This is a genomic window from Pseudomonas sp. FG6 (assembly GCF_057809015.1).
This window is the reverse complement of record NZ_JBMDJD010000024.1, coordinates 1-92544: the sequence shown is the minus strand read 5'-3', so window position 1 is coordinate 92544 and position 92544 is coordinate 1. Positions and strand designations below refer to the sequence as shown.

The 92544-nt window shown below is 60.4% G+C and carries 88 protein-coding genes; 39 read left to right on the top strand and 49 right to left on the bottom strand.

Annotation, left to right across the window (positions count from 1 at the left end; translation table 11 throughout):
• From ACODSJ_RS16930 to rplM, 8 genes are all read right to left on the bottom strand, one after another.
• A partial coding sequence (locus tag ACODSJ_RS16930) for a helix-turn-helix domain-containing protein (protein WP_489102815.1) occupies positions 1-279 on the bottom strand: 279 nt, incomplete at its 3' end.
• Positions 280-577: 298 nt separating this feature from the next.
• A complete protein-coding gene (locus tag ACODSJ_RS16925) occupies positions 578-988 on the bottom strand; it encodes a ClpXP protease specificity-enhancing factor (protein WP_489102814.1) in 411 nt (136 codons plus the stop codon).
• Positions 989-1004: 16 nt separating this feature from the next.
• Positions 1005-1622 carry a glutathione S-transferase N-terminal domain-containing protein gene (locus ACODSJ_RS16920; RefSeq protein ID WP_489102813.1) on the bottom strand — a complete coding sequence of 206 codons (618 nt, stop codon included), beginning with the start codon at positions 1620-1622 and terminating at the stop codon, positions 1005-1007.
• Positions 1623-1772: 150 nt separating this feature from the next.
• Positions 1773-2552: a cytochrome c1 gene (locus ACODSJ_RS16915; protein WP_489102812.1), complete on the bottom strand. Its 780-nt coding sequence runs from the start codon at positions 2550-2552 to the stop codon at positions 1773-1775.
• Complete coding sequence (locus ACODSJ_RS16910) at positions 2552-3763, bottom strand: cytochrome b (RefSeq protein ID WP_489102811.1); 1212 nt, start codon at positions 3761-3763, stop codon at positions 2552-2554. The genes ACODSJ_RS16915 and ACODSJ_RS16910 overlap by 1 nt, the downstream gene beginning before the upstream one ends.
• Positions 3763-4356 (bottom strand): ubiquinol-cytochrome c reductase iron-sulfur subunit, encoded by a 594-nt coding sequence (petA, locus tag ACODSJ_RS16905; protein WP_003205363.1) that lies wholly within the window; start codon positions 4354-4356, stop codon positions 3763-3765. Before petA ends, ACODSJ_RS16910 begins: the two co-directional genes overlap by 1 nt.
• 255 nt (positions 4357-4611) lie before the next feature.
• A complete protein-coding gene (gene rpsI / locus ACODSJ_RS16900) occupies positions 4612-5004 on the bottom strand; it encodes a 30S ribosomal protein S9 (protein ID WP_205889778.1) in 393 nt (130 codons plus the stop codon).
• A gap of 14 nt (positions 5005-5018) precedes the next feature.
• Positions 5019-5447 (bottom strand): 50S ribosomal protein L13, encoded by a 429-nt coding sequence (gene rplM / locus ACODSJ_RS16895; RefSeq protein WP_003205365.1) that lies wholly within the window; start codon positions 5445-5447, stop codon positions 5019-5021.
• Positions 5448-5692: 245 nt separating this feature from the next.
• Here rplM and ACODSJ_RS16890 point away from each other — a divergent pair, with 245 nt between their 5' ends.
• On the top strand, positions 5693-6733 hold the full coding sequence (locus ACODSJ_RS16890; RefSeq protein WP_489102810.1) for an NADP(H)-dependent aldo-keto reductase: 1041 nt from the start codon (positions 5693-5695) through the stop codon (positions 6731-6733).
• Between the two features lie 107 nt (positions 6734-6840).
• On the opposite strand, the gene ACODSJ_RS16885 is transcribed toward ACODSJ_RS16890, so the two are convergent.
• Positions 6841-7977, bottom strand: a complete 1137-nt coding sequence (locus ACODSJ_RS16885) for an acyl-CoA dehydrogenase family protein (RefSeq protein WP_489102809.1) — start codon at positions 7975-7977, stop codon at positions 6841-6843.
• Positions 7978-8221: 244 nt separating this feature from the next.
• Between ACODSJ_RS16885 and ACODSJ_RS16880 the strand changes: the two genes are divergently transcribed.
• The 5 genes from ACODSJ_RS16880 (at position 8222) to ACODSJ_RS16860 (ending at position 14143) form a co-directional block, all read left to right on the top strand.
• Entirely contained in the window at positions 8222-9118 is an 897-nt protein-coding gene (locus ACODSJ_RS16880) for a GlxA family transcriptional regulator (RefSeq protein ID WP_260961669.1), read from the top strand.
• Positions 9119-9288: 170 nt separating this feature from the next.
• On the top strand, positions 9289-10566 hold the full coding sequence (locus ACODSJ_RS16875; RefSeq protein WP_489102808.1) for an FAD-dependent oxidoreductase: 1278 nt from the start codon (positions 9289-9291) through the stop codon (positions 10564-10566).
• A gap of 396 nt (positions 10567-10962) precedes the next feature.
• A complete protein-coding gene (locus tag ACODSJ_RS16870; RefSeq protein WP_489102817.1) occupies positions 10963-11850 on the top strand; it encodes a nitrilase family protein in 888 nt (295 codons plus the stop codon).
• A gap of 15 nt (positions 11851-11865) precedes the next feature.
• Positions 11866-13074: a hypothetical protein gene (locus tag ACODSJ_RS16865; protein WP_489102807.1), complete on the top strand. Its 1209-nt coding sequence runs from the start codon at positions 11866-11868 to the stop codon at positions 13072-13074.
• Between the two features lie 73 nt (positions 13075-13147).
• Entirely contained in the window at positions 13148-14143 is a 996-nt protein-coding gene (locus tag ACODSJ_RS16860; protein WP_489102806.1) for an asparaginase, read from the top strand.
• An 82-nt stretch (positions 14144-14225) separates the two neighbouring features.
• Here ACODSJ_RS16860 and zapE read toward each other — a convergent pair whose 3' ends face one another.
• The 3 genes from zapE to ACODSJ_RS16845 all read right to left on the bottom strand — a co-directional run bounded on the left by zapE (position 14226) and on the right by ACODSJ_RS16845 (position 17432).
• Entirely contained in the window at positions 14226-15320 is a 1095-nt protein-coding gene (gene zapE / locus ACODSJ_RS16855; RefSeq protein ID WP_489102805.1) for a cell division protein ZapE, read from the bottom strand.
• Between the two features lie 102 nt (positions 15321-15422).
• Positions 15423-16778, bottom strand: a complete 1356-nt coding sequence (locus tag ACODSJ_RS16850; protein WP_489102804.1) for a tryptophan--tRNA ligase — start codon at positions 16776-16778, stop codon at positions 15423-15425.
• Between the two features lie 24 nt (positions 16779-16802).
• Positions 16803-17432 (bottom strand): alpha/beta hydrolase, encoded by a 630-nt coding sequence (locus tag ACODSJ_RS16845; protein ID WP_489102816.1) that lies wholly within the window; start codon positions 17430-17432, stop codon positions 16803-16805.
• 148 nt (positions 17433-17580) lie between these two features.
• Between ACODSJ_RS16845 and ACODSJ_RS16840 the strand changes: the two genes are divergently transcribed.
• Entirely contained in the window at positions 17581-18015 is a 435-nt protein-coding gene (locus ACODSJ_RS16840; RefSeq protein WP_489102803.1) for a Z-ring associated ZapG family protein, read from the top strand.
• A 200-nt stretch (positions 18016-18215) separates the two neighbouring features.
• Here the strand turns inward: ACODSJ_RS16840 and ACODSJ_RS16835 are convergent, their stop codons facing one another.
• Both ACODSJ_RS16835 and ACODSJ_RS16830 read right to left on the bottom strand, forming a co-directional pair.
• Positions 18216-18950 (bottom strand): YiaD family glycine zipper/OmpA-like lipoprotein, encoded by a 735-nt coding sequence (locus tag ACODSJ_RS16835; RefSeq protein WP_489102802.1) that lies wholly within the window; start codon positions 18948-18950, stop codon positions 18216-18218.
• Between the two features lie 118 nt (positions 18951-19068).
• On the bottom strand, positions 19069-20244 hold the full coding sequence (locus ACODSJ_RS16830; protein WP_489102801.1) for an aspartate aminotransferase family protein: 1176 nt from the start codon (positions 20242-20244) through the stop codon (positions 19069-19071).
• Positions 20245-20342: 98 nt separating this feature from the next.
• On the opposite strand from ACODSJ_RS16830, the gene ACODSJ_RS16825 reads away from it, so the two are divergent.
• The 3 genes from ACODSJ_RS16825 to ACODSJ_RS16815 all read left to right on the top strand — a co-directional run bounded on the left by ACODSJ_RS16825 (position 20343) and on the right by ACODSJ_RS16815 (position 22408).
• On the top strand, positions 20343-21245 hold the full coding sequence (locus ACODSJ_RS16825) for a LysR family transcriptional regulator (protein WP_489102800.1): 903 nt from the start codon (positions 20343-20345) through the stop codon (positions 21243-21245).
• Between the two features lie 16 nt (positions 21246-21261).
• Positions 21262-21540 (top strand): GGDEF domain-containing protein, encoded by a 279-nt coding sequence (locus ACODSJ_RS16820; protein ID WP_489102799.1) that lies wholly within the window; start codon positions 21262-21264, stop codon positions 21538-21540.
• Between the two features lie 163 nt (positions 21541-21703).
• Positions 21704-22408, top strand: a complete 705-nt coding sequence (locus ACODSJ_RS16815; protein ID WP_489102798.1) for a hypothetical protein — start codon at positions 21704-21706, stop codon at positions 22406-22408.
• Positions 22409-22541: 133 nt separating this feature from the next.
• Here the strand turns inward: ACODSJ_RS16815 and ACODSJ_RS16810 are convergent, their stop codons facing one another.
• From ACODSJ_RS16810 to hmpA, 9 genes are all read right to left on the bottom strand, one after another.
• Entirely contained in the window at positions 22542-22856 is a 315-nt protein-coding gene (locus tag ACODSJ_RS16810) for a helix-turn-helix domain-containing protein (protein WP_489102797.1), read from the bottom strand.
• Entirely contained in the window at positions 22853-23197 is a 345-nt protein-coding gene (locus tag ACODSJ_RS16805; RefSeq protein WP_489102796.1) for a toxin, read from the bottom strand. The genes ACODSJ_RS16810 and ACODSJ_RS16805 overlap by 4 nt, the downstream gene beginning before the upstream one ends.
• A 137-nt stretch (positions 23198-23334) precedes the next feature.
• Positions 23335-24222, bottom strand: a complete 888-nt coding sequence (cyoE, locus tag ACODSJ_RS16800) for a heme o synthase (protein WP_489102795.1) — start codon at positions 24220-24222, stop codon at positions 23335-23337.
• Positions 24223-24233: 11 nt separating this feature from the next.
• Positions 24234-24569, bottom strand: a complete 336-nt coding sequence (cyoD, locus tag ACODSJ_RS16795) for a cytochrome o ubiquinol oxidase subunit IV (protein ID WP_014340102.1) — start codon at positions 24567-24569, stop codon at positions 24234-24236.
• A complete protein-coding gene (locus tag ACODSJ_RS16790; RefSeq protein ID WP_489102794.1) occupies positions 24570-25196 on the bottom strand; it encodes a cytochrome o ubiquinol oxidase subunit III in 627 nt (208 codons plus the stop codon).
• 3 nt (positions 25197-25199) lie between these two features.
• A complete protein-coding gene (cyoB, locus tag ACODSJ_RS16785; RefSeq protein ID WP_489102793.1) occupies positions 25200-27230 on the bottom strand; it encodes a cytochrome o ubiquinol oxidase subunit I in 2031 nt (676 codons plus the stop codon).
• 3 nt (positions 27231-27233) lie between these two features.
• Positions 27234-28181: a ubiquinol oxidase subunit II gene (gene cyoA / locus ACODSJ_RS16780; RefSeq protein ID WP_489102792.1), complete on the bottom strand. Its 948-nt coding sequence runs from the start codon at positions 28179-28181 to the stop codon at positions 27234-27236.
• 781 nt (positions 28182-28962) lie between these two features.
• On the bottom strand, positions 28963-29469 hold the full coding sequence (locus ACODSJ_RS16775; RefSeq protein WP_489102791.1) for a disulfide bond formation protein B: 507 nt from the start codon (positions 29467-29469) through the stop codon (positions 28963-28965).
• A 363-nt stretch (positions 29470-29832) separates the two neighbouring features.
• Complete coding sequence (gene hmpA / locus ACODSJ_RS16770; RefSeq protein ID WP_489102790.1) at positions 29833-31014, bottom strand: NO-inducible flavohemoprotein; 1182 nt, start codon at positions 31012-31014, stop codon at positions 29833-29835.
• Between the two features lie 153 nt (positions 31015-31167).
• Between hmpA and norR the strand changes: the two genes are divergently transcribed.
• The 4 genes from norR (at position 31168) to ACODSJ_RS16750 (ending at position 35933) form a co-directional block, all read left to right on the top strand.
• Positions 31168-32724, top strand: coding sequence for a nitric oxide reductase transcriptional regulator NorR (gene norR / locus ACODSJ_RS16765; RefSeq protein ID WP_489102789.1), 1557 nt, complete (start codon positions 31168-31170; stop codon positions 32722-32724).
• Between the two features lie 300 nt (positions 32725-33024).
• Positions 33025-33927 carry a chemotaxis protein CheV gene (locus ACODSJ_RS16760; RefSeq protein ID WP_489102788.1) on the top strand — a complete coding sequence of 301 codons (903 nt, stop codon included), beginning with the start codon at positions 33025-33027 and terminating at the stop codon, positions 33925-33927.
• A 94-nt stretch (positions 33928-34021) separates the two neighbouring features.
• On the top strand, positions 34022-34768 hold the full coding sequence (locus ACODSJ_RS16755) for a YkgJ family cysteine cluster protein (RefSeq protein ID WP_489102787.1): 747 nt from the start codon (positions 34022-34024) through the stop codon (positions 34766-34768).
• A 193-nt stretch (positions 34769-34961) separates the two neighbouring features.
• Positions 34962-35933: a 2-hydroxyacid dehydrogenase gene (locus tag ACODSJ_RS16750; RefSeq protein ID WP_489102786.1), complete on the top strand. Its 972-nt coding sequence runs from the start codon at positions 34962-34964 to the stop codon at positions 35931-35933.
• A 139-nt stretch (positions 35934-36072) separates the two neighbouring features.
• Here ACODSJ_RS16750 and ACODSJ_RS16745 read toward each other — a convergent pair whose 3' ends face one another.
• A complete protein-coding gene (locus tag ACODSJ_RS16745; RefSeq protein WP_489102785.1) occupies positions 36073-36975 on the bottom strand; it encodes a DMT family transporter in 903 nt (300 codons plus the stop codon).
• Positions 36976-37115: 140 nt separating this feature from the next.
• On the opposite strand from ACODSJ_RS16745, the gene ACODSJ_RS16740 reads away from it, so the two are divergent.
• Complete coding sequence (locus tag ACODSJ_RS16740) at positions 37116-37991, top strand: helix-turn-helix domain-containing protein (RefSeq protein WP_489102784.1); 876 nt, start codon at positions 37116-37118, stop codon at positions 37989-37991.
• A 161-nt stretch (positions 37992-38152) separates the two neighbouring features.
• Here ACODSJ_RS16740 and ACODSJ_RS16735 read toward each other — a convergent pair whose 3' ends face one another.
• Positions 38153-38563, bottom strand: a complete 411-nt coding sequence (locus ACODSJ_RS16735; protein ID WP_489102783.1) for an HPF/RaiA family ribosome-associated protein — start codon at positions 38561-38563, stop codon at positions 38153-38155.
• A 450-nt stretch (positions 38564-39013) separates the two neighbouring features.
• Between ACODSJ_RS16735 and ACODSJ_RS16730 the strand changes: the two genes are divergently transcribed.
• Complete coding sequence (locus ACODSJ_RS16730; protein WP_489102782.1) at positions 39014-39331, top strand: DUF3509 domain-containing protein; 318 nt, start codon at positions 39014-39016, stop codon at positions 39329-39331.
• Here ACODSJ_RS16730 and ACODSJ_RS16725 read toward each other — a convergent pair.
• Positions 39328-39828, bottom strand: a complete 501-nt coding sequence (locus tag ACODSJ_RS16725; protein ID WP_489102781.1) for a phosphate-starvation-inducible protein PsiE — start codon at positions 39826-39828, stop codon at positions 39328-39330. The genes ACODSJ_RS16730 and ACODSJ_RS16725 overlap by 4 nt on opposite strands.
• A 197-nt stretch (positions 39829-40025) precedes the next feature.
• On the opposite strand from ACODSJ_RS16725, the gene ACODSJ_RS16720 reads away from it, so the two are divergent.
• Positions 40026-40286: a YebG family protein gene (locus ACODSJ_RS16720; RefSeq protein WP_003205410.1), complete on the top strand. Its 261-nt coding sequence runs from the start codon at positions 40026-40028 to the stop codon at positions 40284-40286.
• A 74-nt stretch (positions 40287-40360) separates the two neighbouring features.
• On the opposite strand, the gene ACODSJ_RS16715 is transcribed toward ACODSJ_RS16720, so the two are convergent.
• Positions 40361-41749: an aminotransferase-like domain-containing protein gene (locus ACODSJ_RS16715; RefSeq protein ID WP_489102780.1), complete on the bottom strand. Its 1389-nt coding sequence runs from the start codon at positions 41747-41749 to the stop codon at positions 40361-40363.
• Positions 41750-42088: 339 nt separating this feature from the next.
• Between ACODSJ_RS16715 and ACODSJ_RS16710 the strand changes: the two genes are divergently transcribed.
• Positions 42089-43294 (top strand): benzoate/H(+) symporter BenE family transporter, encoded by a 1206-nt coding sequence (locus ACODSJ_RS16710; RefSeq protein ID WP_489102779.1) that lies wholly within the window; start codon positions 42089-42091, stop codon positions 43292-43294.
• Positions 43295-43329: 35 nt separating this feature from the next.
• Here the strand turns inward: ACODSJ_RS16710 and ACODSJ_RS16705 are convergent, their stop codons facing one another.
• Entirely contained in the window at positions 43330-44349 is a 1020-nt protein-coding gene (locus ACODSJ_RS16705) for a Glu/Leu/Phe/Val dehydrogenase family protein (RefSeq protein ID WP_489102778.1), read from the bottom strand.
• A gap of 185 nt (positions 44350-44534) precedes the next feature.
• Here ACODSJ_RS16705 and ACODSJ_RS16700 point away from each other — a divergent pair, with 185 nt between their 5' ends.
• Positions 44535-45338 carry a SirB1 family protein gene (locus ACODSJ_RS16700; protein ID WP_489102777.1) on the top strand — a complete coding sequence of 268 codons (804 nt, stop codon included), beginning with the start codon at positions 44535-44537 and terminating at the stop codon, positions 45336-45338.
• A 72-nt stretch (positions 45339-45410) separates the two neighbouring features.
• Here ACODSJ_RS16700 and maiA read toward each other — a convergent pair whose 3' ends face one another.
• Genes maiA through hmgA form a run of 3 tightly spaced genes read right to left on the bottom strand, consistent with a single transcriptional unit; the run spans position 45411 to position 48669 of the window.
• Positions 45411-46046: a maleylacetoacetate isomerase gene (maiA, locus tag ACODSJ_RS16695; protein ID WP_489102776.1), complete on the bottom strand. Its 636-nt coding sequence runs from the start codon at positions 46044-46046 to the stop codon at positions 45411-45413.
• A 10-nt stretch (positions 46047-46056) separates the two neighbouring features.
• On the bottom strand, positions 46057-47361 hold the full coding sequence (gene fahA / locus ACODSJ_RS16690; protein ID WP_489102775.1) for a fumarylacetoacetase: 1305 nt from the start codon (positions 47359-47361) through the stop codon (positions 46057-46059).
• A 3-nt stretch (positions 47362-47364) separates the two neighbouring features.
• Positions 47365-48669, bottom strand: coding sequence for a homogentisate 1,2-dioxygenase (gene hmgA, locus ACODSJ_RS16685; protein WP_489102774.1), 1305 nt, complete (start codon positions 48667-48669; stop codon positions 47365-47367).
• Positions 48670-48832: 163 nt separating this feature from the next.
• Between hmgA and ACODSJ_RS16680 the strand changes: the two genes are divergently transcribed.
• On the top strand, positions 48833-49648 hold the full coding sequence (locus tag ACODSJ_RS16680) for an IclR family transcriptional regulator (RefSeq protein ID WP_489102773.1): 816 nt from the start codon (positions 48833-48835) through the stop codon (positions 49646-49648).
• Between the two features lie 27 nt (positions 49649-49675).
• Here the strand turns inward: ACODSJ_RS16680 and ACODSJ_RS16675 are convergent, their stop codons facing one another.
• The 3 genes from ACODSJ_RS16675 to ACODSJ_RS16665 all read right to left on the bottom strand — a co-directional run bounded on the left by ACODSJ_RS16675 (position 49676) and on the right by ACODSJ_RS16665 (position 55717).
• Entirely contained in the window at positions 49676-52225 is a 2550-nt protein-coding gene (locus tag ACODSJ_RS16675; RefSeq protein ID WP_489102772.1) for a helix-turn-helix transcriptional regulator, read from the bottom strand.
• Positions 52226-52533: 308 nt separating this feature from the next.
• On the bottom strand, positions 52534-53901 hold the full coding sequence (locus tag ACODSJ_RS16670; protein WP_489102771.1) for a DUF1329 domain-containing protein: 1368 nt from the start codon (positions 53899-53901) through the stop codon (positions 52534-52536).
• 22 nt (positions 53902-53923) lie between these two features.
• Positions 53924-55717, bottom strand: coding sequence for a DUF1302 domain-containing protein (locus ACODSJ_RS16665; RefSeq protein WP_489102770.1), 1794 nt, complete (start codon positions 55715-55717; stop codon positions 53924-53926).
• 637 nt (positions 55718-56354) lie between these two features.
• Here ACODSJ_RS16665 and ACODSJ_RS16660 point away from each other — a divergent pair.
• From ACODSJ_RS16660 to ACODSJ_RS16650, 3 genes are all read left to right on the top strand, one after another.
• Complete coding sequence (locus ACODSJ_RS16660) at positions 56355-58337, top strand: S-type pyocin domain-containing protein (protein WP_489102769.1); 1983 nt, start codon at positions 56355-56357, stop codon at positions 58335-58337.
• Entirely contained in the window at positions 58334-58600 is a 267-nt protein-coding gene (locus ACODSJ_RS16655; protein ID WP_489102768.1) for a hypothetical protein, read from the top strand. The genes ACODSJ_RS16660 and ACODSJ_RS16655 overlap by 4 nt, the downstream gene beginning before the upstream one ends.
• An 835-nt stretch (positions 58601-59435) precedes the next feature.
• Positions 59436-60203 carry an N-acetylmuramoyl-L-alanine amidase gene (locus ACODSJ_RS16650; RefSeq protein ID WP_489102767.1) on the top strand — a complete coding sequence of 256 codons (768 nt, stop codon included), beginning with the start codon at positions 59436-59438 and terminating at the stop codon, positions 60201-60203.
• A gap of 43 nt (positions 60204-60246) precedes the next feature.
• Here the strand turns inward: ACODSJ_RS16650 and ACODSJ_RS16645 are convergent, their stop codons facing one another.
• Together ACODSJ_RS16645 and ACODSJ_RS16640 are read right to left on the bottom strand one after the other, a co-directional pair.
• A complete protein-coding gene (locus tag ACODSJ_RS16645; protein ID WP_489102766.1) occupies positions 60247-61158 on the bottom strand; it encodes an SDR family oxidoreductase in 912 nt (303 codons plus the stop codon).
• Between the two features lie 168 nt (positions 61159-61326).
• The gene (locus ACODSJ_RS16640; RefSeq protein ID WP_489102765.1) at positions 61327-61782 is read right to left on the bottom strand and encodes a flavodoxin; all 456 of its coding nucleotides are present in this window, start codon (positions 61780-61782) and stop codon (positions 61327-61329) included.
• Between the two features lie 154 nt (positions 61783-61936).
• Here ACODSJ_RS16640 and ACODSJ_RS16635 point away from each other — a divergent pair, with 154 nt between their 5' ends.
• Together ACODSJ_RS16635 and ACODSJ_RS16630 are read left to right on the top strand one after the other, a co-directional pair.
• Complete coding sequence (locus ACODSJ_RS16635) at positions 61937-62413, top strand: PAS domain-containing protein (protein ID WP_489102764.1); 477 nt, start codon at positions 61937-61939, stop codon at positions 62411-62413.
• Between the two features lie 54 nt (positions 62414-62467).
• Positions 62468-63073: a hypothetical protein gene (locus ACODSJ_RS16630; protein WP_489102763.1), complete on the top strand. Its 606-nt coding sequence runs from the start codon at positions 62468-62470 to the stop codon at positions 63071-63073.
• Between the two features lie 76 nt (positions 63074-63149).
• On the opposite strand, the gene ACODSJ_RS16625 is transcribed toward ACODSJ_RS16630, so the two are convergent.
• On the bottom strand, positions 63150-64109 hold the full coding sequence (locus ACODSJ_RS16625; protein WP_489102762.1) for a MerR family transcriptional regulator: 960 nt from the start codon (positions 64107-64109) through the stop codon (positions 63150-63152).
• A 252-nt stretch (positions 64110-64361) separates the two neighbouring features.
• On the opposite strand from ACODSJ_RS16625, the gene folM reads away from it, so the two are divergent.
• From folM to ACODSJ_RS16600, 5 genes are all read left to right on the top strand, one after another.
• Positions 64362-65072 (top strand): dihydromonapterin reductase, encoded by a 711-nt coding sequence (gene folM / locus ACODSJ_RS16620; RefSeq protein ID WP_489102761.1) that lies wholly within the window; start codon positions 64362-64364, stop codon positions 65070-65072.
• Positions 65073-65089: 17 nt separating this feature from the next.
• A complete protein-coding gene (folX, locus tag ACODSJ_RS16615; protein ID WP_489102760.1) occupies positions 65090-65470 on the top strand; it encodes a dihydroneopterin triphosphate 2'-epimerase in 381 nt (126 codons plus the stop codon).
• Positions 65471-65560: 90 nt separating this feature from the next.
• Complete coding sequence (locus ACODSJ_RS16610; protein WP_260961660.1) at positions 65561-65857, top strand: DUF1244 domain-containing protein; 297 nt, start codon at positions 65561-65563, stop codon at positions 65855-65857.
• Positions 65850-66188, top strand: a complete 339-nt coding sequence (locus tag ACODSJ_RS16605; RefSeq protein WP_489102759.1) for a HopJ type III effector protein — start codon at positions 65850-65852, stop codon at positions 66186-66188. Before ACODSJ_RS16610 ends, ACODSJ_RS16605 begins: the two co-directional genes overlap by 8 nt.
• 297 nt (positions 66189-66485) lie before the next feature.
• Positions 66486-67736 (top strand): 2-aminoadipate transaminase, encoded by a 1251-nt coding sequence (locus ACODSJ_RS16600; protein WP_489102758.1) that lies wholly within the window; start codon positions 66486-66488, stop codon positions 67734-67736.
• 125 nt (positions 67737-67861) lie between these two features.
• On the opposite strand, the gene trxB is transcribed toward ACODSJ_RS16600, so the two are convergent.
• Positions 67862-68824: a thioredoxin-disulfide reductase gene (gene trxB, locus ACODSJ_RS16595; protein WP_489102757.1), complete on the bottom strand. Its 963-nt coding sequence runs from the start codon at positions 68822-68824 to the stop codon at positions 67862-67864.
• A gap of 313 nt (positions 68825-69137) precedes the next feature.
• Here trxB and cysZ point away from each other — a divergent pair, with 313 nt between their 5' ends.
• On the top strand, positions 69138-69908 hold the full coding sequence (cysZ, locus tag ACODSJ_RS16590) for a sulfate transporter CysZ (protein ID WP_489102756.1): 771 nt from the start codon (positions 69138-69140) through the stop codon (positions 69906-69908).
• A gap of 15 nt (positions 69909-69923) precedes the next feature.
• Positions 69924-71123 (top strand): glycosyltransferase family 4 protein, encoded by a 1200-nt coding sequence (locus ACODSJ_RS16585; RefSeq protein ID WP_489102755.1) that lies wholly within the window; start codon positions 69924-69926, stop codon positions 71121-71123.
• 118 nt (positions 71124-71241) lie between these two features.
• Here ACODSJ_RS16585 and ACODSJ_RS16580 read toward each other — a convergent pair whose 3' ends face one another.
• From ACODSJ_RS16580 to ACODSJ_RS16570, 3 genes are all read right to left on the bottom strand, one after another.
• Entirely contained in the window at positions 71242-72345 is a 1104-nt protein-coding gene (locus ACODSJ_RS16580) for an NADH:flavin oxidoreductase (protein ID WP_489102754.1), read from the bottom strand.
• A gap of 172 nt (positions 72346-72517) precedes the next feature.
• Complete coding sequence (locus ACODSJ_RS16575) at positions 72518-73000, bottom strand: glutathione peroxidase (RefSeq protein ID WP_489102753.1); 483 nt, start codon at positions 72998-73000, stop codon at positions 72518-72520.
• A 115-nt stretch (positions 73001-73115) separates the two neighbouring features.
• Positions 73116-73601: an FKBP-type peptidyl-prolyl cis-trans isomerase gene (locus ACODSJ_RS16570; protein WP_260963291.1), complete on the bottom strand. Its 486-nt coding sequence runs from the start codon at positions 73599-73601 to the stop codon at positions 73116-73118.
• Between ACODSJ_RS16570 and ACODSJ_RS16565 the strand changes: the two genes are divergently transcribed.
• The 3 genes from ACODSJ_RS16565 to yihG are packed head-to-tail and all read left to right on the top strand — an operon-like array spanning position 73570 to position 76974.
• Positions 73570-73908: a DUF3565 domain-containing protein gene (locus tag ACODSJ_RS16565; RefSeq protein ID WP_489102752.1), complete on the top strand. Its 339-nt coding sequence runs from the start codon at positions 73570-73572 to the stop codon at positions 73906-73908. The genes ACODSJ_RS16570 and ACODSJ_RS16565 overlap by 32 nt on opposite strands.
• Before the next feature lie 60 nt (positions 73909-73968).
• Positions 73969-76068 carry a phosphate acetyltransferase gene (pta, locus tag ACODSJ_RS16560; RefSeq protein ID WP_489102751.1) on the top strand — a complete coding sequence of 700 codons (2100 nt, stop codon included), beginning with the start codon at positions 73969-73971 and terminating at the stop codon, positions 76066-76068.
• Positions 76069-76974, top strand: a complete 906-nt coding sequence (gene yihG, locus ACODSJ_RS16555; protein ID WP_489102750.1) for a 1-acylglycerol-3-phosphate O-acyltransferase, YihG family — start codon at positions 76069-76071, stop codon at positions 76972-76974.
• Between the two features lie 180 nt (positions 76975-77154).
• Here yihG and cysN read toward each other — a convergent pair whose 3' ends face one another.
• The 3 genes from cysN to ACODSJ_RS16540 form a co-directional block, all read right to left on the bottom strand.
• Entirely contained in the window at positions 77155-79053 is a 1899-nt protein-coding gene (gene cysN / locus ACODSJ_RS16550) for a sulfate adenylyltransferase subunit CysN (RefSeq protein WP_489102749.1), read from the bottom strand.
• Positions 79054-79062: 9 nt separating this feature from the next.
• Positions 79063-79980, bottom strand: coding sequence for a sulfate adenylyltransferase subunit CysD (gene cysD / locus ACODSJ_RS16545; RefSeq protein WP_489102748.1), 918 nt, complete (start codon positions 79978-79980; stop codon positions 79063-79065).
• A gap of 276 nt (positions 79981-80256) precedes the next feature.
• Entirely contained in the window at positions 80257-81015 is a 759-nt protein-coding gene (locus ACODSJ_RS16540) for a Nif3-like dinuclear metal center hexameric protein (RefSeq protein WP_489102747.1), read from the bottom strand.
• 104 nt (positions 81016-81119) lie between these two features.
• On the opposite strand from ACODSJ_RS16540, the gene algW reads away from it, so the two are divergent.
• A complete protein-coding gene (gene algW / locus ACODSJ_RS16535) occupies positions 81120-82280 on the top strand; it encodes a Do family serine endopeptidase AlgW (protein WP_489102746.1) in 1161 nt (386 codons plus the stop codon).
• A gap of 152 nt (positions 82281-82432) precedes the next feature.
• On the opposite strand, the gene rimI is transcribed toward algW, so the two are convergent.
• Positions 82433-82885 (bottom strand): ribosomal protein S18-alanine N-acetyltransferase, encoded by a 453-nt coding sequence (rimI, locus tag ACODSJ_RS16530; RefSeq protein ID WP_260963282.1) that lies wholly within the window; start codon positions 82883-82885, stop codon positions 82433-82435.
• Positions 82878-83657: an energy transducer TonB gene (locus tag ACODSJ_RS16525; protein ID WP_489102745.1), complete on the bottom strand. Its 780-nt coding sequence runs from the start codon at positions 83655-83657 to the stop codon at positions 82878-82880. Before ACODSJ_RS16525 ends, rimI begins: the two co-directional genes overlap by 8 nt.
• A 181-nt stretch (positions 83658-83838) precedes the next feature.
• Here ACODSJ_RS16525 and mksB point away from each other — a divergent pair, with 181 nt between their 5' ends.
• From mksB to mksF, 3 genes are read left to right on the top strand one after another with little or no spacing between them, the layout of a single operon-like run.
• Positions 83839-85119, top strand: a complete 1281-nt coding sequence (gene mksB, locus ACODSJ_RS16520; RefSeq protein WP_489102744.1) for an Mks condensin complex protein MksB — start codon at positions 83839-83841, stop codon at positions 85117-85119.
• Positions 85109-85810, top strand: coding sequence for an Mks condensin complex protein MksE (gene mksE, locus ACODSJ_RS16515; protein ID WP_489102743.1), 702 nt, complete (start codon positions 85109-85111; stop codon positions 85808-85810). Before mksB ends, mksE begins: the two co-directional genes overlap by 11 nt.
• The gene (gene mksF / locus ACODSJ_RS16510) at positions 85807-88647 is read left to right on the top strand and encodes an Mks condensin complex protein MksF (protein ID WP_489102742.1); all 2841 of its coding nucleotides are present in this window, start codon (positions 85807-85809) and stop codon (positions 88645-88647) included. The genes mksE and mksF overlap by 4 nt, the downstream gene beginning before the upstream one ends.
• Before the next feature lie 129 nt (positions 88648-88776).
• Here the strand turns inward: mksF and ACODSJ_RS16505 are convergent, their stop codons facing one another.
• The 3 genes from ACODSJ_RS16505 to ACODSJ_RS16495 are packed head-to-tail and all read right to left on the bottom strand — an operon-like array spanning position 88777 to position 92342.
• The gene (locus tag ACODSJ_RS16505; protein WP_489102741.1) at positions 88777-91080 is read right to left on the bottom strand and encodes a PqiB family protein; all 2304 of its coding nucleotides are present in this window, start codon (positions 91078-91080) and stop codon (positions 88777-88779) included.
• The gene (locus ACODSJ_RS16500) at positions 91073-91696 is read right to left on the bottom strand and encodes a paraquat-inducible protein A (protein ID WP_489102740.1); all 624 of its coding nucleotides are present in this window, start codon (positions 91694-91696) and stop codon (positions 91073-91075) included. The genes ACODSJ_RS16505 and ACODSJ_RS16500 overlap by 8 nt, the downstream gene beginning before the upstream one ends.
• Positions 91683-92342, bottom strand: coding sequence for a paraquat-inducible protein A (locus ACODSJ_RS16495; RefSeq protein WP_489102739.1), 660 nt, complete (start codon positions 92340-92342; stop codon positions 91683-91685). The genes ACODSJ_RS16500 and ACODSJ_RS16495 overlap by 14 nt, the downstream gene beginning before the upstream one ends.
• Positions 92343-92544 lie beyond the last annotated feature (202 nt).

Sequence of the window (92544 nt, the reverse complement as noted above, 5' to 3'; positions counted from 1 at the left end):
AATGCAGGGGCCTGCTTCGCAGGCCAGCGGGAGCAAGCTCCCTCGCCACAGGGGGCCGGTTTTAGATTTAGTTTTTTGGGGGGTTGGAATGATGCCTTCGCGAGCAGGCTCGTCGAGTCCACTAGGGCCCTCCGACTCATAGCGATCGACCCATTTGTAGCCCGTCTTTCGGCTGATCTGATAGTCCTGGCACAGCCGGCTAAAGCTGTGCTTTCCAGACAGATAATCAGCGATGAACATCACTTTGAGGTCCATAGGTTTCAGCTCTTTCCAGGGCATGGTCCGATCCTCATGAAATCGACCATGCCAGTTAAAAACTGTTACCTATGTGCTTGAACTCTTTTGTTACCTATGTGGGTGAGTCATACCCCGCAAAGCGTTTTTGGTTACTTTTGGCTGGTCCGGCTCCCGGCTCTTCCAAAAGTGACCCGCTGTAAGAGCGGAACCGCCAGCCGCCGTGACCGAAGAAACGGATATACACACCCAAGCATCAAAAAAAAATGCCCGCATCTCACGACACGGGCATTTCCTCTAACCAGCCAGCACACTGCCTGGTTTCCATCCGATCTGCAGCGCCTTACTTCACCACTTTCAAACTCGGCCGCCCACTAGGACGCGGCGGCTCGTCATCAGGCGGCAACTCATCCTCCGCCTCGAACTCATCCTCACCGTCCAGCGGCGTCTCAAGCTCGAACACCATGCCCTGGCCGTTCTCCCGGGCATAAATCCCCAGGATCGCTGCAATAGGCACATACAACGTATGCGGCACGCCACCAAAGCGCCCTTCGAAACTGACCGCATCGTTGTCCATGTGCAAATGACGCACGGCAACCGGCGATACGTTCAGGACAATCTGTCCGTCATTGGCAAACCCCTGCGGCACCTGTACCGATGGATACTCGGCATTGACCAGCATGTGCGGGGTGCAATCGTTGTCCACAATCCACTCGTAGAGCGCGCGGACCAGATAAGGTCGACTGGAGTTCATAGCGGCTCCTTAAGCCTTAGCGCATGTCGCGTTCGACACCAGACAGACTCGCCTGGAAAGCCTCACGCGCAAATTGGCGCTCCATATAATCAAGCAACGGCTTGGCAGGCCGTGGCAGTTCGATACCCAGGATCGGCAAACGCCAGAGTATGGGCAATAGGCAGCAATCCACCAGACTTTGTTCCTCACTGAGAAAGAACGGCTTGTCGATGAACAGCGGCGATACGCCCGTCAGGCTCTCACGCAGCTCTTTACGCGCCACGACCCGGGCCGGTTCCTTAGTCTTAGGATCCAGGATCAGGTCCACCAACCCGCACCAGTCACGCTGGATGCGATGGATCAACAGACGACTGTTGGCGCGTGCGACAGGATACACCGGCAGCAAAGGCGGATGCGGGTAACGCTCATCCAGGTATTCCATCACCACGGTCGACTCCCACAATGCCAGGTCACGATCGACCAGCGTGGGCAGGCTGCCGTAAGGGTTTACCTCGATCAGCTTCGGCGGCTGACGCCCCGCTTCGACATAAATGATCTCGGCGCTGACACCCTTCTCTGCCAGTACGATGCGTACCCGGTGGGAATAGTGGTCGGCGGGGTCGGAGTAACAGGCCAACCGATTGGTCACGCCCATGGCGATCCTCCTCGCTTGTTGAAATTATCGAAAAACGGAAAAACGAGCGCGCCCAGAGGGCGTCTCCCGTAACACCTGGCGACCAGGCTCGTTACACTTTCAGAGACGCCCTTGGGCGCGCGCGATTAACAGCAACGGCTTACAGCTTTATCAATGCACGTCTTTCCAGTATTCACGCTTGAGCAGATAAGCGAATACGAAGAAGAACGCCAGGTACAGCAATACATAGGTGCCGATGCGCTGGTGTTCCAGCTTCACCGGGTTGGCCGAGTAGGCCAGGAAGGTCACCAGGTTCTTGACCTTCTCGTCGAACTGCTCTGGCGTCAGGCTGCCGGAATTCGGCAACACGGTCAGCTGATCGCAAGCCTCATGCGTCAAGGCGGTGCCGGTCAGCGGGTCGTATTGCTTCTTGCCGTGCTCGACGACTTGAATCTGTTTGCAACCTACCACCTGACGCCCCTGCAGGCCGACCAGGACGTTCGGCATGCCGACGTTCGGGAAGACCTTGTTGTTCACGCCCCATGGACGCGCAGGGTCTTCATAGAACGAACGCAGGTAGCCGTAGAGCCAGTCGGTACCGCGCACACGCGCCACCAGGGTCAGGTCGGGCGGCGCAGCGCCGAACCAGGTCTTGGCGTCTGCCGGCTGCATGCCGGAATTCATGTGGTCGCCGATTTTTGCACCGGTGAATATCAAATGACTCTGCATGAGATCCGGCGGGATACCCAAATCGTTGGCTACACGCTCATAGCGTTGATACTTCGCGCTATGGCAGCCCATGCAGTAGTTAGCAAACGTCCGCGCACCATCTTGCATCGCGGCCTTGTCAGCAACGTCAATTTCAACCTTTTCAAGCTCAGGCTCGAGCGTGTTGGCAAAAGACACAGCAGGAAGCACAGCCAGAATCAAAACTGCAAATAACTTTTTCATCAGCCAGTCACCCTTTCCGGAACCGGTTTGGTCTTCTCGAGCCTGGTGTAGAACGGCATCAGAATGAAGTAAGCGAAATACAGGAAGGTGCACACTTGCGACAGCAGCGTACGCTCCGGTGTTGGTGCCAATACACCCAGCACGCCCAGGATCATGAACGCGATGCAGAACACCACGAGCCAGATCTTGCTCAGCCAGCCTTTGTAGCGCATCGACTTGACCGGACTGCGGTCCAGCCACGGCAGCACGAACAGCACGGCGATGGCGGCGCCCATGGCGACGACACCCAGCAGCTTGTCCGGAACCGCCCGCAGGATCGCGTAGAACGGTGTGAAGTACCAGACTGGCGCAATGTGCGCAGGTGTCTTGAAGGCGTTCGCCGGCTCGAAGTTCGGCTTCTCGAGGAAGTAGCCGCCCATTTCAGGGAAGAAGAACACGATCGAGCAGAAGATGAACAGGAAGACCACCACGCCGACGATGTCTTTCACGGTGTAGTACGGGTGGAAGGCGATGCCATCCAGCGGTATGCCGTTCTCGTCCTTGTGCTTCTTGATGTCCACGCCATCGGGGTTGTTCGAGCCGACTTCGTGCAGCGCCAGGATGTGCAGCACCACCAGGCCGAGAATGACGATCGGCAGGGCCACCACGTGCAGGGCGAAGAAGCGGTTCAGGGTAATGCCCGAGATCAGGTAGTCACCACGGATCCACTGGGTCAGGTCGTTACCGATGACCGGGATCGCACCGAACAGCGAGATGATCACCTGGGCACCCCAGTAGGACATCTGGCCCCAAGGCAGCAGGTAGCCCATGAAGGCCTCGGCCATCAGCGCCAGGTAGATCAGCATGCCGAAGACCCATACCAGCTCACGTGGCTTCTGGTACGAACCGTAGAGCAGGCCACGGAACATGTGCAGGTAGACCACGATGAAGAACGCCGAAGCGCCGGTGGAGTGCAGCAGGCGCAGGATCGAGCCGTACTCGACGTCGCGCATGATGTATTCGACGGAAGCAAACGCTTCTTCCGCCGACGGGGTGTAGCTCATGGTCAGCCAGACACCGGTAACGATCTGGTTGACCAGAACGAGCAGCGCCAGGGAGCCAAAGAAGTAGAAGAAGTTGAAGTTCTTCGGAGCGTAATACTTACTGAGATGGTCTTCCCACATTTTGGTCGCGGGAAAGCGCGCATCAACCCAATCCATGAATTTGCTCATCACGCTTTCTCCGTATCGACGCCGATGACAATGATGTCGTCGGTCTCATAGGAATGCGGGGGAACTGGCAGGTTCAGAGGCGCAGGTTGCGACTTGTAGACGCGACCCGCCAGGTCGTAGTGGGAGCCGTGGCAAGGGCAGAAATAACCACCGACCCAGTCCTTGCCCAAGTCGGCAGGCGCCACTTCAGGACGGAACGTTGGCGAGCAACCCAGGTGCGTACAGATCCCGATCAACAGCAGGACTTCCGGCTTGATCGAACGCGTTTCAGGATTGACGTATTCCGGTTGGACCGAGTTCTTGGAGGAAGGGTCGGACAGCTGACCCTCGATCTTCTTCAGATTCCCCAGGATTTCCTCGGTACGGCGGACGATGAACACCGGCTGGCCGCGCCACTCAGCAATCATCTGCTGACCTGGCTCGATCTTGCTGACATTCACTTTCACCGGAGCACCAGCAGCTTTCGCCTTGGCACTGGGAAACCATGACCCCACGAACGGGACCGCAGCCCCCACCGCTCCTGCAGCACCCACCACGGATGTGGCTGCTACCAGGAAGCGACGCCGGCCTGCATTCACGCCGTCATTGCTCATTCAGTCCTCTCCCATCAGCTTTGTGGCCTGTTAGATCAGGCGTCTACTAAGTAAAAATCTGAACTTATAAAAATTTTGCCGAATGGTAATGAAAAGCCCCAATTCTGACAAGGTAATTACCAAGCGGCCAAACCGCCAAGCCTTGTAGTATAGGGCCTCTATCGATGTGGCAAGTTGTCACAGAGCATTTATTTCACCCATAAAAAAACGCCCGGCTCCGTAAGGAACTGGGCGTTTTTTGAAAGCGGAAGCGAATTAACGCTTCGAGTACTGCGGACGCTTACGCGCTTTACGCAGACCGACTTTCTTACGTTCAACTTCACGAGCATCGCGAGTGACGTAGCCAGCTTTGCGCAGGGCGCTACGCAGGGTCTCGTCGTAGTCCATCAGGGCACGAGTGATGCCGTGGCGGATTGCGCCAGCCTGACCACTTACACCACCACCGATAACGGTGACGTAGATGTCGAACTTTTCAACGGTCTCGGTCAGCTCCAGCGGCTGACGAACTACCATGCGGGCAGTTTCGCGACCGAAGAAGTTATCCAGGGAACGGTTGTTGATGGAGATGTTGCCAGTGCCCGGACGCAGGAAAACGCGTGCGGTTGCAGTCTTGCGACGGCCAGTGCCGTAATTTTGAGTCGCCGACATAATGAACTATTCCGTTAAAACTTCAGTTCTTGGGGCTGCTGAGCAGTATGAGGGTGAGCAGCGCCCGCATAAACCTTCAGCTTACGATACATGTCGCGACCCAGCGGGTTCTTAGGCAGCATGCCTTTAACCGCGGTCTCGATCACGCGCTCAGGGGCTTTGGCGATCAGCTTTTCAAAGTTGATCGACTTGATGCCGCCAGGAAAACCGGAGTGGGAGTAGTACATTTTGTCAGTGGTTTTAGCGCCAGTAACACGTACTTGCTCAGCGTTGATGACGACGATGTAGTCACCGGTGTCAACGTGAGGCGTGTACTCAGGCTTGTGCTTGCCACGCAGACGGCTCGCGATTTCGGTGGCCAGACGACCCAGGGTCTGACCAGCAGCGTCGACGACGAACCAGTCGCGCTTTACTGTTTCCGGTTTAGCAGTAAAAGTTTTCATTCTTTATAGCCTCAGGGGCCGCCCTGTAAATTAGACGGCGGATCTTACTGAATAGTGCGTACTTTGACAAGTCAAAGGCAGCCGGATACAGACGCTTTCGGGGGCTCGGGTCGGCGCGTCCGTTCAACGGCAAGATTCTTCGGCGGCGGCGCATCACTTCCACTGCAGAAAGAGGTGCGCAATTATGCAGATTGCGAAAAATAATTCAACCTGCTTCTATGATTGTTTTGCCAAGGAGCCTCCCAATGGACTATCGCCCGCTAGGCCGTACCGATCTCAACGTGAGCGCCCTGTGTCTCGGAACCATGACCTGGGGTGAGCAGAACAGCGAGGCCGAGGCCTTTGCCCAGATCGAGCGCGCCAAGGGTGCCGGCATCAATTTCCTCGACACCGCCGAGATGTACCCGGTGCCGCCGAAAGCCCAGACCTACGCCACCACCGAGCGCTACATCGGCAACTACTTCAAGAGTCGCGGCGACCGTGCCGACTGGATCCTGGCGAGCAAGATCGCCGGCCCCGGCAATACCATCGACTACATCCGCGACAAGCACCTCAAGCACAACCGCCGCCACATCGTCGAAGCCCTGGACGCCAGCCTCAAGCGCCTGCAGACCGACTGGATCGACCTCTACCAACTGCATTGGCCGGAGCGCAGCACCAACTTCTTTGGCCAACTGGGCTACCAGCACAAGGCCGACGAAACGTTCACCCCGCTGGAGGAAACCCTCGAAGCTCTCGACGAACAGGTCCGGGCCGGCAAGATCCGCCACATCGGCCTCTCCAACGAAACACCGTGGGGCACCATGAAGTTCCTGGCCCTGGCCGAAGCCCGTGGCTGGCCGCGGGCGGTGTCGATCCAGAACCCGTACAACCTGCTCAACCGCAGCTTTGAAATCGGCCTGTCGGAGATCGCCATTCGCGAACAATGCGGCCTGCTGGCCTACTCTCCCCTGGCGTTCGGCTTCCTGTCGGGTAAATACGAAGGCGGTGCGCGGCCGGCCAAGGGCCGCTTGACGCTGTACAGCCGCTTCATGCGCTACTTCAACCCGCAATCGGAAGCCGCGTGCAGCCGTTATGTCGCACTGGCCCGCGAACATGGCCTGGACCCGGCGCAGATGGCCCTGGCGTTCGTCACCCAGCAGCCGTTCGTGACCAGCAACATCATCGGCGCCACCACCCTGGAGCAACTGGACAGCAACATCGCCAGCCTCGACCTCAAATTGTCGGATGAGGTGCTGGCGGGGATCGAGGCGATCCACAAGGATCATCCGAACCCGGCGCCTTGACTGACCCAATCGCGAGCAGGCTCGCTCCCACACTGGATTTGTGGCGTTCACATATCCCTGTGGGAGCGAGCCTGCTCGCGATAGCGGTCTAACAAACCGCCACGGCATCAAAGCGACCGCGCAATGATCTCCTTCATGATCTCATTGGTCCCAGCATAGATGCGCTGCACTCGCGCATCGGCCCACGCCCGGGCGATCGGGTATTCCCACATGAAGCCGTAGCCACCGTGCAACTGCACACACTCATCGAGCACCTTGCATTGCAGGTCAGTGCCCCAGTACTTGGCCATCGCCGCCGTCGGCACGTCGAGCTTGCCTTGCAGGTGAAGTTCCAGGCAGCGGTCGACGAACACCCGACCGATCTGGATCTCAGTGGCCATTTCCGCCAGTTTGAACCGGGTGTTCTGGAAGTCGGCGATGGACTTGCCGAACGCCTTGCGATCGCGCGTGTAGTTCAAGGTCCAATGCAGCGCCGCTTCGGCCGAGGCGAGGCCGCCGATCGCGACGGTCAGGCGCTCCTGCGGCAACTCCTGCATCAAATAGGCGAAGCCCATCCCCGCCTGCCCGAGCAGGTTTTCCTTCGGTACGCGGACATCCTGGAAGAACAGCTCAGACGTGTCCTGAGCCTTCATGCCGACCTTTTCCAGGCGCTTGCCTTTTTCGAAGCCAGGCGTGCCCGCCTCCACCAGGAACAGGCTGGTGCCCTTGGCGCCGGCCTTCGGATCGGTCTTGGCGACCACGATCACCAGGTCGGCGAGATAGCCATTGGTGATGAAGGTCTTCGAGCCATTGATGACATAGTCCTCGCCGTCCAGCACCGCCGTGGTCTTCACCCCTTGCAGGTCGGAACCGGCGCCCGGCTCGGTCATCGCGATGGCAGTGACCATTTCCCCTGACACCAGTCTGGGCAGGTATTTGTGCTTCAGCGCCTCGCTGCCGTAATGCAGGATGTACGGCGCGACGATGTCCGAGTGCAGCGAGAAGCCAATGCCCGTCAATCCCAGGCGGCCGATCTCCTCGATCACCACCGTGCTGTAGAGGAAATCCGCCGAGAGTCCGCCGTAAGCCTCGGGCAGGTGCGAGCACAACATCCCCGCCTCCCCTGCTTTGCGCCAGAGCTGACGATCGACGTGCCCCTGTTTTTCCCACTGGCTGTGGTACGGCACGGCTTCCTTTTCGAGGAAGGCTCGCACGCTGTCACGGAACAACTCGTGCTCGGGACTGAACAGGGTTCTTGGGATCATGGCGCACCTTTGGTCAGGGTTGAGTGTGGTCACCCCACAGAGCCTAAGCCTGCGATGCACGACAGGACACTGGACACATCCGACAAAAAATAAGACGATCCAGCCGCCTGATGACCACTTTCCCCTATAAAAATAAAGATGAATTATGTCCAAGCACGTCTCCACGCCCTTGCGGCGCGTCAGCATCCTGGCAATCGACCGGGTGTTCGCTTTTACCCTCATGCAAGCCAAGGACTTCTTCCACCTGGCCAGCCTGCGCTATGGCAAGCAACTGGGCCACGGCCTGACCCCGGCATTTGAAACCCGGCTCGTCAGCCCCGATGGCAAACCGGTGAACAGCTTCAGCGATGTGATCATGCCTGTGGACGGTGGCCTGGAAGACACCGATGTGATCATCCTGCCGGCGTTCTGGGATGATTTCGCCACGCTCTGCCAGCGCTACCCCCAGATCCTGCCCTGGCTGCGGGCACAACACGCCCGCGGCGCGGTGCTCTGCGGCGAAGCCACCGGGGTGTTCTGGCTCGCCGAAGCCGGCCTGCTGGACGGCAAGGAGGCCACCACCTACTGGCGTTTCTTCAACGCCTTCAAGGAGCGCTTCCCCCAAGTGCACCTGAACCAGGACAAACACCTGACCGACGCCGATAACCTCTTCTGCGCCGGCGGCACCACTTCGGTCTGCGACCTCTACATCTATGTGATCGAACGCTTCTGCGGCGCCAACGTCGCCCAGGGCGTGGCGCGGGACATCCTGTATGAAGTCCAGCGCAACTATTCACCGGGCAGAATCGGTTTCGGCGGGCAGAAACTGCATCAGGATGTGATCATCCTGCAGATCCAGCACTGGCTCGAAGAACACTTCGCCGACAAATTCCGCTTCGAAGACGTCGCCCGCGAACACGGCATGAGCATCCGCAACTTCATGCGCCGTTTCCAGACCGCCACCGGCGACAAACCGCTGCATTACCTGCAACGCCTGCGGATAGAAACCGCCAAGGGCCTGCTCTCCGGCAGCCGCAAGAGCATCAAGACCATCAGCTACGAAGTCGGCTACGACGACGCGAGCTTTTTCGCTCGCCTGTTCCGGCAACACACCGAACTGTCGCCGAACCAGTATCGGCAGCAGTTTCAGCAGGCGGCGTGAGTCAGAGTTGAATGCAGTCCATGTGCATGTGCAGAGAAGCCCCCTCTGCACATTCCTACACATAAAGCGGAATGAAGAGTGCCTGAGCGCTGGATTTCGCTCACAGACACTCACGAATGGGCAACGCAACATCACTCCCTGAAAAAAAACGCCATCAGGGAAGAGCAACGATGACCATCGGATCAAGCTATAACTACCCCGCCTCCGCTTCCAAGGAGGTTGATCGAAGCAAGCGCTCAGTGAAAAACAGGTGGGCCGCTCGTTTTCCCAACCCACCCGATCTGTGCTTTGACTACCGCGCGTTGGTCGAGCAGGAGAACGGCCTCGCCAAGGCCACGACCCCACAACATAGAATTTGCATCATTGGTGCCGGCATCACCGGGCTAACGGCCGCCAGAGAACTTTATCGATGCGGATTCGCCCATATCACTTTGATAGAACAATCCAAGCGTATAGGCGGCAGGCATCTGACCGCGCCCGGAAGCAAGCACTCTACTGCAAGCCATACACCTTTTGAGATGGGCGCCATGCGTATGCCCTTCTTCAATCGGACGGGCGAGTCACCGACAGACGGACGCTCACTGATGGCTTATTACGCCCATGCGTTTGACCTATCAACTTCGGATTTTGCCAATCCAGGTAGCCAGTGGGTGCACTCGACAGGTATCTACCTACGCGAAGGTAGCATTGGGGGCGGATCGAATCCGCAGATGCTGATCTGGAAAAATGACGACGGCCAAACGCCACCCCCAGGCAAAGAACTGCAAAATGTCTACGCCAAATGGAAAGCCTTTGCTGACCGTATGACTCGGCACATCGCAGCGGTTTACGCCACCCAGGAATGGGAAACCATGTGGGCCGCGATTGTTGCAAAGTACGAGAGCGTTTCATTCCGAGATCTGGTGAGCATGCCCGTGCTACCCACCTGGAATGAACGCTCACCAGGAGACTTTGGTGGAATGGGAATGTCCCAGGAGGAGTCTGCAATCTTCTATGCAATTGGCATAGGCGACGGCAGTTGGGGCGCTTTTTACGACGTATGCTCCCTCTACCCCCTGCGTACTGCCATCTTTGGTTTCAGTAGCCACCTGCAACTGATTCATGGTCGGGTAAACGCCAATGGGGATCCACTCGCTTCACCGCACCTGCGTGGCGAAGCAGTTTTTGACTCGACGGGGCTGACTTTCGACAGTCCTCGCTACATCGGTCTCGCTGCATTGAGCGAGTGCCTGCTATTCATGAAAACCAATGAAACCGACAAGTCTTTCTACGAACATTGCCGCGAAAGAAACGATGGCTTGCTCATGGATTCATCCGTAACAAAACTCACGAAACTGGCCAACCAGAAGATTCGTGTCCACTACAGCTGGAAACACAGCCAACCCGAGCAAACCCAGCAACGCTTTGAGGACTTTGATTCAGTCATCATGACGCTTCCCTGGGTTTGATGAAGTACAACCGAGACTTCGGACACCACTCAGGCCTGTACTTTTCGGGGGAGTCATTTTCAGTGGACGCTGGCTGGACGGAGCCTTGTTTTCGAGGCGCCATCGATGCGGCCATCCATATCTGTCACAGGACCGCGGCGACCTTCAATGGTGGTTTCTCCATGGACGACTATCCGCATTACAAAAGCAGAACCTGACGTTCTTCTGTCCCGGGAGCGATGCACTGAGTGCATCGGCTCCGCCCTCATGCTCCTGGAGCCAAGCGCTTCATCCGTCCATCTTGGGAGACTGCCTACAACCTAAACGGAAACAGCTGACTTACGCCCCACCCTCGCTTCGCCTCTTATGAACACGCCATTAAACAGCGTGAATAACAATAAAAAAGAGGTTTCAAAAATGAGCGAGCCAGTCAGCCCTGTTCGTGTCGCAGTGGTGCAATTCGACCCTCAGGTCGGTACAAAAAATCGTGAGAAAAATTTGCAGCACAGCCTCGCGCTGGCCTTTGAGGCGGTGAGCGGTGGGGCGAACCTCATCGTTTTGCCCGAGCTATCCAATACCGGCTACTTCTTCAGCAACCGCCAAGATGCATTCGAGCACTCGGAGTCAATCCCCGACGGGCAAAGTGTGCAGGCCTGGATGGACTTTGCCCGCCAGCACAAGGTGTACCTGGTGGCCGGCTTGACCGAGCGTGAGGGTGTACGGCTTTTCAACACAGGCGTCCTGGTGGGGCCCGATGGTTTTATCGGTAAGTACCGAAAAGCCCATCTGTGGAACCTGGAAAAACTCTGGTTTACCCCGGGGGACCTGGGGTTTCCGGTGTTTGAAACCCCGATAGGCCGCATAGGTCTGTTGATCTGCTGGGACATCTGGTTTCCGGAGGTGCCGCGGATTCTCAGCCAACAAGGCGCGGACATTATCTGCAGCCTGAACAATTGGGTTTGGACGCCGGCGCCGCTGTTCGATGACGCAGGCAAATGCATGGCGTCCTACCTGACGATGACGGCGGCGCATGTAAACAACGTATTCATCGCTGCGGCAAGCCGGATTGGAGAAGAGCGTGGCGCCCGCTACCTGGGTTGCTCATTGATCGCGGACACCAACGGCTGGCCGATCGGCACCGTGGCATCCGCAGATCGACAAGAAGTTCTTTTTGCCGATATAGACCTGACCAGTTCCCGTAGCGCTGTCATCTGGAACAACCTGAACGACCTGCACCGCGATCGCCGAACCGATCTTTACGATCAGATGCTCGGTTACACCCAGCACCCTTGTCTGCCACGTTGATAAGGGAGCTATCCAATGGAAACCACAAGCGAGAAGCGCCAACAACGCCTGCATACCGCCAGATCGCCGCTGGACATCGCCATCATTGTGCTGATGCTCGGCGCGATATTGCTGGTGACCTGGCTTTCATTCATTAACCGCTCTTCCTGGCCTGCCCACTGGCCGGACTACAGCCACATGATGGCGAACCTGCCAGAACCCAGTGCCTGGCTGCGCTGGGTACTGGGAGACATCAGCGAGGTTGCATTCTACAAGCATGAGTTCGCCTCCCTTGGACTGTTAGCCGGCGCTTATCTGGCCTACCGGGCCAACCGGACGGGAAAAGCGTGGCAAGGCTTCTCCATCTGCTACGGCAGTGGTCTATGGCCATGGCTCATCACCAGTTCGTTGCTAGGGCTCCTGCTGAGCAACCTGATGTGGGGGTGGACAGTGACAGCCACGTCCTGGCAGCCCACATTTGCAGCCTTTGTTTCATTGCCGGCGGCGATGGTGCTGATGTTTGGTGGGGGATGGAAGGTCACGATCAATGGCGCGATCATGGGCGCCCTGCTCGTTACCCCGATGTGTTTATTGTTCGTCAACTACGTCTGCAATCCACTTGGATTGCCAGTCGTGATAGGCAACGTTTCGGGAATGGCGTTGGCCAGCGTCATAGCGTTTCTGCTCTGTCGCCATCTGCCGTACCTCATGAAGTCCCAAGCCGATGCGAAACCATCCGAACCGCCACCGACACCCGCCGCCAAGGCCCCCGACTATGGCGTCGTCTGGAGCATGCGGCGGGTCTTGGCGGACTTTTCGGAGGCACCATTCTTCGGCAATGAATGGGCCAGTCTCGGCCTGATAGCAGGCGCCTTGCTGGCTTATGCCTTGAACCCGCTGAGCCCGGCGTACGGCTCAGGCCTATTGCCCCAACTGATCGGCGCACAAGCGTTGACCTCGGCGCTGGGTGTGATGATCTGGCGTCGGCAGTGGATGCTGCACGGATGGTATCCCACCTACATTCCGTTGGTGTCCGTGGTCCCGGCGGCGGTTTTGACGTATGGCGGCAGCTGGCAAGTAATCACGTCAAGCGCCCTGCTGGGCGCATTGATAGCGCCACCGCTGGCCTGCGCCATTGCCAGGCGCTTACCGAAGGACATGCATGCTTTCATCGCGAATGTGCTGTCCATGGCCATCAGCACCTTGCTCATCATTCCATCCATTGGACTTCTGATCGCCGACTGATCACATCTCCTGACGGCTGTACCGCGCCCTTGGGCGGGTACAGCCGCTTGCACACCTATAAAAGAGGTATCCCATGCACTTGCCCAAACTGGCCATCGCGTCCCTCGGCGGCACCGTGAGCATGCAGTCTCAGGTCAGAGGAGAAGGAATAGTCCCGACCATCAGTGGTGACTGCCTGCTGGCTTCAGTACCCGAATTGAAGACGCTGGCCCATGTCACCGCTGAAACCCTCGGGATGCTGCCCAGCGCCTCACTGACCTTCGAGTTTCTATTGAGCGTTCTGTGGTGGGCGAATCGACAAATCGATCAAGGTGCCGTCGGCGTAGTGATCACTCAAGGCACAGACACATTGGAGGAAACCGCCACGTTTCTTGACCTTCTGTGGAACCACGACGAACCGTTGGTGCTGACCGGCGCGATGCGTTCAGCAACCCAAGCCGGGGCCGACGGACCGGCGAACCTGTTGGACGCTTGCCGGGTCGGCTTGGCCAAGAACAGCCGTCGACGTGGCGTTCAAGTCGTGATGAACGGCCAGATTCATCCAGCGCACGCTGTTCGCAAGACCGACTCGATGGCATTGCAGGCGTTTACTTCGCCAATCGTGGGTCCGGTCGGTTTGCTGGTGGAGGGTAGCGTTCACTATCGACGCCCCCCACAGCCACGTAACGTTCTGCCCATACCGCAGCAAACGACACAGACCGTAGCCCTGCTGCAAGCGTCACTGTCTGCCGATACGCTGCTGCTGGACAACATTCTCACGCTGGGCTACGACGGGCTGGTCATCTCAGCCTTCGGTGCAGGACACCTTTGTGCCACCTGGGCTGAGGCGATTGATGCAATTGCCCAAAAGATTCCGGTAATCATTGCAACGCGTTGCGACTCCGGTTCTACGGCAAATTCAACCTATGGCTTCATGGGTGGCGAGATGGATTTGATTCACCGAGGTGCGTCGATGGCTGGCTTCACCTGCCCACGCAAAGCCAGAATTCTCTTGTGGCTGCTCATTGGATGCCAGCGCCAGGGTGATTTGGCTCGTCATCTTAAAGAGGACGTCTGGTTTCAGTACTAGCATAGGATGATTAAGCGCCATCGATCAGCCTGATACAAAAAAGGCCTGCAATCGCAGGCCTTTTTCGTTTTGCCAAATCACCCTAGGGCTTATGCGCCCGCGCCAGGAATTCGTGGGATTGCATTTCCAGCAGACGACTCAAGGTCCGCTGGAATTCGAACGTCAGGCGACCGCCGGTGTAGAGGTCCTTGAGTTCGACTTCGGCCGAGATGATCAGCTTCACGTTGCGGTCGTAGAACTCGTCGACCATGTTGATGAAGCGGCGGGCGATGTCGTCGGTGGCGACGCTCATCTGCTCCACGTTGCTGAGCAACACGGCGTGGAAAATCTTACCCAGTTCGATGTAGTCGTTCTGGCTGCGCGGGCCGTCGCACAGGTCGCGGAAGTCGAACCAGGCCACGTCGTCACAGGTACGGATGGCGCGGATCTCGCGGTTTTCGATGATCAGCACATCGTTATCGACGGCCTGGGTGCATTCCGGTGTCAGGGCGCGGAAGCTCTTGCGCAGGCTTTCTTCGGCGGCGGCATCCAGGGGAAAGTGGAACAGTTCCGCTTGTTCGAGATGGCGCAGACGATAGTCGACGCCGCTGTCGACGTTGACGATCTCGGTGTGCTCCTTGATCAGCGCAATGGCCGGCAGGAAGCGCGCCCGTTGCAAGCCGTCCTTGTACAAGCCGTCCGGCACGATGTTCGAGGTGGCGACCAGGGTCACGCCGTTCTTGAACAGCTCTTCCATCAACGTGCCGAGGATCATAGCGTCGGTGATGTCGGAGACGAAGAATTCATCGAAGCAGATTACCCGCGTTTCGCTGGCAAAACGCTTGGCGATGATGGTCAGCGGGTTCTTCTCGCCGCCCAGGGTCTTCATTTCCTCGTGCACGCGCTTCATGAAGCGGTGGAAGTGCGTCCGCGTCTTTTCCTTGAAGGGCAACGCTTCGAAGAACGTGTCCACCAGGTAGGTCTTGCCACGGCCTACGCCACCCCAGAAATACAGGCCTTTGACGGGCCCCTGGTCTTTTTTGCCGAACAGTTTGCCCAACAGGCCCGGCTTGTTGTTCGACGCGGCAATCAGGTCGTCGTACAGGCGCTGCAAATGTCGCACCGCCGTTTCCTGGGCTGCGTCGTGGAAGAATTCCGGGCGTTTCAGATCAGCTTGATATCGTTCTAGGGGCGTCATATTCGTTAGCAAGGCAACAAAAACGGGCCGTCACTGTAGCGACGGCCCTGGGGAATGGCAATCGGCCTTTATTCGGGCCGATGATTGGAAATACAGGTTGGATCAGTCCTGGGCAGGCGTGAGGGCAACACGCAATGCGTCGATGGCAGCCTCCCTGGCGTCGCCGTTGGCGAATGCAGGGCTGTCCGCCACGCATTCGTCGCCCAACCAGACACTGAAACCCGACTCGTTGCTGCGCACATCCAATGGCTGGCCGGATTGCAGTTGCTTGGTGACCTGGCCGGCCGCCTTGCCATCGGCAAAGTGACGAGACAGCAACAGTTGCTCACCGTCAGCCGACAACAGCCGGAAGCGGAAGCTGCCATCGTCTTCGCGGAAGCTGACAAAACGCGCGGTCTTCGCCGCTTTCTTCTTGGTGGTCGCGGCCACTTGCGTCTGGGCCACGAAGGAGCGCAAGCCCACCGCTTCGCGCAGTTCGTTGAGGAACGGCGTCGCCACCGCACGGGCCTTTTTCGCGCCGTGTTGCAGGATGTCTTCCAGGTCGGCCGGGCGTTCGATCAACTGGTGATAACGCTCGCGGGACTCGCCCAATTGGTTGTCGAGCAACTGGAACAGACGGCTCTTGGCTTCGCCCCAGCCCAGGCCTTGCAGCAGTTCGCTGCGGAACTCGGCGGACTGTTCAGCAGTGGCGAAGGCCTGGAACAGGGTGAACAGGTGCGAGTTGTCCGGGTCCTTGGCTTCGCCCGGTGCGCGGGAGTCGGTGACGATCCGCGAAATCGCGTCCTTCATGTCCTTGGCGCTGCTGAACAACGGGATGGTGTTGTCGTAGCTCTTGGACATCTTGCGGCCATCGAGGCCCGGCAAGGTGGCGACGCTTTCCTCGATCAGCGCCTCGGGCATGGTGAAGAACTCCTTGCCCTGGCCGAACAGGTGGTTGAAGCGCTGGCCGATGTCGCGGGCCATTTCCACGTGCTGGATCTGGTCGCGACCGACCGGCACCTTGTGGGCGTTGAACATCAGGATGTCGGCGGCCATCAGCACCGGGTAGCTGTACAGGCCCATGGTGATGCCGGCGTCCGGGTCTTCGCCGGTCTCGACGTTCTTGTCCACCGAGGCCTTGTAGGCGTGGGCACGGTTGAGCAGGCCCTTGGCGGCGACGCAGGTCAACAGCCAGGTCAGTTCCGGGATCTCGGGGATGTCGGACTGGCGATAAAAGGTCACGCGATCCACATCCAGGCCACCGGCCAGCCAGGTCGCGGCAATTTCCAGGCGCGAACGCTGGATGCGCAGCGGGTCATCGCACTTGATCAGGGCATGGTAGTCGGCCAGGAAATAGAACGAGTCGGCGTTGCTGTCGCGGCTGGCGAGGATCGCCGGGCGGATGGCGCCGGCATAGTTGCCCAGGTGCGGAGTGCCGGTGGTGGTGATGCCGGTCAGGATGCGGGTACGAGTCGTCATGGGTTATCGCTTGTCAGACTGCTGTCAATTCGAGAGGCGCGGCAGGATCAGATCCTTGAGATCGGTGAGCTTGCCATGGAAAAAGTGTCCGCATTCTGCCACTTTCAGCAGCTCATGGGGGCGCTGGAGCGTGTCGGACCATTGGTAAACCAGTTGCGGGTCGATCACTTCGTCGGTTTCCGGCTGGATCACGGTCAATTCGCCCCCCGTCGGCAAGGGCGCTTGTTCGTCCAGGCGCATCACCGCCGGGGCCACCATGAACAGGTGCTTGAGCGACTGCCCCTGGGCCTCCAGCCGACCACCCAGGGTCGCGGCCACGAATCCGCCGAAGGAAAAACCAAAGAGGGTCAGGGGCAATTGCGGGTACTTTTCACGCAGCCATGCGGCCGCGGCCTGGGCATCGTCCACTTCGCCGGTGCCCATGTCATGGCTGCCGGCACTGGTGCCGACACCACGATAATTGAAACGCAACGTAACCAGCCCGGCATCACGGGCGGTGCGCTGAAGGGTCGAGACCACTTTGTTGAGCATGGTCCCACCCTGCACCGGGTTGGGGTGGCAGATCAGTGCCAGGCCACGGGGGGCCTCGCTGTCCAGGTACAAGGCTTGCAGTTGGCCCACCGGGCCGTCGATGACTACAGGGGTTTCGCGCATAAGCAAGGGAAAGAACTCCGTGACCCCGAATAGGGTCGACTCGTCTAGCTAAAAGTCTGTGCCTGGCATGATTGCGATGTTCTTCGCGGTATACAGCGCAGGTCCGAGCCGTTAACGTAAAGCAAAGCCGTTTATAGAGGAAGGACTCGTGGAACACTCGCTCTTAGTTTGGTTGTTGCCGACCCTTGCCCTGGTTGCCGGTGTCGCCATTGGTTTCCTGATTGCCCGACTGCTGCCCAACGCAGTGCCTAACAGCACGCAACGTCAGCTGGACGACATTCAGGAACGTTTCGACAGCTATCAGAATGAAGTGGTCACCCACTTCAACAGCACCGCAGCCCTGGTGAAGAAACTCACCCAGAGCTACCAGGACGTTCAGGAACATTTGTCCGAGGGCGCCAACCGCCTGGCCCTGGACGAGCAGACTCGCCAACGCCTGTTGGCCGCACTGCAAGCCGACTCGGCGCAGGCCACCCGGGAACGCCTGACCCCGCCAAGGGACCAGGAACCGCCCCGGGACTACGCCCCCAAGGCCCCGAATTCTCCCGGCATGCTCGATGAGCACTACGGTTTGAAGAAGTAAGTCCAAGCGGCACCCAAAAGCCCGCCCGATCACAGATCGGGCGGGCTTTTTATTGACTCAAAGTCCACTCACTTCAATGTTTGATCCATTGTGGCGAGGGAGCTTGCTCCCGCTCGATTGCGCAGCAATCGCAAAAGAGGGGCCGCTTCGCGACCCAGCGGGAGCAAGCTCCCTCGCCACAGGGGGGGCGGCGTTGGCCGTTATGGATACTGCTGGTAACTCTGCCCCTGCTGCGCCGGCGCCTGGTATTGCTGGCCGGGAATGGCCTTGAGGTTGACCTCGACGCGACGGTTTTGTGCACGGCCGTTGACGTCGGCATTGCTTGCCACCGGATTGTCCGGGCCGGCGCCACGGGCCGACAGGTTGGCACCGCTCACGCCTTGGGACGTCAGGTAGGTCGCCACGCTCTGGGCGCGACGCTGGGACAGGTCCATGTTGTGCTGGCGGCTGCCGGTGCTGTCGGTGTAGCCGACGATCTCGATCTGGTTCTGGTTGAACTCCTTGAGGGAGTTGGCCAGGTTGTTCAGCGGCTGGTAGAAGCTGGAGGCGATGTTCGCCGAATCGGTAGCGAAGGTGATGTTGCCCGGCATGATCAGCTTGATCTGGTCACCCTGGCGCTGCACTTCGACGCCGGTATTGGCCATGCTCGCGCGCAATTTCTTTTCCTGCTGGTCGGCGTAGTAGCCATAACCGGCTGCGGAAGCCCCCACGACCGCAGCACCGATCAACGCGCCCTTGCCACGGTTGTCGTGGCTGATCGCAGCACCGGCCAAGGCGCCGGCCAAAGCACCAAGACCGCCATACTTGGCGGTCTTGCTCATGCCGGAGGAGTCAGTGGAAGCCTGGCCCTGATTGTCGTAAGGGTTGGGCGAGGCGCAACCGGACAACAGGGCGACGGCGGTGGCGACAACAATCAAGCGACGCGAGGTGAACATGGAAATGCTCCTGGTTTTTCAGTATGAAATGCCAGGGTATAGGCTAGCTTCTCTGGCTCGCGTTGGAACGCGGCAATCGACAAAAATTCCGTCACGCTGCGCTTCGCTCGAACCTATTTCAGGCCTGGGCCAGGCACCGGCTCACGCCCCTGACAATCATCTCCACTTCCCGCCCGTCGAGTGTCAGCGGTGGCAGCAGGCGGATGGTCTGGCCCCGGGTGACATTGATCAGCAGACCGTGGTCCCGGGCCGCGCAAAGCGTCAGGTCGCGGACCGGTTGCTTGAGCTCGATGCCGATCATCAACCCCTGGCCGCGGATCGCCAGAACGTTCGGGTTGTCCGCCAGTTCGGCCCTTAGCCGACTCAGCAACTGTTCGCCCTGCCGCCGGGCGTTGGCCACCAGCGCTTGCTCCTCGATGATCTCCAGCACCGTGCAACCGACCCGACAGGCCAGTGGATTGCCGCCGAAGGTACTGCCGTGGCTGCCTGGCGTAAACAGCTCGGCCGCCTTGCCCCGCGCCAGGCAAGCGCCAATGGGCACGCCGTTGCCCAGGCCTTTGGCGAGGGTCATGACGTCGGGCACGATGCCCTCGTGCTGGAACGCAAACCACTGGCCGGTACGGCCGATGCCGGTCTGGATCTCGTCGAGCATTAGCAGCCAGGCGCGCCGGCTGCACAGCTGCCGCAGGGCCTTGAGGTAACCCGGTGGCGCGAGCTGCACGCCGCTTTCGCCCTGGATCGGCTCCACCAGGACCGCGACGATGCGCTCTGCATGGGCCTGCTGGATCTGTTCCAAAGCGGCCAGGTCGCCGAACGGCACCTTGATGAAATCCCCCGGCAACCGGTTGTAGCCCAGCCGCACCGACGGGCCATCACTGGCCGACATCGTGCCCAAGGTGCGCCCATGGAAGGCATTCTCCATGACCACCACCAACGGCTGCTCGATGCCTTTGTGCCAGCCGTAGAGGCGCGCCAGCTTCAACGCGGTTTCGTTGGCCTCGGCCCCCGAGTTATTGAAAAACACCCGCTCCAGCCCTGAAAGCTGCGTGAGCTTGGCCGCCAGCCGTTGCTGCCAGTCGATGCTGTACAGGTTGGAGGTGTGCAACAGCAGGCCGGCCTGCTCGCTGATGGCCGCCACCAGCCGCGGGTGCGAATGGCCGATATTGGTCACCGCTACGCCGGCCACCGCATCGAGGTATTCGCGCCCGTCCTGGTCCCACAGGCGCGTCCCCAAACCATGGGTGAAGTTGAGTGCCAACGGTTGGTAGGTGGTCATCAGGCAGGCGGCGGTCATGACATCAAGCTCCATCGGGTGGTTTTTTCCAGTATGGTTAGCCACCAAGGCTGGATAAACGCCGCTTTACTTCAATCATTTAAAAGCCGGGCTTGATAATGGACCTGTTTCAGGCAATGACCGTCTACGTGAAAGTGGTGGAAACCGGCAGCCTGACAGCGGCGGCCCAGGCGTGCGAAATGTCCACGACCATGGTGGGCAATCATCTTCGTGCATTGGAGCAACGTCTCGGCGTACGCCTGATCAACCGTACGACCCGGCGCCAACGCCTGACCGAATTCGGCTCGACTTACTATCAACGCTGTCTGGAAGTGTTGGGCCTGGTGGCCGATTCCGAGCGCCTGGCCGAGCAGACCCAAGGCGAACCCACTGGCACCCTGCGCATCACCGCGCCGCTGACTTTCGGCACCGAACGCCTCGCGCCAGCGTTGGCCGAATTCAGCCAGCGCTTCACGCAAATCAAGCTCGACGTGGTGCTGACCAACCAGCGCCTGGACCTGCTCGACCACGGTTTCGATGTCGCCATCCGCCTCGGCCATCCCGACCCTAAACTCATTGCCCGCCCGTTGGAGGACTACACCCTGACCATCTGCGCGTCCCCTGCCTACCTGGCTCGGCACGGCACACCGGAAAAACCCGTAGACCTGCAACAACATGATTGTCTGTCGTTCGCCTATCTGGCAGGAGACGACTGGCGCTTCGCCCAGGATCTCTGGCCGATCAACGGCCCGGACGGCGAAATCAAGGTGCCGGTCAACGGACCGATGTTGATCAATAGCTCCTCGGGCCTGCATCGCGCCGCCTTGGCCGGGATGGGCGTGGTGATGCTGCCCGATGCGCTGGTGGCCCAGGACCTCAAGGACGGAAACCTGGTGGCGTTGCTGCAGGATTATCAACTGCCCCATCGCCCGATGAGCCTGATGTATGCGCAGGATCGCTACCGTTTGCCCAAGCTGCGCAATTTTGTCGAGTTCGCGCTGGAGAAGTGGGGTAAGTCCTGAAAGGTGTGCTCGATGAGTGTTGGATAAACCCCGTGGCGAGGGCGCTTGCTCCCGCTGGGGCGGCGATGAATTCATCATGATCCTGCCCAATACTTCGTTGGCCGACGCCTGCCTGGTCGCCGAAAGCATTCGCCGCGGCCTGTCCGACCTGCTGCCGGTAGGGGATTTTCGAATCACCATGAGCTTTGGCGTAGTGCAGCGGCTCGACGGGGAACAACACAGCGCGCTGCTGGAGCGAGCGGACCAGGTCCTGTATCGCGCCAAGATGGCCGGCAAGAACGTGATCTGCCAATGACGGATCGCTCGGATGCGCGGTTGATTTTGTGCAGCAGGGACAAATACCGACCAGCCAACGGTTCAACCGTGACAACACCGTCCGCGTCCAATAGATTAGGCGACCGAAAAAAAGCTCTATGCCTTTCTCGCCTCATCCCGCTAACAGAAGTAGTGAAATTTCAATGTCCGATTCCAACACCGCTGAATCCGTAGTCACCCTGTCGTCCAAAGCGGAATACGAAAACTCCATCAATCTTTCACAGCATCTGCCCCAAGCCAAAAGCATCAGTGAAATGGTGCTCGACGCCTTTCAGTCAAACCGCGAAAGCGACCAGATCCGCGAACTGCGCAGCGCCATCCGCCAGGCACACGACGCGTTCGACGATGACAAGGCCTATGAACTGATGGGCCAACTCAAACAGCTCAAGGATGCCGAAGCCGCCGACTTCGCCGCACTGGAAGACCTGAGCAGCCGCTTCCCCATCAGCCGTATCCTGTCCAGCTACAAGGACGACCCGGCGTTCCAGGAATTGGTTTATGGCCTGGCCCTGAAAGTGCTGAACCAGACCCACCAGGCCATCAGCAACCCGAGCGGCAGCAAGGGCAAGGCTTCGCGCGCCAAGAAGGACGCCGAAGTGTTTGTCATCAGCAAGGACGGCATCAGCGTCACCCTGCCCCTGCGCACACCCCGCTCCAAGCCGAACGTCGACCGCGAGGCCTTCGAGTTCCTGGGCTTCAACTTCGTGGGTGAAGGCGACGAAGCCGAGCTGGAAAGCGAAACCTTCCTGGACAACGACGGCACCGAACAACAGGCCACCCGCAAAAGCATCGTCACGGCCCTGCAACAGCAAAAGGCCTTCGACGGCTACAGCATCGCCCAGCAATAAACCCAAATCGAGGCCTCCTGTGGGAGCGGGCTCGCTCCCACAATGTTCAGCGGTGTTTACCGCACGAGTGACAACCATGAAAAAGCCCCGCTCTTCTTTCGAAGGCGGGGCTTTTTCATGGTTTTCTGGATGATCAAACAGCGCCGAGTCGCTCGACCATATCTGGAAACTTTTCGACCAGCTTGATCAACAGGGCTGCCTGGGCATTGGGCTTGGACTTCTCCTGCTCCCAATTTCTAAGGGTGCCGGGACTGGTCCTGATGCTCTTGGCAAAAACGGCTTGGGACATGTGGAGCTTGTCGCGCAAAGCCACGATTTCTTGCGCCGACACCTCTGGAGCCGGTTTGTCTTCGATCGATATCTGGCGAAGGGTGATCTTACCCTTGCGGTGAGCGGCCATCTCCTCGACGCCTTGCATCATCTCGGCAAACAGATCGCGCTTTTTCATAAGGTACCTCGTACTTTCAACTCTGCTTCTATGGCGCGCTTGAGCGTCTTCTCTTGATCGGAAGTCAGGTTTTCCAATTCGTCCTTGTCATAAATGGCGAACATCCAAAACTGGCGATCGTTCATGAGCCAATAGTAAATGACTCGCAAGCCACCTCGCTTCCCTTTGCCACGACGGCCATCGAACCAACGCAGCTTACGAAAGCCGCCGGTACGAGGCATGAGGTCACCGACCTCTGGATGCTCCAGCATATAGGATTGGAGCAGGCGATACTCATCGTCAGTCAGGTAATGGCCAACCGTGGCGGTGAACGATGTCGTTTCAAAAAAAAGGGTTCGCATGGCAAAACTATAGGCAAATTGCCTACAGTTCAACAAACCAAAATCTATTGCGACGAATGACTGTCGATTCTTTCCTTACCTCGAAAAAAAGCCCCGCTCTTCTCTCGAAGGCGGGGCTTTTTGTATAGCGTCCGGGCTTAAGGTGCGTAAGTCAGCAGCAGCTCACTCGGCACTTTGAAGTCCAGGGACATCATGACGCTCAGGGCGGTGATGGTGAAGATCGAGAACACGAACAGCTTGCGTGCCCAGACCGTGTCATCCACAGCCTTGTAGCCGGTCCAGGCCATGTACAGCCAGTACATGCCCATGGCGGCGGCGACGGCCAGGTAGCTCATGCCGGCGTAGCCGCTGAAGGTCAGCATCAAGGTCGCCAGCAGGAACGCCAGGATGTACACCAGGATGTGCTTCTTCGCCACCCGGATGCCGCGCTTGACCGGCAGTACCGGAATCGAGGCCGCCAGGTAGTCGTTGAAGCGGAAGATCGCGATCGCATAGGAGTGCGGCATCTGCCACAGGCTGAACATCACCAGCAGCGTCAGCGCAGCCATGTCGAAGCTGTTGCTCACTGCGACGTAGCCGATCACCGGCGGCATGGCCCCCGACAGGCTACCCACCAGCGTGCCGTGCACCGACTTGCGCTTGAGGTACAGGCTGTAGAGCCCGACGTAGATCACGAAGCCGATCACTGCGAACAACGCGGCCAACGGGTTGGCCACGCGATACAACAGCGCCACGCCGGCCACGCCCAGCACCGTGGCGAATGCCAGGGCCAGTTGTACCGGAATCAGGCCTTGGACCAGCGCCCGATTCTTGGTGCGCTCCATCTTGATGTCGATGTCGCGGTCGATGCAGTTGTTGAACACGCAACCGGACGCCACCACCAGGGAAGTGCCGATCATCGCCGCCAGGAAGATGGCCAGATCGACATGCCCTTTCGAGGCCAGGAAAAACCCGCCTGCCACAGAAAGCACGTTACCGAAAATGATCCCCGGCTTGGTGATTTGGATAAAGTGCTTCAGCGACATCCGGATTTTCCTCAGTGCGCCATCATGTTGGTGTGGATGCTGAACATGATCCACAACGACAGGCCGACCAACAGGACAATCACGATCGCGGCAAAGACAAACGCGACCACGTTGTTACGCTGGGCAGCGGAGCGGTCCAGGTGCAGGAAGTACACCAGGTGCACCAGTACCTGGACCACGGCGAAGATCAGGATGATCCACAGGGTCAGGCTCTTGGGCAGCGACGGGTACATCACCAGGCCGAACGGGATGACGGTCAGGATCACCGACAGGATGAAGCCGATGGCGTAGGACTTGACGCTGCCGTGGCCGGCGTCGTGGCCATCATGGGAATGTGCGTTAGCCATTTACAGGGTCCCCATCAGATAAACAACGGTGAATACGCAGATCCACACCACGTCCAGGAAGTGCCAGAACAGGCTCAGGCAGCTCAGGCGCGTCTTGTTGGTGGCGGTCAGGCCGTTTTTCTGGACCTGGTACATCATGATCGCCATCCAGATCAGGCCGCTGGTCACGTGCAGGCCGTGGGTGCCGACCAGGGTGAAGAACCCGGACAGGAAACCGCTGCGGTTCGGACCGAAGCCTTCGGAGATCAACTTGTGGAACTCGTTGATCTCCATACCAATGAAGCCGGCACCGAACAGGAAGGTCATGGCCAGCCAGCCCAGGACCTGGTTTTTCTTGCCCTTGAACAACGCCAGCATGGCGAAGCCGTAGGTGATCGAGCTGAACAACAGCAGAGCGGTTTCGCCCAGCACGTAGGGCAGTTCGAAGATGTCGTGGCCCGACGGGCCACCGGCGACGTTGTTAACCAGCACCGCGTAGGCCGCGAAGATCGACGCAAACAGAATGCAGTCGGTCATCAGGTAGAGCCAGAAACCGAATACGGTCATCTCGCCCGAGTCGTGGTGATGGTCATCGTGCCCATGGTCATGACCATGGGCGTGTCCAACATTGGTCACTAAGTTCGACATGGTTTAAGCCTGTTCCAACGAGGTTTCAACACGGGTGGCGGTGGCAGGGACTTTCCCGGCCGCGACCAGACGTTTGTGCTGCTCGGCTTCGATGCGTTCGATGACATCCACCGGCACCATGTAGCCCTGATCGTCACGGGCGGCATGGATGGCGAAATACACCACGGTGCCGACCAGGCTGGCGATCGCCAGCCACCAGATGTGCCAGATCATCGCGAAACCGAACACGGTCAACAGGCCGCCCATGACCACGCCGGTCGCGGTGTTGTTCGGCATGTGGATCGGCGCGTACTTGGCTGGAGTCTGGTACGCAGTACCGTTTTCCTTGGCTTCGGTGAACGGGTCGATGGCGTCCGCTTTTGGCAGCACGGCAAAGTTGTAGAACGGGGGTGGCGAAGAGGTCGACCATTCCAGGGTATGGGCATTCCACGGGTCACCGTGTTCGCACATGTTCTCTGGCTTGTTGCGGTCGCGCACGCTGACGTACAGCTGGATCAGCTGGCAGGCGATACCGACGGCGATCAACACCGCACCGAACATGGCCACGTACAGGTACGGCACCCACTCAGGGTTGGTGGTGGTGTTCAGGCGACGGGTCATGCCCATGAAGCCCAGGACATAGAGCGGCATGAACGCGACGAAGAAGCCGGTGATCCAGAACCAGAACGCGCCCTTGCCCCAGCCTTCGTGCAGCTTGAAGCCGAACGCTTTCGGGAAGTAGAACGCGAAGCCTGCGATGTAGCCGAACACGGCGCCGCCGATGATCACGTTATGGAAGTGCGCGATCACGAACAGGCTGTTGTGCAGCACGAAGTCAGCACCCGGGATGGCCAGCAGTACGCCGGTCATGCCGCCGATGGCGAAGGTCACCATGAAGCCCAGGGTCCACAGCACATGGCTGGTGAAGCGCAGACGGCCCTGGTAGATGGTGAACAGCCAGTTGAACAGCTTCACCCCGGTCGGGATCGAGATCAGCATCGTCGCCAGGCCGAAGAAGGCGTTGACGCTGGCGCCCGAACCCATGGTGAAGAAGTGGTGCAGCCAAACCATGAAGCCCAGCACCGAGATCGCGCCCGAGGCGTAGATCATCGAGTGATGGCCGAACAGTTTCTTGCCGGAGAAGGTCGAGATGACTTCGGAGAAAATACCGAACGCCGGCAGGATGAGGATGTACACCTCGGGGTGACCCCAGGCCCAGAACAGGTTCACGTACATCATCGGATTTCCACCCAGTTCATTGGTGAAAATGTGGAAATCCATGTAGCGGTCAAGCGTCAGCAGCGCCAGGGTGGCAGTCAGGATCGGGAACGAAGCGACGATCAGGACGTTGGCCCAGGTGCAGGTCCAGGTGAAGATCGGCATGTCCATCAGCTTCATGCCCGGGGTACGCATCTTCAGCACGGTGGCCAGGAAGTTGACCCCCGTCAGCGTCGTACCCAACCCGGAAAGCTGTAGCGCCCAGATGTAGTAGTCCATCCCCACGCCCGGGCTGTATTGCAGGCCCGACAACGGCGGATAGGCAACCCAGCCGGTCTTGGCGAATTCGCCAACGCCCAGGGACAGGTTGATCAGCACCACGCCGGACACCAGCAGCCAGAAGCTCAAGGAGTTCAGGAACGGGAACGCCACGTCGCGAGCACCGATCTGCAGCGGCACGGCCAGGTTCATCAGGCCGGTGAAGAATGGCATCGCCATGAAGATGATCATGATCACACCGTGGGCGGTGAAGATCTGGTCATAGTGTTCAGGCGGCAGGTAGCCAGGCGAACCCTCGGTGGCCATGGCCAACTGGGTACGCATCATGATGGCGTCGGCAAAGCCACGCAGCAGCATGACCATGGCGACGACGATGTACATCACGCCGATTTTCTTGTGGTCGACCGACGTCAGCCACTCGGTCCACAGGTAGGTCCACTTCTTGAAGTAGGTGATCCCCGTAAACAGCGCCAGGCCACCGAGCGCGATGATGGCGAGGGTCACCATGACAATCGGCTCGTGGAACGGGATCGCTTCCCAACTTAATTTACCAAACATCGTTTACTCCTCTGCCCCGGCAGCTGAATGCGAGCTCATGTCCATCCCTTCCATGTTGTGAGCCACTTCCTTCTCGTTCTTCTCGTGGTGCATCGGCTTGCCTGGGTTCATCCCTTCATACTTGTCGATGATGGTCTGGAACAGGTTCGGCGTAACCGACGAGTAGAGTTCGACTGGGTTGTTCTGGCTCGGCTTGGAAAGGGCTTCGTATTCAGCTTTTTCAAGCTGTTTAGGTGCCTTCTTCACATCGTTGACCCAGGCGTCGAAATCTTCCTGGGTCGTGGCGATTGCTTTGAACTTCATGCCGGTGAAACCTGCGCCGCTGTAGTTGGCGGAGATACCGTCGAGTTCGGCGTTCTGGTTGGCGATCAGGTGCAGCTTGGTCTGCATGCCCGCCATCGCGTAGATCTGGCCGCCCAGGCCCGGGATGAAGAACGAGTTCATCACGGAGTCGGAGGTGACCTTGAAGTTGATCGGCGTGTGGGCCGGGAACACGATCTTGTTAACCGTGGCGATGCCTTGTTCCGGGTAGATGAACAGCCATTTCCAGTCCATCGCAACCACTTCGATGGTGACCGGCTTGACGTCGGAATCCAGCGGACGGTACGGGTCCAGGGCGTGGGTCGACTTGTAGGTGACGTAACCCAGGGCAATGATGATCAGCACCGGGATGGTCCACACCGCCACTTCGATCTTGGTCGAGTGCGACCATTTCGGGGTGTAGGTGGCATTGGGGTTGGAGGCGCGGTACTTCCAGGCGAACAGGAAGGTCATGACGATGACCGGCACAACGACCAGCAACATCAGCAGCGTGGCGGTGATGATCAGGTTTCGTTCATCCAGGCCGACCTGGCCCTTGGGATCGAGCAAGGTCATGTTGCAGCCTCCCAGCAACAACGTGCCGAGCAGCGGCAACAAGCCTAGTAATCGGGGGTACCTGTTTTTACTCATCTCACGACCTCTAAAGCAGCTTGCGCAATGCAGTTGGGTTTTGATCGCCAACACTTCACCCTGCCAAGGGTTGGCTATTTTCTTGGATTTGAATAAGGGCTGCCCGTCGAGCGTCAGGTCAGACGCTGTTCGACTCATCCTGGGCCAGCAGTGAATTCTTATTCGTTGGTCAAAGGCCTAGTTCAAGCCCAATTCCATTTGGTGCGGGTAAGTTGGAGGTACCGACACCTGGGATCGCATGGGGCACTGTCGCCCTTCGACCACGCTCGAGCTCAAGACTGAGCCGGGTCGGGAAATCGGTGCGGGCGATTGTAGTGAGCTAGGTCGCGGTAGACCATGTCTTATCCCGAAATAATTTTTATCCGTTCCGGCAATAATCTGTAGCTGATATTGCAACAAGCCCGCATGTTATCGAAATTCATTCTCAACAAGAACCCCAAAAAACGTAAGCCTACTCGGCCCGATTCAGACAGCCCTCGGGGGGTCAAATACGGTTGATCTGCGGGAGAGCCCCTGTTTATGGGGCCTGGGCGAACGCCGCTTCGCTGTTAAAAATGCCTGCCATGTGCGCACTCATTTTCGTCAGGCCGGGGGATCTTTTGTTGCAGCAGAAGGTGGTTATTCGCACCCTGAAACGCGGTAGGCGCACAAATGTGTGACAACATGTCGCACATTGTCGCCCCTCATTCTTGCCTCGGATCAAGGACGCCCTTGCGTGAGGCTGAAACACAAAACGCCCCGGTTCTCCAAGAGAGAAACCGGGGCGTCTTGTGGGGGTGTTTCAGCGCAGGGTCTTACGGTTGCGCATCACCAGCAGCGGCACCAGCACAGCGGTCAGCACGAAGGCCACCAGGGCCCATTGCGCCAGGGACAAACCCAGGATCGGTGGATACGGAGTGGAGCAGAAGCCGTCGACCTGGAACCCCAACGGGAAGATTTTCGCCAGCGGCAAGCCGTCGACAATCGGCTGCAACACGTCCACCCCACAGCTGACCTGTGGGAAGAACTGGGTGTACACGTGATGCCCCGCCACGCCGACCCCGGCCAAGGCGCTGAGCACCACGAGGCCTTCGAAAATCGTCAGGCTGCGGCGGGTGCGCATGGCGGCACCGATGAAGGCAAAGATCGCGATCAGCAACAGTGCGTAGCGTTGCAGGATGCACAGCGGGCATGGTGCCTCGCCCAGGACCACTTGCATGTACAGCGCACCACCGATCAGCGCCAGGCAGATCAGCCCCAGCAACACCAGATAGCGCCGCTCACGGCCCAGCGTCAATTGCTCACTCATTGCGATTCCCTTTTTTGCATGGATCGATGTCTGCATGGATCGACGCACAGCCTGGCAACAAAGGCGCGCAGTCGGATGGCCGAAGTCTACACGTTGACCATGACAGTGAACGAGCAGCAGCGTCGACATCGAAGGGAATAGACAGCAAGAGGGTTAAGCGCGGATTAATTCCGGGAGGACTGTTGGATGGCGGTGGGTCAGCTTGCACAGAGGCTGAATGTGCCGCCGCCTTCGCGAGCAAGCTCGCCCCCACCCTGCTTCGGGGCGGTCGCGAGATTGTGTGCCACCACCCACTCCCTGTGGGAGCGGGCTTGCTCGCGAAAGCGGTGGATCAGCTGCATTGAGATTGAGTGTGCCGACGCCTTATTCCAGCGCCGCCGCCGGCCCGAAGAACTCGTAGCGGCTTTGTTGCTCAGGCACGCCCAACGCCTTGAGGTGGCGCTTGACGGCGCCCATGAAGCCTTTCGGCCCGAGGAAGTAGGCGTCCAGGTCACGCTGTTCGGGCAGCCATTGGGCCAGTTGTTCCTCGCTCAGGAACCCGATCTTGTCAGCCGCCGGGCTCAGGCCATCGTCCTCGTCGTAGCAATAGAAGCGCTTGAGTTGCGGATGACGCGAGGCCAGGTCGTCGATCCAGTCACGGAAGGCATGGGCACGACCATTGCGCGCGCAGTGAATGAAATGCACCGGCCGTTCGGTTTGCAGCGCCGCCTGCAACATGGGCAGGGTCGGGGTGATGCCGACGCCGCCACTGATCAGCACCAACGGCTTGTCGCTGGCGGTCAGGTAGAAATCCCCGGACGGCGGGAACAACTGGATGCTGCTGCCGATCTGGAAATGATGGTGCAGGTAGTTGGACACCTGTCCACCCGCCTCGCGCTTGACGCTGATGCGGTACTGACCATTGTCCGCCAGGGCCGAGAGCGAATAGTTACGACGCACCTCTTCACCGTCCAGTATCAGCTTCATGCCGATGTACTGGCCTGGTTCGGCCTGCAGGATCGGGCCCTTGTCCGCCGGTTCGAAATAGAACGAAGTGATCTCCGAGCTTTCGCGCACCTTGGCGGTCAGGATGAACTCCCGCTCACCCCTCCAACCGCCGGGGGCAGCCGCTTTTTGGTCGTACATGCCGCCTTCGGCACCGATCAGGATATCGGCCAACTGGTTGTAGGCCGCGCCCCACGCGGCAATCACTTCAGGCGTGGCGATTTCTTCGCCCAGCACCTCGGCAATCGCCCGCAGCAGGCACGAACCGACAATCGGGTAATGCTCGGGCAGGATCTGCAAGGCAACGTGCTTGTTGACGATCTTCGCCACCAGGTCTCCCAACTGGTCGAGCTGGTCGATGTGCCGTGCATACATCAATACGCCGTTGGCCAGAGCACGAGGTTGATCGCCGCTGGCCTGGTGCGCCTGGTTGAACAACGGACGCACCTGAGGGTATTCGGTTAGCATCATGCGATAGAAGTGAGTGATCAGCGCCTCACCGCCGCTTTCCAGCAACGGGACGGTGGAACGAATGATGGCGCGTTCTTCTCGACTGAGCATAAGGTGACTCCTGGCGTGGTACGGATAACAAGACGCACAGGCTTTATCAGATTTCATGCCAGAATTTTTTCTGTTTATTATCAATAAGTTATGAATAGTGTAGTCATAAGGACACGACGCCACTTATAGTCATTGCGACTACACGGAGTCATTATGACTGCAACCTTGCTCCTGACCTCCCTGCTGCCACTGGTGGCCGATCTCTCGCGAGAATTACCCGAAGGCGAACGTTATCGGCGCCTGCTCGGTGCCCTGCGCGCCCTGCTGCCCTGCGATGCGGCAGCGCTGTTGCGCCTGGACGCCGACTGCCTGGTGCCGCTGGCGGTGGATGGCTTGAGTGCCGATACGCTGGGCCGACGATTCCGCGTCAGCGAACACCCCCGCTTCGAAGCCCTGCTGGCCAGCACCGAGCCAACCCGCTTTGCCGCCGACAGCGAGCTGCCCGACCCTTATGACGGGTTGGTCGAAGGTCTCGATGAGCATCTGGAAGTCCACGACTGCATGGGCTGCCCGCTGTTTGTCGACGAACGCCCATGGGGCCTGCTGACACTCGACTCGCTGGATCCGGAACGCTTCGAACCGCTCGACCTGAGCGCGTTGCAGGCGTTCGCCAGCCTCGCCGCCGCGACGGTCAGCGCCGCCGAACGGATCGAACGCCTGGCCTTGAAGGCCGAGGACGAACATCGCCGCGCCGAGGTCTATCGCCAGGCGAGCGGCCAGCAGCCCCATGACATGGTCGGCCAGAGCAAGGCCCACAAGCATTTGGTGGAAGAAATCAAACTGGTGGGCGGCAGCGACCTGACGGTGCTGATCACCGGTGAAACCGGGGTGGGCAAGGAGCTGGTCGCCCAAGCCATCCATGCCGCGTCGAAACGCGCCGAACAGCCGCTCATCAGCCTCAATTGCGCCGCCCTGCCGGACACGTTGGTGGAGAGCGAGCTCTTCGGTCACGTCCGTGGCGCGTTCACCGGGGCCACCAGCGACCGGCGCGGCAAATTCGAACTGGCCGATGGCGGCACCTTGTTCCTCGATGAAGTGGGTGAGTTGTCCCTCACCGTCCAGGCCAAGCTGCTGCGGGTGCTACAGAGCGGCCAGTTGCAACGCCTGGGTTCGGACAAGGAGCATCGGGTCGACGTGCGCCTGATCGCAGCCACCAATCGCGACCTCGCCGAAGAAGTGCGCAACGGTCGTTACCGGGCTGACTTCTATCATCGCCTGAGCGTGTATCCGTTGAAGGTGCCGGCACTGCGCGATCGCGGGCGTGACGTACTGCTGCTCAGCGGTTTTTTCCTGGAGCAGAACCGTTCACGCATGGGCCTGGGCAGCCTGCGCCTGACCAGCGACGCCCAGGCTGCGCTGCTGGCCTATGATTGGCCGGGCAACGTGCGAGAGCTGGAACACCTGATCGGCCGGAGTGCCTTGAAGGCCTTGGGCAGTTGCCCTGTGCGTCCGAAGATCCTCAGCCTCAGCGCCCAGGACCTGGACTTGCCCCAGGTCCTTGTGGATAACCCTGCCCCTCCGACCCTCGGCCCGGCACCGACCCTGGCCGGCGTGACAGGGGACTTGCGTGAAGCGGTGGACGACTTCCAGCGCCAGCTGATCGGCGCGTGCCTTGAGCGCCACCAGCACAACTGGGCCAGCGCTGCCCGGGAACTGGGCCTGGACCGGGCGAACCTGGGGCGGATGGCCCGGCGGTTGGGGCTCAAGTAACAGCCAGGTATTCTTCTGTGGCGAGGGAGCTTGCTCCCGCTGGGGTGCGAAGCGCCCCAAATGAAGCTGATGACATTTACCTGATCCACCTCGGTGACAGACTTTAGGGCTGCTTCGCACCCCAGCGGGAGCAAGCTCCCTCGCCACGAAAGCGATTTCGCACAAGGATCCTGTTACAGCCCACCATGTTATTGACAGGCTTTCGCCCTAAAGCCTGCCCCCAACAAGTCGATAACCCGGTATCACAAGCTGCTCTGGCGACCGTCACGCTCGCCTCACCTTTTTCCACAGAAGGTTTTTATGTCTTCCAACAAAGCCCGCGCAGATTCACTTTCGCTTCTGCTGTTTACCTTGCGCAGCGGCAAGCTGATGGCAATCAACCTGCTCAAGGTCAGCGAAATCATTCCCTGCCCACCGCTGACCAAGCTGCCGGAGTCGCATCCGCACGTCAAAGGCATCGCCACCCTGCGCGGGACCTCGCTGTCGGTGATCGACCTCAGTCGTGCGATTGGCGAACGGCCACTGGAAGACCCGGACGGTGGCTGCCTGATCGTCACCGACGTCAGCCGCTCCAAACAGGGCCTGCATGTGCAGGCGGTGAGCAAGATCGTGCATTGCCTGACCACCGACATCAAACCGCCACCCTACGGCTCCGGCGGCTCGCGCGCGTTCATCACCGGCGTGACCTCGGTGGACGGCACGCTGGTGCAGGTGCTGGACATTGAAAAAGTCATCCACGGCATCGCCCCGGCGCAGATCGAAACCGCGCCAACCGAACTGAGCATGGAAGACGCCGAGGTCCTGGGCAACGCCCGGATCCTGGTGGTCGATGACAGCCAGGTGGCGTTGCAACAGTCGGTACACACCCTGCGCAACCTCGGCTTGCAGTGCCACACCGCCCGCAGCGCCAGGGAAGCCATCGAATGCCTGCTGGACCTGCAAGGCACGGCCGAGCAGATCAACCTGATTGTTTCCGACATCGAAATGTCGGAAATGGACGGCTATGCCCTGACGCGGACCCTGCGCGAAACGCCGGACTTCGCCCACCTCTATGTGTTGCTGCACACCTCGCTGGACAGCGCCATGAACAGTGAAAAGGCCCGGTTGGCGGGCGCCAACGGCGTACTCACCAAGTTCTCCTCGCCGGAGCTGACCAAATGCCTGATCACCGCCGCCAAGGCCGTGGCCGAGCAAGGCCACTGACCCCGGCCAACTGACTGGCGCACAACTTGCTTCGCACGGCGGACGGCGGCGCTTTCCTGTCGCCGCTTTCCAGCCTTTTGCGACCGGTCACTCGATGAATACAACGTTCTCCTGCGTAGGGTGCGGCAAATGCTGCACCGATCACCACGTCCCCCTGACACTCGACGAGGCCCGTATGTGGGCGGATGACGGCGGTCAGGTGATCGTCCTGGTGGAGGCTTTCCTGTCCAATGGACTGGGCCTGCCGGCAGCGCAACGCGAACATGCTGAACGTCGTTCGGCGGTAGTCCGCAGCGGCGCCACCGAAGCCCGCGTGGCAATCACTTTCGCGGCCTATAACGCCGGGCGTTGCCGGAATCTTGACGAAGAGAACCTGTGCCGCATCTACGAGCGTCGCCCCTTGGTGTGCCGGATCTATCCCATGGAAATCAACCCGCACATCCCCTTGGACGTCACCCGCAAGGATTGTCCGCCTGAATCGTGGGAAACCGGGCCGCAACTGATTCTCGGCGGCAAACTGGTCGACCAGGAACTGGCCCGGTTGATCGAACGCTCGCGCCAGGCCGACCGTGAAGACATCGCACTCAAGGACCGCATCTGTGCGTTGCTGGGCATCCGCACCACGGCCTTGAAGGGGGACGGCTTCACCGCCTACCTGCCAGACATGAGCGCATTCGCCACCGCCCTCGACCAGGCACCTCGGCAAGCGGAGCAGCAGGCTGGTGAATGGCAGTTCCATGTGTCAGGGGATGACGTGGCCAGCCAGGTGCTGGCCAGTGGCGCGCTCGTCGTGACTGAAGCACCGGTGGATTACGCCTTTATTTCCCTGCGAGCGGCGTAGCCATCCCCCTGTGGGAGTGGGCTTGCTCGCGAAAGCGGTCTGGCATTCAACATCTATGCAAGCTGATCCGACGCCTTCGCGAGCAAGCCCGCTCCCACAGGAATTTGCCGCATCCTGTGGAGCTCCCCTCTCGCCTAACCCGCGCCGAGAATGTTAGCGTGCTTGGTATCCACTCCACGACGAGCCCTGCGCGATGAAAAAAACCGTACTTGCCTTCAGCCGTATCACGCCTCAAATGGTCGAGCGCCTGCAACAGGACTTCGACGTCATCGTGCCAAACCCATCGAACGGTGACATCAATGCCCAGTTCAACGAGGCCTTGCCCCATGCCCACGGCCTGATTGGTGTCGGTCGCAAGCTCGGGCGCGAGCAGCTCAAGGAGGCGGCCAACCTGCAAGTGGTCTCCAGCGTGTCGGTGGGCTACGACAACTACGACCTGGCTTACTTCAACGAGCGCGGGATCATGCTCACCAACACCCCTGACGTCCTCACCGAAAGCACTGCCGACCTGGCTTTCGCCCTGCTGATGAGCAGCGCCCGCCGCGTCGCAGAACTGGACGCCTGGACCAAGGCCGGGCAATGGCAGGCGACGGTCGGCCCGCAGTTGTTCGGCAGCGATGTGCACGGCAAGACCCTGGGCATCGTCGGCCTGGGTAACATCGGTGCGGCCATCGCCCGGCGCGGCCGCCTGGGGTTCAACATGCCCATCCTGTACAGCGGCAACAGCCGCAAGCCCGAACTGGAAAACCAGTTGGGCGCGCAATTTCGCGAACTGGACCCATTGCTGGCCGAAGCGGATTTCGTGTGCCTCGTGGTGCCCTTGAGCGAGAAGACCCGTCACCTGATCGGCCAACGCGAACTGGCCCTGATGAAGTCAAGCGCGATTCTGGTGAACATTTCCCGTGGCCCGGTAGTGGATGAACCGGCCCTGATCGAAGCCTTGCAGAACAACCGCATCCGCGGTGCCGGGCTGGACGTCTACGAGAAGGAGCCGCTGACCGAATCCCCGCTGTTCCAGCTGAAAAACGCCGTTACCCTGCCCCACATCGGCTCGGCGACCCACGAAACGCGTGCCGCCATGGCCAATCTTGCTGTGGATAACCTGCGAAGTGCCTTGATGGGCGAACGCCCGCAGAACCTGGTCAACCCGCAAGTCTGGAAATAGGCCCACACCGTGGCGAGGGAGCTTGCTCCCGCTGGGCTGCGCAGCAGCCCTTTCGGTTTAGCTGATGCAGCGCGGTGACAGGTACACCGTGGGGTTGCTTCGCAACCCAGCGGGAGCTTGCTCCCTCGCCACAGGATTATCAGCGGGCGCCCAAGGCGACTTTCGTCGCCACCGGCCGGGGCTTGCGAAAGACCAACACGTTACCCAGCATCACCAACACCAGCCCGACCAGCGCCGGTGCCGTCCATTGGTAGCCTTCGACGTAGGCCGAGACGTTCAATGCCACCACCGGAAACAGTACCGTGCAATACGCCGCCCGTTCCGGCCCCATGCGCCCCACCAGCGTCAGGTACGCGGTAAAGCCGATCACCGAGCCCGGGATCACCAGGTACGCCAGCGAGCCGATGTAGCGCGTGTTCCATTCCATATCGAAGGGGATACCGTTGAACAGACACCACAGCGCCAGCATTGCCGCGCCATAAGCCATGCCCCAGGCATTGGTGGTCAATGGCTTGAGCCCGGCCTTCTGTTGCAGGCTCGAGAGCATGTTGCCCGCCGAGAAACACAAAGTCCCCAACAGCGCCAACGCCAACCCGAGCAAGGTTTGCGGGCTCGCGCTGTGTCCGGCCAGCTCCGGCCAGAACAGCAACCCCAACCCCAGCAACCCCAAGGCACCTCCCAACAGTACGTTGCGGGCGATCCGCTGGCCAAAGAACACCCGGGCATTGAGCGCATTCCAGAGCGTGGCCGTGGAAAACACCACGGCGATCAAGCCACTGGGGATCCACTGGCTGGCCGTCAGGAAACACATGAAGTTGACGCAGAACAGACACAAGCCCTGGGCCACGCAAATCAAGTGCCCCCGGCGGTTCATCACCTGCAGGCGCCGACTGAGCAAGAGCATCGCGAACAGGATCAAGGCCGCGAGACCGAAACGATAGACAATCGACACCGGGATGGCGACCACCCCCAATTGCAGTTTCAGCGCAATCCAGGTGGTGCCCCAGATGAGTACGGTAAGCAGGTACAACGAGAGGTTCATGACGACGGCTCCTGACAATGACGACCAGTGTCCCGCCGTCGCGCGCCTGGCGCTTGCATAAACTTGCGGTTTTGTCCGCTCGCCGGCTGGCAGGGGCCGGCCGACGGAGTAGGATGCAAGGCGTTGATAGAGAAACGATCATGCCCACATTGCACACCCTGCAAGTCTTCCAAGCCTTGAACAGTTCGCCCAACGCCCGCCTGGAGCACAGTGCCGAGCTCGGCGACGGCATGGCGGCCGCCTTGTGGAGCAACCATCACGACGCCCGGGACTACGAGGCGCCGACCCACCACACCTTGTCTTGCTACATTGCCGGCGGTACCGGCACGTTCCGCCGCGAACGGCCCGACGCCATGGGCGCGCCCGACAAACTCTGCGTGCTGCCGGCGGGACATGAATCGGCCTGGGTCATCAACGGCGACATTCGCCTTGCGCACCTGTACTTCAGCCCCGAACAGTTTGCCCTCGGCTGCGTCACGCTGCTGGATCGCGAACCCCGGCAAGTGCAACTGTGCGAGGCCACCTTCCTCGACGATCCACAACAGGCACGGCGCTTCCGGCAATTGATCGCACTGAACTGGGACGAACCCGGCGAACGCCTGCTGACCACCAGCCTGGCCCACGAACTGCTCGATCACCTGCTGCTGAGCCAGGTTGGCCAGCGCCAAGGGCTTCGCCTCAAGGGCGGGCTGGCCACGCACCAGCGGCGAATGCTGGTGGACTACATCGACACCTACCTGGGCGATGCCATCAGCCTTGGGCAGCTCGCAGCGCTGTGCACGTTGTCCGAATACCACTTTGCCCGGATGTTTCGCGAAAGCTTTGGCCTGCCGCCTCATCAATACGTACTGGCAAGACGCTTGGCCCGTGCGCAGCAATTACTGCGCAACACCTCCCAAGCATTGGGCGAGGTGGCGCTGGCCTGTGGATTTGCCAGTGCCAGCCACTTTACCAACCGTTTTCGCCAGGCCCTGGGCGCAACACCCGGGGAGTATCGACAGGCGTTTTTGCGCTAGCGCCGGTGATTGCCATCGCGAGCGAGGCCAGTAACGCCAATCATTCGACCATTCCAAATCCCTTGTGGGACTCGCGTCGCATGGAGATTTTGTGCCCCCCAAACAAAACGGGCCTGCAATTGCAGGCCCGTTTTTCAGTCGTCATTGAAATGAACGCGGTTTCAGCCGTGGAGTGCAGCCCGTTCGTTCTCCAGGAATTCTTCTTCCAGCATGGCATCGGCCAGGGCGACGGATTCGGACGGCGTCGCGGTGGCGGCGCGCTTGCCGCGCAGTTTACCGAACAAGTGCTCCAAGGCGTTTTCGAGCTTGGTGGCGGCACCTTCGATCGCCAGTTCCAGCGACTCGGCCTTGTGCGTTACGGAGACCGGTTGATGGCCCTTCGGCCGCGCTTCAAGCTGGCAACGCAGGTCATGTGGACCTGGCTTGTCACCGTTTTCATCACGTAGATGAACTTCGACCCGTGTCAGGTCTTCCTCGTAACGTTCGAGCGTGCTCTCGATGGTAGTACGTACCCACTCCTCCAGTCGGATGCTGCTTTGAATATGGTTATCGCTGTTGACTTGGATTTGCATAGTTCATCCCTTATTTCGGCTAGCTCGCCAGGGGCCTGTAGACGTTAGCGTAACGGCCCCTTGAGTACAGAGTCGGGCTCCCGAAGGAACAATTCAAGCCCCCAGAAAAGATAAATATTCCTTTGCAAATAATGCCGGACAACGAACAAAAGCCCTGTTAATGTCGGGAATTGCCTTGCACCTCTTTCACCACTTCCCTGCACCGCCTGCGAACACTCCCTGCCCCGAAACGGGCAGCCTGCACACCCCTGTTCCTGCGCGCCCCACGCCCATTGGCCGGGTTCATTGTCCCTGCGTTTTTCAGGCATGCCCCTTGCTACTTGCTTCCTGCCGATTGCCCTGGCAACCAACGATGAACTCGATCATGGAATGGCCGATGGTCCGGAGTTGCGAACTAATCATGACCACGGTCGGTCAACAACTGCACGTTCAATCAGGCGGTGACGCATCATGGACAACCCTTTTCAGATCATTACCGACGCTTTCGCGCCGCAATACCAAGTCAATCTGAGCATCCAGGGCCTGGATGGCCGCATCATGCTGACCCTGTCCAAGGCCGGGCGCATCGTCGCCAGACGCATGATCAGCGCCCAGCAACGCAACGACCCGGAGCGGCTCAAACGCCTGGTGCAAAGCATTCAATTCGGCATGGCCATCGAACAGGGCCACAGCGCCGTGGCCCTCCTTGAAGCCATGACCGACGGCGGCAACACCAAGCTGCCACCCCCACAGGTCCGAGGTTGCGCCCCGAGCGTCGCCAGCCTTTAGATCTCGCCTTTCTCCACCTCGACCGCCTCGCTGGAATTCGCGCCAGCCTTGCGGTGCGGGTGGTCGATCTTCACCGAGGGGAACTGCGACGAGGCGTAGCGCACCACAAGGATCGCGAAGGCCAGCAGCAGGATGCCGCCGCACAGGTAGATGATGCCCATGTCCGGCGGGTTGTGGTGCGAGACGTTGGAGATCAGCAGGCGCGTCAGCGCCGTGATGGCGACGTAGATCAGAAACCGCACCGGCATGTGGTTGGTCTTGAAATAGATCCCCACCATCGCCCCCAGTTCGAGATAGATGAACAGCAGCAAAATGTCATCGATCTTGATGTTCCCCGCCTCGATCATCTGCAAAAACTCCATCACGGAGGCCCATGCGGTCACCGCCCCGATGGCGAACAACGCCAGGTAATGGAAGCTTTCTACGAACAGGTTGCCCAGGGACTCCGCCAACTGGTGGACGTTCTGGCGCAGGTTCTCGGCCCAATTGATTTTCACAGTGTAATTTCCTTAGGTCGGCTCGACCGGATGATGCGGGTTGGACATGACAGTTGTTCTGCATGCAGAAAAAAGGCCAGCGGTTAGGCTACATTAAAAAGCCACTACCCAAGGGCAAGGGATTCGCTTACACTTTTACCTGTATATAAATACAGTAATCACACAGATAACCAATGTGAAGGCATGTGAGGTGGTGAATGGCCGTCGAAGTGGTATACCGCAGCAGCCGGGATTTGGAGCGCTTGTTCATGGATAAAGCCGAAGCTGACCGTCATGACAAAATGCTGGAGCTCGCAGAATTGCTGGCCGAGGTGTTGCAAAAAGCCGTCCCATCGCTGAGCGAGCAACAGGTCGAGGAAGCCGGGATCTACATGGCGAAGAACCGTGACGTGTTCGCCAAGGCATTCAAGAGCCAGCCGGACGCCTTGTCCGAACTGCTCAACCCGTCGGACGAATAACCCAAAAAGATCGCAGCCTTCGGCAGCGCCTGCAGCAATACCCGTGTAGGAGCTGCCGAAGGCTGCGATCTTTTTTAGTAGTAACGACGCGGATCGGAATCGATCAGGCTGGCCAGCTTGGTCAAGGCAAAACGCAATTCGTCCTGGCTGGTCGGTGACATCAGCACCAGGCGCACGCAACGGGTGGTTCCAGAGCGTTCCGCCTGGAACTGCGTACCGCTGAGCACCAGCACGCCATTGGCCCGGGCCAGCAGGGTGAATTCGTCGCTGGTCCATGGCTCGGGTAACGTCAACCAGACGTGATAGGAATAGGGCTGGGCCTTGAGCTCGAAATTGGCAAAGATTTCCCCGGCAATGGCTTGCCGGCCGGCGGCTTCGTTGCGCTGGATCCGAATCAGTTTCTTATCCAGGCCTTCGGTGATCACGTTGCTGGCCAGCTGCGCAGTCAACGGCGACGGCATCCAGACGCTGCTGCGCACCATCGAGGTCAGGCGCGACAGCAGTTTCGGCGGGCTGTAGAGATAGCCGATGCGAAGAGCCGGCATGACCGATTTCGACAAACTGGTCAGGTACACCGAACGTTCCGGCGCAAACGCCGACAATGGCTTGATCGACGGATCAGTGGCGAGAAAGCCATAGATATCATCGTCCAGGATGATGAAGTCGAACTCTTCGGCCAGCGCGGCAATCTGCGCCCGACGCTTTTGCGACATGATCGCCGTCGTCGGGTTCTGGCAGGTCGCCACGCAGACCAGCATCGCCGGCTTCTCGCGCAGGCACAACTCGCGCAGCGCCTCGGGAATGATGCCCTCGTCATCCATCGGCACGCCGCGCAGCCGGCGCTCAAGGCCATGGGCCAGGGAAATGATGCCGGGGTAGCAAAGCGCTTCGCAGAGCACCAGGTCACCGGCGTTGGTCAGGGCACTCATCGCAACCATCAAGCCATGCTGGGCACCGGCGGTGATCACCACTTGTTGCCACTGCGCATCGGGCAATGAATGGCGTAACCACTGCGCCCCCGCTTCACGATGGGCCGGATGCCCACCGTCCGGCGCGTAATCCAGGGCGCGGGCAAAATCGGTGCTATGGGCCATGCCCACCAACGCATCGCGCAACCAGAACTCAAGGGTTTCGCTGGAAGGCTTGATGATGGAGAGATCGAGCCACTCCGACTGCCCCAGGTTCAACGTAACGGCGCCGTGGCTCGCCGGCAGTTCCCGCGATTTCTGGTTGAGCACATACGTGCCACGCCCCACTTCCCCCTGCACCAGTCGACGCCGGTGGGCTTCGCTATAGGCCCGGCTGATGGTGCCCGGCGTGACATTCAGCGCCATGGCCAGCTCCCGCAAGGTCGGCAGCCGATCACCTTCGTTCAGCACGCCGTTGCTGATGTCGCGTGCCAGCGCATCGGCAATCGACAGGTACATCGGCTGGCTGAACTCGCTTAGCTGGGGAACCCACATGAATGATCACCGCCACCGGAGAAATGATGAAAATCCGAGCATACCACGGCGGCAAAGCAACCAATAATTCGACACGAGCGTTAAATTGATTCGATTGAGTCGATCAACATTTCACTACCCTGCAATCCAACCTAATCCAACAAAAAATAAAAATCACATTAATCAATAAGTTAATAACCGAGCGCCGTAGAAAATCGACAAACACATCAGAAAATTTTCCATCCCGAACGAATCAATTATTGAATCAGTTCAATTTATTCAAATACACTGGCAATGAATCGAATCAATCGACTCAATAATCCTCATCACTGCGCGCCTGTCGTGCCAAGTCGAGACATCATGGACACACTCAGAAAGGATCTATCCCTCTCAGCGGTCATTGCGGGCTTTATCGCCGTGGTCATTTCCTATGCCGGCCCGCTGATCATCGTGTTTCAGGCGGCCAAGGAAGCGCACTTGCCCGATGACGTGGTGTCGTCATGGATCTGGGCCATTTCCATTGGCAGCGGAATGACCGGCCTGCTCCTGAGCTGGCGACTGCGGGTTCCGGTGATCACCGCCTGGTCGACGCCAGGCGCAGCATTGCTGGTGTCGATGTTGCCAACCGTGTCCCTGCCCGAGGCCATTGGCGCCTACATCGTGGCGTCGCTGATCATTGCGGTGATCGGCCTGTCCGGGGCGTTCGACAAACTGATGAACCGCCTGCCCAAGGCCATCGCCGCGGCCATGCTCGCCGGCATCCTGTTCCGCTTCGGTGCCGAACTGTTCACCTCGATCAAGCTGCAACCGGCGCTGGTACTGTCGATGATCGCGGTCTACCTGGCGTTCAAGCGCCTGTCGCCCCGCTACGCCATTTTGTCGGTACTGGTCATCGGCTGCGCAATGGCCGCCTCGTTCGGTGAGCTCAATGGCCAATCGATCACGGTCGCCGTGGCCCAACCGGTGTTCATCGCCCCGCAATGGAGCTGGCACGCGATCATCAACATCGGCCTGCCGCTGGCACTGGTCACCCTGACGGGTCAGTACGTGCCGGGCATGGCCGTGATGCGTACTGCGGGCTACGACACGCCTGCGCGCTCGATCATTTCGGTCACCGCGATCGGTTCGGTCCTGATGGCGCCCTTTGGCTCACATGGCCTGAACCTCGCTGCCATTACCGCTGCGATCTGCACCGGTCGCGAGTCCCACGAGAACCGCGACAAGCGCTACATCGCCGGGATCGCCTGCGGGGTGTTCTACCTCCTGATGGGCACCTTCGGCGCAACCCTGGCCTCGGTGTTCTCCGCACTGCCCAAAGAGCTGATCGCCTCCCTGGCCGGTCTCGCCTTGTTTGGCGCGATCAGTGCCGGGCTGACCGGCGCCATGGCCGACGAAAAACAACGGGAAGCGGCGCTGATCACCTTCCTGGTGACCGCCTCGGGCATGAGTTTCCTGGGCCTGGCCGCCGCGTTCTGGGGATTGATCTTCGGCCTCGTGGCGCATTTCGCGTTGACCTACACCCGAGAGAACAAAGCTGCCGTTATCGCCGAAGGCAACCGACCATGAGCGCACGTGACGACGGCATCGTCGCCTCCTGATTTTCAGCGATACAACAGTCGCTCCGCCAGCTCGTCGGCCACCCGGGCTGGCGAGCGTTTTTCCGCCTGGGCGTGGGCGAAGACTTCCGTGAGCCGGGCACCGATCTTCGACAGGTGCGCGGTAATGGTGGACAGCTCCTCGCCGCGATGCTTGAGGGCCACGTAGATCAAACCGCCGGAGTTGATCACGTAGTCCGGGGCATAGAGGATCCCGCGTCGTTCCAGCTGATCGGCCACTTGCAGGCTGCTCAGCTGGTTGTGGGCCGAACCGGCGACGGCCGAGCAACGCAGCTGCGCCACGCTGTGGCTGTTGAGCACGCCACCGAGGCCGCAAGGAGCCAGGATGTCGCACGGGGTGCTGAGCAACGCGTCGTTGGCAATCGGATGCGCGCCCAACTGTTCCATCGCCAACTGCACCTTGCCAGGGTCAATGTCGCTGACCAGCAGTTCGGCGCCCGCCGCATGCAGCTGTTCCGCCAAGGCAAAACCGACATTGCCCAAGCCCTGGATCGCCACCCGCAAACTTTCCAGGTTATCGCTGCCCAAGCGAGCCATGGCCGTGGCCCGGATGCCGGCAAACACCCCCAGCGCCGCATGCGGTGCGGGGTCTCCGGCGGCGGTGGTGCTGGTGACATGACGGGTTTGCTGGGCGATGCAATCCATGTCCGCCACCGAGGTGCCGCTGTCGATGGCGGTGATGTAGCGCCCGTCCAGCTGTTCGATGCAGCGGCCGAAGGCTTCGAACAGCGCGGCGCGGTTGTCCACGTGGGCCGGACGCATGATCACCGCCACCCCGCCACCCACCGGCAAGCCCGCCAGGGCGGCCTTGTAGCTCATGCCCTGGGCCAGGCGCACCGCGTCGGCCACGGCACTTTCATCGTCGGGGTAGGACAGGTAACGGCAGCCACCCAGGGCAGGCCCAGGACGGCTGCAATGAATGGCAATGACCGCCTTCAACCCGGTGGCCGGGTCTACGCTCAAGTGCAGCGATTCAAGGCGGGAGCTTTGCATGAGAGCAAACATCAAACGGCTCCCGAATCACCTTTGTTTGTTTCGCCAGTATAGGCGTGTGGCCGAAATTTGCTGGAGCACGCCGGAATAACGCGCTCCGGCCCTCAGTCTTTTGGGCATAACCGCGTGACGACGACTGCCGGACTGGACGAAAATCCACGGTGCGGCTAAAACGGGGTCATTGCCCGGAGAGTTCGATGAAGCCGCGCCAAGCTTTTCTTGAATGTTTGCAGCGCACGCCGCCCGCGTTGTTCGAAGCGGCGCTGTGGGTGGCTGCCGAGCATGATCGGGACGTGGACGTCACGGCCTTGCTGGAGGACTTCAAGGCGCTGCAACAGCAAGTCAGCCATGGCCTGCCCCTGCTGCCGGTCAGCGAATTGGGCCAGCCCTTGTTGCGACGACTCAATGACCTGGGGTTCGCCCAGGATGACTTCACGCCCCTGCGGCCACGGGCGGCGCTGCTGGACAAAGTGCTGGCGCGCAAGCGCGGGCAACCCCTGGCCCTCAGCCTGATTGCCCTGGAACTGGCCAGGCGCCTGGAGATACCGATGGTCGGTGTCAATTTCCCTGGTCATTTCCTGCTCAAGGTGCCCGGTGCAGACCACCTGCTCGATCCCTGCGGAGGCCGTCGGTTGTACCCCAATGACTGCCGGGAATTGCTGCAGCGCCAGTACGGCCCGAACATGCCCCTCAAGGCCGAGCACCTGGCTCATGCCGAGCCGATGCAGATACTCCAGCGGCTGTCGCGTAACCTACGGCAGTTGCACCTTGCCAACGACGAGTACATCGATGCATTGATCGATGCCGAGCGGGTATTGGAATTGGGCAACGCCAGCGCCGCCGATTACCTGGCCCGCGCCAGCCTGTACCAGCGGCTCGACTGTCCCAATGCCGAGCGCTTCGACCTGGAGCATGCGCTGATGCTCAGTGACGACCCGATCCAGCGAATCCGCCTGACGGAACGGTTGGGGCAACTGCCGCCGAACTCGGTGGTGCATTGAGTCGTTTGGCAGTGGAGGACACCACGAAGATCGACTGTCCACTGCAAACTCTGTGAGATCGGCGGCGAGCCTTCATGGGGTATCCGGCTGATTGGCCGGATGTGCCTTCCGGAATGCCGGATGCACTGCCGCCAACGCCGCCACACGGCGGATCCGCGGGAAGTCCTGCAGGGACACCTTGAAGCGCTCGGCGGCATAGAGTTGCGGGATCAGGTACACATCCGCCAGCCCCGGTACGGCACCGAAACAATAGCCGTCGTCGCCAATCAACTGCTCCACCGCCGCCAGCCCCTGGCCGATCCAATGCGCGATCCACTCCGTCACCTGGGCCTCATCGTGGCCCCACGCCCTCAGCTTGTTGAGCACACTGACGTTGTGCAGCGGATGAATGTCGCAGCCGATCAACGCCGCGACACCCCGCTCATGGGCACGGACCGCCAGGTCGGCGCTGAGCAGCGGCACCTGTGGATAACGCTCCTCCAGGTATTCGAGGATGGCGGGCGACTGCACCAGCAGCGCCCCCTCATCGGTACGCAGCGCGGGCACCCGCCCTTGAGGATTGATCGCCAGGTACGCCGGCTGGCGGTGCTCGCCCCCTGGCGGTGCGATCAGGTTGACCGGCAGGGCCTGGTAATCCAGGCCCTTGAGCGCCAGGGCAATGCGCACCCGGTAGGACGAAGTGGAGCGGTAGTAGGTATAGAGTTGCATGCCTTGTCCCTCAACGTGCCGGCAAGACCTTGCCCCGGCACTCGCCAAACCCGATGGACACAAACCCCTCGCGGCGGCAGCGCGCCCGCAGAATGATTTCATCGCCATCCTCCAGGAACTTGCGCACTTCGCCAGAAGCCAGCTCGATCGGCTTTTTGCCGCCCTCGGTGATCTCCAGCAGGCTGCCGAACTGGTCACTCTCGGGACCCGACAGGGTGCCCGAACCGAACAGGTCGCCGGCTTGCAGTTGGCAACCGTTGACGCTGTGGTGCGCAACCATCTGCGCCACGGTCCAGTACATGTATTGGGTATTGCTCAGGGTCAGGCGCTGGGCCGGCAGGCGCTGCTCGCGCATCGCCTCGGTCAGCAGCAGGACTTCCAGTTCGATGTCGAAGGCACCGCCCGCCTGGTCTCGCTTGTCCAACAAATACGGTAAGGGTTGCGGATCGCCTTGCGGGCGCGCCGGTTGCGGGCGGCGGAACGGTTCGAGGGCTTCGGCCGTCACCACCCAGGGCGAGACACTGGTCAGGAAACTCTTCGACAGGAATGGCCCCAGCGGTTGGTATTCCCACGCCTGGATGTCCCGCGCCGACCAGTCGTTGAGCAGGCAGAACCCACCGATGTGTTCGGCCGCATCGCCAATGGCGATGGGTTCGCCCAGCGCGTTGCCCTTGCCTATCCAGATGCCCAGTTCCAACTCGTAGTCCAGCCGCGCGCACGGGCCGAAGCTCGGCTCGGACTGGCCGGCGGGCAGGGTCTGGCCCTTGGGACGGCGCACCGCCGTGCCGGACGGGCGGACGGTCGAGGCGCGACCGTGGTAACCGATGGGGACGTATTTGTAGTTGGGCAACAGCGGATTGTCGGGGCGAAACAGCTTGCCGACATTCTGTGCGTGCTCGATGCCGACGTAGAAATCGGTGTAGTCGTGGATCTTGGCTGGCAGGTGCATCTGGCACTCGGTTGCCAGCGGCAGCAAGCTCGACGCCTGGGCCTGGAGCGTATCGCGCAGCGGGCTGTCTTCGCGTAGCAGCTCCAGCAGGCGCTCACGCAGGGCGACCCGAGCACTGCGTCCCAGGTCGAAGAACGCATTCAACTGACCGCCGGCCATGGCCTCGACGGCTTCGCGCGCCGCGCCGTCGAACAACCCCAACTGCAACGCGGCCTGCAAGTCGAAAATCCGCTCGCCAATGGCAACGCCGCTACGCGGGGCATCGCTCCCCCGGCTGAAGATGCCCAGGGGCAGGTTTTGCAGCGGGAAATCGACATGGCCGTTGGCGCAGGCCACCCAGCTACGGGCAGTGGAAAGAGAGGTCATGGATTATCTCCGGGTCGGGTCGAACGTGACAGGCAACGAGGCCCAACAAGCATCGTAGTCGGTTTGCAATTGCGGGCAGTCCAGGGCGAAACGGCTCGGGCGCAAGACCTGGCTGGTTTCGAACATGAAGGCCATGGTGTTGTCGATTTTTGCCGGTTGCAGCTCGACGTTGATGGCCTTGGTGCAAGTTTCGCCGTCCGGGCCATGGGCGCTCATGCAACTGTGCAGCGACGCGCCGCCAGGCAGGAAGCCTTCGGCCTTGGCATCGTAGGCGCCCTGGATCAGGCCCATGTATTCGTTCATCAGGTTGCGGTGGAACCACGGCGGACGGAAGGTGTTCTCCGCCACCATCCAGCGCGGAGGGAAAATCACGAAGTCGAGATTGGCCAGGCCATGCACGCTGGTGGGTGAAGTCAGCACCGTGAAAATCGACGGATCGGGGTGATCGAAGCTCACCGTACCGAGGGTATTGAAGCGACGCAGGTCGTATTTGTACGGCACGTTGTTGCCGTGCCAGGCCACCACGTCCAAAGGCGAATGCCCCAGTTCGCATCCCCACAACTCACCGAGGAATTTCTGTACCAGGGTGGTGGGCTGCGCGAGGTTTTCGTAACGGGCAACCGGCGCGAGAAAGTCCCGGGGATTGGCCAGCCCGTTGCTGCCGATCGGCCCCAGATCTGGCAGGCGCAATGGCGCGCCATGGTTCTCGGCGATGTAGCCGCGAGCTTGCGGGTCGAGCAGTTCGACGCGGAACTTCAGCCCCCGCGGCAACACGGCGATCTCCAACGGCGCCAGCTCCAGCACGCCCAATTCCGTGGCGATGCGCAACCGTCCCAGTTGCGGCACGATCAGCCATTCACCGTCGGCATTGAAGAATACCCGCTGCATGGAACGGTTGGCGCAGTAGTGATAGACGCTGATGCCGGCGGGCTTGTCCGGGTTGGCATTGGCCACCGTGCGCACCAGGCCGTCGAGCAGGTCGGTCGGCTCGTCAGGAATCTGCAACGGGTTCCAGCGCAGCCGATTGGGCGTGACGTCGCCCAAAGGGCCACCGGCGATCTGCCGTTCAAGCCTGGCGAAGGCCGCATGATTGGCGGACGGCCGGATGCGATACATCCAGGTCCGCCGCGCTTCGCCACGGGTCATGGTGAAGGCCGTGCCGGAGAACAGTTCGGCGTAGAGACCATAAGGGGCTTTTTGCGGGGAGTTCTGGCCGACGGGCAGTGCGCCGGGCAGCGCTTCGCTGGCGAATTCATTGCCGAAGCCCGACTGATAAGCCAGGTCCGACGCGGTGGAGTCGAGGTGCATGGAGGCCTCCTGAACACAGGATAGGTACGGCCTGTCGCTTTACACAAAAGAACGAGGCGCACCGGGTTATTTTTATCGTAATCCAATTACGCATAACGTAATTTGCTCGACAGCGACCGTCAAGCTATAAAGACGCCCATTCGCCTCTGGACCTCGCGCCGCCATGGAAACCCCGCTCAGCAACGGTAAACAGAAAGTCCGCTCCGCCGAAGTCGGCACCGACATTCTCAAGGCCCTGGCCGAACTGTCCCCCGCTACCTCGCTGTCGCGCCTGGCCGAACATGTGCAGATGCCGGCCAGCAAGGTTCATCGCTACTTGCAGGCCCTGATCGCCAGCGGCTTCGCCGAACAGAACGCCGCCACCAATCACTACGGGTTGGGTCGCGAAGCCCTGCGCGTGGGCCTGGCCGCCTTGAACAGCATGGACGTGCTGCAAGTGGCCGCCCTGCCCTTGGCCGAGTTGCGCGACGACTTGAACGAAACCTGTTTCCTGGCGGTATGGGGCAATCACGGCGCAACCGTGGTACGCATTGAACCGGCCGTGCGGGCCGTGACCGTGGTGACGCAACTGGGCTCGGTGCTGCCGTTGCTCAGCTCCTCCACCGGTCTGGTATTCAGCGCCTACCTGCCAGAGCGCGAAACGATCGAGTTGCGTGAGCAGGAACTGGCGAGCAGCCGCCATCCGCTGCTGGTCGACACCCGGGCGTACGCAGCCTTGTGCGAACAGATCCGCAGTCGCGGCCTGCATCATGTGCATGGCTTGCTGATGCCCGGGGTCGATGCCTTGTCTGCCCCGGTGTTCAACGCGGTCGGCCAGGTGGCGGCGGTGATGACCATCGTCGGCCCGACCTCAATGTTTCACGCCGACGAAAACGGCCCGGCGGCGCAGCGGCTGCTGGCCGCGACCCGGGCGGTCAGTTGGCGGATGGGGTATGAGGCGGCCCCGCAGGCTGTACAGCAGGTCGAGGTGGATCACTGAGGTCCGGGAGACAAGGGATAACGCCAGCTACCCCATCATCCCCATGACCTTGGCCTTGGCAACCGCTTGCGTACGCCGTTGCACGCCCAGCTTGCTGTGTATTCGACGGGAATGGGTTTTTACCGTGTGCAAGGAGATGAACAGCCGTTCGGCGATCTGCTGATTGGAATGACCTTGCGCAATCAGTTCCAGGACCTGCAATTCACGATGGCTGAGCAAGGGCTCTTCGGCCGTTGCCGCTGACTCGCTGCACGCTGGCGACACGGCCTGCTGCAGCAACCCGGGCTGGCGCAAGTCCAGCTCACGCAAGGCCTGCTGGGCGCGCCAGCAGACCACTCGCTCGCGCGCCTCTTGCATCAGCGAACGCGCCTGGCAAGGGTCTGCGGACAACCAGGTCACCTCCGCCAGCGCCAGATGCAGTTCGGTTTCCAGCGCATGCATTTCACAGCGTTGCGCCTGCTCGATCATGGCCATGAGTTGGGCTTGCGGATCCTCCGCCCGTCCCAGGTAAACCTCGGCCAGCACCAGCAGGTATTCGAGGCGGGGAATCAATTCCAGGGTCGCGGGAGGTGCATGCCGGGCCTGCGGGCCCCGAAAATGTCGCAAGACCCGGGTCAAGGCTTCATGGGCCAGTTCCGCACGCCCTTGCTGCAACCAGAACTGGCAACTGGTTTGCAGCAACACACCGCGGTAAACGGTGTCGGGAATATGCCGCTGCTGCATGACTCGCTCGGCATCGCGCAGTTGCCTGAACGCCTCGCCATAATCGCCCTGGTTGGCGGCCAGGCTGGCCTTGCCTAAAAAGCCGTACAGCACTTGTTTATCCTGGTTGTGCAGGCTTGCGTCCAGGCCGGCTTGGAATTGCTCGGCGGCCTGCTCCTCAAGGCCCATGCGCAACGCCAGGCGCCCCCGCCGCAGGGCGATACGCCCCGACAGCGCAGAAAAATCCTGGCCTGGCTTATCGAGCAACAGTTGGACCGCACCCAGCAGATGATCAGCCCGATGGGGTGCGCCACGCTGCTCCAGCACCTGGGCATGGTCGAGCTCCAGCAAGCCTTCGAACACCAGCGACCCTTGCGCTCGCGCCAGGCACAACGCCTGGCGATTGGTCCAGTGCGCAGACGCCAATTCACCGTTGAGCAGCGCTTGCTGCGTCAGCCCCATCAGGCACAGCAGCCGCAGGGCCCAGCCCTGCGGATCCAGACTGGCCTGGGCCTGGAGAAAGTGCTCGCGAGCCTGTTCGCCATCGCCCGAAAGGTGCAGCAGCCAGCCTCGCAAGACCTGCCATCGCGCGATCAACTGTCGCTGCAAGGCGGCCAAGGGCTGCGGCGCGAACCGGGCCAGTTGCTCGATGCAGTCTGACGCCTGGTCGAAGCGCCCGGCGAACAACAGAGCCGCGGTCACCAGCCCCACCGATTGCGGGGTGCCCAGCGCCAGTGCTTCGCCCTGGCGGTCATGCAGGTTCAGCAACAGCACCACGTTCTGGCGTTGCAAGACGTGCTCGAAACTCAAGTGCTGCAAGAAACTGACGGCGGCCTCGAACTCCTCGGCGTGCATGGCCTGCTCGAATGCCATCTGCCAATCCTGTTCGGCCGCGAACCACTGGCAGGCCCGGCGATGCCAGGAACGTCCTTGCGGCCAGGGCTCTTCACGCACCAGCCGGGCCAGTGCCGGAAAGATGTGCAGCCAGTCCGCAGACTGTTCCCAGGGCTCGATGAAGCATCCCAACTCCAACAAGGCAGGCAGGCATTCCGCCCCCACCGTGTCGCCGAACAAATGCTCGCACAGCCGAGCGTTGAAGCGCGGCAAGTGCGCCAGCACCCGCCAGGCCTGCGCCAGATCCGGCGTCAGCGCGCCGAACAGCTCGTACTCCAGGTAATCGGGCAAGGTTCCCGCACGCCCCGGCGAGGCGTGACGGCGCGCCCATTCGCAACGTTCGAGCAAGGCCAGGCGCACCCCGGCGCACCAACCTGCGCTGCGCTGTATCACTTCGCGGGCAGTACGGGTCGCCTCAGGGCCGGGCAGATGACCGAGCAGCGCCTGGACATCGTCGACGGTGAATGCCAACGCACGGGCGTCGAATTCGTGCAATTCATCGTCGAGCAACAGCCGCGGCCAGTTGCAATGGGGACGGCGACGCCCGTTCAGCCACAGGTGCAGCGCCGGGCTGCAGGTGTTCAGCAGACGGTCGAGCAACTGGTCCAACTCGGGATTCGGTACCCGGCAGTAATCATCCAGGAACAGCCAGGTGGGTGTCTGCAAGCGCGCCAGGTGAGCCAACACTCCCGCCTCATCCATCAGCGGCAGGCCGAGGGCCTGCGCCAGTTGCTCGCACAGTTGCCCAGCGCTCAGCGCAACGCCGCCCAACGGCAGCCAATGCAGCCGACAACCGGCAGGTGCTTGCAGGAAACACTCGGCGAACAACGCGCTCTTGCCACTGCCCGCCGGCGCGCAAAGCAGCTTTACCCGCGCCTCGGACGTCAGCAAAGGCTCGCTCAAGGACCGCCGTGGCACATGGGTGGAGGACAGGCGAGGCAGCAACCCAGGACGGTCCGGACACGGTGTCATGGCGGTCATGTGCGAAGGTCCTTTTTATTGTTCTGCCATCACCCTAGCCCTGTGTCGCCCACCTTTGGAGAAGTATTCAGCGCGCTGATTGGTGCCCATAAAAAAATGACCGGCAGGAGGGCTGCCGGTCGTCATGTTTGGTTTCAAATCAAACGCGGTCCTGTGGCGAGGGAGCTTGCTCCCGCTGGGGCGCGCAGCGGCCCTGAAACCAGACGACTCGATGTATCAGGTACATCAAGTGGCCCTTTTTTTGGGGCTGCTTCGCACCCCAGCGGGAGCAAGCTCCCTCGCCACGGGTTCTCATCAGTTAGAAAAGTTTATCGAACCCCGGTCGAGCGCAACGCTGCCGGCGTGTAGTCGGCCGCCCGGGCTTCGAACCCGTATTCGTAGCTGTGTTTCTCTTCGTTCTTCATCCCCAGCGCGATGTAGCGGCCGGCGATGAGGTCGTAGAGCGCCTCGAGGGTGTAGCCCGGGTTCTGGTGGTCGTAGTAGAACTGTGCATGCCCTTCGGCCACGCGCCACAGTTGGCCGCGACCGTCGTAGTGGTCCACCAGCGCCGCCTGCCAGCTGTCTTCGTCGAAATACATGTGGCGCTTGGCATAGATGTGTCGCTCGCTGGGCTTGACCGTACCGACGACTTCCCACACCCGATGCAATTCATAGCGGGTCAGGTCCTGGTTGATATGACCGGCCTTGATCACATCGTCGTACTTGAGGTTTGGCGAATCGAGTTTGTAGCTGTTGTAGGGAATGTACATTTCCTTTTTGCCGACCAGCTTCCAGTCGTAGCGATCCGGCGCCCCGGAGAACAGGTCGAAGTTGTCGGAGGTGCGCAAGCCGTCGGCCGCGGTGCCCGGACCGTCGTAAGCCACTTGCGGGGCGCGTCGCACACGACGTTGGCCGGCGTTGTAGATCCAGGCCAGGCGTGGCTCCTTCACCTGATCGAGGGTCTCGTGGACCAGCAACACGTTACCGGCCAGGCGCGCTGGCGCGGTCACCTCTTGCTTGAAATAGGTCAAGACGTTGCCGGCCTTTTCCGGATCGGCGTCCTTGATCAGGAACGGCACGGCCACTTCTTCTTCAAAGCGGATCGGCGTGAAGCTGCCATTGGTCTGCGGCGTCGCCTGGGTGATGATGCGCCGCAGGTTGCCACCGTGGTAACGGGTGACGTGGTTCCACAACACTTCCACGCCGTTCTTGGGAATGGGGAACGCGTAGTAACGGTTGCCGGTGAAATTGGCCAGGCCGTTGCCGTCGTTGATGGCGGCCACGTTGAGCGCGCTGCGCTTGGCCGACTCATAGATCTCCGGCGGCAGGCCAACGCTGCGGTGGGTCGGGTAGACCGGAATCTTGTACGTCTCGGGGTAGCGCTTGAACATCGCGACCTGGCCTTCGGACAGCTTGTCCTTGTACTTGTCCACGGTCGCGGCGGTGATGGTGAACAGCGGTTTTTCATTGGCGAACGGGTCGGCCAAAAAGCCCTTGCTGTCCACCGCACCCGCGTTCTTGGGGATGCCACCGGTCCAGGCAGGGATCGAGCCATCGGCGTTGCCGGCCTTTTCCGCGCCCAATGGCGTGAGGCTGGTGCCCAGTTTGTTCGCTTCCTCCGGCGATACCGCCGCCATCACGTTCGCGGCCAGCAGGCTCAAGGCCAGGGCACCGCATTGCAGGATCATCTTGCGCATTGGGTTTTCCTTGTCAGCCAGATCAGAAGTTCACGCCAAAGCTCAACGCGAGGAAATCGCGGTCTTTGAGAACGTTGTAATCGCCGCCGAAAAAGTCGGTGTAGCTCAGGCTGGCGGTGTAGGTGTTGCGGTAGTCGGCATCGACTCCGACGCTGACGGCCTTGGCGCCTTCGTTGAACAAGCCGTTGGGACCATAACCCGCCACGTCATGGGACCAGGACATGTTGGGCTTGAAGTTGATGCCGGCGATCACGTTGGAATAATCGAGAATCGCCCGGGCGCGATAGCCCCACGACGTCGAGGTGACAAAGCCATCGGTGTCGCCATTGAAGCCATACTGGCCGTAGACCGAATCGCGGCCGTAACGCAGCTTGTCCTTGGATTCCAGCCCACCGACGTGCACCACCGCCGCCTCGCCCACCAGGGTCAGGCGATCGGCGCCCAGTACCTGGTCGAAGAAGTGCGTCATGGTGCTCTGGACCTGGGTGATTTCCTTGCGACGGTAACCGGTGTTGTCGGCACCCGGTGAGGTGGCGATGGGCGATGCCGCGCCCCCGGCAATCGGGTTGAGCAGGGCCAGTGTCAGGTCGTTGGTGTTGAGCTGCACCGGCGCATTGGGGCGGTAGCTGATTTCGCCGGTCCATGCGGTGCCGGTGGGCAGCGTGGTGGAGAAACTGGCGCCGTACAGGCGAATGTCCTCGGGGTACTCCAGGTAGTACTGGCCGCGTCCGAGCATCACGCTTTGCGCCACGCCCGCGCCGCTGCCGGGAAAGATACCGTTGGCCGTCGCAATAATCCCCGGCAGCGCCGCCAGCGTCGAACGACCCGCGGTGATGGTGCCGACGGTCGGCGTGCGGCTGTGGTAGTTCATGAAATACAAGCCGTACTCGGTGTCGTCGCCGAGCCAGCGCAACGCCGTGCCCCACTGGCCGGAATCGCGGGCGTCGCGGTCACCGCTGCGGGGAATGATCACCCCTTCGCTGGAAACCTGGATGCCCTGGCCAAACGCCTGGGTCAACGGCACGAAGGGCGCAACGGCCGGGCTCCCCACCGTGTAACCGGTGGTGCAGCCGTCCGCCACCACGTCATTGCCGAAGAAGGTGCCGCAGTTGTCGACGACCGTCTGGTCCCATTCCAGTTGGTAGAAGCCTTCGACGGTGAGCTTGTCGGTCAGGCCCTGGGAGGCGAACAGCATGTTCACCGGGATCAGGCCTTCCTTGATCTCCGCACCCGGGCGGCGGAACGCGGAGACGTCCACCGGGTTGATGCTGTTGATGGAGTTGCCGATGAAAGTACTTTCCCCCCAACTGACCACCTGCTTGCCGGCGCGCACCGTGCCCGGCAGGTCGGCGATGGAATAGTTGTGGTAGACGAAAGCATCGAGGATCTCTGCCCCGGACGACTTGGCGCCCTCTTTTCGATTGCTGTCGCTGATGTCCTTGAACGGCCGGCTCTCGTCCTTGAGTTCGAAGTCGTACCAGTACTTGCCGCGCACGAACACACCGGTGTCGCCGTACTTGAGTTCGAGGTCGTGCAGGCCCTTGAAGATCTTGGAGTAGGTTTCGCCTTTCTTGAAGTTCAAGCGCCCGTCATCACCGGTGGACGATTGGCCCCTGCCGCCGTTGACAGTGCCGATCAGGTCCTTGTCGGCATCGCTCATGCCCCAGCTCGCGCCGACGGACAACGAGGAATCGAACTGTCCCTCGATCTCGCCAATGTTGAAAGAAACGGCCTGCGCCTGGGCACAGCAACCCAACGCCACCGCGACGGCCAGCGCCTGCGGTTTGAAGATGGCGCGCATTGTTATTGTTGTCATGCGTCTTCCCCGGTGAGTGACAGAGGCTTCACCCTACTGCCCCGGACCACGGGCGATAAGCGCACCAAGGGGGTATTCGCGCTGTCGCCCGAAAGGATGACAGCCCAGGCAGCGCGGGCCTTTGCGAGGAGCATGAACGCACTGGATGATGGCTTATCAGCGCCACGCATGATCATCCCACCCGCCCCACTGTTGCGCGCCCTGCAACGGTGCATGTCCGGATCCGGGCTGTTTCCCAAGCGGCCTGGCCCCTATGCTGGCCGGGCTTGCAGGACAACGGGCCTGCAAGCCTGAGTCGTCACGGCATCCCTCATGCCTGGCGCACCGTCTTCCGGATGGGTTGCTGCATGGATCCATCACCCCCGTGTTCACTGGCGTTGGTTTTCTAGCTCCTTTGCAACGTCATGCTTGGGCCGCTGCATATGCAGCGGCCTTTTTTATGGGGGGCCGTTTCCTGAGATAAAACTTCTTGTTTCCTACGTTGCTGTCGGAAACGCCCGCCTGCCCAGTTTCTGCGATCGAATTTATAGTCATTTCTCGTCGACCTGGATGGCGACGGAATAGCCAGCCATGAATTAACTGCAAGCATTGGATGCGAGCAGTCCATTGAGATATTCGAATCGAAAAGGAAATCAATATGCAGCAAGAAAAGAACATTCTTGTAAACAGGGGAATCCCCCCTACGCTCCCGCTTCAAAGTCATGGATTCGGTAGTAATTGGGATCACTCTGCGATTACGATCAATGCGGATCTCGGACGTGACGGCATCGACATTGCTACAGATTGGATATGGGAAGCCAATACCCAAACCGAAAAGACCTACAACACCAATATAAAAAGTATCGTTCGCATAACTGACGCTGAACTCGCAAAAGCAAGAGCGGCTCTCAAGGCTATCGCACAATCCGGACCCGACGCGCTCACCTCTGAGTTAAACGCGTTGAGCTTACTACTTTCCAGCATAACGACAGAGCATAAAAAACAGATAAAAACCGCCAACATTTTTTATGGTCATGATCCGCTGACACATAAGACACGCGATCCCTTTTTGAAAGGGTTCGAAGTCCCTATGCGCATATCAGAAAAGGACTACATCAAAGCGGCAGAAAAATGGAATACATCTTATGCAGCGGCCTACCATGCAAAATTTCTGGCTGAACAGATAAAGCTACTGAATGCTCGCTTAGCCATACAAGACAAAGCCATCGCCGAGGCCAACGCAAAAGCCGAAGCCGAAGCCGAAGCCGAAGCCGAAGCCGAAGCCGAAGCCGAAGCTAAACACATTGCCGCGGAACGAGCGCGGCTAGCAGCAGAAGCACAACGCCAGGCAGCAGCCGAGAAAGCCGCCGCTCAAGCAAAAGCCCAGGCCGAAGCAGAAGCCAAGCGCATTGCAGCCCAGCAAGCGCGCATCGCAGCCGAAGCTGAGGCCCACCGTATTGCTCAAGGGCAGGCATTGCGACAAGCCCTGGCGGGTAGTGCATTCCCCATATCGGGTACGGCAGCCATCTCAAGCCCGGTATTCACCATCGCCGGCAGTAGCCTGGCCATAAGCCCGGAAGTGACCTTGGCAGTCCAGGCAGCGCTTCGGACCGCGATCACCGTGGCTGCCGAATCGATCAGCGCAGTAGCAGCACCGGCTTTGGCAGGGTTCGCGGCGCTGCTTTATTCATCCGAATTGGGCAATGGTGACCTCTACGCGTTGAGCGTCCCACTGTCTGAGCTCGCACCAGACAATTCCGATGATTTGCACGCAGTCGCAACAGCACAGGGTGAGATCAGCCTCCCCGTCGTCATAGGCTCCAGAACGACGGCCAATACAACAGAGTTCGCCGTAACGGATACTCGCAGCGCGCTGGCTGTGTCCAAGGTACCCGTGCGTCTCGCCACGCTTGATCCCTTGGGTAATTTTTACCGATCTGTAAGTCCGGACGCCGCATCCAACACCGTTATCTGGACTCCCTTGGTGAAGCCGGATGGTATGTCCACATCGCTGCCTGCCATGACACCGGACATTCCTCTTTACGCCGGAGCTACCCCAGTGGCGGTAGCGGGGCGAATTGATACGCACCCCGAATTCGATCTCTACCATTTTGGTGGATTCGTTACGGTGTTCCCAGTTGAATCCGGTATTGCGCCGATCTATACCGTCTTTAACAGTCCTTATGAAGGGGCAACGACCAAAGGCGAGCACAGCGGGCGCGATTTTAACCCGGAGCAGGCTGGCGGACCGATTTTGGAGTTGGATTGGAGGACAGCGACGGTTACTCAGAAAGGCTTGGATGCGGTAAAGCTGCATATCGCTCGACTGAATCAGTCTGATGCAAATGATGTAATGATCGAACGGCTTGAGGATATTTTAAGTGGCAAGGTCGATGCCACCGATACAGATCGGCGGTACTACACACATGAAATCAGAGAATTAGAAAGATTTCGAGCGCTGGGGCTCGCCGATGACTTTTCGCCCGCACAAGGCTCATCCGATTGGAACAACGCCCATACCGCAACACTTGAAGATTTTAAACTACAAGAACTATTACTTTATACGCCGGATGCCTTGATCAAAGCGGATCTACAAGACGAAAGAAACTATCAAAAATTCCTAAAGGAAATGTTCCAATGAACACAATTGAGCAGATAGTCATGAACGAATCCTTGGAAGACATCATCACTGTGTTTGCGCTATTTAAGGCCCCTCCACACCTTGATTTGATGATTAGGCGCCACAATCAGGAGCTTGTGCAGCACGGCGAGCTTGAAAAAACCTATAAGAAGCTTCTCGATGCAGGCATATTGTCAAACGGTGCAAAAGGACTGTGCATTAAAGGTCCAAATTGGAGAGCACCAAAATTCGCCACTGAAAAACGATATATAAATCTTGATTAAACGACTTTTCATCAAACCATTATAAGCAAGCATGTGGCGGCATTTTATTGCCGCCACCGTACTCATTTAGAGCACTTCAAGCGGGCAGAAAGTAAATAGAAGAATAAAAACGTCTTTTGAAAGGAGAATTCTTATAGACACCATCGAAAAAATCGTGAAAAACGAATCGATTACAGACATCGTTTCCGCTTTCGGCATCTGCTTAGCGTATCCATCGCTCGACAGAATGGTCTCCCGTTATCGATTTGAGGCTGTAGCAAATGGAGAATTGCTCAGAACCTATGCAAGGCTATTTAAAGAGGGGGTACTAGCAAATGGCGAAGGCCCGGTCGCTATAAAAGGCCCAAACTGGAAAGCACCAGACTTCATAAAAGAGAAAAGATACCCACTAACCTCGTAAACTTTTCACTTTATACACCGAGCGCTTTGATCAAAGCATACCTACACGATGAAAGCCTTCAAAAAGCATATTATTAAACGGCGCGAAAGGACTATGCCTCAAAGGGCAAAACTGGAAAGCACCAAAAAACGCCTTAGAAAAACGACACATAAATTTTAATTGATCCATCGATAGCCAAGCCGCTGCCAATAGCTGTGTGGCCGCGATTCTTCATCACCCTTACTTTAAATATGATTTAGCCGCTGCGTTGATCGCAGCGGCTTTTTTCTCAAAAAAAATTCACCCCTTTAACAAACAATCAACCCAATTCCGCGTTTTCAAAACGCCTACTCCTACAACAAAGCAGGAAACCCACTACAAGCCCATTAAAAATCCACTGATAGGCTGAAAGTCAGTCGCAGGCTTCTGCTTCGATTTCAATTCAGTGAGGTTTTCATGGTACCCATTAACTCCAGCAGCTATCGATCAAGAAAAGGCTACAACGGCCGAATTCGCTTCCTGGTTTTCCATTACACGGCCGGCAACTTTTCATCTTCTGTCAGTGCACTGACCGGCGCCTCGGTCAGTGCCCATTATTTGATTCCGGACATCACCGATCCCAGTTACTTGCACGCAGGCTTCAAAGACCAGCAGGTATTCAATCTGGTGGACGAAAACCAGCGCGCGTGGCATGCGGGGGTGAGCAGTTGGGGTGGTCGAAGCAATTTGAATGACACTTCAATTGGTGTGGAAATCATCAACCTCGCTCGCGATGACCAAGGGCAATTTACCTTCCCGCCTTACGAGGCCCGGCAAATCGAGGCGATCGAAGACTTGGCGTTGGACATTCTCAAGCGTTATCCAGACATCAGTCCGGTCAATGTCGTCGCGCATTCGGACATTGCCGCCGGGCGAAAGAGCGACCCAGGCCCGATGTTTCCCTGGCAAGCGCTGTACGCCGAGGGCATCGGCGCTTGGTTCGATGAGCCCACGAAAAAAACCTACACGCAGGCCTATCAAAGCAATGGATTGCCGACACGCGAGCAATTGCTCGGGCTGTTCAAGAAATATGGCTATGACATTTCGGCCGCCACGACGGGTGCAGGTTTCCAGCGGCTGGTGCGCGCCTTCCAGCTGCACTTTCGTCCAGCGAACTATGACGGGGTGATGGATATCGAGACCGCCGCGAACCTCGCGGCGCTAGTCAGGAAATATTTCCCCTGAGCGACGTGGCCGCGTCTAACGGCAACGGGTCGAGGCAACGGGCTTAAACAGCATAGCGTTGCAGATTCGCCATCATTTCCTTCAACGCTTCCAGGTTGTCATTGGGGTGCGCGGCCCCTTCGAAATCACAGATCTGCTGCCAATGGGCGGCGACGTCTTCCGGTGAAAATCCTTTACGCGGGTCGAAGCCGGTGCCCAGGCTGCGCTCCCAGCGCACCTTGCCCATCCAGCCACCGCCCACCTCGAACAAGCCGGAAGTTTCCTGGCAGGCTTCGCTGGCCAGGTACACCACCAACGGGCTGACGAGCTCAGGCTTGAGTTGTTCGAAGACCTGCGGCGGAATCAGGCCTTCGGTCATGCGGGTGCCGCCGGTGGGGGCGATGGCGTTGACCAGGATATTGTTCTTGCGACCTTCGATTGCCAGCGTGCGGGTCAGGCCGTAAAGGCCGAGCTTGGCCATGCCGTAGTTGGATTGGCCGAAGTTGCCGTAGATGCCGGACGTGGACGCGGTGAAGATCACTCGCCCGTAATTCTGCTCGCGCAGATGCGGCCAGGCCGCGCGGGTAACTTTATAGGCACCCTCGACGTGGACGCGATAGACCAGATCCCAGTCGGCGTCGTCCATCTTGTGGAAGGTCTTGTCCCGCAGGATGCCGGCGTTGTTGACCACCACGTCGACCCGACCGAACGCGTCGAGCGCATTTTGCACAAGCTTGTCGCCGTCGGTGACCGAGTCATGGTTGGCCTCGGCGATACCGCCGGCCTCGCGGATTTCGGCGACCACCCGGTCTGCTGCCGAGGCATTGGCCCCTTCGCCTTGCGCCGAACCGCCAAGGTCATTGACCAGCACTTTCGCGCCGTGCCTGGCGAACAGCAGCGCATGGGCGCGCCCCAGGCCACCGCCGGCCCCGGTGACGATCACGACTTTATCTTCGAAGCGCACAGACTCATTCATGGCAGAACTCCAGCAGACCGACAGGACAATGAGCCTGAGTGTCCGGCACAAGCCAATCGGTCACAATCAACTCGATTGGGAGTGAATGGTGGGCGATAAGGTGGAGGGATGATCCGCTGACGGTCAGCGCTGGCCAGCTCACTGACCGAGCAAGTCACGATGACCGTTTCAACCGCGCAACGCGTCAATCAGTTCGGCAAGCCAGGGCTCGGCGTCCATTTCCGGGGTGACGCTTTCGCTGGCATCCAGGCGCAACATCGGGATAACCTCGTTCACGCCCAACTCGGCGAACAGTTCGCGCATCTGCTCGCCCCCTGCACAGAAGGTATCGCCATAGCTGGCATCGCCCAGGCCGATCACCGCGCCGGGCAAGCCGCGAAAGAACCCAGGCAACTGCTCACGGACGGTCGAATACAACGGCATCAGGTTGTCCGGCAGCTCGCCCATGCCGGTCGTCGAGGTCACCGCCAGCAGGGCGTGTGGCGCGAATGCCTGGATATCCGCCAGGCTGGCACGGGGGTTGTGCCAGGCTTCGAAACCCGCGTCGCTGAGCAGTCTGGCCGCATGCCGGGCGACTTCTTCGGCGGTGCCATAGACTGAGCCGGAAAGGATGGCGACTTTCATCAATCTGATCCTGAAGCTGAATAAAAGAGTCGAGATAGTACCAGTTGCGCCCGCCAAGCTGCGAATGGCTCTCAATCGCCCCATAATGGCCAGTAGACAGTCCCTGAGTTTCTTTTAGAATGTCGCTTCACAAGGACGTTTCAGGGTTGCCACCATGATCAACGCTCAACTGATGCAACTGATCATCAACGCGTCGAACGACGGGATCGTCATCGCCGAAAAAGAAGGCGACGAAGACAATATCCTGATCTACGTGAACCCGGCCTTCGAACGCCTGACCGGCTATGACCGCGACGAGATCCTTTACCAGGATTGCCGGTTCCTTCAGTCGGGCGACCGCGACCAACCCTCGCTGGAGCGCATTCGCCAGGCCTTGAAGCAAGGCGGTGTCTGCCGCGAGGTGTTACGCAACTACCGCAAGGACGGCACACCGTTCTGGAATGAGCTCTCGCTGTCCACGGTAAAGAACCAGGCCGACGGGTACACCTATTTCATCGGCGTGCAAAAAGACGTCACGATCCAGGTGAAGGCTCAACAGCGCGTCGCCCAGCTGGAAACGGAACTGGCTGAGGCACGCGAGACAATACGTCGGCTTGAGGCGACGAACGGTGCAAACAAACCGGCGAATTAACGGTCAGTCACTACAATCACCAGTAAAGATGTCATTTATCACTTCGAGCAGATCATGCAGCGCGACGCACTCCTGACTCAGGATGAACTGGATTTCATCCGGACCATGCAACACAACCCGCAATTGAACGAGCGGGACGTTACGTCGAGCCTGCTTGTAAACGGTGGATCACAGATCCGCGACCTGCTGACGCGCCTGGCCGCCAACGAACAGGTCACGCTGCAGGCCCATTTCGAAAACCAGCAAATGACCTTCCCACTGCATCTGGTGGAAGATGAGTTCCACGCGATGCACTTGCGCCTGGGGGTGCCCAGCATCTACGAGGACGGCCCGAGGATTCGTCCATGGCGCCTGACGCTCGAAGAGCCGGTGGCGCTGGAAAACGCCAAGGGCCAACCGGGCTCGCTGTGGGTCCACGAGATATCGTGCAAAGGCGTCTTGCTGGAAAACCGCAGCCGTGTGAAACCTCCGAAACAATTCGCCCTGTGGTTCAGCCCGTCAGGCTACGAGAGGATTTCCTTGCGGGGTGCCTTCGAACGGGAAACCGCCAAAGGCCTGTATGCCTATCATCTGAGCCAGAATGACGAAGATGAGACCGAACGCCTGCGCCAGTACATCCTCCAGCAACATCGCCTGACCCACCCGGCGATGCATCTCTAGGGTTTATACAAAAAGTCGCCTGATCGTCGCGCAGGCACTTTTCACACAATGCCTAGCGTCAACGCAGTTGGCTCACTCAAGTATCCAGGTTGCCTGCCAGTAACTGACGCAGGCGCTGGCGCATCAAGACTCCTTCGTTGCCCAGGCAACCGATCGACGATCCCGCCAACGGGTCCTGGAGCAGATCGGCCGCGTCGCCGGCCAACATCAACGGACAATCCAGGCTCATTGCCAATTTGCACAGGCGCTTCGGCAGTTCGGACACGGGCGCGTGATTGGAAACCAGTACCAGTGCCAACGGCTGGATCTTCTGGCACACCAGGGTCAACTCGTCGAACGGCAGGCCGATCGTCAGCACTCTGACGCCCACCTCCGCCTTGGACAGGAACAGGGCCGAGACCAGCAACTCCAGCTCACGGCACTGTCCGCTGATGGCACTGACCAGGACGCGCCGGGACTGGCCTTCACGCTTGAACAGCAGTCGCTGGATGATGCGCGAACGCAGGAAGCCGTCCAGGAACACCCACTCACTGGTTTGCCCGAACTGCTGCTGGCGTTGCAGCAGTTGTCGCCAGAGCGGCATCAGGATGTCCTGGAAGACGATCGGCACCGCATAAGTGGCGAAGATCTGCCCATAGACCCGGTCCAGCTCCACATCGTCGAAAGCCCCCACCGCCTCCATCACCTGCTGCTGCCAGCGGGCGTAATCGGCCTTGACCAGATCAGGGGAAATCAGCGAAGAAACCGGCTGCACCGACTCGGTCTTGGCCAGGATCCTGCCCACCTTGCTCACCGCCACGCCGCGTTCGATCCAACCCAGGATGCTGCGCACCTTGTCGATGTCCTGCAACGAATACAGGCGATGACCGCTTTCGGTGCGGGTGGGTTGGATCAGGCCGTAGCGGCGCTCCCACGCTCGCAGCGTCACGGGGTTCACACCGGTCAGTCGCGACACTTCGCGAATGGGGAACAGGTCTTCCCGATTCAAGACAGCTGCCGCCTGGAAGACGAAGTTGTCATCTGAGATCACGCTCATTTTGGCAGACAGTTCCGGCTGGCAAATTGGATCCCAGTGTACTCCCTCCAAGACATGTCATGACAAGGACAAACACATTCGATGCGCGGTTTTGTTGCTTTTCGCACAATTGATAATGACTGCTGTCCGTCAGATGACGACCAGAAATGCCTTTCCTGGCCGCTCACCTGACCGGCACAGCATTGCTACAGATTCGTCGCACGCTTTGCTCACTGTTATAGTTTTCTCTTCCGCCGCAAAGCGAGCCGTTCCATGCCCAGCGCCACCGCTCCGATCCTGATCACAGGCGCCGCCCAGCGCGTCGGCCTGCACTGCGCGCAACGCTTGCTCGAGGCCGGGCAACCGGTCATTGCCACCTTTCGCACCGAGCGCCCGGGCGTGCAAGCGCTGCGGGACTTGGGCGCCACCCTGCTGTTCGCCGATTTCTCCAGCGAAGCCGGAATCCTGGCCTTTATCGAGACACTCAAGCAGCACACCGACCGGCTGCGGGCCATCGTGCACAACGCCTCGGCCTGGCTGTCCGAGGAGGCGAACGACCCCGCCAGCGCTTTCAATACCCTGTTTGCGGTGCACATGCTGGCGCCTTACCTGATCAACCTGCACTGCGCCGAGCTGCTGCAACGCTCGACCCCGGCAGATATCGTGCACATCAGCGATGACGTGACCCGCAAGGGCAGCAGCAAGCACATCGCCTACTGCGCCACCAAGGCGGGGCTCGAAAGCCTGACCCTGTCGTTTGCGGCCAGGTACGCACCGGCCATCAAGGTCAACGGCATCGCTCCGGCGCTGCTGCTGTTCAATGACGGGGACGACCCCGCTTACCGCACCAAGGCCCTGGCCAAGTCCGCGCTGGGCATCGAACCGGGCAGCGAGGTGATGTACCAGAGCCTGCGTTATCTGCTAGACAATCCTTATGTCACCGGCACAACCCTGACCGTCAACGGTGGGCGGCACGTTAAATAGCCTTGTGGAGCCAATCAATGTCCCAACTTCAACCAGCCATGGCGCGTATCAAGGTCAAGGACCTGCGCCTGCGTACCTTCATCGGCATCAACGAGGATGAAATCCTCAACAAACAGGATGTGTTGATCAACCTGACCATCCTCTACGCTGCCCAGGACGCAGTGCGCGACAACGACATCGATCACGCGCTGAACTACCGCACCATCACCAAGGCCGTCATCGCCCACGTGGAAGGCAACCGCTTCGCCCTGCTCGAACGCCTGACTCAGGAATTGCTGGACTTGATCATGACCAACGAGTCGGTGCTGTACGCCGAGGTCGAAGTCGACAAGCCTCATGCCTTGCGATTTGCCGAGTCGGTGTCGATTACACTCGCGGCAAGCCGGGCGGCTTCATAGCCGCTACGCGCTTCAAGCGGTAGACTTCATGCCCGATCACCGCAATCCAACTTGCAGCTCACCGCGTGTAGCTGCCCGTCAGAGAACACCATGAACGACCAACAACGCCTCGAACTCGAAGCCGCCGCTTTCCGTCGGCTGGTTGCCCATCTGGACAGCCGCAAGGATGTGCAGAACATCGACCTGATGAACCTGGCCGGTTTCTGCCGCAACTGCCTGTCCAAGTGGTACAAGGCCGCCGCCGATGAACGTCAGATCGAGGTGAGCCTCGATGACGCCCGCGAAATGGTCTACGGCATGCCTTACGCCGAGTGGAAAGCCCAATACCAGAAAGAAGCCAGCGCCGAACAACAGGCGGCGTTCGCCAAAGGAAAACCCGATGCCTGATCTGAACACCCTGCGTGCCAGCCTCCAGAGCGGCGAACATGTATTTGCCGACACCCTCGCCTTCATCGCCGCCGGCTACGACTACCAGCCCCAGGCCTTCGACAATGGCGGCGTGCAAAGCGCCGCCGGGCAAAACGAAGGCTCGTGCAAGACCCTGGGCCTGGCCCTGCTCGAAGGCTTGAGCGACGAGGAAACCCTGCTGGCGTTTGGCGAGCATTACCGTTCGGTACTGGCCACCCCCGAAGGCAGCGACCACGGCAATATCCGCGCACTGATGGCCCATGGGTTGGCTGGTGTGAAGTTCGAAGCACTGCCGTTGCGCCAACGCTGATCCACCCGCTTTTGTGGCGAGGGAGCTTGCTCCCGCTGGGCTGCCCAGCAGCCCCAAGCAGTCAAATTCAATTTGCCTGACACACCGGATTACCAGGTTTCAGGGCCGCTTCGCGCTGGAACGCCAGCCCGGCCCAGCGGGAGCAAGCTCCCTCGCCATGGGCTGCACATCCCAAGTAAGCGGCACCTCACCACATCCCGACTTTTAAGATTGACCCGGCAACTTTATTTCGTTTGTCGGCCCCCGCTGCTCGCGGCTTAGATAAGGCAAATCTTTCCTTCGTCCGAGCCGTCATCCATGAGCCACGAAAGCATCAGCCAATCGATCTCCATCGTGCACCCCGTCAGCCTCAGCCACGGCCAGAATGCCGAGGTCTGGGACAGCGATGGCAAACGCTACATCGATTTCGTCGGGGGCATCGGTGTGTTGAACCTCGGCCATTGCCATCCGCGCATCGTCGAGGCGATCCGCGAACAAGCCACCCGGCTGACCCACTACGCCTTCAACGCTGCCCCCCATCAGCCCTACATCGAATTGATGGAGCGTCTGGCCGCGTTTGTACCGGTGGATTACCCGGTCAGCGGCATGCTCACCAACAGCGGCGCCGAGGCGGCGGAGAACGCCTTGAAGATCGTGCGTGGTGCCACGGGCCGCACCGCCGTGATTGCATTTGACGGCGCCTTCCACGGTCGCACCCTGGCCACGCTCAACCTCAACGGCAAGGTCGCGCCGTACAAGCAGAAAATCGGCGTACTGCCCGGCCCGGTCTATCACCTGCCCTACCCCAGCCAGGACAACGGCATCAGCGGCGACGAAGCCTTGAAAGCCATGGAACGGCTGTTGAGCGTCGAGATCGACGTGAATGACGTGGCCTGTTTCATCGTCGAGCCGGTGCAGGGCGAAGCCGGTTTCCTGGCGTTGGATGCGCCCTTCGCCCAAGCCCTGCGGCGGTTCTGCGACGACAAGGGTATCGTGCTGATCATCGATGAGATCCAGTCCGGCTTCGGCCGCACCGGCCAGCGTTTTGCATTCTCGCGGCTGGACATCGAACCGGACCTGATCCTGCTGGGCAAAAGCATCGCCGGCGGTGTGCCCCTGGGGGCGGTGGTGGGGCGCAAGGCGTTGCTGGACAACCTGCCCAAGGGCGGACTCGGCGGCACCTACTCGGGCAACCCCATCGCCTGCGCCGCCGCGCTGGCAACCCTGGACGAGATGACCGACACCCAACTGCACGCCTGGGGGGCGCAACAGGAAGAGGCGATCGTCAGCCGTTACCAAGCCTGGCGCAGTCGCGGGCTGACGCCTTACCTGGGCCGTCTGACCGGCGTCGGCGCGATGCGCGGCATCGAACTGGCCCACGCCGACGGCACCCCGGCCTCGGCACAACTGACGCAACTGCTGGCCTTGGCACGAGAAGCTGGCCTGCTGCTGATGCCCAGCGGCAAATCGCGACACATCGTTCGGCTGCTGGCGCCGTTGACGACCGAGCCGGCGGTGCTGGAGGAAGGGTTGGATATCCTGGAGGCGTGCCTGGCGAAACTGACCTGAAACACTCTATAACCACACAAATCGCTCCCACAGAGATTTGCGTCGGACACCGACTCGATGGCCCCTCTCAGGCGTCCAGGCATGAAAAAACCGGCCGAAGCCGGTTTTTTTGGATGCCCGATGAATCAGAACGAAGCGTTCTGCAGGCCGTCCAGGTAACGCTCGGTGTCCAGGGCCGCCATGCAACCGGCGCCGGCCGAGGTGATGGCTTGGCGGTAGACGTGGTCGGCCACGTCGCCAGCCGCGAAAATACCTTGGACGCTGGTGGCGGTGGCATTGCCGTCGCGACCGCCCTTGACCACCAGGTAGCCGTCCTTGAGTTCCAGCTGGCCTTCGAACAGCGAGGTGTTCGGGGTGTGGCCGATGGCGATGAAGACGCCGTCCACCTTGATCTCGTCAAAGCTGCCGTCGTTGTTCTTCAGGCGGGCACCGGTCACGCCCATGTTGTCGCCCAGCACTTCGTCCAGGGTCGCGTTGAGCTTGAGAATGATCTTGCCTTCGGCGACGCGGGCATTGAGCTTGTCGATCAGGATCTTCTCGGCGCGGAAGGTTTCGCGACGGTGGATCAGGGTAACCGTGCTGGCGATGTTGGCCAGGTACAGGGCTTCCTCGACAGCGGTGTTACCGCCACCCACCACCGCGACAGGCTTGTTGCGGTAGAAGAAGCCGTCGCAAGTGGCGCAGGCCGAAACGCCTTTGCCCATGAAGGCTTCTTCCGATGGCAGGCCCAGGTAACGAGCGCTGGCGCCGGTGGCAATGATCAGGGCATCGCAGGTGTAGGTCGCGCTGTCACCGGTCAGGGTGTACGGCTTGGCGGCGAAATCCACGGCGTTGATGTGATCGAACACGATCTCGGTCTCGAAGCGTTCGGCGTGCTCTTTCATGCGTTCCATCAGCGCCGGGCCGGTCAGGCCGTGGACGTCGCCCGGCCAGTTGTCGACTTCGGTGGTGGTGGTCAATTGGCCACCGGCCTGCATGCCGGTGATCAGCAGCGGCTTGAGGTTGGCACGGGCGGCATAGACGGCGGCGCTGTAACCGGCAGGGCCGGAACCGAGGATGATCACTCGCGAATGACGGACTTCAGACATGACGTGCTCCTGTTGACCGGACCTTGCGGGCCGGAACGCCGGGTGAGCGGCGCGAATTAAAAAGGACCGTTGAAGCACTTGGGGAAGGCTTGGGTTCGACGGTCCTGAAAAAGAATGGGTGCAGCGTATCGAGGGAGGGAAGATTAAGGAAATACGGTTTAACAATCCAGCTCATAGGTGAGCTCTATCCTCCACAACCCATCCGATAGGGCCCGCCGCCCGATGAAACGTTTGTTACTGCCCATGTCCACGCTTTCCCGTAGTGGGCAAAGTCGGTAAGGTCGGCGCGTTCATTTTCCGCTCGGAGCCTCCTATGCCCGCCCCCGTCCTGTCCGGCCCGCAGTACCTGCAAGAAGGCCTCAAGCTGGTCCTCAGCCCGGGCCTGCGCTTGTTCGTACTCTTGCCGTTGGCGATCAACCTCGTGCTGTTCGTCGGGTTGATCTACCTCGCCGGCCATCAGTTCAGCTTGTGGGTCGATGCGCTGATGCCATCGCTGCCGGACTGGCTAAGCTTCCTCAGCTATGTCCTCTGGCCGCTGTTCGTGGTGCTCGTGGTGCTGATGGTGTTCTTCACCTTCACGATGCTCGCCAACATTATTGCCGCACCGTTCAACGGCTTTCTCGCGGAGAAAGTCGAAGTGGTCATCCGCGGCACCGACGATTTCCCGGCCTTCAGTTGGGGCGAACTGATCGCCATGATCCCCCGCACCCTGGCCCGGGAAGCGCGCAAGCTCGGCTATTTCCTGCCTCGTGCCCTGGGGCTGTTCGTGCTGTCGTTCATCCCGGTGGTCAATCTCGTCGCCGCACCGTTGTGGCTGCTGTTTGGCGTCTGGATGATGGCGATCCAATACATCGACTACCCGGCGGACAACCACAAGCTGGGCTGGAACGAAATGCTCGCCTGGCTGCGGCAAAAACGTTGGCAGAGCCTGGGCTTCGGCGGCAGTGTGTACCTGGCGCTGCTGATTCCGGTGGTCAACATCCTGATGATGCCGGCGGCGGTGGCTGGGGCGACGCTTTTCTGGGTGCGCGAGCAGGGGGCCGAGACTGCCAGGGCTGAGCCGGTCACAAATCCATCATCGTGACGTCACAATGACGACATGGCCTCGGTCGACACTGAGGCCATGACCACGCCCCTGCACATCACCCTCGTCACCGAAACCTTCCTCCCGGAAATCAACGGTGTGGCCAATACCCTGGGTCGCCTGTACGACGGTTTGCGGGCCCGCGGTCATCAGGTCGAGCTGATACGCCCGCGCCAGGGCAACGATCAACGCCAGGCCAGCAACGAGCAGTTGTTGCTGTGCCGAGGCTGGCCGTTGCCGGGGTATCCGGGCCTGCAATGGGGCCAGGCGTCGATGCACAAACTGCTCAGGCGCTGGAAGCGACATCGTCCGGACGTGCTCTACATCGCCACCGAAGGCCCACTGGGCTTGTCGGCGCTACGGGCGGCGCGACACCTGGGCATCTCGGTGGTCAGTGGTTTCCATACCAATTTCCAGCAATACACCCGGCAGTACGGCCTGGGGTTGTTGAGCCGTGTACTCACCCATTACCTGCGCTGGTTTCACAACCGCTCCAACCTGACCCTGGTCCCCAGCGCCAGCCAACGCCTGGAGTTGGAGCGCCGGCATTTCCAGCGCGTGGCGTTGCTATCACGCGGAGTCGACAGCCAGTTGTTTCACCCGGTCAAACGCTCGGCAAGCCTGCGCGAAGCCTGGGGCCTGGCAGAAGATGACCTGGCCGTGATCCATGTCGGACGCCTGGCTGCGGAGAAAAACCTGGGGTTGCTCAAGCGCAGTTTCGACACACTGTGCAACGCCTTCCCAGGACGAAGGATGAAGCTGGTGGTGGTCGGCGACGGTCCACAGCGGTCCGTGCTTGAGCAGGAATTGCCGGACGCGATCTTTTGTGGCTCGCAACGGGGTGAGGCACTGGCCAGCCACTATGCGTCCGGAGATCTGTTTGTGTTTCCAAGCCTGACCGAAACCTTTGGCAATGTCGTACTGGAAGCGCTGGCGTCCGGGCTCGGTGTGGTGGCCTATGACCAGGCCGCGGCGGCACAGCACATCCGCCATGGCTACAACGGCGTGCTGGCGATGCCGGGGGATGAAGAGGCGTTCTGTGATGCGGCCCGTTGGCTGCTGGAGGAGCGCGAGACCTTGCGCTGCATACGGCTCAACGCACGCCAGCATGCCAGCCGCCAGGGCTGGGCGTCGGTGATCGAACAGTTCGAGGCGCAGTTGCGTGGGGTTTGCCAGGTCGAATCGTCGCTGCCCCAGGCTGTGTCGCCACGCTGAAAAGCATCGCGGGCAAGCCTTGCTCCCACAGAATTATCAGCTGTTCACAAGTGTTGTGTTCACTGAAGATCCATGTGGGAGCAAGGCTTGCCCGCGATGAGGCCCAACAAGGCGATGCTTAAACCAGGGTCATCAACGCCTCGCGACTGAACGGCAGGATCTCCTGCTCCCGCCCTTCGCGCACTTTCTGCGCCCAGTCCGGATCCACCAGCAGCGCACGTCCCACCGCCACCAGGTCGAACTCATCGTTATTCAGGCGCTCCAGCAGCTTTTCCAGGCTGGCCGGTTGGGCGACTTTATCGGTGTTGACCATGAACTGCAGGAATTCGCCATCCAGGCCGACGCTGCCGACGGTGATGGTCGGTTTACCGGTGAGCTGGCGGGTCCAACCGGCCAGGTTCAAATCCGAGCCCTCGAATTCCGGTTCCCAGAAACGGCGTGTCGAGCAGTGGAAGATGTCCACGCCGGCGTCGGCCAGAGGCTTGAGGAATTCACCCAGAGCCTCGGGGGTCTGCACCAGGCGCGCGGTGTAGTCCTGCTGCTTCCATTGCGAGAACCGGAAGATGATCGGGAAGCCCTCGCCCACCGCCGCTCGCACGGCCCGAATCAATTCAATGGCAAAACGCGAACGGTTGGCCAGGCTGCCGCCGTAGCCGTCGGTGCGCTGATTGCTGCCTTCCCAGAAGAACTGATCCACCAGGTAACCGTGGGCGCCGTGGATTTCGACGCCGTCCATGCCGATGCGCTGGGCATCCTTGGCGGCCTGGGCGAACGCCGCGATGACGTCATCGATGTCCGCCTGGGTCATGCCATGGACAACCACTTGGCCATCCTTGAGTTTCTCGGTCGGGCCATAGCCCGGCACGCTGGCATCCGGCTCCGTGCCGATGCGTCGAACGCTGCCGACATGCCACAGTTGCGGAACGATCTTGCCGCCTTCGGCGTGCACGGCCTCGACCACTTGCTTCCAACCCGCCAGCGCGGCTTCACCGTAGAAATGCGGCACGTTCGGATAGCCATTGGAAGCCTTGTGCCCGACCGTCGTGCCCTCGGTGATGATCAAGCCCACCCCCGCCGCCGCCCGACGCCGGTAGTACTCGACAACCTTGGCGTTCGGCACGCCGCCGGGGGAAAAGGAACGGGTCATGGGCGCCATCACGACCCGGGTGGGCAGTTCGAGCGCACCGAGGCGGAAAGGTTTGAACAAGGCTTTGACAGGCATGGGGCACTCCATGAACGGAATCACTGGTCGGATATGACGGCGACAATATGTTCCGGAGCGAGGGTCGGATAGCACTATTGATTGGAGTGATCAAGGATCAAAAGACGGGCAGGACACAAAACCTGTGGCGAGGGGATTTATCCCCTCGCCACAAGGGTTCAGCGCCAAGCTTTCAGCCCAGCGCTTTTTCAATGGCCTGGATCACGGCAGGATCATCCGGCGCCGTACGCGGGGAAAAACGCGCCAGCACGCGACCGTCCTTGCCCAGCAGGAATTTCTCGAAGTTCCAGGTGATGTCGCCGGGGAATTCCGCGCCCTCGCCCGCCAGCAGGCGGTACAGCTGATGACGGTCGTGACCGTTGACGTCCAGTTTGCTGGACAGCGGGAACGTCACGCCGTAATTGAGGCTGCAGAACGCCTGGATTTCCTGCTCGGTCCCCGGCTCCTGGCCGGCGAACTGGTTGCACGGCAGGCCCAGCACGCTGAAGCCGCGGTCCTTGTATTGCTGGTACAGGTTTTCCAGCGCTGCGTATTGGGGCGTCAGGCCACATTTGGAGGCGACGTTGACCACCAGCACGACTTGCCCCTTGAAAGGCGCCAGAGCAAGCTCCTGGCCATCCAGGGCTTTGAGTTTAAGGTCGTGGAAAGCACTCATGACGAACTCCAGGGTTGGCGGGTCTTTTCAAAAAAAGCCATGGGAATGCTAACAGCAAGCGACTAAAAAGGCGCCGTATGGCGCCTTTCCAGTTCACTTGAGCGTAGCGCAGAAATCAGTGGTGATGACCACCTTCGCCATGGACGTGACCATGGGCGATTTCTTCCTGGCTGGCATCACGGATGTCGACGACCTTGACCTTGAAGTTCAGGCGCTGGCCGGCCAGTGGGTGGTTACCGTCAACGGTGACGTCATCGCCATCCAGGTCGCGGATGGTGACGATTTGCATCTGGCCATCGGGCGCCGAAGCGTGGAACTGCATGCCCACTTCCAGCACGTCCACGCCTTCGAACAGGCTGCGGTTCAAGGTGCTGACCAGTTCGGCGGAGTATTCGCCATAGGCGTCTTCCGGCTCAACGGTAACGTTCAGCTCGTCACCGGCGGTTTTGCCTTCCAGGGCTTTTTCCAGGCCCTGGATGATGTTGCCTGCACCATGCAGGTAGACCAGCGGAGCGCCGCCGGCAGAGCTGTCGATGACCTCACCAGCGTCGTTGGTCAGGGTATAGTCGATGGAGACAGCCTTATTGGCGGCGATCAGCATGGGGCGAGACCTTTTGCATAAGAATGAAGAACGGACAAGTCTAAACAAGGATTTGTCCGAAAGCGAACGGAACCCGGACAAACGGGTCCGCCCGGACAGACCGACGGTCATGGGTTTCCATCAGGACGAGGACGGACACTGGGTGGCCGAGCTGTCCTGCGGCCATACCCAGCACCTGCGCCACCAGCCTCCCTGGCAATCCCGGGCATGGGTGCTGGATCCAGCGCAACGTATTGAAAAAATAGGCCAGCCCTTTGATTGCGGCTGGTGCGCACAGGCCTCGGTTAGCGATAACCTTGACGCCTGAGTCGACGATAGAAGGCCCCTCACCGGCCTCGTCCTTGCCATGCACTTTTAGAGAATCCGCATGCAAACTTTTTTTATCGCACCCACCGATTTTGGCGTGGGCCTGACCTCCATCAGCCTCGGGCTGGTGCGTACCCTTGAACGGGCCGGGCTGAAAGTCGGCTTCTTCAAACCGATTGCCCAGCCCCATCCCGGCGACACCGGGCCGGAACGCTCCACCGAACTGGTGGCCCGCACCCATGGCCTCAAGCCGCCGCAGCCCCTGGGCCTGGCGCACGTCGAGCGCATGCTCGGCGACGGCCAGCTCGATGAGCTGCTGGAGGAAATCATCGCCCTCTATCAGCAAGCGGCCATCGGCAAGGACGTGCTGGTGGTCGAAGGCATGGTCCCGACCCGCAGCGCCAGCTACGCCGCCCGGGTCAACCAGCACCTGGCCAAAAGCCTGGACGCCGAGGTCATCCTGGTGTCGGCGCCGGAAAACGAAGTGTTGGGCGAGCTGTCCGGACGCGTGGAGTTGCAGGCGCAATTGTTCGGCGGTCCGAAAGACCCGAAAGTCCTCGGTGTGATCCTGAACAAGGTGCGTACCGACGAAAGCATGGAGGCGTTTGCCGAGCGCCTCAACGACCATTCGCCCCTGCTGCGCAGCGGTGATTTCCGCCTGCTCGGTTGCATCCCGTTCCGCCCCGAACTCAACGCCCCGCGCACCCGGGACGTGGCCGACCTGATGGGCGCGCAAGTGCTCAACGCCGGCGACTACGAAACCCGACGCATGAGCAACATCATCATTTGCGCCCGCACCATGCGCAACACCGTGGAACTGCTCAAGCCCGGCGTACTGGTGGTGACCCCCGGCGATCGCGACGACATCATCCTGGCCGTGAGCCTGGCAGCGATCAACGGCGTGCCGCTGGCTGGCCTGCTGCTGACCAGTGACACCCTGCCTGACCCGCGCATCATGGAGCTGTGCCGGGGCGCCTTGCAGGCCGGGTTGCCGGTGCTGTCGGTGAGCACCGGCTCCTACGACACCGCCAACCTGCTCAATGGCTTGAACAAGGAAATCCCGATCGACGACCGCGAACGCGCCGAGATCATCACCGATTTCGTCGCCAGCCACCTGGACGCCAAATGGCTGCACCAGCGCTGCGGCACCCCACGGGAAATGCGCCTGTCACCGGCGGTGTTCCGCTATCAGTTGATCCAGCGCGCCCAGGGCGCCAACAAACGCATCGTGCTGCCCGAAGGCAGCGAGCCGCTGACGGTGCAAGCCGCCGCCATTTGCCAGGCCCGGGGCATCGCGCGCTGTGTGCTACTGGCCAAGCCGGCCGACGTCGAGGCGGTGGCCCGTGCCCAAGGCATCGAGCTGCCACCGGGACTGGAAATCCTCGACCCGGATTCGATTCGCGAGCGTTACGTCGAACCCATGGTGAGGTTGCGCAAGAGCAAGAGCCTGAATGCGCCAATGGCCGAGCAACAACTGGAAGACCCGGTGGTCATCGGCACGATGATGCTGGCGCTGGATGAGGTGGACGGCTTGGTTTCCGGGGTCATTCACTCCACCGCCAATACCATTCGCCCGGCCTTGCAGTTGATCAAGACCGCGCCGGGGTGCTCCTTGGTGTCCTCGGTGTTCTTCATGCTGTTCCCCGAAGAAGTGCTGGTCTACGGCGACTGTGTGATGAACCCGCACCCCAGTGCTGCGGAGCTGGCGGAAATCGCACTGCAAAGCGCCGACTCGGCCGCCGCGTTTGGCATCACGCCGCGGGTGGCGATGCTCAGTTATTCCAGCGGTGAGTCGGCCAGCGGCGAAGAAGTCGAGAAGGTGCGCGAAGCGACGCTGCTCGCCCATGAACAGCAACGTTCACTGCTGATCGACGGCCCATTGCAATACGACGCCGCGGCCAACGAGACCGTGGCGCGGCAACTGGCGCCCAACAGCCAGGTGGCAGGCCGGGCGACGGTGTTCATCTTTCCGGACCTGAACACCGGCAACACCACCCACAAGGCCGTGCAACGCAGCGCCAATTGCGTCAGCCTCGGGCCGATGCTGCAAGGCTTGCGCAAACCGGTGAATGACTTGCCACGCGGCGCCCAGGTCGACGACATCGTGTACACCATCGCCCTGACCGCGATCCAGGCCGCCAACCGACCCATGGACATCTAAATGCTGGTTTTCCTACCCCCCGCCCTGCGCGGTTTCATTGCCTCACTGCTGTTGGCGCTGAACACGATCCTGCTCTGCTCGTTCCTGTTCTGCGTCGCGCTCATCAAGGCAATGCCGTTCGCCCGCACCCAACGCCTCGCTGGTTGGTTGATGCGTCACACCCACGAAGCGTGGATCAGCCTAAACAAAGGCTGGATGAACCTGGTCCGTCGCACCCGCTGGCACATCAGCGGTTTGCAAGGCCTCGATTATCGACACTCCTACCTGGTCACCAGCAACCACCAGAGCTGGGTGGACATCCTGGTGTTGCAGTACGTGCTCAACCGACGCATCCAACCGCTGAAGTTCTTCCTCAAGCAGGAGTTGATCTGGGTTCCGGTGATTGGCCTGGCCTGGTGGGCGCTGGGCTTCCCGTTCATGAAGCGCTACTCCAAGGCCTACTTGGAGAAGCACCCGGAAAAGAAAGGCAAGGACCTGGAAACCACCCGCAAGACCTGTGCGAAGTTTCGCGACAATCCCGTGGGCATTTTCAACTTCGTCGAGGGCACGCGCTTCACCGAAGCCAAGCACGCCCAACAGCAGTCACCGTTCAAGTACCTGCTCAAGCCAAAGGCTGGCGGCATTGCGTTCGTGCTGGACGCCATGGGCGAACAACTGGAATCGATCGTCAACGTGACCCTCCACTACCCCAACGGCCGCCCGGGCTTCTGGGACCTGTTGTGCGGAAATGTGCAGGATGTCGTGGTGCATTTTGAAGAACTGCAGATCCCTCCCCAGTTCATCGGCAAGAACTACGACCAGGACGGCGAATACCGCCTGCAATTCCAGGGCTGGATCAACCAGTTGTGGCAGGCCAAGGATGCGTTGCTTACGCAGATGCACCGCGAATTTCCAGACCGCCACTGATAACCCTGTGGGAGCGAGCCTGCTCGCGATGGCGGTGTTTCAGTCGATATCTGTGTTGCCTGACCCACCGCTATCGCGAGCAGGCTCGCTCCCACAGTGAGTCGAGTCGTTCCATAGAGAAATGAAAAAGCCCGCAGACGATCGCTCATCTGCGGGCTTTTTTAGTGACAGCGGCGCGGCTTAGATCGCCCCACGCTTGCGCAGCAGATCCAGCACCTGTTTGACGCCTTCCTCCAACGTCAGCGACTGGGTGTCGATCACCAAGTCGGCATCCAATGGCACGTCATAAGGGAAGGAATCGCCCGGGATGTTGTCGCCGGCGGCGGCATACAGCCCTTGCGGATCACGTTGGGCGCAGACCGTCGGCGAGGCCTGGACGTAGACCGTCAGCAGGCGCTCCTTGCCGATCAGTTCCCTGGCCTGTTCGCGGCCTTCGGCGCTCGGCGCGACGAAAGCCGCCAGGGTCAGCAGGCCGGCTTCGTTGAACTGGCGGGCGACGTGGGCCGCACGACGCCAATTCTCGGTACGCCCGGCGCGGTCCTGGGGCAGGCCTTTGTTCAGGTCATGGCGCAGGTTCTGGCCATCGAGCACGAACACCGCACGCCCCATGTCGAACAACTTGCGCTCGACTGCATAGGCCAGGGTGCTCTTGCCGGCGCCCGACAAGCCGCTGAACAACACCGTGGCCGGCTGCTGGCCGAAGCGCTGGGTGCGCTCTTCCACCGACACATGGGCCAGCTTGCCGTGGTGCGTGCTGCTGCCATGGGCCAGCGGCTGGGCGACGATCATGCCGGCGCCGACGGTACCGTTGGTCAAGCGATCGATGACGATGAACGCGCCAGTGGTGCGGTTGCTGTCGTAACCGTCCAGGGCAATCGGCGCATCGAGGGCGATCTTCACCTTGCCGATTTCGTTGAGCTGCAACGCGCTGGCCGGGCCTTCCTCGAGGGTGTTCACGTCCACCTTGTTGACGATGCTGGCAATCGAGCCGGGCACGTAGCTGGTGGCACGCTTGATGTCGTATTTCTTGCCGGGCAGCATCGGCTCTTCGGCCATCCACACCAGCATCGCTTCGAAGCTGTCGGTGACCGGCGGCACGTTGTCGGCGTGCACCAACAGGTCGCCACGGGAGATGTCGATTTCGTCTTCCATGGTCAGGGTCACGGCCTGGCCAGGACCGGCGTGCTCCAACTCGCCTTCGAAGGTGACGATGGATTTCACGCGGCTGCTCTTGCCCGAGGGCAGCACCACCACTTCGTCGCCCTTGTGCACGATGCCGCTGGCGAGGGTGCCGGCGAAGCCGCGGAAGTTCAGGTTCGGACGGTTGACGTACTGCACCGGGAAACGCAGGTCGGTGAAGTTGCGGTCGCCCGCCACCTCCACGGTCTCGAGGATTTCCATCAGCGACTGGCCGGTGTACCACGGCGAGCGCTCGGACTTGTTCACCACGTTGTCGCCTTTAAGGGCGGACATCGGCACGAAATGCATGCTGGAAGGCTTCATCTTCAAGCCTTCGGCGAACTTCAGGTAGTCGGCCTTGATCGACTCGAACACGCCCTGGTCGAAATCCTTGAGGTCCATCTTGTTGATGGCCACGACGATGTGCTTGATGCCCAGCAACGAGGCAATGAAGCTGTGGCGACGGGTCTGGGTCTGCACGCCATAGCGGGCATCCACCAGGATGATCGCCAGGTCACAGGTGGAAGCACCGGTGGCCATGTTGCGGGTGTACTGCTCATGGCCGGGGGTGTCGGCGATGATGAACTTGCGCTTGGCGGTGGAGAAATAGCGGTAGGCGACATCGATGGTGATGCCCTGCTCGCGCTCGGCCTGCAGGCCGTCGACCAGCAACGCCAGGTCGATGTCGTCACCGGTGGTGCCGACTTTCTTCGAATCGCGGGTAATGGCTTCCAGGTGATCTTCGTAGATCATCTTGGAGTCGTGCAGCAGGCGCCCGATCAGGGTGCTCTTGCCGTCGTCGACGTTGCCGCAGGTCAGGAAACGCAGCAGTTCCTTGCGCTCGTGCTGGCCCAGGTAGGCGAGGATGTCCTCGCTGATCAAATCAGATTGGTGCGACATGACAACCCCTTAGAAATAACCCTGACGTTTCTTATCTTCCATCGAGCCTGCGCCATCGTGGTCGATGACCCGGCCCTGGCGCTCGGAAGTTCGCGTCAGGAGCATTTCCTGAATGATGTCCGTCAGGCTTTCGGCCTCGGACTCCACCGCGCCCGTCAACGGGTAGCAGCCAAGGGTACGGAAACGCACTTTCTTCTTGACGATACGGGCTTTGTCTTCGTCGGACAGGTGTTCGAGGATACGGTCGTCGTCGATCATGATCAGCGTGCCGTTCTTCTCGATCACTTCACGTTCGGCGGCGAAGTACAGCGGCACGATCGGGATGCCTTCGAGGTAGATGTACTGCCAGATGTCCAGCTCGGTCCAGTTCGACAGCGGGAATACGCGGATCGATTCGCCTTTGTTGACCTTGCCGTTGTAGACGTTCCACAGCTCCGGGCGCTGGTTCTTCGGGTCCCAGCGGTGCTTGCTGTCGCGGAACGAGTACACGCGCTCCTTGGCGCGGGACTTCTCTTCATCGCGGCGGGCACCACCGAACGCGGCGTCGAAGCCGTGCTTGTCCAAGGCCTGCTTCAGGCCCTCGGTCTTCATGATGTCGGTGTGCTTGGCACTGCCGTGGGTGAACGGGTTGATGCCCTGGGCCACGCCCTCCGGATTCACGTGAGTGATCAGGTCCAGGCCCAGCTCCTCGACCATGCGATCGCGGAACTTGTACATTTCCTGGAATTTCCACTGGGTGTCGACGTGCATCACCGGAAACGGCAGTTTGCCGGGGAAGAACGCCTTGCGTGCCAGGTGCAGCATCACGGCGGAATCTTTACCGATGGAGTACAGCATCACCGGGTTATCGAACTCGGCGGCCACCTCGCGGATGATGTGGATGCTTTCCGCCTCCAGCTGTTTCAAATGCGTCAGTTTGTCGACCATGGCTACTCACGAAAACATTCTTATGAACGGCCAGCGGGCCGTGTTCGAGCGAGGAATCCTAGCACAGCGACCTCTTCTAATCAGGGCGCCAACTAGATCGAAACAGCATATGGATATGCCCGGGGGTTCGGGCCTTGCAATGGACTTTGTGGGAGCAAAACCTGTGGGAGCAAAGCTTGCTCGCGATGAAGCCCCCTCGATCAATCAGTGGACCGCGTTATTGTTTGTCGCGAGCAAGCTTTGCTCCCACAGACTCGCCCCACAAGTTATAAGCCGTCAGATAGGATTCGGGCAGTCGATGAAGATGTGCTCCAGGGCAAAGCGACGCGCCAGGTAATCACCCAGCGCCTGCACGCCGTAGCGCTCGGTCGCGTGGTGTCCGGCGGCGATGAAGCTGATGCCGTTTTCCCGGGCGCTGTGGAACGTCTGCTCCGATGCCTCGCCGCTGAGGTACAGGTCTACCCCCGCCAGTGCGGCCTGGTCGATATAGCCCTGGCCACCACCGGTGCACCAACCGACCCGGCGGACCATCTGCTCGCCCTCGATCAACAGGGGCTCGCGGCCCATGGCTTCCTGGACCTTGCGGGCGAAGTCGCGCGGGGTCATCGGCTCGGGCAAGGAACCGACCAGACCGACGACCTTGGGGTTATCCGGGTCCAGCGGACCCTCGACGATGATGTCCAACTGACGAGCCAACTGCACGTTGTTGCCCACCTCGGCGTGCAGGTCCAGCGGCAAGTGATAGGCCAGCAGGCTGATGTCATGCTTGAGCAACGTCTTGAGGCGGCGCTGTTTCATCCCGGTGATACAGGGGTTCTCGCCTTTCCAGAAATAACCGTGATGCACCAGCACCAGGTCGGCGCCTGCCTCCACGGCGGCATCGAGCAACGCCTGGCTGGCGGTGACGCCACTGACAATGCGGCTCACCTGGGGCGCGCCTTCGACTTGCAGGCCATTGGGGCAATAATCGGCGATCCGGCTGCTTGCCAGGTAACGGTCCGCTTCTTCAACCAGGGTGTTCAGGGCTACGGCCATGAAAAGACTCCTAAATATCCCGTTCAGAGGCGCGCGCGGCCTCGTATAATGCGCGACATTATGGGCGGTCTCATACCGCCTGCAACCTTTGTAGGACGTGCTTAATGCTCAAGGCGCTGCGTTTTTCCGGCTGGCCGCTGTTGGCCGGCGTGCTTGTCGCTCTACTGATTATCCAGCGCTACCCGGAATGGGTGGGCCTGCCGAGCCTTGACGTCAACCTCCAGCAGGCGCCACAAACCAAGACCCTGCTGCAGGGGCCCGTGTCCTACGCCGACGCCGTGACCATCGCCGCGCCAGCAGTGGTGAACCTGTACACCACCAAAGTCGTCAACAAGCCCAGTCATCCGCTGTTCGAAGACCCGCAATTCCGCCGCTTCTTCGGCGACAACTCGCCCAAGCAGAAGCGCATGGAGTCGAGCCTGGGTTCAGGCGTCATCATGAGCCCGGAAGGCTATATCCTGACCAATAACCACGTCACCAGCGGCGCCGACCAGATCGTGGTCGCCCTCAAGGATGGCCGCGAAACCCTGGCCCGCGTGATCGGCAGCGACCCGGAAACCGACCTCGCGGTCCTGAAGATCGACCTGAAGAACCTGCCCGCCATCACCATCGGCCGCTCCGACAGCCTGCGCATCGGCGACGTCGCCCTGGCCATCGGCAACCCGTTCGGCGTCGGCCAGACCGTGACCATGGGCATCATCAGCGCCACCGGGCGCAACCAGTTGGGCCTGAACAACTACGAGGACTTCATCCAGACCGACGCCGCGATCAACCCCGGCAACTCCGGTGGCGCGCTGGTGGATGCCAACGGCAACCTCACCGGGATCAACACGGCGATCTTCTCCAAGTCCGGTGGCAGCCAGGGCATCGGTTTCGCCATTCCAGTGAAACTGGCGATGGAAGTGATGAAGTCCATCATCGAACACGGCCAGGTCATTCGTGGCTGGCTGGGCATCGAAGTGCAGCCCTTGACCCAGGAACTGGCGGAGTCGTTCGGCCTGTCCGGACGGCCCGGTATCGTGGTGGCGGGGATTTTCCGCGACGGTCCGGCGCAGAAGGCCGGCCTGCAGTTGGGAGACGTGATCCTGAGCATCGACGGCGAACCGGCTGGCGATGGCCGCCGTTCGATGAACCAGGTGGCGCGGATCAAGCCCACCGACAAGGTGACCATCCAGGTCATGCGCAACGGCAAGGAGCTCAAGCTCACCGCCGAAATCGGCCTGCGCCCGCCGCCTGCGCCAGTGGCGGCCAAGGAAGAGCAGTAAGCGCGGCCTATTTTCAGAAACCAAACACCCCCTGTGGCGAGGGAGCTAGCTCCCGCTGGGCTGCGTGCAGCAGCCCCAACAGTACTGAATGCAATCAGGCAGGTATGTTGAGGTGGCAGTCCCTGGGAGCAAGCTCCCCCGCCACCGACACCTCAGTCCACCAAGGTGCAGGCCATGACCACCGCATCTTCGCGCCCACCCACCGCCGGGTAATAATCGCGCCGCCGGCCCACTTCGTTGAAGCCATAACGCTCATACAGCCGGAACGCCGCGCGGTTGCTGTCGCGCACTTCCAGGAAGCACTCCCGGGCCTCGGCCTGGTAGGCGATGGACATGAGGTGTTCGAGCAGGCGCAGGCCCAGGCCACGGCCCTGGTTTTCCGGCTTGATGGTGATATTGAGCAAGTGCGCCTCGTCCAGGATGACCTGCACCACACCGTGCCCCACTTGCTGCTGGCCTTCGAACATCAGCCAGATCTGGTACTTGCCCAGTCCATCGAGAAAGATCCCGCGAGTCCAGGGATGGCTGTAGGCCGCGTATTCGATTTTCAGTACAGCGTCGAGGTCCGCCTCGGTCATCGGGCGGAACGATACAGCGTCACTCATTCGATTCTTTCCAACGCGCCATCAGCCGGCGCATGGCTTGCCAGACATCAGCCTTGCGCTGTGGCGTTTCCATTAACAATTCCAACCCGGGCAACGCCCAGGCCGAGCCCAGGCCCTCGACCTGCAATTCGCGATTGAACGCTTCGGCGTCCGCCTCGCCGGCAAACTTCACCGCAGGCAAGCCGACCAGCCAGAGACAGACGCAAGGGGCGTCTTCAAGTCGCGCCGAAACAAAGCCCTGGACGAAATCCCGCGCCGCGTCCGGCCCCTGGTCCATCGTCCCGCGCGACAACAGCGGCCAACGCACCGGTTCGCCAATGATCTGCGGACTGTCCGGCAGACCGGCGGCCCGCAACATGTCCTTGAGCAGCAGGTAGGCCGGGTCACGGCTCTGGAACGGCTCGCCCGTGGGCAATTCCACCAACAGTAGGCAGCGCCCGGCCCGCAGCAATTGCAAGGCGAAGCGCGGCGGCGGGACATAAGGTGCCTTGGGCGGTGCCTCGACCACTTCTTCCACCGGCTTGGCGCTGGTGCGGCTCGAGGTTGCGCTCGGGCGCGGGACTTCGATTTTCGGCCGCTCGGCCACGGGCGCCACCGGCTCGGCAACTGCCTTGGCCACGGGCGCCGTCAACACCGGCGCGATGGACTCGGGCTCCGGCGGTTCCAGCAGCTCGGGCCGCGACGGTGCGGCGAACGGCAATTCGGTACGCGGCAGCCAATTGACCACCTGCATGGCGGTCAGATAGGCGCGGCGACGGGACTCGATAAGCAAGGGTCGGCCACTTGTGGATAACTGAAAGTGGAGGGGATTCTACCGCCCTTCGAGGCGGATCGCTTCCCTGATGATCCAATAGTTGCTCGATACAAAACGACAGTCCGTCTCAGGAGTGAATCGCAACCGGCCTGATGCAGTACAATCGCGGCTTTTAATTGCCAACCCGACGGCCATTGCGATGATCGAACCCAAGCGCGTCTTGCGCGCCCTCGCCGAACATTGGGCATTGCTGGAACCTTTGTGCGAGCACTTCGACCAAGGCACCCTGAGCCTCAACGAACTGCGTTCACAGCTGGCCACCCAGCAACTGGACAGCACACCCCAGGACATCACCAACCTGCTGGACGTGTGGATCCGCCTGGACATCCTCGTACCGGTGGCGAAAAGCCCGAACCGTTTCGAACTCAACGCCCAGATCCATGATTTCCTCGCTTACCTGCGCCACGAGCACCGCTTGGGCCTGTGCCTGGAAATCGAAGCCTACCTGCGCCACCTCGAACGCCTGGCCGGTTACATCCAGGACGCCTTCGACGTGCGCGATGGCAACGACCTGGCCCGTCAACTGCGCTTGCTGGACATGCGCGTACGCGACGTGCTCAAGAAGCTCGCCAACGACGAGCAAGCCCTGGTAGCCGTGGCCGAACGGGCCAAGACCAGCGACCGGCAGATCCCGTTGCGCCAACGCTACGCCGAAGTGCTGGCAACCTGGGACGAATACGTCGAACCGATGATCCAACTGGTGAACGCCGACGGCGCGTTCGAACAAGGCGTGCGCAAGGTCGAGAACGTGCTGCTGCGCATGCTCACCGAACAGCAACGCCTCGGTCACCTGGTGGACGACGACATGCTGCTGCGCACCCACGCACGCATCCTCGAAATGCAGACCAGCGCCCAGCTGACCCTGCGCCATGCCCGTGAACTGCTGCTGCCGCTGCGCGAAGAAGCCCGTCGCCATAACGCCGTGACCCGCGGCGCCGCGCTGGCCCTGGCGGCCATCCGCCGCAAAGGCATCGATGCCGTGCCTCAGGCGGCCATGCCGCTGTTCACTCGGCCGCAAAGCACCTTCCTGGGCAGCGCCAACCAGGTCGAGGCCTATGTGTACGCCCTGGCCCGCTTCGAGCCGAAGCCGGCGCGCTTCCCCAAGGCCCACAAGACCCACAAGGGCGGCGATGCCCCGCGGGCGCCGCGCACCGTGCGCGAAATGGTCGAGCGCTGCGAAGACGCCCTGCCGATGCCCGACCTGATGGTCTGGCTGCTGGAGCAAGAGCCGGACGGCGCCACTGACGAATTGCTGTACTGGTTCTCGCGCCTGTCGCGGGAAAAACGCTTCAAGCGCGAGCGTCTGGAACGTCGCGAATACCACACCCATGAGCATCAGGTCAGCCTGCGCTCCTTCGCCCTGCTCTCGGCTGGCGACACCGCCGCCGAGGATTCTGCGAGCATCCCCCATGCATCTTGATCTATCCGAACTGTCCCAGCTGGCGCCGATCTTTCGCGAGCTGTTCAAGGGTTACCACGTCAGCCGCCGCGACCCGGAGCTGTACGCGCAACTGTCGAACTTCCAGGACCAGTACCGCACGCTGTTCAAGGCCCTGGGCTTCGAACTGGTGTGCGACACCCGTGGTTTCTACTACTTCGTCCCGGACCTGGCCGCCGCCGCGGTGAACAAAACGGCCCAGCGCCTGGCGCTGTTCACCTTCATCCTCGTCGAGCACTTGGCCGACCAGGGCCGCGACCCGATCGCCGTGCTCGATGGCGGCAGCCTGGGCCGCGACGAACTGCCGTCGCTGCTGGAAAAATACCGCGACCTGTTCATCCAGGCCGAAGTGCAGACCCAGGAAGAGCTGGAAGAAAAAATCATGCGCCGCATGACCCAACTGGGTTTCGCCAGCGAGGAAAACGGCGTGTACCGCTTCCTGCCGCCGATGCATCGCTTCCTCGACGTCTGCCTGTCCGTCCAGCAAGACCGCGACCTGGCTGCCAGCGTGCACAGCGTGCTGCCACTGCCGGCACCGGTGCTGATCGACGAAGACAGCGACGAAAAGCTGTTGCAGACCGACGACCCGCTGGACCTGGCCCCTTTTGAAGACGAAAGCGAAGAAGACGCCCTGGCCCGCGCCATTGCCGAAGAACAGGAGACCGACGCATGAGCCAGGAACGCTACGGCATCCGCCGCTTTGCCCTTTTGAACACCGCCGGCTACAGCCTCGGCCTGTTCCCGCTGGAAGAACCACTGTCGGTGTACGGCGCGAACAACCTCGGTAAATCCGCCTCGATCAACGCCTTGCAGTTCCCGATCCTGGCACGCATGTCGGACATGAGCTTCGGCAAGTACAGCCTCGAACAATCCCGACGCTTCTACTTTGCCTCGGACACCAGCTACATCCTGGTGGAAGTCGCCCTGCCCCACGGCCCGCACGTGATCGGCGTGGTCGGTCGCGGCCCCGGCGGCGGCTTTGGTCACCAGTTCTTTGCCTACGCGGGCAAGCTGGACCTGGCCCACTACCAGAAAAACGACACCTGCCTGCGCCAGAAAGAACTGTTCACCAATCTTGAGCGCGAAGGCCTCAAGGCTTACGAGCTCAAGCCGGATGAACTGCGGCGCCTGCTGGTGGGCGGCCACACCTCGATTCCGCTGGACCTGACGCTGATCCCGCTGCGCTCCACCAGCGAGCAAAGCCTCAAGACCTTCCGAGCGCTGTTCATCAACCTGCTGCACATGCGCGAAATCACCGCGGCCAAACTCAAGCAACTGTTCCTCGACGCCTTCGAGCACAGCCTGCGCTCCGGCAGCGTGGACTACATCGCCGCGTGCGAAGAAGCCTTCCGCGATGTACGACGCATGGAGCAGGACTACAACTCCCTGGTCGCCGCCGGCCCGTTGGTGGAAGCCCTGGCCAACGGCGTGAAACAGCGCGATGTGCTGCGCGGCAAATTGCATCGCCTGTCGCCGCTGCTCGACTCGCTGCTCGGGACCTGGTCGGACTACGCCAGTGCGCGCAAGGAAGAGCTGACCATCCAGGCCGAACACTACCGCAACGAACAGGATTCGTTGCAGAACGACCAGCGCGGCGGCACCCAGGAGCTGATGCGCCTGGAGCGGGAAATCAGCGGCATCCAGCGCTGGCTCGGCGAGCTGTCGGTGCTCAAGCATCGCTTTGCCCTGGTGGATGACGTCAAGGTCCTGGAACAACAACTGCTCGCCGCCAAGGACGCCCACGACGAACTGGCCGGCGCCCTGGCTCAGTCCCGGCAGTTCAGCGCCGAAGACCTGGAAGAACGCCTGCGGGACCTGGAAAAGCGTCTGAAGTCGGTCAAGCAGCAACTCGATCACGCCGACAACAACAGCTACGCCCGCCTGCGCGAAGAGTTCTCCCAGCAAGACGTCGAGCGCCTGATGCGCCTGTTCAACAGCGCCCTGTTCAGCTTGCCGCTGGGCGAGCACGGCATCACGCTGGACGAGAACGGCGAGTGGGTCAAATCCGTCGAGCTGATTCTCGACGGCTTCAAGGGCGAACGCTTCGAAGTGCCGGGCCTGTCCATCGACTTGTCCCACATCGAGCCACCAGCCCTGCAAGCCCTGGCCGACCGCGCCGCACTGCGCGACCAGAAAGAGCGCCTGGAAAAAGAACTCAAGCAACTCAAGACCCAACAGGCCGTGGCCGCCGACCGCGCCGCGAGCAAGACCCAGACCGAAGCGCTGTATCAGCAGGTATTGGATGCACAGAAAGCCTTGGAAGACTTCCGCCGCACCCAGACCCTGAGCGCCGAGGAAGGCGAGAAGCTCGAACAACTGGCGCAGATGGAAGCAGCCCAGGACGAGCTCAAGCGCTCCAGCGATGCCTTCACCGAACGCGTCCAGCAGTTGTCGGCCAAGCTGCAGCTGGTAGGCCGGCAGATCGCAGACATGGAAGCCAAGCAACGTACCCTCGACGACGCCTTGCGTCGTCGCCAGTTGCTGCCGGCGGACCTGCCGTTCGGCACGCCGTTCATGGACCCGGTCGACGACTCCATGGACAACCTGCTGCCGCTGCTCAATGACTATCAGGACAGCTGGCAAGGCCTGTTACGGATCGACGGACAGATCGAAGCGCTGTACGCCCAGGTACGTCTCAAGGGTGTCGCCAAGTTCGACAGCGAAGACGACATGGAGCGCCGCCTGCAACTGTTGATCAACGCCTATGCCCACCGCACCGACGAAGCACTGACCCTGGGCAAGGCCCGTCGTGCAGCGGTGACGGACATCGCCCGGACCTTGCGCAACATCCGCAGCGACTACGACAGCCTCGAACATCAACTGGCGTTGTTCAACCGCGAGATCAACAAGCGTCAGGTGTCCAACCTGCAGAGCTTCCGTATCGTCCTGGCGCCGAACAAGGAAGCACTCAAGCACATCGACCAGATTATCCACAGTGCCGGCCAGTACGAAGAAGGCGAAACCCTCTCTGTGTTCGACCTCAGCCAGAGCGCCGAGCAGGACAACAAGAACGAAGAGGCCAAGGAATACCTGGCGCGGCTGGTGGCGGCGAACCACAACCAGCTCGGCCTCAAGGACCTGTTCGAACTGGCCTTCGAAATCACCAAGGTCAACGGCCAGCCGGTGATCCATACCGACATCGACGGTGCGGCGTCCAACGGCACCACCATGACCATCAAGGCGCTGACCAACATGTATTTGTTGCTGCACCTGATGGACCGCGAACAAGCCGGCCGCGTGCGCCTGCCTTACTACCTCGACGAAGCGGCGGACATCGACGAGAAGAACCAGGCCGCGCTGCTGGAAACCAGTCTGCAACTGGGTTTCGTGCCGATCCTGGCGAGCGTGAAGCCGCAAGTCTGCGCCAGTGTCGCCATCGACCTTGAGGGTGGCAGCGGCCCGAACGGCATCTACATCGACGAAGCGGACTGGAAGTTCATCCGCCGTCACGATGCGGTGAAGGCTACGGTAAATGTCCAGGCCGACGAACCGGAGCTGGATGCGGTGTGAGGCATTAGCCGGAAATGGAAAAGGCCGCGATCCCCATGGATCGCGGCCTTTTTTTATATCGCTATTTCATGTTTTCAGTGAGGGCCTCATCGCGAGCAAGCTCGCGATGAGGCCCGAACAGCCCCTCAGTTACTTGCCGAGACTGATCTTCGGCGCCCAAGTCAGCCACTCATCCTCAAACTTATCGAACAATGGGAACGTCTGCTCAGGTCGTGCCGGGCTGCCCATCCTGTCGCCATCCGGCGTCGCGAAGGCAATCCCGCCCTGGATCAGTGTCTCCAGCGATTCGGTCCGCACCGTGGCGCCTTTGAACAAGCCAAAGTCGAGGCCAAAACCGCTGGTGTTCCAGAAACGCGTGCCGCTGCGCACCAGCGGTGCATATTTGGGTTCGATCAGGATATGGATCAGCACCCGGTCAGCTGTCTGGCCCAGCTCATAGCCAGTGACCTTGCCCACGGTGATCTCACGGTAAGTCACTGGCACGCCGGTCTTCAACGAACCCCGCCGGGCCGCGCTCAGCACCAGGCTCAGACCGGCTTCCGGCACAGCGCTTTCCGGTGGGTTGGCCAAGGCCACGAAGCTATTCTGCGGCCCGAGGCTCTTCGCCGAAGGCTGCACTTCAATGTATTGGCCGGTCACCAAGGTCTCCAGGTTCGACGTCTTCATCAGCCCCAACTCAGGCCTGACCACCCAGAATTGAGAACCGACCCGAGCGATACGCTCCGGCACTTCGGTGATGCGCGCAGTGAGCAACACCGATTGCAGGTCGGCACTGAGGTCCACGTCCTCGACCTTGCCCACATCCAGCCCTTTGAAACGGATCGGCGTACCATTTCGCAAGCCATCGGCACGGTCGACCTTGATCGTTACCACCGTACCCTTCTGCTGCGCAGCCTCGCGGTCGGCAAACAGGCGGAAGCGTGGGATGCGTTTTTTCAGCGGGACGTTGGGTTCCGGGGTTTCAAAAGCAATGCCGCCGGCCATCAGGCTTTGCAGCGATTCGCTCTTGACCTGGATCCCGCCGGTCAAGCCGCCCGTGAGGGTGATGCCACTGGCGTTCCAGAAACGCGTCGAACCGTTGACCAGGCCTTCGTATTCCTTCTCGATGTGCACACCGATGATCAATTGCTTTTTCTTGCGGGAAAACTGATAGCTCTGCACCGACCCGACCTTGACCTGCTTGTAGAGGATCGGACTGCCGACCTCCAGCGAGCCGAGGTTCTCGGTCAGCAAGACCAGGTGCAACCCAGGTGAGCGCAAGTCCAGCGGTGGCGCCTTGGCCCTGGCCTCGAATTCGCGTTGAGGGGCGCCGCCCTTGTCGCCCGGCCGCACGGCAATGTAGTTACCCTTGACCAACGCTTCCAGGCCAGTGATACCGGCCAGGGATATCGACGGCTTGACGACCCAGAACTGGGTGCCGGTCACCAGGTACTCCTCGGCCAATGGATCTAGGGTCAGCTCTGCGGTGGCACTGGCCAGGTCCGGGTCAACCTTGAGGGTCTTCAGGCTACCGACCTCGATGCCTTTGTACATCACCGGTGTACGACCGGCCTGCAACCCTTCGAAATCGCTGAGCTTGACCTTCACGCGGATGCCCGCTGCGGCGGCATCAAAATCCTCGTAGAGCCGGAACGGCAGGCTCGGGTCTGTCGGCGGACTGTCCTTGCGGTTTTCAGGCGTGGCGAAGGCAATCCCCCCGGCCACGATGCTGGACAAGCTTTCGCTGCGGACCTTGACGCCTGACAGGTTGGCATCGATGCTGATGCCGCTGGCGTTCCAGAAACGCGTGTGCTTGCGGACCAGGCTCGCGTAGGTGGGCTCGATGAAGACCTTGATCTCGACCTTGCTCTGGTCTTCGGACAACAGGTAGCTCTTCACCTGGCCGACCTGGATCTGCTTGTAGAACACCGGACTGCCCCGATTGAGTGAGCCCAGCCGGTCGGCCCTGAGAGTCACGTGCAACCCTGGCTTGGCGTCCGATAGCGGTGGCTCTTCGGACAAGGCCTTGAATTTGCGGGTCGAGTCCCCTTCGCCCGGGCTTATCGCCACGTAGTTACCCGAGACCAGCGTTTCCAGGCCGGTGATCCCCGCCAGGCTCACGCTCGGCTTGACCAGCCAGAAACGTGTCCCGCTCCTGAGGTATTGCTCGACGTCCTTGTTCATCTCGATGGTGGCAATCACGCCCTTGGCGCTGCCTTCGTCATCGAGCGTCAGGTTCTTCACTTTGCCGACCGTCATCCCCTTGTAGACGACCTCGGTCTTGTTGACCTGGATACCCTCGCCGCTCTCGAAACGCACATGAATTTCGATACCGGTCTCGGTATAAGCCCGCCAGGCCAGCCAGCCGCCGATGATCAGGGCAATCAGCGGCAGGACCCATATGGCGGACCAGTTCGAAGCCGGTCGGGTTTTAGCGGTAGGCAAATCAGTCATGGTCGTCATCCGACTCCGTGTTATCCCAAATCAGTCGGGGATCGAAAGTTACTGCGGCAATCATCGTCAAGATCACTACGCTGGCAAAAGCGATGGCACCGAATCCGGCTTCGACACTGGCAAGCCGCCCGAAATTCACCACCGCCACCAGGATGGCGATCACAAAGATATCCAACATTGACCAGCGGCCAATGAACTCGATGAAACGGTACATGAGGATGCGTTGCCGCGCCGACATGGGCTGGTGCCGCTGCACGGACCACAACAATAAGGCGATGCCCACGAGCTTGAACGTGGGAACCACGATGCTGGCGACGAACACCACGGCGGCGATGGGGAACATGCCGTGCTGCACCAACTCGATGACCCCGGCCATGATGGTGCTTGGGGCTCCCTGTCCCAGGGAATTGATCGTCATGATCGGCAACATATTGGCCGGAATATAGAGAATCGCGGCGGTGATCAACAGTGCCCAGGTCCGCATCAGACTGTTGGGGCGACGACCATGAACCAGGGCACCGCAACGGGTACACGTCTGGCTGTCGGCTTCGGCATCCTGCCGATTAAGCTCATGGCATTCGGCACAGATCAAAATGCCTGCATCAATCGCCCGCATGGGCATCCTCTCCTGATAATGCTTGCCAGACCTGATGCGGTGACATCGCCACCTCCAACCAGACCTGAACCAACAACAAACTGATGAAGCACACCAGCCCAAGTCCGACGGTGATGGCCGCCATGTCGGCCAACTTGACGATGGCAACCAGGACACCCATGAGGTAGACCTCGAGCATCCCCCAATCTCGCAAATGATGATAAATGCGGTACAGGAGCAAACCGTAACTGCGACCTATGTCCAAACGTATGCTCAGCAACACCGCCAACTGACAAATCAGCTTGAGAAGCGGGATCCCCATGCTGCACAGGAACACCACGACTGCTATGCCTTGCATGCCTGTATCGAACAGGCCGACTACCCCACTCCAGACCGTATCCTGGGAGGATTGGCCGAGCAGATTGAGCTGCATGATCGGTAAAAAGTTCGCCGGTACGTACAACAGCAGGGCGGCGATAACCAACGCAAGGCTGCGTTCGACTACATTGTGGCGGTGGGCGTAGAGCTCATAGCCACAGCGCGGGCATATAGCCTTCTCGCCGCGGGCCAGCTTGGGCTTGCGCATCAAAAGGTCGCATTCATGGCACGCTACCAGATCGTCCAGAGGTAGATCTGACAACCTATGAGCGTCTGAGGGATCGGACATAAAGGGCTCTGGCTCAGCTAAGGTGGGGCTATTCTAGTGCTCCAGCCTGGAAATAACTGTGCAAATTTATTACAGAGCTTTCCCACACTTTTCCTGCGGGCAAAACAAAACCCCTACCTGCATCAGCAGATAGGGGTTTCGGAATTTAATCTTGACGATGACCTACTCTCACATGGGGAAACCCCACACTACCATCGGCGAT

Excerpts from the sequence above, each read along its gene's own strand:
- ACODSJ_RS16925 (WP_489102814.1), bottom strand. The coding sequence starts at position 988 with ATGAACTCCAGTCGACCTTATCTGGTCCGCGCGCTCTACGAGTGGATT.
- ACODSJ_RS16920 (WP_489102813.1), bottom strand. The coding sequence starts at position 1,622 with ATGGGCGTGACCAATCGGTTGGCCTGTTACTCCGACCCCGCCGACCAC.
- ACODSJ_RS16915 (WP_489102812.1), bottom strand. The coding sequence starts at position 2,552 with ATGAAAAAGTTATTTGCAGTTTTGATTCTGGCTGTGCTTCCTGCTGTG.
- ACODSJ_RS16910 (WP_489102811.1), bottom strand. The coding sequence starts at position 3,763 with ATGAGCAAATTCATGGATTGGGTTGATGCGCGCTTTCCCGCGACCAAA.
- petA (WP_003205363.1), bottom strand. The coding sequence starts at position 4,356 with ATGAGCAATGACGGCGTGAATGCAGGCCGGCGTCGCTTCCTGGTAGCA.
- rpsI (WP_205889778.1), bottom strand. The coding sequence starts at position 5,004 with ATGTCGGCGACTCAAAATTACGGCACTGGCCGTCGCAAGACTGCAACC.
- rplM (WP_003205365.1), bottom strand. The coding sequence starts at position 5,447 with ATGAAAACTTTTACTGCTAAACCGGAAACAGTAAAGCGCGACTGGTTC.
- ACODSJ_RS16890 (WP_489102810.1), top strand. The coding sequence starts at position 5,693 with ATGGACTATCGCCCGCTAGGCCGTACCGATCTCAACGTGAGCGCCCTG.
- ACODSJ_RS16885 (WP_489102809.1), bottom strand. The coding sequence starts at position 7,977 with ATGATCCCAAGAACCCTGTTCAGTCCCGAGCACGAGTTGTTCCGTGAC.
- ACODSJ_RS16875 (WP_489102808.1), top strand. The coding sequence starts at position 9,289 with ATGACCATCGGATCAAGCTATAACTACCCCGCCTCCGCTTCCAAGGAG.
- ACODSJ_RS16870 (WP_489102817.1), top strand. The coding sequence starts at position 10,963 with ATGAGCGAGCCAGTCAGCCCTGTTCGTGTCGCAGTGGTGCAATTCGAC.
- ACODSJ_RS16865 (WP_489102807.1), top strand. The coding sequence starts at position 11,866 with ATGGAAACCACAAGCGAGAAGCGCCAACAACGCCTGCATACCGCCAGA.
- ACODSJ_RS16860 (WP_489102806.1), top strand. The coding sequence starts at position 13,148 with ATGCACTTGCCCAAACTGGCCATCGCGTCCCTCGGCGGCACCGTGAGC.
- zapE (WP_489102805.1), bottom strand. The coding sequence starts at position 15,320 with ATGACGCCCCTAGAACGATATCAAGCTGATCTGAAACGCCCGGAATTC.
- ACODSJ_RS16850 (WP_489102804.1), bottom strand. The coding sequence starts at position 16,778 with ATGACGACTCGTACCCGCATCCTGACCGGCATCACCACCACCGGCACT.
- ACODSJ_RS16845 (WP_489102816.1), bottom strand. The coding sequence starts at position 17,432 with ATGCGCGAAACCCCTGTAGTCATCGACGGCCCGGTGGGCCAACTGCAA.
- ACODSJ_RS16835 (WP_489102802.1), bottom strand. The coding sequence starts at position 18,950 with ATGTTCACCTCGCGTCGCTTGATTGTTGTCGCCACCGCCGTCGCCCTG.
- ACODSJ_RS16830 (WP_489102801.1), bottom strand. The coding sequence starts at position 20,244 with ATGACCGCCGCCTGCCTGATGACCACCTACCAACCGTTGGCACTCAAC.
- ACODSJ_RS16825 (WP_489102800.1), top strand. The coding sequence starts at position 20,343 with ATGGACCTGTTTCAGGCAATGACCGTCTACGTGAAAGTGGTGGAAACC.
- ACODSJ_RS16815 (WP_489102798.1), top strand. The coding sequence starts at position 21,704 with ATGTCCGATTCCAACACCGCTGAATCCGTAGTCACCCTGTCGTCCAAA.
- ACODSJ_RS16810 (WP_489102797.1), bottom strand. The coding sequence starts at position 22,856 with ATGAAAAAGCGCGATCTGTTTGCCGAGATGATGCAAGGCGTCGAGGAG.
- ACODSJ_RS16805 (WP_489102796.1), bottom strand. The coding sequence starts at position 23,197 with ATGCGAACCCTTTTTTTTGAAACGACATCGTTCACCGCCACGGTTGGC.
- cyoE (WP_489102795.1), bottom strand. The coding sequence starts at position 24,222 with ATGTCGCTGAAGCACTTTATCCAAATCACCAAGCCGGGGATCATTTTC.
- cyoD (WP_014340102.1), bottom strand. The coding sequence starts at position 24,569 with ATGGCTAACGCACATTCCCATGATGGCCACGACGCCGGCCACGGCAGC.
- ACODSJ_RS16790 (WP_489102794.1), bottom strand. The coding sequence starts at position 25,196 with ATGTCGAACTTAGTGACCAATGTTGGACACGCCCATGGTCATGACCAT.
- cyoB (WP_489102793.1), bottom strand. The coding sequence starts at position 27,230 with ATGTTTGGTAAATTAAGTTGGGAAGCGATCCCGTTCCACGAGCCGATT.
- cyoA (WP_489102792.1), bottom strand. The coding sequence starts at position 28,181 with ATGAGTAAAAACAGGTACCCCCGATTACTAGGCTTGTTGCCGCTGCTC.
- ACODSJ_RS16775 (WP_489102791.1), bottom strand. The coding sequence starts at position 29,469 with ATGAGTGAGCAATTGACGCTGGGCCGTGAGCGGCGCTATCTGGTGTTG.
- hmpA (WP_489102790.1), bottom strand. The coding sequence starts at position 31,014 with ATGCTCAGTCGAGAAGAACGCGCCATCATTCGTTCCACCGTCCCGTTG.
- norR (WP_489102789.1), top strand. The coding sequence starts at position 31,168 with ATGACTGCAACCTTGCTCCTGACCTCCCTGCTGCCACTGGTGGCCGAT.
- ACODSJ_RS16760 (WP_489102788.1), top strand. The coding sequence starts at position 33,025 with ATGTCTTCCAACAAAGCCCGCGCAGATTCACTTTCGCTTCTGCTGTTT.
- ACODSJ_RS16755 (WP_489102787.1), top strand. The coding sequence starts at position 34,022 with ATGAATACAACGTTCTCCTGCGTAGGGTGCGGCAAATGCTGCACCGAT.
- ACODSJ_RS16750 (WP_489102786.1), top strand. The coding sequence starts at position 34,962 with ATGAAAAAAACCGTACTTGCCTTCAGCCGTATCACGCCTCAAATGGTC.
- ACODSJ_RS16745 (WP_489102785.1), bottom strand. The coding sequence starts at position 36,975 with ATGAACCTCTCGTTGTACCTGCTTACCGTACTCATCTGGGGCACCACC.
- ACODSJ_RS16740 (WP_489102784.1), top strand. The coding sequence starts at position 37,116 with ATGCCCACATTGCACACCCTGCAAGTCTTCCAAGCCTTGAACAGTTCG.
- ACODSJ_RS16735 (WP_489102783.1), bottom strand. The coding sequence starts at position 38,563 with ATGCAAATCCAAGTCAACAGCGATAACCATATTCAAAGCAGCATCCGA.
- ACODSJ_RS16730 (WP_489102782.1), top strand. The coding sequence starts at position 39,014 with ATGGACAACCCTTTTCAGATCATTACCGACGCTTTCGCGCCGCAATAC.
- ACODSJ_RS16720 (WP_003205410.1), top strand. The coding sequence starts at position 40,026 with ATGGCCGTCGAAGTGGTATACCGCAGCAGCCGGGATTTGGAGCGCTTG.
- ACODSJ_RS16715 (WP_489102780.1), bottom strand. The coding sequence starts at position 41,749 with ATGTGGGTTCCCCAGCTAAGCGAGTTCAGCCAGCCGATGTACCTGTCG.
- ACODSJ_RS16710 (WP_489102779.1), top strand. The coding sequence starts at position 42,089 with ATGGACACACTCAGAAAGGATCTATCCCTCTCAGCGGTCATTGCGGGC.
- ACODSJ_RS16705 (WP_489102778.1), bottom strand. The coding sequence starts at position 44,349 with ATGTTTGCTCTCATGCAAAGCTCCCGCCTTGAATCGCTGCACTTGAGC.
- ACODSJ_RS16700 (WP_489102777.1), top strand. The coding sequence starts at position 44,535 with ATGAAGCCGCGCCAAGCTTTTCTTGAATGTTTGCAGCGCACGCCGCCC.
- maiA (WP_489102776.1), bottom strand. The coding sequence starts at position 46,046 with ATGCAACTCTATACCTACTACCGCTCCACTTCGTCCTACCGGGTGCGC.
- fahA (WP_489102775.1), bottom strand. The coding sequence starts at position 47,361 with ATGACCTCTCTTTCCACTGCCCGTAGCTGGGTGGCCTGCGCCAACGGC.
- hmgA (WP_489102774.1), bottom strand. The coding sequence starts at position 48,669 with ATGCACCTCGACTCCACCGCGTCGGACCTGGCTTATCAGTCGGGCTTC.
- ACODSJ_RS16680 (WP_489102773.1), top strand. The coding sequence starts at position 48,833 with ATGGAAACCCCGCTCAGCAACGGTAAACAGAAAGTCCGCTCCGCCGAA.
- ACODSJ_RS16675 (WP_489102772.1), bottom strand. The coding sequence starts at position 52,225 with ATGACCGCCATGACACCGTGTCCGGACCGTCCTGGGTTGCTGCCTCGC.
- ACODSJ_RS16670 (WP_489102771.1), bottom strand. The coding sequence starts at position 53,901 with ATGCGCAAGATGATCCTGCAATGCGGTGCCCTGGCCTTGAGCCTGCTG.
- ACODSJ_RS16665 (WP_489102770.1), bottom strand. The coding sequence starts at position 55,717 with ATGACAACAATAACAATGCGCGCCATCTTCAAACCGCAGGCGCTGGCC.
- ACODSJ_RS16660 (WP_489102769.1), top strand. The coding sequence starts at position 56,355 with ATGCAGCAAGAAAAGAACATTCTTGTAAACAGGGGAATCCCCCCTACG.
- ACODSJ_RS16655 (WP_489102768.1), top strand. The coding sequence starts at position 58,334 with ATGAACACAATTGAGCAGATAGTCATGAACGAATCCTTGGAAGACATC.
- ACODSJ_RS16650 (WP_489102767.1), top strand. The coding sequence starts at position 59,436 with ATGGTACCCATTAACTCCAGCAGCTATCGATCAAGAAAAGGCTACAAC.
- ACODSJ_RS16645 (WP_489102766.1), bottom strand. The coding sequence starts at position 61,158 with ATGAATGAGTCTGTGCGCTTCGAAGATAAAGTCGTGATCGTCACCGGG.
- ACODSJ_RS16640 (WP_489102765.1), bottom strand. The coding sequence starts at position 61,782 with ATGAAAGTCGCCATCCTTTCCGGCTCAGTCTATGGCACCGCCGAAGAA.
- ACODSJ_RS16635 (WP_489102764.1), top strand. The coding sequence starts at position 61,937 with ATGATCAACGCTCAACTGATGCAACTGATCATCAACGCGTCGAACGAC.
- ACODSJ_RS16630 (WP_489102763.1), top strand. The coding sequence starts at position 62,468 with ATGCAGCGCGACGCACTCCTGACTCAGGATGAACTGGATTTCATCCGG.
- ACODSJ_RS16625 (WP_489102762.1), bottom strand. The coding sequence starts at position 64,109 with ATGAGCGTGATCTCAGATGACAACTTCGTCTTCCAGGCGGCAGCTGTC.
- folM (WP_489102761.1), top strand. The coding sequence starts at position 64,362 with ATGCCCAGCGCCACCGCTCCGATCCTGATCACAGGCGCCGCCCAGCGC.
- folX (WP_489102760.1), top strand. The coding sequence starts at position 65,090 with ATGTCCCAACTTCAACCAGCCATGGCGCGTATCAAGGTCAAGGACCTG.
- ACODSJ_RS16610 (WP_260961660.1), top strand. The coding sequence starts at position 65,561 with ATGAACGACCAACAACGCCTCGAACTCGAAGCCGCCGCTTTCCGTCGG.
- ACODSJ_RS16605 (WP_489102759.1), top strand. The coding sequence starts at position 65,850 with ATGCCTGATCTGAACACCCTGCGTGCCAGCCTCCAGAGCGGCGAACAT.
- ACODSJ_RS16600 (WP_489102758.1), top strand. The coding sequence starts at position 66,486 with ATGAGCCACGAAAGCATCAGCCAATCGATCTCCATCGTGCACCCCGTC.
- trxB (WP_489102757.1), bottom strand. The coding sequence starts at position 68,824 with ATGTCTGAAGTCCGTCATTCGCGAGTGATCATCCTCGGTTCCGGCCCT.
- cysZ (WP_489102756.1), top strand. The coding sequence starts at position 69,138 with ATGCCCGCCCCCGTCCTGTCCGGCCCGCAGTACCTGCAAGAAGGCCTC.
- ACODSJ_RS16585 (WP_489102755.1), top strand. The coding sequence starts at position 69,924 with ATGGCCTCGGTCGACACTGAGGCCATGACCACGCCCCTGCACATCACC.
- ACODSJ_RS16580 (WP_489102754.1), bottom strand. The coding sequence starts at position 72,345 with ATGCCTGTCAAAGCCTTGTTCAAACCTTTCCGCCTCGGTGCGCTCGAA.
- ACODSJ_RS16575 (WP_489102753.1), bottom strand. The coding sequence starts at position 73,000 with ATGAGTGCTTTCCACGACCTTAAACTCAAAGCCCTGGATGGCCAGGAG.
- ACODSJ_RS16565 (WP_489102752.1), top strand. The coding sequence starts at position 73,570 with ATGGAGACAGCCTTATTGGCGGCGATCAGCATGGGGCGAGACCTTTTG.
- ACODSJ_RS16570 (WP_260963291.1), bottom strand. The coding sequence starts at position 73,601 with ATGCTGATCGCCGCCAATAAGGCTGTCTCCATCGACTATACCCTGACC.
- pta (WP_489102751.1), top strand. The coding sequence starts at position 73,969 with ATGCAAACTTTTTTTATCGCACCCACCGATTTTGGCGTGGGCCTGACC.
- yihG (WP_489102750.1), top strand. The coding sequence starts at position 76,069 with ATGCTGGTTTTCCTACCCCCCGCCCTGCGCGGTTTCATTGCCTCACTG.
- cysN (WP_489102749.1), bottom strand. The coding sequence starts at position 79,053 with ATGTCGCACCAATCTGATTTGATCAGCGAGGACATCCTCGCCTACCTG.
- cysD (WP_489102748.1), bottom strand. The coding sequence starts at position 79,980 with ATGGTCGACAAACTGACGCATTTGAAACAGCTGGAGGCGGAAAGCATC.
- ACODSJ_RS16540 (WP_489102747.1), bottom strand. The coding sequence starts at position 81,015 with ATGGCCGTAGCCCTGAACACCCTGGTTGAAGAAGCGGACCGTTACCTG.
- algW (WP_489102746.1), top strand. The coding sequence starts at position 81,120 with ATGCTCAAGGCGCTGCGTTTTTCCGGCTGGCCGCTGTTGGCCGGCGTG.
- rimI (WP_260963282.1), bottom strand. The coding sequence starts at position 82,885 with ATGAGTGACGCTGTATCGTTCCGCCCGATGACCGAGGCGGACCTCGAC.
- mksB (WP_489102744.1), top strand. The coding sequence starts at position 83,839 with ATGATCGAACCCAAGCGCGTCTTGCGCGCCCTCGCCGAACATTGGGCA.
- mksE (WP_489102743.1), top strand. The coding sequence starts at position 85,109 with ATGCATCTTGATCTATCCGAACTGTCCCAGCTGGCGCCGATCTTTCGC.
- mksF (WP_489102742.1), top strand. The coding sequence starts at position 85,807 with ATGAGCCAGGAACGCTACGGCATCCGCCGCTTTGCCCTTTTGAACACC.
- ACODSJ_RS16505 (WP_489102741.1), bottom strand. The coding sequence starts at position 91,080 with ATGACTGATTTGCCTACCGCTAAAACCCGACCGGCTTCGAACTGGTCC.
- ACODSJ_RS16500 (WP_489102740.1), bottom strand. The coding sequence starts at position 91,696 with ATGCGGGCGATTGATGCAGGCATTTTGATCTGTGCCGAATGCCATGAG.
- ACODSJ_RS16495 (WP_489102739.1), bottom strand. The coding sequence starts at position 92,342 with ATGTCCGATCCCTCAGACGCTCATAGGTTGTCAGATCTACCTCTGGAC.